Below are 113,184 nucleotides of genomic sequence, written 5' to 3'. Positions count from 1 at the left end.
ATTACCACTTGGCAAAATCCGACCGTTCATCAACCTCTCCCGATGATGCTGGCCATGGCGGCCATGACAGCATCATTGGCCAGTTCACGCGCAGGAGTCAAAAGGCTGAGGGATGCAAATCCTCACCTTTTTTACTCGGCTCTCATCGCGTCGATGACCGCCCTGAAGCCCGCCGACATGTGGCGTCGGCTCGGATAGTAGAGATAGAGTGGTTCCTCCGGCTGGCACCAGTCGTCCAGTACCTGGATCAGTTCGCCATTGGCGATCGCCTTTTCCACGCGCGGTTCCCAGATATAGGCAAGACCGATCCCGCCGAGCGCTGCCTGCATCATCAGCTCGTGATCGTCGAGCGACAGCGGTCCGGTCGGCTGGAAGCTCATCGTCTGGCCATCCTTCTCGAACTCCCAGGCATAGCGTGCACCTGACGGAAACATGTTCTGAATACAGAGATGGCGCTTGAGATCGTGCGGCGTCGCCGGCTTCGGCCGGGCCTCGAAATAGGCGGGCGAACCGACGACAACCAAGCGGATGCGCGGCTTGATGCGCAGCGCGATCATGCCCTCGGTGACGCGCTCTCCGAAGCGGATGCCGGCATCGAAACCTTCCTCAACAATATCGACCAGCCTGTCTGTCGCGTTGATCTCCAGCTGCAAATTGGGATTGCGTTGGAGCAACGGGGCAATGACACGGCCGATCACAAAGGGGCCGATCGAATTCGGTACGTTGATCCTGACCGTGCCGAAGGGCGTGTCGCGGTATCGGTTCAGCGCATCGAGTGCTGCCGCCATCTCGCCGAAGGCCGGGTCGAGATGCGAGATCAGCAGTTCGCCGGCCTCGGTCAGCGAAACGCTGCGCGTCGTGCGGTTGAGCAGGCGAATGCCGATCCGGTCTTCAAGGTTGAGCACGGCATGGCTGACCGCGGAAGCGGTGACACCCCTCTCCTCGCCGGCCTTGCGAAAACTCTTATGCCGGGCAACGGCGGCAAAAGCCGCGAGTTCGGAAAGTTCGGTGGCCCGCATTGCTGAATTCTGCTCATCATAGTTTCAAGAATAACAAATCTTATACAGCAACGGATTTTCGGTCAAATTCAACCCCGTCAGCACAGAGGTGCGACGCCGAGACAAGCAAATAGTCCTCGAAAGGAATTCGTCATGAAAGTCTGGTTCATCACTGGTGCATCCCGCGGCTTCGGCGCGCTGATGACCAAGGAAGCCCTTGCATCAGGCGATGCCGTTATCGCCACCGCCCGTAACCCGAAGACCGTGACCGAGCAGTTCGGCGATCATCCGAACCTCCTTGCCGTCGCCCTCGATGTCACCAACGAGGCGCAGGCGAAAGACGCTGCGGCTGCCGGTATCGCCCGCTTCGGCCGCATCGATGTTCTCGCCAACAATGCCGGTTACGGCCTGCTCGGCGCCGTCGAGGAAGCCACCGCCGAAGAGATCGAAAAGCTCTATGCCACGAATGTCTTCGGCCTTCTGAAGGTAACGCGCGCCGTACTGCCCACTATGCGCCGCCAGCGTTCCGGCCATGTCCTGAACTTCTCCTCGATCGGCGGTTACTTCGGCTATCCCGGCTGGGGCATCTACGGCTCGACGAAATTCGCCGTCGAAGGCCTGTCGGAATCGATGGCTGCCGAACTCGAACCTTTCGGCATCAAGGTGACGATCGTCGAGCCCGGCTTCTTCCGCACCGATTTTCTTGCCGATACGTCACTGGCGGTGAGCCCGGCCTCGATCGCCGATTACGAAGGCACGCCGGCCGGCAACATGCGCAACTTCGCCGCCGACGCCAATCATGCTCAGCCCGGCAATCCCGCCAGGCTCGCCGCCGGCATCATGACGATGGTCAATTCAGCCAACCCGCCGCTGCGCATGCCGTTCGGCAGCGATACGGTGGCTGTGATCGAGGAGCAGCATGCCAGCGTCGAAAAGGAGCTTGCCGCCTGGCGTGAACTCGCCCTCTCCACGGATTTTTCGAGCGATGCAACAGCCTCGGCCTGAGAGCCAGGGGCCGGTACCGCCGCCGCATCCCGGATGTAAGGGTGCGGCGGCACTGTCGTTACGGCGGGAATGAGCGCCTTGCGGCATATTGGCATTCGCCTCACGCCGCGGATGGCCTAGATCTAAGGCAGATCACCACCGGGAAGAGGCCAATCCATGTCCATCGAGACCATCTGTATCTACGGCGCCGGTGCCCTTGGCGGCGCCATCGCCGCCAAGCTCGCGAGCCGGGCCAATGACGACATCACTGTTTCCGTCGTCGCGCGCGGGGCACATCTCGATGCCATCCGTAGCAACGGCCTCAGCCTGCGCGAAGCCGATGCGGAAACGCCGCTCAACGTGCGGCTGACCGCAACCGACGATCCCAAGACATTGCCGCCGCAGGATCTGGTCATCACCGGCCTCAAGGGCCATCAATTGGCGCCCGCCGCCGAGGGTATCGCAGACCTGCTGAAACAAGACACCCGCGTCGTGATGATCCTCAACGGCATTCCCTGGTGGTATTTCCATCGTGATACCAGGAGCGGGCATGCGGAGCTGCAATTCGACGAGCTCGACCCCGGCGGCAGGCTTTGGCGGCTGATCGGCCCCGAGCGCGTGATTGGCTGCGTCGCCTATCAAGGCGCCGAAGTGGTCAATCCGGGTGAGATCCAGCTTTCCCATAAAGGGCGCTTCGTGCTCGGCGAGCCATCCGGCGAAATGTCTGTCGATCTGGAGGCCATAGCGGCGGTGCTGACCGGCGCCGATCTGCGTATTGCGACCACTCCCGATATCCGAAGCGAAATCTGGAGCAAATTGATGGGCAATGCTGCCTTCAACCCGATCAGCGCTCTGACGCGGGCGCTGATGACAGACATCATGACGGATCCGTCGCTCATGGACATGGTGAGTAAAGTTATGAAGGAAGTGCTTGCCGTCGGCCACGCGCTCGGTGCACATTTCAGCATGACAGTCGAGCAGCGGCTGGAACAATCGCGCCATATCGGCGGCGTTCGGACATCGATGCTGCAGGACCTGATCGGCGGCAAGGCGCTCGAAATCACGCCGCTGGTCGGTATGCTGGTGGCGCTCGGACGCCTGACTGCACAGCCGACGCCGGTATCGGAAACGATGCTGGCGCTGGTGACGCAGCTGGATCGGGAAAACCGACGCGGCAGCTGATGGCGAGAAAAATGCGGCCGGGAAAAATCCGGCCGCCTCGCTTATTTTCCGACCTGCTCGGCCCAGTTCGGCGGCTTGCCGCCGCCGTCGAGGAAAGTCATTGCCACATTCGCCATGAGCGGCGATGCGAAGGTCTTGTAATGCGTGAGATCGGGCAGGATCGCCAGCCGGTTCTTCGACATGTCTCCCGCATCCAGCCGGCATTGCGCAAGCCGCCGCCGAGCTTGTGGTAGAAGTCAACCATATGCTCGGGACGGATCATGTCGGCATCGCCGTAGATCAGCATCACCGGCATGGTGAGCTTGGCGACACGGCGCTCGACACACCGGGCGCAGCCAGAAATGCGGCAGCCATGTTTGCGTCGATACAGCAAGGACGGCAGGGATCATGCTTTTCCGACACCGCGCTTTGGAATTCTCACATCCGCCGAGAAACGTGGGAAAAACTGATTTCCAACTTTTCCTTAACCCGCATGCTGGTAAAATCGCCGCAGAGACTTCAGATGCCACGAGACCGATGCCGAAACCGAATTTCCGCTTCACCCATTACGATCTCAAGGAACAACGCGCCGGAACGATCGTCGAGGTGTCGTTGAATGCGGTGAACAATGTCCGCTTGATGACCGCGCCGAATTTCCAGCGCTTCACCGAGGTTCTCGATTTCAAGTATGTCGGCGGCGTGGCGCGCAAGTCGCCGATCAAGATCGCCGTTCCGGAGAGCGGCCACTGGCATATCGTCGTCGATATGGAAGGCCATCACGGGCTGGCGGAATCTTCCGTCAAGGTCATCGCCGCGCCTGTCAATCAGAAGACGCCGCGCGCCTCTTGAAGGCTCAGCGCGGCTTGCGCTCCTTGCGAAGCTTGTCCCACCATTCCAGCCGCTTGCGGATATCACGCTCGAAACCGCGCTCCGGCGGATCGTAGAAGGTCTGGCGGCCCATCTTCTCCGGGAAATAATCCTGGCCGGAAAAGGCGTCCGGCTCGTCGTGGTCGTAGCGGTAACCGTCGCCGTAACCTTCGCCCTTCATCAGCTTGGTCGGCGCATTGAGGATGTGCTTCGGCGGCAGCAGCGAGCCGTTCTGCTTGGCGGCCTGGCTTGCCGCCTTGAAGGCTGTGTAGACGGCATTCGATTTCGGCGCGGTAGCGAGATAAACGCAGGCTTGGGCCAGCGCCAGTTCGCCCTCGGGCGAACCGAGATACTCATAGGCATCCTTGGCGGCATTGCAGATCACCAGCGCCTGCGGATCAGCAAGACCGATATCCTCCACCGCCATGCGCACCAGTCGTCGGCCGAGATAAAGCGGATCCTCGCCGGCATCGAACATGCGGGCGAGATAGTAAAGGGCGGCATCCGGGTCCGAGCCGCGCACGGATTTATGCAGCGCCGAGATCAGATTGTAATGGCCGTCCTGCGCCTTGTCGTAGACCGGGGCACGGCGCTGGACGATACGCGTCAGCCCTTCGGTATCGAAGCTTTCACCCTCGCGCGTAGCGCGCCAGACCTCTTCGGCGAGCGTCAGCACCGCACGGCCGTCGCCGTCAGCCATCCGGATCAGGCTGGCGCGAGCCTCCTCCGTCAACGGCAATGGCTTCTGCTCGATCGCCTCGGCACGCTTCAGCAACTCCCCCAGGCTCTCCTCGTCATGCGACTTGAAGGTCAGCACGCGGGCACGCGACAGCAAGGCGGCGTTGAGCTCGAAGGACGGGTTTTCGGTGGTGGCGCCGACGAGGATGACGGTGCCATCCTCCATGACCGGCAGGAAACTGTCCTGCTGGGCGCGGTTGAAACGGTGGATCTCGTCGACGAAGAGCAGCGTCTGACGGCCATCCATACGCCGCAGGCGCGCTGTCTCGAACATCTTCTTCAGATCGGCGACACCGGAAAAGATCGCCGATATCTGTTCGAAAGCCAAACCCGCCTCGCCCGAAAGCAGCCGCGCCACCGTCGTCTTGCCGGTGCCGGGCGGCCCCCAGAAGATCATCGAGCCGAGCGAACCGCTTTCGATCATCCTTTTCAGCACGCCATCCTCACCGGTCAGGTGTTCCTGACCGGTGACATCGGCAAGCGTCTTCGGCCGCAACCGGTCGGCAAGCGGCCGCCGGGCGGCCACCTCCTCCGGAACACGCGGCGCGAAGAGATCATTGCTCATCGGAAGAACTGCCGGATGCGCTGACCGTCGCGCTCGATCTCCACCCGCCAGAGGCCGGGGTCGCTATCGGCGATCTCGGACAGTTCGCTGGTCGACTTCACATCCGTGCCGTTGATCGAGACGATAATATCCTTCGGTTCGAAACCGAGACGGGCGGCAGGCGAATCTTCCTTCACCTCGGAGACGACGACACCTGCCGATTCCGGCGGCATGCGCAGTTCGTCGGCGACCCGCGGCGACAGGTTCTCGACGACAGCGCCGCTAAACGGGGTGCGCCCGCCAATGGTGCGCTGGTCGCGCGGCGAGGTTTCCGGGGCGCGATCGAGCGTCAGCGGCAGCTGCTGTTCGCGGCCGTTCTCGACGATGGTGAGCTTGACCGACTTGCCGAGACCGGCCGTCGTCAGCCGGTAAAGCAGCGCATCAGGATGTTCGACGGAAATACCGTCGACAGCGGTGACGATTTGGCCGGCCTTCAGCCCCGCCTTGGCGGCCGGGCCGCCTTCCGAAACCTTGACGACGAGCGCGCCGCGGGCTTTGTTCAGCCCCAGCGCCTCGGCGACTTCCGAGGTCACGGCATCGAAACTCGCGCCGACATAGGGGCGCTCGAAGGATTTGACGCCGGCATCTGCCGAAGCGAGGAAGACCTTGACCAGATTGGCGGGAATGGCAAAGCCGATCCCGTTCGAGCCGCCGCCGCGCGAGAAGATTGCCGTGTTGATGCCGATCAGTTCGCCTTTCATATTCATCAAGGCGCCGCCGGAATTGCCGGGATTGATCGAGGCATCGGTCTGGATGAAGAAGCCGAACTCGTTCTTGACGACCTGGTTGCGGGCAAGTGCGGAGACGATGCCGCTGGTCACCGTCTGGCCGACGCCGAAGGGGTTGCCGATTGCCAGCACGAGATCGCCGACCTCAACGGCATCGGAATTGCCGATCGGCAAAGTCGGAAAACTTTCCTTGGTGTCGATCTTCAGTACGGCAAGATCGACACGGTCATCGCGCAGCACCACCTTGCAGGGGAATTCGCGGCCATCCGGCAGCGCCACCTTGATGTCGTCGGCGCCTTCGACGACGTGATTGTTGGTCACGACGGTGCCGTTCGCCTCGACGATGACGCCGGAGCCGAGCGATGACTGCTTCTCCGAACGATTCGGCATCTGCTGACCGAAAAACTGCTCGAAGAAGGGGTCACCGGCAAAGGGCGACTGCCGCCGGACGGTCTTTTCCGCATAGACATTGACGACGGCGCCCGATGTCTGCTTGACGAGCGGGGCGAAGGAGAGCTGCATCTGCATCTGGCTCTCAGGTACGGTCTTTGCCGTCTGCGCATTGGCCGCAGCCGGCAGAACGAGCATGAGAGCGAATAGCGAGACGGAGACGCGCTTGAACAGGCCTTGCATGGGTATCCTTTTTGAATCCTCTTGAGCAACGTTGTAGCGCCAGACGCTAGAAAGGAAAGAGGGCGGAAGCATGGAAGAATAAGGCAGAGATGATCCCACGAGACTGCGCTTGAAGCCTTTGCGAATTCGATTCAGGAAATTGGCCATGCAACTGATATCAAAAGCCAAAATCTGGGCGAAGTCACTGAAGCGTGACATCGTGGCTCTATGGCTTGCCGCCCGTGACCCCCGCGTGCCCTGGCATGCCAAAGCGGTGGCCGGCGTCGTTGCCGCATACGCGCTGTCGCCCATCGATCTCATCCCCGATTTCATTCCCGTGCTCGGTTATCTCGACGATCTGCTGATCGTGCCGCTCGGCATCCTGCTGGCGATCCGGCTCGTTCCGGCTGATGTGATGGCTGCGCTTCGCACTGAGGCGGCAAGACGCATCGAACGCCCTTCCGGTCGGGGCGGACTGATCTTCGTCCTTGCCGTCTGGCTTGTCTGCATCATCTTCCTGGCTCTGACATTGCGCAAACGGGTTTGACCGGCAACAACAGGGATATAGGAATGATGACGGCAAGAGTGATGACGATGGTCTTTGGCTTTGCGATTTCGATCTTTGCATCGGATATGGCGCAGGCGGCGAGCTTCGACTGCGATGCGAAAGAATTGAAGCCGGACGAAAAGGCGATCTGCGACAATCGCGCGATCAACGATGCCGACGTGAAAATGGTGACGACCTTCGAGCTGCTTTCCGGTCTGCTGGCGATGGGCTCGCGCGGAACATTGCAGGACGAGCAGACAGCCTGGTTGAAAAAACGACAGGAATGCGCGGCGGATGCCGTCTGTATCAAGGCTGCCTATGACGAGCGGCTGAGGCAGCTCGGCGAGACTTATAAAAACATCAACCGGCCGCTTTGAAGGCGACCGGTCGGTAAAAGATTATCGACTGATGCGCGTTAGCGGGCGTTCAGATCCCGCACGGCGCCACGGTCGGCGCTTGTTGCGAAGGCGGCATAGGCCTTTAGCGCCGTCGTGACGTTGCGCTTGCGCACTTCTGTGGGATGCCAGCCCTTGGCGTCCTGATCGGCGCGGCGGGCGGCAAGTTCGGTCTCGCTGACGCGCAGGCTGATCGTGCGGTTCGGGATGTCGATGTCGATCATGTCGCCTTCGCGCACCAGCCCGATCGTGCCGCCATTTGCCGCTTCCGGCGAGGCGTGGCCGATCGACAGGCCGGAGGTGCCGCCGGAGAAGCGGCCATCGGTGATAAGCGCACAGGCCTTGCCGAGGCCCTTCGATTTCAGATAGCTCGTCGGATAGAGCATTTCCTGCATGCCGGGGCCGCCCTTCGGGCCTTCGTAGCGGATGACGACGACGTCACCGGCCTTGACCTCGTTGGCGAGGATTGCCTTGACGGAGGCGTCCTGGCTTTCGAAGACGCGGGCCGGGCCGGAGAATTTCAGGATGGATTCATCGACGCCGGCCGTCTTGACGATGCAGCCGTCAATCGCAAGGTTGCCCTTGAGCACGGCCAGACCACCATCCTTGGAGAAAGGATGTTCGACCGAGCGGATGACGCCGTTCTCGCGATCGGTGTCGAGTTCGTCCCAGCGGGCTTCCTGGCTGAAGGCGACCTGGGTCGGGATGCCGCCGGGTGCGGCGCGATAGAAGTTGCGCACGGTTTCACTGTTGGTGCGGGTGATATCCCACCGGTTGATCGCATCGCCCAGCGTCTCGGCATGTACGGTCGGGCAATCGCGGTTCAGCAGCCCGCCCTTGTCGAGTTCGCCGAGGATCGACATGATGCCGCCGGCGCGGTGTACGTCTTCCATATGAACATCGCTCTTGGCGGGTGCGACCTTCGACAGGCACGGAACCCGGCGCGACAGCGCGTCGATATCGGCCATGGTGAAATCGATCTCGCCTTCATGGGCGGCAGCAAGGATGTGCAGGACCGTATTGGTCGAACCGCCCATGGCGATATCGAGCGTCATGGCATTCTCAAAAGCCTGCTTGGAGGCGATGGTCCGCGGCAGCGCCTTGACGTCGTCCTGCTCGTAATAGCGGCGGGCGAGATCGACGATCAGATGGCCGGCCTCGACGAAGAGGCGCTTGCGGTCGGCGTGGGTTGCGAGCGTCGAGCCGTTGCCGGGCAACGACAGGCCGAGCGCTTCCGTCAGGCAGTTCATCGAATTGGCGGTGAACATGCCGGAACAGGAGCCGCAGGTCGGACAGGCCGAGCGTTCGATGGTCTGGACGTCCTCGTCGCTGATCTTGTCATCGGCTGCGGCGACCATGGCATCGACCAGGTCGAGTGCATGCGTCTTGCCATGCAGTACGACCTTGCCCGCTTCCATCGGACCGCCGGAGACGAAGACCGTCGGGATGTTGAGGCGCAGCGACGCCATCAGCATGCCGGGAGTGATCTTGTCGCAGTTGGAGATGCAGACCATGGCGTCGGCGCAATGGGCATTGACCATGTATTCGACGCTGTCGGCAATGAGCTCGCGCGAGGGCAGCGAATAGAGCATGCCGTCATGGCCCATGGCGATGCCATCGTCGACAGCGATCGTGTTGAACTCCTTGGCGACACCGCCGGCCGCCTCGATTTCGCGGGCAACGAGCTGACCGAGGTCCTTCAGGTGCACGTGACCGGGCACGAACTGGGTGAAAGAATTCACCACCGCGATGATCGGCTTGCCGAAATCCGAATCCTTCATGCCCGTGGCGCGCCAAAGGCCGCGTGCGCCTGCCATGTTGCGGCCGTGGGTCGTGGTTCTGGAACGGTAGGCTGGCATCGGTGTCTTCCTCGACGTGGCGGAGATCATCAGGCGAAGCGGGGCGGCATTGAGCCTGCGGCCGGGCAACGCTGCTTTTTGGAATTGTCCTAATCCAATCGGCGGGGGCTGTCACTACCGGCAAGGGCAAATCCGGTACGCTGCCTGGAGAAGCGCCTTCAACGCCATTGGGGATATACGGTTCGGCGCGCGATGCGGTTACTGCCTATTCCGTCACAGCCGAACACAAAAAATTGGCTTCCCATCAGCAATATTCAAGGCTTAGACACTAAAGCGCGTCGCGATCTTTCAGATTCGTTCCCCGCGCTTCAGGTCCTTGTTTTACGCATGTCGTTCCCGCAAAACCGCTGCACACTTTTGCGCGACATGCTTTAATCCGAATATGCGGGCGGTTCGTTTAGAGACTATATTCGGGAAACCCGCCCAGGAGGTTTTCGACATGCCTAGCTATCGCCCACCGAAGATCGCGTCGTCGGAGATCACGCCGCACCAGGTCTATCTGCGCCGCCGTGAATTCCTCGGTGCTGCAGCACTCGGCGCAATGGCGCTCTACGGCGCCGGCACAGCGAGTGCGGCCGCCCTTTCCGCCGTCGAGAGCAAATACAAAGTCGACGAGAAGCCGACGCCGATCAAGGACGTCACGAGCTACAATAATTTCTATGAGTTCGGCCTCGACAAGGGCGATCCGGCGGCGAATTCCGGCGATTTCAAGCCGCTGCCCTGGACGATCAAGGTCGACGGCATGGTCAACAAGCCTGGCACTTTCGACCTCGAGGCGTTGATCAAGGAATTCCCGATCGAGGAGCGCACCTATCGCATGCGCTGCGTCGAGGCCTGGTCGATGGTCATCCCCTGGGACGGCTTTCCGCTGGCATCGCTGCTCGACAAGGTGGAGCCGCTCGGCAGCGCCAAATACGTCGCCTTCGAAACCGTCGTGCGGCCGGACGAGATGCCGGGGCAAAAAGGCTTCTTCCAGTCGCTCGACTGGCCCTATGTCGAAGGTCTGCGCCTCGACGAGGCGCGTCATCCGCTGACGCTGCTTGCCGTCGGGCTCTATGGCGAAACGCTGCCGAACCAGAACGGCGCGCCGATCCGCCTCGTGGTGCCGTGGAAATATGGCTTCAAAGGCATCAAGTCGATCGTCAGGATCACGCTCACCGACCAGCAGCCGAAGAATACCTGGCAGGTAACCAATGCGCAGGAATACGGCTTCTACGCCAACGTCAACCCGGCAGTGGATCATCCGCGCTGGAGCCAGGCGAGCGAGCGGCGCATCGGCGAAAGCGGCTTCTTCGGCGCGAGCCGCCACCCCACCCTGCCCTTCAACGGCTATGCCGACGAGGTGGCGAGCCTCTATGCCGGCATGGATCTGAAGGCGAATTTCTGATGGCGGAACTGTCGCTCGCCATCCCGAAGCGCTGGCAGCCCGCCTCCGTTTGGCTGCTCTATATTGCAGGCCTCGTGCCGGCTGCCTGGACCTTCTATCTCGGCGCGACCGATCAGCTCGGCGCCGATCCGGTGAAGACCTTCGAGCTTTTCCTCGGGATCTGGACGATCCGTTTCCTGATCGCAACCCTTGCCGTCTCCCCTGCCCGCGAGCTCCTCGGCTGGAATTATCTGCGTTATCGCCGCGCGCTCGGCCTGCTGACCTTCTACTATGCGCTGATGCATTTCACCGTCTACATGGTGCTCGATCAGGCGATGGATATCCACGCCGTCATCAACGACGTGCTGAAGCGGCCCTTCATCATGTTCGGCATGGCCGGACTTGCGATGCTCATACCGCTGGCGGTGACATCCAACAATTTCTCGATACGCCGCCTCGGCAAGAGCTGGATCTGGCTGCACCGCCTCGTCATGATCATCGCCGCCTGCGGAGCGCTGCACTTTGCGCTCTCAACCAAGATCCTCGATCTTGAGCAATATATCTATGTCGGGCTGATCATCGCCCTCATCCTCTACCGCTCCTGGCGGCCGATCGCGCGCAGCCGGAAGAAAGGCCAGGGGCGAACGCGCAATCGCGCGATGGCGTCGGCTTCGTGAGCGGAAAACTTAAGGCCGGGGCCTTATCGCCGCCGACGGGCGGGATCGAAGGCGCAAGCCGCGGCGATCCCGATTGCATAGGCCAGCATGTTCCAGAGCGAAAAGATCCGGCCGAGCAGCAGCGCCCCTGCGGTCGTCAGCCGAAACGCGTCGAGCCAGGGCGTATGATAGAGCCGGAACAACTCCACTGAGATCGCTATCGCCATAGCTATTACAGCAAGGATGGCCGGCCGTGAGCTTGCGACAAAGAGCGTCACGAGCAGATAGACCATCGCCCCCCAGAGCGCCGATGCGCCATAGTTGACGATGATGAAAGGCAGATCGGCCGCGTAGCCAAACCGTCTGAGCAGCAGCCCGAGCGCGATAACCACAAGCACGGCTGCGAGACGAAAGACCTGCTCTCCAGAACGTATTTGAATATTTTCGCGCAATTGAACATATCCCGTCAATCTCAGCCGATTTAACCTCCTACCGCGCGGGCACAAAATTATCAAGCCAGCCACTGTTTGCCGCTGTGAGGCGCTGATAGCCTGTGATTCGTTCAATACAGGTTCGGATATCCCAAAGAGCACATGTCGAAGGCTGCCGCGCTTCAAAGATTACTTCCTTCACTGGACAAGCATTTGACCGATCGGCCGTCCGATCTGCAACGAAGCCGTATTCAGCGCTTTGCCATCGAGTTCGTTTACTTCGGCGTGAAAGAGGCTCGGGCTTGCCTATTTGCCGGTCTTTTTTTCCTGGCGGTATTTCTGGTCCCGCGGGCAGGCCTCGTTCATATTCCCCGCTACGACTTGTTGCTCATCATCGCGCTTGCGATCCAGGTATCGATGATCTGGGCAAAGCTCGAAACTTTCGATGAGCTGAAAGCGATCTCGCTCTTTCATCTGGTCGGCTTTGCGCTGGAGGTCTTCAAGACCTCAGGCGGCATCCAATCATGGAGTTATCCGGATTTCGCCTATACGAAATTATTTGGCGTCCCACTGTTTTCCGGTTTCATGTATGCCGCCGTTGGCAGCTACATCATTCAAGCATGGCGGCTGCTGGACCTGCGGGTGAGGCACCATCCATCCTACGGGATGGCCTGGCTCATGGCGCTGGCGATCTACGCCAATTTTTTTGCGCATCACTATCTCGGCGATTATCGCTGGTATATCGCCGCCTGCACGCTCGGCCTCTACGCCCGGACCACGATCATTTTCCGTCCCTACGATCGCGATCGAAAGATGCCCCTGCTCCTTGCGTTCATCCTGATCGGATTCTTCATCTGGCTTGCGGAAAACATCAGCACCTTCTTCGGTATTTGGCGATATCCGAACCAGGTCGGGGCATGGTCTGCCGTCGAGATCGGAAAATGGAGTTCGTGGTGCCTGCTAGTCATCATGACCTTTACGATCGTCGCGAACCTCAAACATATCAAGCAGCACATACATGTACCCGATTGACGGGCGAAATATCGACGACGAGTTAGCTTCCTTCCGCTGCCCGCCATGCATTGACCAGTCTGCGACCAAGCACAAACAAAAACAGCCGGGCTTTGTGAGCCCGGCTGTTTTGTTTCCGCAAGAGCGGAAGACTTAAGCGGCGACGGCCTGCTCTTCAGCAGCGACGCGGGCCTTGTCGGCTGCGCCCTTGGCGAAGGTGTCGCGATCAACGAATTCGATCACGGCCATGGCTGCATTGTCGCCCTGGCGAAAGCCGGCCTTCATGATGCGCAGGTAGCCGCCGTTGCGGGTGGCGTAACGCGTTGCGATCGTGTCGAACAGCTTCGAAACGACAGCGGCATCGCGGATCTGCGAGATCGCCTGACGGCGAGCATGCAGGTCGCCGCGCTTGCCGAGCGTGACGAGCTTCTCGACGATCGGGCGGATTTCCTTGGCCTTCGGCAGGGTCGTGACGATCTGCTCGTGGGTAATCAGCGAAGCGGCCATGTTGGCGAACATCGCCTTGCGGTGGCTTGCAGTTCTATTCAGCTTGCGGCCGGCTTTACCATGGCGCATTGCTATTCTCCTTTAATGCAGGTGCCCTTGACACTAAGTGGGCCTGCCGTTTCCTGGCACATGCAGGCGATCGGCCTGCTGTTTGACGGGGAAAGGCAGCCGAAAGAGCCTGCCTTCTGTTATGTTCTTGCGATCGGCGTGCGGGCGGAAAACCGCTTCACACTTTTCCTCACGCCGCTCAGTATTGGTCTTCGTAACGCTTGGCGAGATCTTCGATGTTCTCGGGCGGCCATGCCGGCACTTCCATGCCGAGGTGCAGGCCCATGGAAGCGAGAACTTCCTTGATTTCGTTCAGCGACTTGCGACCAAAATTCGGCGTGCGGAGCATTTCTGCTTCGGTCTTCTGAATGAGGTCGCCGATATAGACGATGTTGTCGTTCTTCAGGCAGTTTGCCGAACGGACCGACAATTCGAGTTCGTCCACCTTCTTGAGGAGAGCCGGGTTGAAAGCCAGTTCGGTGACTGCTTCCTCTTCGGTTTCCTTCTGCGGCTCGTCGAAGTTGACGAAGACGCCAAGCTGATCCTGGAGGATGCGCGCCGCAAAAGCGACGGCGTCTTCACCGGTGATCGAGCCATCGGTTTCGATGGTCATGTTCAGCTTGTCGTAGTCGAGAACCTGTCCTTCGCGGGTATTTTCAACCTTGTAGGACACCTTCTTGACCGGCGAATAGAGGCTGTCGACCGGGATGAGACCGATCGGAGCGTCTTCCGCACGATTGCGTTCGGCCGGAACGTAGCCCTTGCCGTTGTTGACGGTGAACTCCATGCGGATTTCGGCACCCTCGTCGAGCGTGCAGATGACATGCTCGGGGTTGAGGATTTCAATATCGCCGACCGTCTGAATGTCGCCAGCCGTGACAACACCCGGACCCTGCTTGCGCACGACCATGCGCTTTGCGTCGTCGCCATCCATCTTGATAGCGATTTCCTTGATGTTGAGCACGATGTCCGTCACGTCTTCGCGGACGCCCGGAATCGACGAGAATTCATGCAGGACGCCATCGATCTGCACCGCCGTGACGGCAGCGCCGCGCAGCGAGGAGAGCAGAACGCGGCGAAGCGCATTGCCGAGGGTGAGGCCGAAGCCGCGCTCCAGCGGTTCGGCAACAAGCGTCGCCCTGGTGCGCGAGCTCGAGGAGAACTCCACCTTGTTCGGCTTGATCAGTTCCTGCCAGTTCTTCTGAATCATGAGTTTGCCTTCCGTTCGTTGCCACCATCCAATCGTGGCAACCGAGCTTGAAAACCACCGGGAGCGCCAAGGCGCTCACCAGTGACGAGAGCGATGATCAGACGCGGCGCTTCTTGCGCGGACGGCAGCCATTGTGCGGGATCGGGGTCACGTCGCGGATGGACGTGATCATGAAACCAGCAGCCTGGAGCGCGCGCAGAGCCGATTCGCGACCCGAACCCGGACCACAAACTTCGACTTCCAGCGACTTCATGCCGTGCTCCTGAGCCTTCTTGGCGCAGTCTTCGGCAGCCATCTGGGCAGCGAACGGGGTCGACTTGCGCGAGCCCTTGAAGCCCTTGGCGCCAGCCGAAGACCAAGCAATCGCGTTGCCCTGGGCATCGGTGATGGTGATCATCGTGTTGTTGAAGGTCGAGTTGACGTGAGCGACACCCGACGAGATATTCTTGCGTTCACGACGGCGAACGCGGACGGCTTCCTTAGCCATGGTATTCCTTTCATTGATCTCTTCGCCGCCGTAATGCCAGCGGCTACACCGGAACGGCGCCTATATGGTCCCGCTCCAAACTCAAAAGAGGCCGGCGCAGACCGCCAGCCTCCCTACCCCGGTTTCCCGGAAATTACTTCTTCTTACCAGCGATTGCCTTTGCCGGGCCCTTGCGGGTACGAGCATTGGTGTGCGTGCGCTGACCGCGGACCGGAAGGCCACGGCGATGACGCAGGCCGCGGTAGCAGCCGAGGTCCATCAGACGCTTGATGTTCATCGAGGTTTCGCGACGAAGATCGCCTTCGACCTGATAGTCGCGGTCGATGGCTTCGCGGATCTGAAGGACTTCGGCGTCCGTCAGCTGATGCACACGACGTTCAGCCGGGATACCGACCTTCTCGACGATTTCCTGTGCGAATTTCGTGCCGATCCCGTGAATGTAGGTCAACGCGATAACAACGCGCTTCGCAGTCGGGATGTTGACGCCAGCGATACGTGCCACGCCTGTTCTCCTTGCATTCCAGTTGCCATCCGGCAAGTGGGCTTCGTTATGCGGTCTTTAGAACCGCTCGTTCAGATTTACGTCCGCAACATGTCAAAACGACCGCACCCGGACTTCCCTGGGAAATCCGCGCCGATCGCATGGAATGTCGCGAGTTGGCGCGGTGTTTAGCGGAATCACTGCTGAAAAGCAACCGTTCCGCCAAGTTTATTTTCAAAGCCTTAAAGCTTCGAAAGAATGTTTTCGACCTCGGCCGTCACCTGATCGATCTCTGCCATACCGTCCACGGACTTGAGTTTGCCCTTGGCATGGTAATAGCCGATCAGCGGCGAGGTTTCCTTGTAGTAGACCTGCAGCCGCGCCGTCATGGTCTCCGGGTTGTCATCGGGACGGCGCTTGAAGTGCGTGGAACCGCACTTGTCACACACGCCTTCGGCAGCCGGAACCTTATCGGTATCGTGATAGACGCTGCCGCACTGTGCGCAGGAGTAGCGACCGGCGACACGACGGACCAGTTCGTCATCGTCGACACGGAATTCGATGACGACGGACAGGTCGAGGCCCTTTGCCCTCAGCATCGCTTCCGTGGCGTCCGCCTGGACGAGCGTCCTGGGGAAACCGTCGAGAATGAAGCCGTTGGCGCAATCGGGTTGATCGATACGCTCGGAGACGATGGCGATAACGATCTCATCCGAGACAAGTTTGCCGGCGTCCATGACTGCCTTGGCGCGCTTGCCGACATCCGTGCCGGCGTTGACCGCGGCACGCAACATGTCCCCCGTGGAAAGCTGCGGAATGCCATGCTTTTCCACGATCCGCTGGGCCTGGGTTCCCTTACCCGCGCCCGGCGGCCCCAAAAGGATAAGTCTCATCTCCCCCTCTTTCCTCCACGCAACTTCGATTTCTTGATCAGGCCTTCGTATTGCTGCGCGATCAGGTGACCCTGGATCTGTGCAACCGTATCAAGAGTTACGCTAACCACGATCAAAAGCGAAGTCCCACCAAGGGATAACGGGATGCCGGTTTGCGACACCAAGATCTCCGGAAGGATGCAGACGAAGACGAGATAGATTGCGCCGATCACCGTGATTCGGGTCAGCACATAGTCGATATATTCGGCCGTGCGCTCGCCCGGGCGGATGCCGGGAATGAAGCCTCCATGCTTCTTCAGATTGTCGGCCGTGTCCTTCGGGTTGAAGACGATGGCCGTATAGAAGAAGGCGAAGAAGGCGATCAGCGCCGCATAGAGCACCATATAGAGGGGGCGGCCATGGCCAAGGGCCGCGACGATCGACGTCGCCCAGGCAGGCATCCCCGACGTGCTGGCAAAGCCTGCAACCGTTGCCGGCAGCAGCAGCAGCGACGAGGCGAAGATCGCCGGAATGACGCCCGACGTGTTGAGCTTCAGCGGCAGGTGCGAGGTATCGCCCTGGAACATCCGGTTGCCGACCTGGCGCTTCGGATACTGAATCAAGAGCCGGCGCTGGGCACGCTCGACGAAGACGATGACGCCGATGACGCCGATCGCGACGACGATGACCAACAGGATGAGGAAGGTCGACAATGCGCCGGTTCGGCCAAGTTCGAGCGTGCTGGCAAGAGCCGTCGGAAGACCGGCGGCGATGCCGGCGAAGATGATCAGCGAGATGCCGTTGCCGATGCCACGCGAGGTGATCTGCTCGCCGAGCCACATCAGGAACATCGTGCCGCCGAGCAGCGTCAGAACGGTGGAAACACGGAAGAACCAGCCCGGATCGACAACAAGGCCCTGGCCGCTCTCAAGGCCGGCGGCAATGCCGTAGGCCTGGAGCGCACCGAGGATGACTGTGCCGTAGCGGGTATACTGGTTGATGATCTTGCGGCCCTGCTCGCCCTCCTTCTTGAGGTTTTCGAGCGCCGGCACGACCGATGTCATGAGCTGCACGATAATCGAAGCAGAGATATAGGGCATGATGCCGAGTGCGAAGATCGCCATGCGCTGAACAGCGCCGCCCGAAAACATGTTGAAGAGGCCGAGAATGCCGCCTGACTGGCCGCGGAAAGCCTGGGCATAGGCTTCGGGATTGAGACCCGGAAGGGGAATATGGGTGCCGAGCCTGTAGACGAGGAGAGCTGCCAGTGTGAACCACAAGCGCTTCTTCAAATCCTCGGCTTTGGCAAAGGTCGAAAAATTGAGGTTGGATGCCAATTGTTCCGCTGCAGAAGCCATGCAATTCTCCGCGCTACCAATTCCGGCGTCTCTAGGGGATAGGCCGGCCCCGGAATCAGTATGAAAATTATTCAAAACCGGGTTCAGAACGGATTGCAGCGCAACCCCATGCCTCACCCTTGTTTTAGTCTTACCGGCATGACGCGGGCGCGCCAGCCAAGTTTTTGTGAGGCCCACATATGGGAGCAAAATCGCCCGGTGTGAAGCACCCCGGGCGAGATATCATCAGATTATTATTCGGCTGCAGCCGGAGCCGAAAGCTGCGTCACGGTGCCGCCGGCCTTTTCGATCTTCTCGACGGCGGGCTTGGAGGCGCCTGCAACGACGATGGTGATCTTCGCCTTCAGCTCGCCGTCGGCGAGAACGCGAACGCCGTCCTTGGGGCGGCGGATGACGCCGGCCGCCTTGAGGGCAGCTGCGTCAACGGTCGCCTTGGCATCCAGCTTGCCGGCGTCGATCGCCGCCTGGATCCGGCCGAGCGACACAACAACAAAATCGGAAGCGAAAATGTTGTTGAAGCCGCGCTTCGGCAGGCGACGATAGATCGGCATCTGGCCGCCTTCGAAGCCGTTGATGGCGACGCCCGAACGGGACTTCTGACCCTTCACGCCGCGACCAGCCGTCTTGCCGGAACCCGAACCGATACCGCGGCCGAGGCGCTTGCGGCTGTGGGTCGAGCCTTCGTTGTCTTTAATTTCATTGAGTTTCATGAGCGTTTCCTCCGTCTCACTTCTCGTCGACGACGCGAACGAGATGCTGGACAGCACGGATCATGCCACGAACGGAAGGAGTATCCTCCAGTGTGCGGCGACGGTGCATCTTGTTCAGTCCGAGACCGATCAGCGTGCGCTGCTGGACATCCGGACGGCGAATCGGGCTGCCGATCTGTTCGATCGTGACAGTCTTCGCTTCAGCCTTCTTGGTAGCCTTGGCCATCTGTCAAACTCCTCTTATTCTTCAGAGGCGTTGCCGGAGGCGCTACGACGAGCCTGCAGCGTTGCATACTTGATGCCGCGCTGAGCTGCGATGTCCTTCGGGTGAACCTGGTGCTTCAGAGCGTCGAAGGTGGCGCGAACCATGTTGTAGGGGTTCGACGAACCGGTCGACTTGGCGACGACGTCATGCATGCCGAGCGTTTCGAATACGGCGCGCATCGGACCGCCGGCGATGATGCCGGTACCGACCTTGGCCGAGCGCAGCAATACCTTGCCGGCGCCGTGGCGGCCATGAACGTCGTGATGCAGCGTACGGCCGTCACGCAGCGGTACGAAGATCAGTTCGCGCTTTGCGGCTTCGGTTGCCTTGCGGATGGCTTCCGGCACTTCACGTGCCTTGCCATGGCCGAAGCCGACGCGGCCCTTCTGGTCGCCAACGACGACGAGTGCTGCAAAACCAAAACGACGGCCGCCCTTGACGACCTTGGCGACGCGGTTGATCGCGACCAGCTTGTCGACGAATTCGCTGTCGCGCTCGTCACGGCTCTGGCGGTCTTCCCGCTGCGGCCTTCTTTCCTGTGCCATTGTCCTCTTCCTTTTTCTTTTCCGGGTGCAATCGGCAAATAAATGTGGACCGCGTCAGCCTCCCCTATCGGAGAGTGCTTGCGGTCCGGCGAAAATCCGGCCGGCGCTAAAAGCGTCCGGCCGGAAACTGATCAGAAGGTGAGACCGCCTTCGCGAGCTGCATCGGCAAGAGCCTTGATGCGGCCGTGAAAGATGAAGGCGCCACGGTCGAACACGACTTCCGTAACACCGGCCTTGGAGGCGCGCTCGGCAACGAGCTTGCCGACAACGGCAGCGGCGGCGGTATCGGCACCGGTCTTCAGAGAACCGCGCAGATCCTTTTCGAGGGTGGAGGCAGACGCAAGCGTCTTGCCGGCCACATCATCGATGACCTGGGCGTAGATGTTCTTCGAGGAGCGATGAACCGACAGGCGCGGACGGCCATTGGCCACCGACTTGATATGACGGCGCACGCGGTTGGCACGACGTGCAAGTGCTTCTTTCCTGCTAGCCATTTCGCGTGATCCTTACTTCTTCTTGCCTTCTTTGCGGACGATCCGCTCGTCAGCGTACTTGACGCCCTTGCCCTTGTAGGGCTCAGGACCGCGATATTCGCGGATTTCAGCGGCGACCTGACCGACCTGCTGCTTATTGATGCCAGAGACAACAATTTCAGTCGGCTTCGGAACGACGATCGTGATGCCGACCGGCGGCTCATAGATCACGTCATGGCTGAAACCGAGAGCCAGCTGCAGGTTCTTGCCCTGCAGGGAGGCGCGGTAACCGACGCCGTTGATTTCGAGCTTGCGCTCAAAGCCATCCGTGACACCCTTGAAGATGCCTTCGATCATTGTGCGGGACATGCCCCACTTTGAACGTGCATCCTTGCTCTGGTTCACCGGCGTCACGACGACCGCGTTATTTTCGAGCTTGAGGCTGATTTCGTCATTAGCAACGAAAAACAGCTCGCCCTTCGGGCCCTTTGCAGTGACCTTCTGGCCATCGACCGTAGCCGTGATCCCAGCAGGCACCTGAACGGGCTTCTTACCGATACGAGACATGTTTCAATCCTGTCTGTTCGCTATGGAGATCCCTGCCCGATCTTAGAAGACCGAGCAAAGAACCTCGCCGCCAACGTTCTGTTCGCGAGCCTGGTGATCGGCCATCACACCCTTCGGAGTCGAAAGGATGGTGATGCCGAGGCCGTTCGCGACCTGCGGAATGGACTTGACCGAGACATAAACCCGGCGGCCCGGCTTGGACACACGGCCGATCTCACGGATCACCGACGCGCCTTCATAATATTTCAGCTCGATGCTGAGTTCCGACTTACCATTGCCGAAATCGACAACGGAATAGCCACGGATGTAGCCTTCGGACTGCAAGACATCGAGAACACGTGCACGGAGCCTGGACGCAGGCGTCGAAACCGACGACTTGCGGCGGGAAGCGCCGTTACGGATACGGGTGAGCATATCGCCCAACGGATCAGTCATTGTCATGTAACCTGCTCCTTACCAGCTCGACTTGACGATACCCGGCACTTTGCCGAAATTGCCCAGTTCACGCAGCGCAATACGCGACATGCGCAGTTTGCGGTAATATGCGCGCGGACGCCCCGAAACTTCGCAACGGTTGCGAACACGGGTCTTCGATCCATCACGCGGCAGGGATGCCAGCTTGATCGAGGCCTTGAACCGCTCTTCGATCGGAAGAGCCTGGTTCATGATGATCGCCTTCAACGCAGCCCGCTTAGCGGACTGGTTGGCGACCGTAGTACGGCGGCGCTTGTTCTTTTCAACTGCGCTTGTCTTCGCCATGTCAGGTTCCTTTTCTACGCTCGTCGTTACGGTTATTGACGGAACGGGAAGCTGAACTCTTTCAGAAGAGCCCGTGCTTCGTCGTCGGTCGTCGCCGTCGTGCAAACGATGATGTCCATGCCCCACATCTGATCAACCTTATCGTAGTTGATCTCAGGGAACACAATGTGCTCCTTGATGCCCATGGCGAAGTTGCCACGGCCGTCAAAGCTTTTCGGGTTCAGGCCGCGAAAGTCGCGAACGCGCGGGAGCGCGATGTTCACGAGGCGGTCCAGGAACTCGTACATGCGGGCGCCGCGCAGGGTGACCTTGGCGCCGATCGGCATCTGTTCGCGGACCTTGAAGCCTGCGATGGAGTTGCGTGCGCGAGTGATGACCGGCTTCTGGCCGGCGATCGCTGCGAGGTCGGCGGCAGCTACCGTCGGCTTCTTCGAGTCAGCGGTCGCTTCGCCAACACCCATGTTGATCACGATCTTGTCGAGCTTCGGGATCATCATCTCGTTGGCGTAGGAGAATTGCTCCTGCAACGCCTTGCGGATGCGCTCGACATATTCCTTCTTGAGCCGTGGCTCGTATTTTGCCTCAGCCATCGATCACTTCTCCAGAACGCTTGGCCACACGGACCTTCTTGCCGTCAACAACCTTGAAACCGACGCGGGTCGGCTTGCCGTCCTTGTCGATGATTGCAACGTTAGAGAGGTGGACCGGTGCTTCCTTGTTGATGATGCCGGCTTCCTGGGTCTGCGTCTGGCGCTGATGGCGCTTGACGACGTTGACGCCACGAACAACGGCACGATCTTCCTTCGGCATGACCTGGACAACTTCGCCGGTACGGCCCTTGTCCTTGCCAGCGAGCATGACGACCTTGTCGCCCTTACGAATCTTCTGCATCGCTTCGCTCCTTACAGTACTTCGGGAGCCAGCGAGATGATCTTCATGTGGTTCTTGGCGCGAAGTTCGCGCGGAACCGGTCCGAAGATACGGGTGCCGATCGGCTCTTTTTTGTTGTCGATGAGGACTGCTGCGTTGGTGTCGAAGCGGATGACGGAGCCATCCGGACGACGGATGTCCTTGGCGGTACGAACAACAACCGCCTTCATCACGTCACCCTTCTTCACACGGCCGCGCGGGATCGCTTCCTTGATCGAAACGACGATGACGTCGCCGATCGAGGCATACTTGCGCTTCGAGCCGCCCAGCACCTTGATGCACATGACACGACGTGCGCCGGAATTATCCGCGACGTCGAGGTTTGTTTGCATCTGAATCATATCAGGTCGCCTTCTTGGTTTACCGGAATGGTTGGGCTAGCCCCCTACTCCGGCTTATGAAAATTTTCGCCGGCCGAGCTGCCTTGACGGCAGCACAGACGCGGCGATAGCTGAATAGCGCGGGATCGATCGTGCCAGGGTGGTTTCCCGAAGGACCTTCCGTGCGCTCAAAGCAAAAGAACGCCCGGCTTTCGAGCGTTCTGACGCTGCTTCATACAGATATTTCGGCGAGACGCAAGGCCCCGCACAAAATTCTGTTACTGGCCCTGGGCGGAAATCACCGTCCAACGCTTGTCCTTGGAGATCGGCGCGCATTCCTCGATGGATACGGTATCGCCAATCTTGTACTGGTTGTTCTCGTCGTGGGCCTTGTACTTCTTGGAACGACGAACGGTCTTCTGGAGCAGCGGGTGAGCGAAACGACGCTCGACGCGAACCACTACCGTCTTCTCGTTCTTGTCGCCAACGACGACGCCCTGCAGGATGCGCTTCGGCATATTTTTCTTCCTTTAGGCCTTAACTTCTGCCGCCTTCTGGCGGGCAATGGTTTTCACGCGGGCGATGTCCTTGCGGACTTCGTTGATGCGCGAGGACTTTTCGAGCTGGCCGGTCGCCTTCTGGAAGCGCAGGTTGAACTGCTCCTTCTTCAGCTTGGCAAGCTCGTCCTTGAGTTGGTCGGCGGTAAACCCGCGAACATCTGAGGCTTTCATGAGCTCAATCCCTTACTCTGCAATGCGCTGAACGAAGCGCGTCTTGACCGAGAGCTTGGCGGAGCCGAGGCGAAGAGCCTCACGGGCGATTTCTTCGCTGACACCGTCGATCTCGAACATCATACGGCCGGGCTTGACCTTGCATGCCCAGTATTCAACGGAGCCCTTACCCTTACCCATGCGGACTTCGGTCGGCTTTTTGGTTACCGGAACGTCCGGGAACACACGGATCCATACACGGCCGGCGCGCTTCATATAACGCGTGATCGCGCGGCGGGCCGCCTCGATCTCGCGCGCGTTGACGCGGTTGGGTTCCTGAGCCTTCAGGCCGAATTCGCCGAATGCCAGGTCAGAACCGCCCTTGGCGACGCCCTTGATGCGGCCCTTGAACTGCTTGCGGTACTTGGTACGCTTTGGCTGCAACATTTTCTTATTCTCCGAACTTCTCTGCCACGCGCGCTATCAAGCGTTGTCGCGGCGACGGTCTCTGTCGCGGTCACGATCACGGCTTGCCGGACCCTGGGCGTCACCTTCCATCGCACGGCGCTCGGAAGCCATCGGATCGTGCTCAAGGATTTCGCCCTTGAAGATCCAGACCTTGATGCCGCAGATGCCGAATGCGGTTTCTGCTTCAGCCGTGCCGTAGTCGATGTCGGCGCGCAGCGTGTGCAGCGGCACACGCCCTTCGCGGTACCATTCCGTACGGGCGATTTCAGCGCCGCCGAGACGACCAGCGCAGGTGATCTTGATGCCTTCGGCGCCAAGACGCATCGCGGACTGAACGGCGCGCTTCATGGCGCGACGGAAAGCCACGCGGCGCTCAAGCTGCTGGGCGATCGACTGAGCGACCAGCGTCGCATCGACTTCGGGCTTACGCACTTCGACGATGTTAAGGTGCGTTTCCGAATTCGTCATCTCCGACAGCTTCTTGCGAAGCTTGTCGATGTCGGCGCCCTTGCGGCCGATGATCAGGCCCGGACGTGCCGAGTGGATCGTGACGCGGCACTTCTTGTGCGGACGCTCGATGACCACCTTGGAGATCCCGGCCTGCTTCAGTTCGCTCATGACGAACTTGCGCATCTTCAGGTCTTCGTGCAGCAGCTGGCCGTACTCGGCATTGTCCGCAAACCAGCGGCTATCCCAGGTACGGTTGATGCCAAGACGGAAACCGATTGGATTGATTTTCTGACCCATTATGCGGCCTCCTCTACTGCCTGCACTTCACGAACGACGATCGTCAGGTGCGCGAAGGGCTTTTCGATGCGCGACGCGCGACCGCGGCCACGAGCGTGGAAACGCTTCATGACGATCGACTTGCCGACATAGGCCTCGGCGACGACAAGCGAGTCGACATCGAGATCGTGGTTGTTCTCGGCATTGGCGATCGCAGATTCAAGCGTCTTCTTGACGGCACCTGCGATGCGCTTGCGGGAGAACTCCAGCTCAGCGAGTGCGCGCTCAACCTTCTTGCCGCGGATAGCCGCAGCAACCAGGTTGAGCTTCTGAGGGCTGACGCGGAGCGTGCGGGCGACTGCTTGCGCCTCGTTGTCCTTCAGCCGGCGTTCGGCTTTTGCCTTGCCCATTGTTACTTCCTCTTCGCCTTCTTGTCCGCGCCGTGACCGTAATAGGTGCGGGTCGGAGAGAATTCACCGAACTTGTGGCCGACCATGTCTTCATTGACGCTGACCGGGATATGCTTGCTGCCGTTGTAGACGCCGAAGGTAAGACCGACGAACTGCGGCAGGATCGTGGAGCGACGGCTCCAGATCTTGATCACTTCTGCACGACCGCCTTCACGAACCTTCTCAGCCTTCTTGAGAAGATAGCCGTCAACGAACGGACCTTTCCATACTGAACGAGCCATTGGAGACTTCCTCTCTTACTTCTTACGCTGATGACGCGAGCGCATGATCATCTTGTCGGTCGACTTGTTCGACCGGGTGCGCTTGCCCTTGGTCGGCTTGCCCCACGGAGTAACCGGGTGACGGCCACCAGAGGTGCGACCTTCACCACCGCCGTGCGGGTGGTCGACCGGGTTCATGACAACACCGCGGTTATGCGGACGCTTGCCGCGCCAAACGGTACGACCGGCCTTGCCGTCGTTGATGTTGGCGTGGTCAGGGTTGGAGACGGCGCCGATCGAAGCAAGGCAGGAGCCATGAACGAGACGCTGTTCACCCGAGTTCAGGCGAAGGATCGCCATGCCCTGGTCACGGCCGACGAGCTGTGCGTAGCCACCGGCGGAGCGAGCGATCTGACCACCCTTGCCCGGCTTCATTTCCACATTGTGGATGATGGAGCCGACCGGGATGAACTGCAGCGGCATGGTGTTGCCGGGCTTGACGTCGACAGCCTTCTCGGAAGCGATGACCTTGTCGCCGGGAGCGAGGCGCTGAGGAGCGAGGATGTAAGCCTTCTCGCCATCAGCATAGTTCACCAGCGCGATGAAAGCGGTGCGGTTCGGATCGTATTCGATACGCTCGACCGTGCCTTCGACCTCGAACTTGCGACGCTTGAAGTCGATCAGACGATAGGTGCGCTTGTGACCGCCGCCGATAAAGCGGGCGGTGATGCGACCGAGGTTGTTACGACCGCCGCTCTTCGTCAGGCCTTCCGTCAGCGCCTTGACCGGCTTGCCCTTGTAGAGGGCCGAACGGTCGACGATGACCAGCTGGCGCTGGCTCGGGGTGATCGGATTGAATGTTTTCAATGCCATTTTCTTATACCTCAGAGACCGGTGGAGACGTCGATCGTCTGGCCTTCAGCCAGGGTCACAACAGCCTTCTTCACGTCCTTCTGCTTGCCGACGAAACCGCGGAACCGCTTGGTCTTGCCCTTGCGCAGCAGAGTGTTGACGGCCGTAACCTTGACGCCGAACAGCGCCTCGACAGCAGCCTTGATTTCCGGCTTCGTCGCCTGTTTGGCGACATTGAAAACAACCTGGTTGTTTTCGGATACCAGCGTGGACTTTTCGGTGATCGCCGGAGAGACGATTACATCGTAGTGGCGAAGATCGGTCACTTGAATCGCTCCTCTAGCGCTTCAACCGCAGCCTTGGAAAGCACGAGCTTGCCGCGGCGCAGGATGTCATAAACGTTGATGCCCTGGATCGGAAGAACATCGATGTTCGGGATGTTCTGAGCTGCGAGCTTGAAGTTGCCATCAAGTTCTGCGCCACCGATGAAGAGGGCGTTGGTCAGGCCGAGCGTCTCGAAAACAGACGCGAGAGCCTTGGTCTTGGCTTCGGTGGCAACCAGGTTGTCGATGACGATGACGTCATCGGCCTTGATCTTGGCCGAAAGAGCGAGACGCAAGCCGAGTGCACGAACCTTCTTCGGAAGGTCATGCTCGTGGCTGCGGACGACTGGGCCGTGAGCCTTGCCGCCGCCGCGGAACTGCGGAGCGCGAGCCGAATGGTGGCGGGCGCGGCCCGTACCCTTCTGCTTGTACATCTTGGCGCCGGTGCGCGAAACTTCAGCGCGGCCCTTTGCCTTGTGGGTGCCCTGCTGCTTCTTGGCAAGCTGCCAGCGGATGACGCGGGCGATAATGTCTTCGCGGGGCTCGAGGCCGAAAATCGCGTCCGAAAGGGAAACCTTCCCGGCGTCTTTTCCCTCGAGGGTTTTGACGTTGAATTCCATTGATCTGGCTCCTTACTTCGCGGCCGACTTGACGGCGTCGCGCACGATGATCCAAGCACCCTTGGAACCAGGAACAGCACCCTTGATCAGGATCAGACCACGATCTTCGTCGGTCGAAACCACTTCCAGGTTCTGCGTCGTGACGCGCGTCTGGCCCATGTGACCAGCCATCTTCTTGTTCTTGAAAACCTTGCCCGGATCCTGGCGCGAGCCGGTCGAACCGTGCGAACGGTGCGAAACCGACACACCGTGCGTGGCGCGGAGACCGCCGAAACCGTGGCGCTTCATGGCGCCGGCAAAACCCTTACCGATCGTCGTGCCCGTCACGTCGACGAGCTGACCGGCTGCAAAGTGACCCGCCTTGATCTCAGTGCCGATCTCAAGCAGCTGGTCTTCCGACACGCGGAATTCCGTGACCTTGGCCTTCGGCTCGACGTTGGCAATGGCAAAGTTGCCGCGCATCGCCTTCGACGTGTTCTTTACCTTCGCCTGGCCGGCACCGAGCTGAACTGCGGTATAGCCATTCTTTTCGACAGTGCGCGTAGCGACGACCTGAACGGCCTCCATGCGCAGTACCGTTACCGGGACATGCTCGCCGGCGTCGTTATAGACGCGGGTCATTCCCACCTTCTGTGCAATCACACCTGAACGCATCGGTTCAATCCTTCTCACTCAGCCCGAAGACCCGAGGTCTCAGAGCTTGATCTCAACATCGACACCGGCGGCGAGATCGAGCTTCATCAGCGCGTCTACCGTCTGCGGGGTCGGATCAACGATATCGAGAAGGCGCTTGTGCGTGCGCATCTCGAACTGTTCGCGGCTCTTCTTGTCGATGTGCGGGGACCGGTTGACCGTGAACTTCTCGATGCGGGTCGGAAGCGGAACGGGGCCCCGGACGCTTGCACCGGTGCGCTTAGCCGTCGATACGATCTCGCGCGTGGAGGCATCGAGAATCCGGTGATCGAACGCCTTCAGGCGGATGCGGATATTCTGGCCGTTCATTCGACTTTATCCTTGTGTCTGTTATCCGCGTGTCACCATTGAGGGACACGACTTACCTTCAGTTACGTTAGCGGGCCACCGGTTTCAAAGATCGAGAGGGACACCGCGGTCGGCATCCCTATCCTTTCCTTGGGCCTGGTGGCCCAGCCGCTAGTTACTCGACGATCGAAGCAACGATACCGGCGCCGACAGTGCGGCCACCTTCGCGGATCGCGAAGCGCAGCTTTTCTTCCATCGCGATCGGAACGATCAGCTCGACGGCAACCGTGACGTTGTCGCCCGGCATGACCATCTCCGTGCCTTCAGGCAGCGAGACGATGCCCGTCACGTCGGTCGTGCGGAAGTAGAACTGCGGACGGTAGTTGGTGAAGAACGGCGTATGACGGCCACCCTCTTCCTTCGTCAGGATGTAGGCTTCAGCCATGAACTTCTTGTGCGGCTTGACAGAGCCCGGCTTGCACAGAATCTGGCCACGCTCGACGCCGTCACGGTTCACACCGCGAACCAGAGCGCCGATGTTGTCGCCGGCCTGGCCCTGATCGAGCAGCTTGCGGAACATTTCAACGCCGGTCACCGTCGTCTTCGAGGTCGCGCGGATGCCGACGATCTCGACTTCTTCGCCAACCTTGACAATGCCACGCTCGACGCGGCCGGTCACAACCGTACCACGGCCCGAGATCGAGAACACGTCTTCGATCGGCATCAGGAACGGCTGGTCGATCGGACGCTCAGGCGTCGGGATGTAGGCATCGACGGCAGCCATCAGTTCGCGGATCGCATCTTCGCCGATCTTCTTGTCCGAATCTTCAAGAGCGGCAAGTGCCGAACCCTTGACGACCGGGATATCGTCGCCCGGGAAGTCGTAGGACGACAGAAGTTCGCGAACTTCGAGCTCGACCAGTTCGAGAAGCTCGGCGTCGTCAACCTGGTCGACCTTGTTCAGGAACACCACGATAGCCGGAACGCCGACCTGACGGGCCAGCAGAATGTGTTCGCGCGTCTGCGGCATCGGGCCGTCAGCGGCCGAGCACACCAGGATCGCGCCGTCCATCTGGGCAGCACCGGTGATCATGTTCTTGACGTAGTCGGCGTGGCCGGGGCAGTCGACGTGTGCATAGTGGCGGGCCGGCGTCTCATACTCGACGTGTGCCGTCGAAATGGTGATGCCGCGGGCCTTTTCTTCCGGAGCAGCGTCGATCTGGTCGTACGCCTTGTACTCGCCGAAATACTTCGTGATCGCTGCCGTCAGAGACGTCTTGCCGTGGTCAACGTGGCCAATCGTGCCAATGTTGACGTGCGGCTTGTTGCGCTCAAACTTACTCTTTCCCATTTTCGGGTCTCCATTTTGCTAGTCCCCGAGGGGATCTAATTCTTGTTATCGGTCAATTGGTATTCCGGTCACTTCTGACCGGAATACTTTGCCTGGATTTCTGTTGCGACGTTCGACGGGACCGGCGAGTAGTGATCGAAGGTCATCGTGTACTGAGCGCGGCCCTGGGACATGGAGCGCAGATTGTCGACATACTTGAACATGTTCGCGAGCGGGACGTTCGCGTTGATGACGACGGCAATACCACGGCTTTCCTGGCCCTGGATCTGACCGCGACGGGAGTTCAGGTCGCCGATGACGTCGCCGACATAATCTTCCGGGGTCACGACTTCGACCTTCATCATCGGTTCGAGCAGCTGAGCGCCGGCCTTCTTGGCTGCTTCACGGAAGCAGGCACGCGATGCGATTTCGAAGGCGAGAACCGAGGAGTCGACGTCGTGGAAGGCACCATCGATGAGGGTCGCCTTGACGCCGAGCATCGGGAAGCCAGCGAGCGGACCCGAAGACAGAACACTTTCGATGCCCTTCTGGACGCCCGGAATGTATTCCTTCGGAACGGAGCCGCCGACGATCTTCGATTCGAATTTGAAGTCCTCGCCGTCCGGGTTCGGTTCGAAGACGATTTTGACGCGCGCGAACTGGCCGGTACCACCGGACTGCTTCTTGTGCGTGTAATCCTCTTCGTGCTGACGCGTGATGGTTTCGCGGTAGGCAACCTGCGGCGCGCCGACGGTTGCTTCAACCTTGAATTCACGACGCATGCGGTCGACGATGATGTCGAGATGCAGTTCGCCCATGCCGGCGATGATCGTCTGGCCGGATTCCTGGTCGGTCTTGACGCGGAAGGACGGATCTTCAGCAGCCAGGCGGTTGAGCGCAAGGCCCATCTTTTCCTGGTCGCCCTTGGTCTTCGGCTCGATGGCGATCTGGATGACCGGCTCGGGGAATTCCATGCGCTCGAGAATAACCGGCTTCAGCGGATCACAGAGCGTGTCGCCCGTCGTGGTTTCCTTGAGGCCGGCGAGAGCAACGATGTCACCTGCGAAGGCTTCTTCGATGTCTTCACGCGAGTTGGAGTGCATCTGCAGCATACGGCCGACGCGCTCGCGCTTGTCCTTGACCGTGTTGATGACCGACGTGCCCTTTTCGAGCTTGCCGGAGTAGATGCGGGCGAAGGTCAGCGAACCGACGAAGGGGTCGTTCATGATCTTGAAGGCGAGCATGGAAAGCGGCTCGTTGTCATCGGCATGACGTTCGATGTCAGCTTCCGTCTTGAAGTCGATGCCCTTGATCGCCGGGATATCCATCGGCGACGGCAGGTAGTCGACGACGGCGTCGAGCAGCGGCTGCACGCCCTTGTTCTTAAAGGCGGTGCCGCAGAACATCGGGTGGAACTTGACGTCGATCGTGCCGCGGCGAACGAGTTCGCGGATCTTGTCGTTGTCGGGCAGAATGCCTTCGAGATAGGCTTCCGTCGCGGCTTCGTCGATGTCGACGACCGTCTCGATCAGCTTTTCGCGATACTCTTCAGCCTTGGCCTTCATGTCCTCGGGGATCTCGACGACATCCCACTGGGCGCCGAGCGACTCGTCACGCCAGATGAGAGCATTCATCTCGATCAGGTCGATGACGCCCTTGAATTCGGTTTCCGCACCGATCGGCAGCTGCATGACGACAGCCGTTGCGCCGAGACGGGTTTTGATCATCTCGACGGAGCGGTAGAAGTCCGCACCGGTCTTGTCCATCTTGTTGCAGAAGATCATCCGCGGGACATTGTACTTCTCGGCCTGACGCCAGACGGTTTCCGTCTGCGGCTCAACGCCGGCATTGGCGTCGAGCAGCGCGATAGCGCCGTCGAGAACGCGCAGCGAACGCTCGACTTCGATGGTGAAGTCGACGTGGCCGGGGGTGTCGATGATGTTGAAGCGACGCGTCTTGCCGTCACGGCCCTTCCAGTAGGTCGTGGTGGCAGCGGAGGTGATCGTGATGCCACGCTCCTGCTCCTGCTCCATCCAGTCCATGGTGGCTGCGCCGTCGTGAACTTCGCCGATCTTGTGCGACTTGCCGGTGTAATAAAGGATACGCTCGGTGGTCGTGGTCTTGCCGGCGTCGATATGCGCCATGATACCGAAATTACGGTAGTCTTCGATTTTATATTCGCGAGCCATTATGGACTGCCTTTCGATACCGTTCGGAATTACCAGCGATAGTGCGAGAACGCACGGTTGGCGTCAGCCATCTTATGCGTGTCTTCGCGCTTCTTGACGGCGGAGCCGCGGTTGTTGGACGCATCGAGCAGTTCGCCGGAAAGGCGGTCAACCATAGTCGTTTCATTGCGCTTGCGGGCAGCAGCGATCAGCCAGCGAATGGCGAGAGCCTGGCGGCGCTCCGGACGAACATCGACCGGGACCTGATAGGTCGCACCGCCGACGCGGCGCGAGCGGACTTCGACATGCGGCGCAATGTTGTCGAGTGCAGAATGGAAAACCGTAAGCGGCTCCTGCTTGGACTTGCCCTGGACGACGTCGAACGCGCCATAGACAATGTTTTCAGCAACGGACTTCTTGCCGTCGAGCATGATGGCATTCATGAACTTGGTGACGACGAGATCACCGAACTTCGGGTCCGGATTGATCTCGCGCTTTTCTGCTTTATGACGTCTGGACATAATTTTCGTCTCTTCAACCGTTAAGGCGCTTCATCACGCGGAGGACCTCGCGCAGCGCCGAATTACTCAAAACCGAATTACTTCGGACGCTTCGCGCCATACTTGGAGCGGCGCTGCTTGCGGTTCTTGACACCCTGGGTATCGAGAACGCCGCGGATGATGTGATAACGGACACCCGGAAGGTCCTTGACGCGGCCGCCACGGATCATGACGACGGAGTGTTCCTGAAGGTTGTGACCTTCGCCGGGGATGTAACCAATGACTTCGAAGCCGTTGGTCAGGCGGATCTTTGCGACCTTACGCAGAGCCGAGTTCGGCTTCTTCGGCGTCGTCGTATAGACGCGCGTGCAAACGCCGCGCTTCTGCGGGTTCTCCTGGAGTGCGGGAACCTTGTTACGCTTTACGTTCGCCTGGCGAGGCTTGCGGATCAGCTGGTTTACGGTAGGCATTCAACCATCCCTTACGTTTTATCTCAGTACCCTTGCGGGCTTGAACTCGCGCCGTCTCCGGCAGTGACGCACGCTTTCCGTCAATGCGCAAAATATGGCCCGATCCGCTTCCGCAGATGGACCACAAGGAGCAGAGGACGCATATAATTTGCGTCGTGCGTGCAGCATCATGACTTCAACGTGCGTTTAGAACCTTGTTTGAGGTGAACTTCAGGGCGCGTCGCCCCGAACAGCCAAGCCTCACATGGGATCTGATGGCCGGGGTACTACTGGTTTCCACCGATCTCGTCAAGGCCGGTTAAGAAATAAACTCGGCGCATCGCCTTGATCTGCGGGCCTTAGGCCCTGATTTCATCCTTCTAGACGAAATCAGGGACGTGCACCAAGATAAAAACTTGGGCATTGCAGCAAAAGCAGTTAAGGAATCAGCAATTGCGGCGTGCGGCCCTCACAGAAGGATTCGAGCGACCGAATCGTCAAAGAGCCGAAGGACAGGCGATGATTACGACACCTGATAACGACAATAATTTCGACGGGCCGATGATCTTCATCATTATCGGCAAAGGCTACGAGTCCGACGGCAGCGAAGGCATCGACCTGCACATCATGTTGAAGGCGCCCGACGACGACACTGCCGTACGCGAGGCCTTGAACGCCCTTGCCGAGGAAGGCTTCATCGAGGCCGATCTCGACCAGATCGGCATGCTGACCGAGGTGCCGGCCGAAGAGCCGCACGCCTCCGCCTATCAGGGCGCCGTCGATGGCGAGGTCGCGATCATCCGCTTCAACTGAAGCGAGCTGCCGCTGACGCTGCGGGTCGCAAAGGCAGCATAGAGCGAAAGCAGCACCTTCCCTCCCCCAACCTACCAAAGCAGACTAAAAACGAAAACCGCCCGGATCGCTCCGGGCGGTTTTTCAATTTCGCGTGCCACCAAGTGGCAGGTTCAGCTGCGGATTATTCCGCAGCCGGAGCCTTTTCGGCCATGTCCTGCAGCATCGGCGTGGCGACGGCTGCGCCGCTGCCCTTGCGGCGCTCTTCGAGGATCATCTCGTCGCGCGACGTGGCGATGCGGCGGATCTGGGTCATGGTGCCGCCGGTGCCGGCCGGGATGAGGCGGCCGACGATGACGTTTTCCTTCAGACCCTGCAGGCCGTCGGTCTTGCCGGCGATCGCAGCTTCCGTCAGCACCTTGGTCGTTTCCTGGAAGGACGCGGCCGAGATGAAGGACGGGGTCTGCAGCGACGCCTTGGTGATGCCGAGAAGAACCGGATCGCCGTAGGCAGGCTTCTTGCCCTGCTCGATCAGATGATCGTTGACGTCTTCGAGCTCGATCCGGTCGACATTGTCGCCGACGATATAGGTCGAGTCGCCTGCATCGGTGATCTCCACCTTCTGCAGCATCTGACGGACAATCACCTCGATGTGCTTGTCGTTGATGACAACGCCCTGCAGGCGGTAGACTTCCTGGATCTCGTTGACGAGGTAGGAGGCCAGAGCCTCCACGCCCTTGATCGCCAGGATGTCGTGCGGGGCCGGGTTACCGTCGAGGATGTAGTCACCCTTTTCGATATAGTCGCCTTCCTGAAGGTGGAAGGGCTTGCCCTTCGGGATCAGGTATTCGACAGGCTCGACACCGTCTTCCGCCGGCTCGATGATGACGCGACGCTTGTTCTTGTAGTCGCGGCCGAGGCGGATCGTACCATCGATCTCTGCGATGATGGCGTGGTCCTTCGGACGGCGGGCTTCAAAGAGCTCGGCAACGCGCGGCAGACCGCCGGTGATGTCCTTGGTCTTGGCGCTTTCCAGCGGCGAACGCGCGAGAACGTCACCCTGGGAGACCTTGGTGCCCGAATCGACCGACAGAATAGCGTCGACCGAGAGGAAGAAGCGGGCGTCACCACCACGCGACAGCTTCATGATGTTGCCGCTGCCGTCCTTGATGACGATCGCCGGCTTGAGGTCCGAACCGCGCGGGGTCGAACGCCAGTCGATGACCTGACGCTTGGTGATGCCGGTCGACTCGTCGGTCGCTTCCAGAACGGAGAGACCGTCGACAAGGTCTTCGAACTGAACGGTACCAGCCACTTCGGTCATCATCGGACGGGTGTAAGGGTCCCACTCTGCCAGACGCTGGCCGCGCTTGACCTTGTCGCCTTCGTCGACATGCAGTTTCGAACCGTAGGCCACACGCTGCGACGACCGTTCCACGCCACGCTCGTCCAGGATCTGGACGGTCATGTTGCGGCCCATGGCAACGAGGTTGCCATCGGAATTGCGCAGGATGTTGCGGTTCTTGATCTGCACCGTACCTTCGTACGACGCTTCGAGGAACGACTGGTCGACCACGGTTGCCGTACCACCAAGGTGGAAGGTACGCATGGTGAGCTGGGTGCCCGGTTCACCAATCGACTGAGCAGCGATGACGCCGACGGCTTCGCCCATGTTGACAGGCGTACCACGCGCGAGGTCGCGGCCGTAGCAGACTGCGCAAACGCCCGTCTGGATTTCGCAGGTCAGCGCCGAACGGATGCGGATCGACTGGATACCGGCCTTCTCGATTTCGACGACGTCGGGCTCGAGGATCATCCTGCCGGCATCGACGATGCGCTCACCCGTGATCGGATGATCGATGTCATCGAGCGCCGTACGGCCGAGGATGCGCACGCCGATCGAGGCAACGACCTGGCCGGCATCGACGATGGCGGTCATGGTGAGGCCCGTCTGCGTTCCGCAATCGACGTGCGTGACGATGCAATCCTGCGCGACGTCGACGAGACGACGGGTCAGGTAGCCGGAGTTGGCGGTCTTCAGGGCGGTGTCTGCCAGACCCTTGCGGGCGCCGTGGGTCGAGTTGAAGTACTCGTTGACGGTCAGGCCTTCCTTGAAGTTCGAGATGATCGGCGTCTCGATGATTTCACCCGACGGCTTGGCCATGAGGCCGCGCATGCCGCCCAGCTGGCGCATCTGGTTCGGAGAACCACGGGCACCGGAATGGCTCATCATGTAGATCGAATTCATCGGCTTCTGACGACCGGTGTTCTCATCGAATTCGACCGCCTTAATGCGGGCCATCATCTCTTCGGCGACCTTTTCGGTGGCCTTGCCCCAGGCGTCGACAACCTTGTTGTACTTTTCGCCCTGCGTGATCAGGCCGTCATTGTACTGCTGCTCATATTCCTTGACCAGGCTTTCGGTGTCGGCAACGATCTTGGCCTTGGCATCCGGAATGACCATGTCGTCCTTGCCGAACGAAATGCCGGCGCGGCAGGCATGGGAAAAGCCGAGCTGCATGATGCGGTCGCAGAAGATGACCGTGTCCTTCTGGCCGCAGTGGCGGTAGACCGTGTCGATCATCTTGGAGATGTTCTTCTTGGTCATTTCCTGGTTGCAGATGTCGAAGAGCACCTTGCCGTTCTTCGGCAGAAGTTCGCCGATGAGCAGACGGCCAGGCGTCGTTTCATAGATCTTCGAGTAGGCCTTGCCATCCTCGTCGACCGACTTGAATCGGCCGCGGATCTTGGTGTGCAGCGTCACGACCTTGGTTTCGAGAGCGTGATGCAGTTCGCCGAGGTCGGAGAAGGCCATTCCTTCGCCCGGCTCGTTCTGATTGAGGATCGACAGGTAATAGAGACCGAGAACCATGTCCTGCGAGGGAACGATGATCGGCGCACCGTTGGCCGGATGCAGGATGTTGTTGGTCGACATCATCAGCACGCGGGCTTCGAGCTGGGCTTCGAGCGACAGCGGCACGTGAACGGCCATCTGGTCACCGTCGAAGTCGGCGTTGAAGGCCGTGCAGACGAGCGGATGCAGCTGGATCGCCTTGCCTTCGACCAGGGTGGGTTCGAAGGCCTGGATGCCCAGGCGGTGCAGCGTCGGTGCGCGGTTCAGGAGAACCGGATGCTCGCGGATGACCTCGTCGAGGATATCCCAGACTTCCGGCTTTTCCTTTTCGACCAGCTTCTTGGCCTGCTTGACGGTCGAGGAGTAACCCTTGGCGTCGAGGCGGGCATAGATGAACGGCTTGAAGAGTTCGAGCGCCATCTTCTTCGGCAGGCCGCACTGGTGCAGCTTCAGTTCCGGACCGGTGACGATGACCGAACGGCCGGAATAGTCGACGCGCTTGCCGAGCAGGTTCTGGCGGAAGCGGCCCTGCTTGCCCTTCAGCATGTCGGAGAGCGACTTCAGCGGACGCTTGTTGGCGCCGGTGATGACGCGACCGCGACGGCCGTTGTCGAACAGCGCGTCAACCGATTCCTGCAGCATGCGCTTTTCGTTGCGGATGATGATGCCAGGCGCACGAAGCTCGATCAGGCGCTTCAGACGGTTGTTGCGGTTGATGACGCGGCGGTAGAGGTCGTTCAGATCCGAGGTGGCGAAACGGCCACCGTCGAGCGGAACCAGCGGACGCAGATCCGGCGGAATGACCGGAACGACCTTCATGATCATCCATTCCGGACGGTTGCCCGACTCCATGAAGTTCTCGACGATCTTCAGGCGCTTCATCAGCTTCTTCTGCTTGAGATCCGACGTGGTCTCGGCAAGCTCAGCGCGCAGATCGCCAGCGATCTTTTCAAGGTTCATCGAGGCCAGCATCTCGTAGATCGCCTCAGCGCCGATCATCGCGGTGAACTGGTCTTCGCCGTATTCGTCAACGGCAAGCATGTACTCTTCTTCCGAGAGGAGCTGGTGCTCCTTGAGCGCAGTCAGGCCCGGCTCGGTGACGATGTAGTTTTCGAAGTAGAGGACGCGCTCGACATCCTTCAGCGTCATGTCGAGCAGCGTCGAAATGCGTGATGGCAGCGACTTCAGGAACCAGATGTGGGCAACGGGAGCGGCAAGCTCGATATGGCCCATGCGCTCACGGCGAACGCGCGACAGCGTGACTTCGACGCCGCACTTTTCGCAGATGATGCCCTTGTACTTCATGCGCTTGTACTTGCCGCACAGGCATTCGTAGTCCTTGATCGGCCCGAAGATGCGCGCGCAGAACAGACCGTCGCGTTCCGGCTTGAACGTACGGTAGTTGATGGTTTCCGGCTTCTTGATCTCACCGTAAGACCAGGAGAGGATCTTCTCCGGAGATGCGATCGAAATCCGAATAGAATCGAAATTCTGTGCAGGCACCTGCGGATTGAAAAGATTCATGACCTCTTGGTTCATGCCTGTCTCCTTCATGGGCTGAGAGCCCTCAAAATGCGATGGTCGGCGGCAATTTCCCGGGAGCCGCCTCCCTCGCTTAAACGAGAATAACCGCAAGATGCGGCGAAACTTCCCTTCCGGGCCGACACGGATACGGCGCCCGGTGGGACCGGCGTGCGCCGCGTTGGCAGCGCACACCTTATCAAGTGCTTACTCGGCCGCGTCGGGCAGCTGAGCTGCCTGCGCCTCGTCAAGCTTGGTGTTTTCGAGCTCGACACTGAGGCCCAGCGAGCGCATTTCCTTGACGAGAACGTTGAAGCTTTCCGGAATACCGGCTTCGAACGTGTCGTCTCCGCGGACAATGGCTTCGTAGACCTTGGTGCGGCCGGCGACGTCGTCCGACTTCACCGTCAGCATTTCCTGCAGCGTGTAGGCTGCGCCGTATGCTTCGAGCGCCCAGACTTCCATTTCGCCGAAGCGCTGACCGCCGAACTGCGCCTTGCCGCCCAGCGGCTGCTGGGTAACGAGCGAGTAAGGACCGATCGAACGAGCGTGGATCTTGTCGTCGACCAAGTGGTTGAGCTTCAGCATGTAGATGTAGCCCACGGTCACCTGACGATCGAACTGCTCGCCGGTACGGCCGTCATAGAGCGTCGACTGGCCACTGTCCTTGAGACCGGCCAGACGCAGCATGTCGTTGACGTCGGCTTCGTTGGCACCGTCGAAAACAGGCGTCGCAATCGAAACGCCGCGCTTCCACTGATCGGCGAGACGCAGAACGGAGTCATCGTCGAAATCCTGGACCTGTTCGGCCTTCGGACCGTCACCGACGACATCGCCGATGGTCTTGCGCAGCGGCGCGATGTTGCCATTGGCCTTGTACGCTTCGATCAGTTCGCCGATCTGGCGACCCATGCCGGCGCAAGCCCAACCCAGGTGGGTTTCGAGGATCTGGCCGACGTTCATGCGCGAGGGCACGCCGAGGGGGTTCAGAACGACGTCGACATGCGTGCCGTCTTCGAGGAACGGCATGTCCTCGACAGGCACGATACGCGAGACGACGCCCTTGTTGCCGTGACGGCCGGCCATCTTGTCGCCCGGCTGGATCTTGCGCTTCACGGCGACGAAGACCTTGACCATCTTCATGACGCCAGGAGGCATTTCATCGCCGCGCTGGACCTTCTCGACCTTGTCCATGAAGCGCTGTTCAAGGCGCGACTTGGATTCGTCGTACTGGCCGCGGAGTGCTTCGAGTTCGCTCTGGACCTTTTCGTCCTCGACCGCGAACATCCACCATTGCGAGCGGGGATATTCGGAAACGACTGCGTTGGAAAGCTCGGCGCCCTTCTTGAAGCCCTTCGGGCCGGCGATGGAAGCCTGGCCGCGCAGCATTTCGATCAGACGGCCGTAGACGTTACGGTCGAGGATCGCCTGCTCGTCGTCGCGGTCCTTTGCAAGACGCTCGATCTCTTCGCGCTCGATCGCCATCGCGCGCTCGTCCTTCTCGACGCCATGGCGGTTGAAGACGCGCACTTCGACGATCGTGCCATAGGTGCCGGGCGGCATGCGCATGGAGGTATCGCGCACGTCGGAGGCCTTTTCGCCGAAGATGGCGCGCAGAAGCTTTTCTTCCGGCGTCATCGGGCTTTCGCCCTTCGGCGTGATCTTGCCGACGAGAATATCGCCCGGCTGAACTTCGGCGCCGATATAGACGATGCCGGCTTCGTCGAGGTTCTTCAGCGCTTCTTCCGAAACGTTCGGAATATCGCGGGTGATTTCCTCAGGACCAAGCTTAGTGTCGCGCGCCATCACTTCGAATTCCTCGATATGAATGGAGGTGAACACGTCGTCGGCAACGATGCGCTCGGAGAGCAGGATCGAGTCTTCGTAGTTGTAGCCGTTCCAGGGCATGAACGCGACGAGCGCATTGCGGCCGAGCGCCAGGTCGCCGAGATCGGTCGACGGACCGTCGGCGAGAATGTCGCCGCGGTTGACCTCGTCACCAACGGTGACCAGCGGACGCTGGTTGACGCAGGTGTTCTGGTTCGAACGCTGGAACTTCTGCAGGCGGTAGATATCGACGCCGGATTTGCCGGCTTCGAGGTCTTCCGTGGCGCGGATAACGATACGCGTCGCGTCGACCTGGTCGACCACGCCGCCGCGGCGGGCGCCGATGGCAGCGCCCGAGTCACGGGCAACGACCGGCTCCATGCCGGTCCCGACGAACGGGGCTTCGGCACGCAGCAGCGGCACTGCCTGACGCTGCATGTTCGAGCCCATGAGCGCGCGGTTGGCGTCGTCGTTTTCCAGGAACGGGATGAGCGCGGCTGCGACCGAAACAACCTGCTTCGGCGAAACGTCCATCAGGTTCATGCTGTCGCGGGGTGCCAGCATGACTTCGCCGGCATGACGGCAGACGACGAACTCGTCGACGAAGGAACCGTCGGCGTTCATTTCGGCGTTGGCCTGGGCGACGTAATACTTCGCCTCTTCCATGGCGGAGAGGTAGAGCACGTCGCTCGTCACCTTGCCGTCGACGATGCGACGGTACGGGCTTTCGATGAAGCCGTATTTGTTGACGCGGGCAAAGGTCGCAAGCGAGTTGATCAGACCGATGTTCGGGCCTTCAGGCGTTTCGATCGGGCAAATGCGGCCGTAGTGGGTCGGATGCACGTCGCGAACTTCGAAGCCAGCGCGCTCACGGGTCAGACCGCCCGGACCAAGTGCCGAAAGACGGCGCTTATGGGTGATTTCCGAGAGCGGGTTGACCTGGTCCATGAACTGCGAGAGCTGCGAGGAACCGAAGAATTCGCGGACGGCGGCAGCCGCCGGCTTGGCGTTGATCAGATCCTGCGGCATCACCGTGTCGATCTCGATCGAGGACATGCGTTCCTTGATCGCGCGCTCCATGCGCAAGAGGCCGAGACGGTACTGGTTTTCCATCAGCTCGCCGACCGAGCGGACGCGGCGGTTGCCGAGGTTGTCGATGTCGTCGATTTCGCCCCTGCCGTCGCGCAGTTCGACCAGCATCTTGACCACGGCCAGGATGTCGTCCTTGCGCAGGATGCGGACGGTGTCTTCGACGGTCAGGTCGAGACGCATGTTCATCTTGACGCGGCCGACGGCGGAGAGGTCGTAACGCTCCGCATCGAAGAACAGCGAGTTGAACATGGCTTCGGCCGATTCCATCGTCGGCGGCTCACCCGGACGCATGACGCGGTAGATGTCGAACACAGCGTCCTGACGGTTCTCGTTCTTATCGGCCGTCAGCGTGTTGCGGATATAGGCGCCGACATTGATATGGTCGATGCCGAGAACCGGGATCTCGTCGAAGCCATTCGCCAGGATGATGCCGAGCGTCTTCTCGTCGATTTCGTCGCCGGCTTCGAGGTAGATTTCACCGGTGGAGTAGTTGACGATGTCGCCGGCAAGGTAGTTGCCGTAAAGATCGTCGTCGCCGGCCTTCAGCGCCTTCAGGCCCTTGTCGGAAAGCTGGCGCAGCAGGCGCGGGGTCAGCTTCTTGCCGGCTTCCACGACGACTTCGCCGGTGTCGGCGTCGACCATCTCGGTGATCGCCTTGGCACCCTTCAGCGTCTCCGGCTTGAAGGGAATGCGCCAGCCTTTGCCGTCGCGCTTGTAGAGCGACTTCGTGTAGAACGTGTCGAGGATTTCCTCGCCGTCCATGCCAAGCGCCATCAGCAGCGACGTCACCGGAATCTTGCGGCGACGGTCGATACGGGCGTAGACGATATCCTTGGCGTCGAATTCGATATCGAGCCAGGAGCCGCGATAAGGAATGACGCGGGCAGCAAAGAGCAGCTTGCCGGAAGAATGGCTCTTGCCCTTGTCGTGGTCGAAGAAGACGCCCGGCGAACGGTGCATCTGGGAAACGATGACGCGCTCGGTGCCGTTGACGATGAACGTACCGTTATTGGTCATGAGCGGCATGTCGCCCATGTAGACGGACTGTTCCTTGATGTCCTTGATCGACTTCGCGCCCGTATCCTCGTCGATATCGAACACGATGAGGCGCAGCGTCACCTTCAGCGGCGCAGCATAGGTCAGGTCGCGCTGACGGCATTCGTCAACGTCGAACTTCGGCGGTTCGAATTCGTAGGACACGAATTCCAGCATGGAGGCGCCGGAAAAATCGGTGATCGGGAAAACCGACTTGAAAACGGCCTGAAGACCCTCGTCGGGCCGGCCGCCTTTCGGCTCTTCAACCATCAAAAATTGGTCGTAGGACGCCTTCTGAACCTCGATAAGGTTCGGCATTTCTGCGACTTCGGGGATCTTACCAAAAAACTTGCGTACGCGCCTACGACCGTTGAACGAAAGGGTCTGAGCCATCGTCGCTCCTTCAAAATCTTGCACCCGGGCCTGCAACGGACGGGAACCGATGGCCAGTCGATCCCGTCAATCAATGAGTAATCCAATCTCGTCCGACACCCGAAAACGCTCAGCTCGGATTGCTGTGCTGCCCTCGGTGCGAGACTATCCTTTTGAAGAACCCATTACCCAAAAGCCGGTTTGACGCGGCTTTTGGGTAATTCGTTCAGAAAAACGGCAAATGGGAGGCAGCAGAGACTGCCTCCCAAAAGCAATTCAAGATTACTTGACGTCGGCCTTGGCGCCAGCATCTTCAAGCTTCTTCTTGATGTCAGCGGCTTCAGCCTTGTTGACGCCTTCCTTGACAGCCTTCGGAGCGCCTTCGACCAGGTCCTTGGCTTCCTTGAGGCCGAGACCGGTGATGGCGCGGACTTCCTTGATGACGTTGATCTTGTTGGCGCCGACATCCGTGAGGATGACGTCGAACTCGGTCTTTTCTTCTTCAACGACAGCAGCAGCAGCGCCGCCGCCAGCAGCAGCAACAGCTACCGGAGCAGCAGCGGAAACGCCCCACTTTTCTTCGAGAAGCTTCGACAGTTCTGCGGCTTCCAGAACGGTCAGCGCGGAGAGGTCGTCAACGATCTTTGCGAGATCAGTCATTTTACTAGTTCCTTTTGTTCGGTTCGAACCGGTTGATTATAAACAGCGAAAAACCGCCTTAAGCGGCTTCGTCCTTCTTGGCGTAGGCCGCGAACACGCGGGCAAGCTGGCTTGCCGGTGCTGCAACAACCCCAGCGATGCGGGTAGCCGGTGTCTGGATCATGCCCAGCAGCTTCGCACGCAGCTCATCGAGCGAAGGCAGGGTCGCAAGCGACTTGACTGCATCGGCGTTGAGCGTGGTTGTTCCCATGGAACCGCCCAGAACAATGATCTTGTCATTGGTCTTGGCGAAATCCATGACGACCTTCGGAGCGGTGATCGGATCGGTGCTGTATGCAATCAGCGTCTGACCCTTGAAGAGATTGGTAATCCCTTCCGCTTCCGTACCCTGAAGGGCAATTTTGGCCAGGCGGTTCTTCGCGACTTTGACGGTACCGCCAGCTGCACGCATCTTCGAACGAAAATCGTTCATCTGCGCGACTGTGGCACCAGCATAGTGGGCCACGACAACCGAGCCCGAAGCCTTGAAGACTTCACTCAGTTCCGTGACGAATTCGCGTTTTTCCGCTCTTTCCACTGCCTATCTCCAGTTGGCGGGACCGAGAATGGGCCCGCCGGTTTGCCTTTGCCTCCTGGGATCATGCGAGATCCCAAGCGACGCTTGAGGATCCTGTCCCCCCGCGCTCTCGCGCCAATCAAGGCTAAAGAGGCACAAGGCATCCAAGGCTCGAACCGATTTCCTAGAAGCGAACTTCATGCAATTCGGGTCTTACCCGTCTCATGCAGGCGAAGTGATTAAGGGAAAACCACCTGCAATCTCGGACAGGATTCCGGATTTCTCCGGAATATTCCGGCCCCTTGCGAGGCCGGAATTCAGTGACCGGACCGAGGTCCGGCAATCAACTTATGCAGTCGGGCTTGCGGTAACCGAGCCGACTTCGATCTTGACGCCGGGGCCCATGGTCGAAGAAATCGCCACGCGCTTGACGTAGTTGCCCTTGGCACCAGCCGGCTTCGCCTTGATGACGGCATCGGCGAAAGCGCGGATGTTTTCTTCCAGAGCCTTGGCGTCGAAAGAGGCCTTGCCGATGCCGGCATGGACGATGCCAGCCTTCTCGACGCGGAACTCGACAGCGCCGCCCTTGGAAGCCTTGACGGCTCCAGCGACATCCATGGTGACGGTGCCGACCTTCGGGTTCGGCATCATGCCACGCGGGCCGAGAACCTTACCGAGACGACCGACGAGCGGCATCATGTCGGGGGTGGCGATGCAGCGATCGAATTCGATCTTGCCGCCCTGGACGATTTCGACGAGATCTTCAGCGCCGACGATATCGGCACCGGCAGCCTTGGCTTCATCAGCCTTGGCGCCACGAGCGAAGACGGCAACGCGAACCGTACGGCCGGTGCCGTTCGGCAGGTTGACGACGCCGCGAACCATCTGGTCCGCATGGCGCGGGTCGACGCCGAGGTTCATCGACACTTCGATGGTTTCGTCGAACTTGGCGACAGCCCGTTCCTTGACCATGCCGATGGCCAGGGTCAGAGCGTAGAGCTTGGTGGGATCAACACCTTCGTTGATCTTCTGCGTGCGCTTACCAGCCATGATCTTAACCCACCACTTCCAGGCCCATGGCGCGGGCAGAGCCCTCGATCATCGCCATTGCACCTTCGATATCCGCTGCGTTCAGATCCTTCATCTTGGCTTCTGCGATCGACTTGATCTGAGCCTTGGTGAGGGAGCCGGCCTTGGCACCCTTGCCGGGCGTCTTGGAACCGGAGGTGATCTTCGCTTCCTTCTTCAGCCAGTAGCTGACCGGAGGCTGCTTCATCGCGAAGGTGAAGGACTTGTCCTGGTAATAGGTGATGACGACCGGGATCGGCATACCCTTTTCCATTTCCTGCGTGGCGGCATTGAACGCCTTGCAGAATTCCATGATGTTAATGCCACGCTGACCAAGCGCCGGACCAATCGGCGGGGACGGGTTTGCCGATCCTGCCTTGACCTGAAGCTTGAGCTGGCCTGCAACTTTCTTAGCCATATCTCTCTGCCTTTCATGAACGGCCGGTCGCCCGACCCGTGATGCCGGATCTCTCCGGCGGCTGCGGTTGCGTGGTGCGGATCATCAGGGTCCGGCTAAGACCCCCTCACCTTCCACGCGGACGCGGACACAGTCCGCAGGAAACAGGCCGCAAGGCCGGCTTCCAATCTCTTGCAATCAGACCTTCTCGACCTGCGCGTATTCCAGCTCGACCGGCGTTGCGCGGCCGAAGATCGACACCTCAACCTTCAGGCGCGAACGCTCTTCGTCGACATCCTGAACCGTGCCGTTGAACGACGCGAACGGGCCGTCGGAAACGCGAACCTGCTCGCCGATCTCGAAGGTAATCGAGGCCTTCGGCCGCTCGACACCTTCCTGGACCTGACCGAGAATGCGCTCGGCTTCATAATCCGGAATCGGAACCGGCTTATTGTCGGAGCCGAGGAAACCTGTAACCTTCGGCGTATTCTTGATCAGGTGATAGGCTTCATCGGTCAGATTGGCACGAACCATGACATAGCCCGGGAAAAACTTGCGCTCGCTGTCGACCTTGCGGCCGCGACGCACTTCCACCACCTTCTCGGTCGGCACGAGGATCTTCTCGAACAGGTGCTCAAGCCCCTTCTGGCGAGCCTTGTTCTCGATGTCCTCAGCGACCTTCTTTTCAAAATTGGAATATGCGTGGACGATGTACCAACGTGCCGCCATTTTCATCTCCACCCGTATCAGTTGCCGGTATTCAGCACGAAGCTCAGAACCCAGCCGATCAGCTGGTCAGCGGCAAAGAAAAAAAGCGCGGCGAAAACTACCATCACAAGCACCATAACCGTCGAGATCATCGTCTCGCGGCGCGACGGCCATGTAACTTTGGACGTCTCGGAGCGAACCTGCTGCAGAAACGCAAACGGATTGGATTTGGATGCCATCGACTGCCCACGCAATTACGGCGCGTAAAGCTGAAACCATCAGCCCCACGCACCGCGTGTCTGTTGAACCCTAAATAAACACCGATTTCCGAATACACAAGAGGGAAACCGAAGTTTAACGAAATTAGTTACCGCCAATCAATCCCCGGGCAGAATGCCGCGAGCATGTCCGCGCTGTCCCGCTTCGAGGAAAATGGCAGGGGCAGTAAGGCTCGAACTTACGACCTGCGGTTTTGGAGACCGCCGCTCTACCAACTGAGCTATACCCCTTCATACCGATCATTCAGCGCCTGGACCAAAGTCCGCAAATCGCTGCTGAAAGGCATGGCGCTCCCTTTAAGACGACCACAGCGGATTGGCAAGCACGATTTTCGATTTTCAAAGCCATTCTGCGCATATGCGGGCGATCGGCCCTTCCATCGCGCCAGCAATATCCGTTCAGGCCGTCACATATTTCCGCCAATCGTGCTCTTCGTTAAAACCCAGCACCTCGCGGATCTTGCGGTTGGAGAGCAGGCCTTCATATTCGCCGATTTCGCGGGTGAAGGGCACGTTCGGGTAGAATCGCTTTGCAAGCTCTTTCGACGGCGTATTGGCCGAGACGGTGTCGTTGGCCGCGTTGAAGACCTGATAGCCGAGACCGTCCTTTTCGATGCAGAGATGGCAGATCTGCCCGAGATCGCGGGCGTCGATATAGCTCCAGGCAATGCGCTTGCGCATTTCGGGATTGGCGAAATAGGTGGGGAACCGCTCGTATTCGTGCGGCTCGATGACGTTGCCGATACGCAGCGCATAGATGTCGAAACCCGAACGTTCGGCAAAGGCGCGGGCCGTCTTTTCGTTGACCACTTTCGAGAGCCCGTAGGAATCCATCGGATTGACGTCGTAGTCTTCCTCCAGCGGGAACTGGTGGAAATCACGATGGCCTTCGGCGAAGCAGACGCCGTAGGTCGTCTCGCTCGATGCGACGATGATTTTCCTGATGCCGAGTTTCACTGCCGCCTCGATGACATTGTAAGTGCCCATCGTATTGATGCGGAAAGTCTCATTGTCGGGCTTGATCAGGATGCGCGGGATGGCGGCGAAGTGCACGACGGCATCGAAAGGCTGCACGCCCCTGCCCGCGTCCAGATCAGGAAAATCGCGGTGCATCGACAGCGCGTTGAAGACCTGACCGCTATCGGTGATGTCGGCAATGAGGTTGGTGACGCCGGGACTGTCGAGCGGCACGAGATCGAGGTTGTGAACCTCGTAACCTGCGTTGATGAGCCACGGCACGGTATGGCGACCTGCCTTGCCCGAACCGCCAGTGAACAGAATCCGCTTCTTCATGGAATATCCTCCGCATCATGAAATCGGAGGCATAGTTAGACGCTTCCGCGCGAAGAGCAAGCGAGCGTCTGGCAAGGGTTCACCCCCGCGTCGCCAGGAGCGCCCTCTTAGGGACACCTGGCCAATCATTTCCAATCACCGCAGCAGCCTGCGGTGAACTGCTAAATCGTTACTTAACGACGCTCACATCGCCGATCTGCACTCCGGCTGCCTGAACAACCTCCTGCGGAATGGCAGCGATAAAAAACATCGTGAAAACATACATCGCGAATATCGTCGCAACGAACGTGGCCTTTGGAATCATCCGGGCTCTCCTCTTTGCAAGAAGGAGTCTGGACTAAAATGAACCAATCACAACTGGTTTCTGAATGTGAGATGAACAAAATACTGTGACGGACAAACTTAACGATATTTTTACAACACGTGTTAATCCCTTGAGTGGCATCAAAACGAAAAACCCCGCCGTTTCCAGCGGGGTTTTTCCTGAATTTCGGGTAATCCCAAGATTACTCGACGATGCTCGCAACGATACCGGCGCCGACAGTGCGGCCACCTTCGCGGATCGCGAAGCGCAGCTTTTCTTCCATCGCGATCGGAACGATCAGCTCGACGGCAACCGTGACGTTGTCGCCCGGCATGACCATCTCCGTGCCTTCAGGCAGCGAGACGATGCCCGTCACGTCGGTCGTGCGGAAGTAGAACTGCGGACGGTAGTTGGTGAAGAACGGCGTATGACGGCCACCCTCTTCCTTCGTCAGGATGTAGGCTTCAGCCATGAACTTCTTGTGCGGCTTGACAGAGCCCGGCTTGCACAGAATCTGGCCACGCTCGACGCCGTCACGGTTCACACCGCGAACCAGAGCGCCGATGTTGTCGCCGGCCTGGCCCTGATCGAGCAGCTTGCGGAACATTTCAACGCCGGTCACCGTCGTCTTCGAGGTCGCGCGGATGCCGACGATCTCGACTTCTTCGCCAACCTTGACAATGCCACGCTCGACGCGGCCGGTCACAACCGTACCACGGCCCGAGATCGAGAACACGTCTTCGATCGGCATCAGGAACGGCTGGTCGATCGGACGCTCAGGCGTCGGGATGTAGGCATCGACGGCAGCCATCAGTTCGCGGATCGCATCTTCGCCGATCTTCTTGTCCGAATCTTCAAGAGCGGCAAGTGCCGAACCCTTGACGACCGGGATATCGTCGCCCGGGAAGTCGTAGGACGACAGAAGTTCGCGAACTTCGAGCTCGACCAGTTCGAGAAGCTCGGCGTCGTCAACCTGGTCGACCTTGTTCAGGAACACCACGATAGCCGGAACGCCGACCTGACGGGCCAGCAGGATGTGTTCGCGCGTCTGCGGCATCGGGCCGTCAGCGGCCGAGCACACCAGGATCGCGCCGTCCATCTGGGCAGCACCGGTGATCATGTTCTTGACGTAGTCGGCGTGGCCGGGGCAGTCGACGTGTGCATAGTGGCGGGCCGGCGTCTCATACTCGACGTGTGCCGTCGAAATGGTGATGCCGCGGGCCTTTTCTTCCGGAGCAGCGTCGATCTGGTCGTACGCCTTGTACTCGCCGAAATACTTCGTGATCGCTGCCGTCAGAGACGTCTTGCCGTGGTCAACGTGGCCAATCGTGCCAATGTTGACGTGCGGCTTGTTGCGCTCAAACTTACTCTTTCCCATTTGAATGCTTCCTGTGAACGAGATGGTGGGCCCCGGCGAACCGGTTTAGTGCCGCCGTTTAAGGCTTTCGGCGAGATTGCGCAAGACTTAATTGCAGGCGCCATTCTTGGTGTGACAGCGCATATGGGGGATAATTCGCCGCCTGCAAGGCGATTCGCCATGGCACTACGGAAAATCACTGAAATCCTTGGAGAAAATCGCGCCGACTGCCGTAGTTACGCCGCCCTACCCGGCGTCGAGCGCCCTCGTCTGCCCGTCGAAGACCGCAATCGCCGGCGTCTTCTGAAAGACCTGCCTGCCGAATTATCGCGGCGACGTCGATCACAGGGAATTGGGCTTGATAAAACTGGAGCGGGTAGCGGGAATCGAACCCGCGTATTCAGCTTGGAAGGCTGCTGCTCTACCATTGAGCTATACCCGCGGGGTGGTCCGATCCGATGACGAATGGTGGAGAGAGTTGGATTTGAACCAACGTAGGCTGAGCCAACGGATTTACAGTCCGTCCCCTTTAACCACTCGGGCATCTCTCCAGTTATTCGTCCGGATCTTGAAGACCAAGTTTGTCAGACTTCGAAGCGTTGCGGCCCGTCGTCTGCGCCGCGTATATGACCGGAGCATTTCCGTCTGTCAACACGATGACAACGGAAAAAACACGAAAAATTTCATTCCATGCCGAAAGCCGGCATATGAAAGAAAGCCTATGCGGCAGCCAGCGCCATGGCTATAAAGCCGCATGAGCAAAGATAAAAAATCCGGCGGCACCGCCGCGACAGACCCATCGGCCAAGGATACGCATTACGCCACGCTGCGGCGCGCCCACCGTGACGCCAAGCGCGAACGCGGGGAGATTCCGACACCTCAGCCACAGAAGCGCAAGCGCGGCGGAGAGGACTGGAAGCCGCCGGCGCTGGCGCCCGACCAGGTGCATCTCTACGGCCTGCATACGGTGCGCGCCGCCCTCGACAATCCCGAGCGCAAGAAGATCAAGCTGTTCGTGACCCAGAACGCGCTGGCCCGGCTCGAAGTCGACGTCGAAACACTCGGCATTCCCTTCGAGATGGTCTCGCCGCAGGAGATCGACAAGGTGCTTGGCCCGGAGGCGATTCATCAGGGCGTCATGCTGGAAACACGGCCGCTACCGGTCCGCCGGCTCGAAGCGCTGAAAGACAGCCCTCTCCTGCTCGTCCTCGACCAGGTCACCGATCCGCACAATGTCGGCGCGATCATGCGCTCCGCCGTCGCCTTCAATGCCGGCGCCGTTATCACCACCCAGAGACATAGCCCGACTGAATCCGGCGTACTCGCCAAATCAGCCTCCGGCGCGCTGGAGCTGATACCTTATATACAGGTAACCAATCTCGCCGATGCACTCGGTGAATTGCACAAGCTCGGTTTCTCCACCATCGGCCTCGATTCGGAAGGGCCGGCGCCGCTCGAAGGCACGTTCTCGGGCGGGAAGGTAGCGCTGGTGCTGGGCTCCGAGGGCAAGGGGCTGCGGCAGAAGACGCGGGAAACCGTCAACACGCTTGCCCGCCTCGACATGCCCGGTGCGATCAAATCGCTGAACGTCTCGAATGCGGCGGCAATCGCGCTTTATGCGGCGCGCCTTTACCTGAAGGCATAGGCTGGTCCGTAGCCGGGCCGCGGCGAAGGGGAATTGGCATGATCCGTTCCCCCCGGCTTGCGGCTGCGGCAGCTGCTCTTTTTGTCTGCGGTCTCGCATACGGCCAGGATATCGATCCCGATATTCTCAAAGCACAGGCCGGAACTTCCCTCATTGCCCCGGAAGATGGCAAAGAGGGATGCCGGATGACGCTGGAAACCGGCACAGCCATCGGCGGTTATTCGCTGTCCGGCCAGGATTCCTGCGGCAAACTGCTGCCGGCGCTTGCCGAATCCTATGCCTGGAATTTCGACAAATCGAAGGACGAAGGCGGCAAGCCGCTATCGCTCGTGCGCCAGTGATTCGAAAGTGACGGTGTATCCCGTCAACCCGCTCGCCTGGGTCAGCTCGGTATCCGGCAGGCGGCCGGTCCATCCATCGGCCTGCGGGCCGCATCGCCCGCAGCATAGGCCAGTTCGACGGGATAGACGATTACGCTCGGCAGTTTCTCGATTTCGCCTGCATGGTCGGGGCTGCGTTTGATTTCCGCTTTATAGGCAGCGGTGCAATCCGGCAGTTGCTGCGGCGACAGGCCCGTGTCGGCGGCGATCACCTTGGCGCAGGCAGTGCCCCCCAGATAGAGCGAACAGGCGGCCGTGTAGACGCGACGGAAATCGAGGGTCAGTTCCCCCTTCCCACTCCTTATCGCAGAAAAATCGTCGCCCTCGAGAGAATCGTCGAGCAGCCGCTCACCCGTCGCCGCATCATAGACGACGAAGGGCAACCCGCCGTTCCACCCATCGGCCGCACGGAAAAACACGAAACCGCCGCGAACGCCCATGAAGTAGCCGGCGGTATCATCCTCGATCATCCGCTCGCGCTCGCTGGCGCGCTCACAAGGGGCATCGGAGGCAAGCAACGCCAGCCTTTCGGCTCCGACCTCACCAAGATCGACCTCCTTGACCATGAAGGCGGGGTAGCGGCTGCAGGTGATCTTTGGTTTCGCATCGGGATTGAGTTCATCCTTCGGCAGCGCGACGACATCCCGTTTTATCGGTTTGTCGAAAGGACCTGCATTTTCGGACGCTCCGGCCCATGAGAAGAGTGCCGCGACAATAACCGATGCTGTAACCATCCGCTTCATGATGCCCGTCCCCAACTGTTTCAGGCATCCCTGACACAGTTTAACCCGGTGCGACAGATGGAAACCCGGATGCCGGCGATACCCGCGCAAGGCTCGACCGATGCCGGAGAAATTCAATTTTGCCTTGGAAAGACCTCCTGGACCACTATGATCGGCCGATGACCGATCGTAACGACCAGTCATAATCAAGAAGGAACGATCCCCATCATGGCCATTCGACCGCTGATTTTCGGTATCCTCTTCATCGCGGTCTTCGTCGTGATTATCCTCAGCATCATGTGGGTGGATACATCGCACCCGATCCACCAGCCCGACCCCCTATCGCCGACGGCGCCCGGCCCGGCGACGCCGGGGACGGTGCAATAGGCCGATAGGAACGCGGACGACAATGGCGCGTTAATCCCCACTGAACGAGGATTGAACGCCTATGCGCATAATGATTGCCGTCGTCGCCTTCATGGTCGCCTCCGTGCTCAGCATCGCAATCCTGTCGCCCTCCGGCGCCGGCCAGACCGGCAACAAGCTCGAGGCAAGCGTCAACGAGCCCGTCACGCATTGAAAAATGGCCCGAATGATCCGGGCCATTTTAGCGTCGCGCATCATTTCGGGCGCGCAAAGGCCGCTGTAACACGATGCGCTGGCGTCAGCCGCGGTAGAGCCAGAACGGCATATCACGATCACGATGGCGCCACTCGCGGCGCTCCTGCCAACGCTCGGCACGCCACCGGCGCCAGCGCCAGTCATCACCGCGCCAGTCGGACCGGCGCCAATCGCGCTGATCGCGCCAGCCACGGTCGTCACGCTGATCCCGCCAACCGCGGTCGTCACTTTCGTCACGGTTGCGATCATGTCGCCAGCCATCACGAATTTGAACGATATCGCCCTGGACCGACACGGCTGGTCGGTCGACGGGCATGGCAGCGGCCGGTGCGACGGATGCCAAAGCAGCACCGACAGACATGGTTGCGGCGAAAAAGAGATGTGCGAGCTTCATGGCTGCTTCTTCCTCATTGATGATGAGGCGAAGATAAGCTGGCGCGGCTGAATTGACGCTGAAGCAGCCCTTCAGGCAAGGTTCATCAAGGGATAGGTGATACCGGGAAAAATCTGCTGGTGCGAGATTGAGCGAAGCAGCATCGAACCTAGACTATGAGTTAGCAGGCGGTATCGCGCGGATGGTGCCGGAGCATTCTGAACCAGTCCGCCTTCGTTCCTACGAAACTACGGCGCGACAGCCTCCGCTTATCTGCTTTCTTCGGCTCGCCGAGCCGAAGCTTGAAGAGCGTAGGCTGGTGCCCCCGCCAGGGTTCGAACCCGGGACCCCCTGATTACAAATCAGGTGCTCTACCAACTGAGCTACAAGGGCAATGGGTGCCCAACTAGCAGATTCTATGATTCTGTAAAGTAAAATTCGCGTCTGTACGGACATGTGGACTGCCGCTCAAAACGCTTCGCGATAGAAAACGTCCTTGTCGCACCAGCCCTTTATCCTTTAGCTAGGACAGCATCACAAAGGGCATTGCATGGGCCGTTCATTTCAGACTCTTTCCTTTCTTGCCTCACCCACGACGGAGGCGCTTGCGGCGCGCGAGGAGTTGATTCGCATCTATGGTGACGTGCCGGCCGACGATGCCGACGTTATCGTCGCGCTCGGCGGCGACGGTTTCATGCTGCAGACGCTGCACGGCACGATGAACTCCGGCAAGCTGGTCTACGGCATGAATCGCGGCTCGGTCGGTTTCCTGATGAACGACTATCGCAGCGAACAACTTCAGGAGCGCATCTGCGTCGCCGTCGAAAACGTCTTCCGGCCATTGCAGATGACGACGGCCAACGCCGACGGCACCAATTCGACGGCGCTCGCCATCAACGAGGTCTATCTGTTCCGCCAATCCTATCAGGCCGCCAATCTACGGGTCGCGGTGGATGGGCGCGTCCGCCTGGAGGAGCTGATCTGCGACGGGCTGATGGTGGCGACCCCCGCCGGGTCGACAGCCTATAATCTTTCCGCCCATGGCCCGATCCTGCCGCTCGAGGCGCCACTGCTCGCCATGACGCCTGTCAGCGCTTTCAGGCCACGGCGCTGGAGGGGCGCACTGCTTCCCAACAAGGTGACCGTCGATATCGACGTCCTCGAGCCGGTCAAGCGGCCGGTGAACGCCGTGGCCGACAATACGGAGGTCAAATCGGTGCTGCATGTCCGCATCGCCCAGTCGGAGCATATGACGGCGCGCATCCTTTCCGATCCCGACCGCTCCTGGTCCGACCGTATTCTTGCCGAGCAGTTCAAGGATTGAGACGATGGCAATGCGACGCCTTTTGATGACCACCGTTTTCCTCATCGGATGGTCGGCCGCAGCCTTGCCGGCGCAGGATGCCATCCTGCCGGCATCGGTGATTTTCGCGACCAGCACCGGCTATTGGCAGGATGACGGCAACGCACCGGATGTCGAGCGGGCGCCGACAGGCGGCGAGAGCGTTGCCAACCCCGAGGGAAAGGCCACGCAACGCCACGGCTACTATAAGCTCTTTGCCGTCCGGCAGGCGGACAGGACCTCGAAGGTCTATCTTCAGCAGGTTGCCCAGACCGAGACCGGCCCGGCGATCGCTTCTACCGTCGAGCTGCAGGAGATTAGCGACCTGAAGCCTTATATTACCGATATACGCCCCGAGAATTCGAACGGCATCATCAAGGAGCCTGGGCTGTTCGCCACGATCTATCTGAAGACCGATCCCTCTGCGGAGCCGGATGGCTGGACCGTGCTGATTGACGAATTCGGCGACATCACCGTGGAGAAGGCGACGAATTGAACAGCTGGGATCTGTTCATAGAGGCACCCGACAGATGAAACTGGGCTTCCGCGACGGCGTGCTTTACGATGAGAATAGGTCCAATTGGGACGCAGACGGCCCCAGACCCATCAGCTGGTCGCTGTGGTATCCCGCTGCCGATGAGGCGCGGGAGAGCGACACAACGGAAAGAAGTTGGTTCCAGAAGGCGAAGGTCGCCCGCGACGCACCCGTCCGGCCGGATGCCCGGCCCTATCCCCTCGTCCTGTTGTCGCATGGCACCGGCGGATCCGCGGCTGGACTGGAGTGGCTGGCGCGACGGCTGGTCGCCCGAGGATATGCCGCGCTTGGCGTCAACCACCACGGCAATACCGGCAATGAGCCCTATCGCGCCGAAGGCTTTGCCTGTCTTTGGGAGCGGGCGCCTGATCTCAGCTACATGCTCGATCACCGCGACGGCTGGCTCAGCGATCTCTCCGGCCATATCGATACGACCCGCGTCTTCGCGGCCGGATTTTCGGCCGGAGCCTATAGTGTGATGCTGCTTCTTGGCGCCGTCGCCCAGTTTTCGCAGTTCGAACCATCCAGGATGACGCAGGACGGCGCGCGCGGACCGAGAGAATTTCCCGACCTTGCCGACCATATCCCGACCTTGCTTTCCACCAGCGAAGTGTTTCGAGATTCATGGTCGCGCATGTCGAAATCCTACCGGGATGACCGAATCAAGGCCGCACTGCTGTGCGCGCCGGGTCGGTCCGTTCTCGGTTTCAGCGCGGAAAGCCTGAAAGCTGTCGATGCGCGCGCCCTGATCCTGGTCGGCGACGCCGACAGGGCGGCGCCGGCAGAGGAATGTTCGGCATGGCTGCAAGCGCGGCTCTCGCGCAGCGCTCTTAAGATCTTCGCTGGCGGCCTTGGGCATTACGTCTTCGTGCCGGAGGGCACCGCACTCGGCCTCGCCTTTGCGGCAGAGCTCTTTACCGATCCGCCGGGCATCGAGCGCGCGGCCATTCATGATGAGATTGCCGATCTATCGGCAGCACTGTTTCGAGATACCGCCATCGGCGCCAGGGCCTGAGTACGAAAAAAGCCCCGGAGCGGGGCTTTCCACGTGCATATACCGGCTCAAAGCGATAGAGCGCGGTGCTCAATCCACATCGTCGACGACCGCGTCAGCGGCGCCGCTGATGCGGTGGGCCAGGGCCGCTTCCATGAACTCGTTCAGATCGCCGTCGAGCACGTCGTCCGGCGCGCTGCTGGCAACGCCGGTGCGCATATCCTTGACCAGCTGGTAGGGCTGCAGAACGTAGGAGCGGATCTGGTGGCCCCAGCCGATATCCGTCTTGGAGGCGGCTTCGGCGCTGGCGGCGTCCTCGCGCTTTTTCAGTTCCGCTTCGTACATGCGGGCGCGCAGCATGTCCCAGGCCTTGGCCCGGTTCTTGTGCTGCGAACGCTCCTGCTGGCACTGCACGACGATGCCGGTCGGGATATGCGTGATGCGCACGGCCGAGTCCGTGGTGTTGACGTGCTGGCCGCCAGCGCCCGACGAACGATAGGTATCGATGCGGCAGTCGCCTTCATTGATCTCGATCTGGATCGAGTCGTCGACGACGGGATAGACCCAGATCGACGAGAAGGAGGTGTGGCGACGCGCATTGCTGTCGTAGGGCGAGATGCGCACTAGCCGGTGCACGCCCGATTCCGTCTTCAGCCAGCCATAGGCATTGTGGCCCTTGACGAGCAGGGTCGCGGATTTGATGCCCGCCTCTTCGCCGTCGTGGACTTCGAGAAGCTCGACCTTGAAACGCTGGCGTTCGGCCCAGCGGGTGTACATGCGCAACAGCATGTTCGCCCAGTCCTGGCTTTCGGTGCCGCCGGCGCCGGAATGGACTTCGAGATAGGTGTCGTTGCTATCGGCTTCGCCGGACAGCATGGCCTCCACCTGGCGGCGGGCGGCCTCGGCCTTCAAAGCCTTCAGCGTGTCTTCGGCTTCCTTGACGACACTCTGGTCGCCCTCTTCCTCGCCAAGCTCGATCAGCTCGATATTGTCGTTCAGCTGCTGTTCCAGCTGCTTGACGCCATTGATGCCGTCATCCAGCTGCTGGCGCTCGCGCATCAGCTTCTGGGCTTCGGAAGCGTCGTTCCAGAGGTTCGGATCCTCTGCCTTGTTGTTCAACCAGTCCAGCCGTCTTATCGCCTGATCCCAGTCAAAGATGCCTCCTCAGCAGGGTGATAGCCTGCTTGGTTTCATCGACCACGTTTTCGATTTCGGCTCGCATTTTCCTGCTTCTCTGTCTGGGTTCTTCCGGTGCTGGTGGACATAGAGACGCCCGCCGCGGATGTAAAGGCCGCGCGGGCGTTCAAAAATCAGGACGGCGGTCAGAACAGGCCGGGCGTGCCGGTCTGGACAGCCTGGTTCGCCTGTGGCGAGGTCTTCAGGATCTCTTCCGGCGCCATGGTGCTGTCCATGCCGATGACGGAGAAGCTGTCGGCCGGGCCGGTGCCGGGCTTGAAGGCCTCGATGATGGTGTTCGGATCGCCGTCGACGGCGGCCATGCCGGTCTTGCGGTCGATCGAAATCAGGTTCATGCCCGGCGGGATGACGAATTTCGATTCCGGCGCATCCTTGACGGCAGCTTGCATGAATTCGTTGAAGATCGGGGCGGAGAGAACGCCGCCGGTGCCGCCGCGGCCGAGCGGGGCCGGCGTATCGAAGCCCATATAGAGACCGGCGACCAGATCCGGCGTGAAGCCGACGAACCAGGCATCCTTCTCGTCATTGGTGGTGCCGGTCTTGCCGGCGACGTCACGGCCGCCGAGATCGACCTTGCCGGCGGCCGTGCCGCGCTGGATGACGCCCTGCATCATCGAGGTGATCTGGTAGGCGGTCATCGGGTCAAGAACGGTTTCGCGGTTGTCGACGACATTCGGCTCTTCCTGGTTCTGCCAGTTGCCGGCATTGCAGCCCTCGCACAAACGCTCCTCATGCTTGAAGATCGTCTTGCCGTAGCGGTCCTGGATGCGGTCGATCAAGGTCGGCTTGATCTGCTTGCCGCCATTGGCGATGACCGAATAGGCGGAGACCATGCGCAGCACCGTCGTGTCGCCGGCGCCGAGCGACATGGAGAGAACCGGCAGCATGTGATCGTAAATGCCGAAGCGCTCGGCATATTCGGCGACGATGTTCATGCCGAGATCATTGGCGAGGCGCACCGTCATCAGGTTGCGCGAATGCTCGATGCCCGAACGCAGCGTCGACGGGCCACCGACTTCGCCGCCGTAGTTTTCCGGCTTCCAGACCTGGCCGCCGGAGACGATTTCGATCGGCGCATCCATGATGACCGAAGCCGGGGTATAGCCGTTGTCCATTGCCGCCGCGTAGACGAAGGGCTTGAACGAGGAACCCGGCTGGCGCATCGCCTGGGTGGCGCGGTTGAATTCGGACTGGGAGTAGGAGAAGCCGCCGACCATGGCGAGCACGCGGCCGGTCTTCGGATCCATGGCGACCAAGCCACCCTGCACCTTCGGCGGCTGCTGCAGGCGGTAGGAGGTCGACGCGTCGTCGCCGAGCTTTGCGACATAGACGACGTCACCGGGGGCTACGGCGCCGACCGGCGATTTCGCGGTCTTGCGGGCGCCGTCGGCCGAACGGAAGGCCCACTGCATGTTCTTGGCTTCAATGGTGCCGCGCTGACGGTCGGCTGAAACCTTGCCGCTTCCATCCTTGGCCGGCTGCAGGCCGATATCGACGTTGCTGTCGGAGACGGCAAGCACGACGGCGAGCCGCCATTCCGGCACGTCGGAGAGGGAAGGAATATCGGCAAGCGCCTTGCCCCAGTCACCGCTTGCATCGATCTGCTTGATCGGGCCGTGGAAACCGCGACGCTCGTCATAGGTCACCAGACCATCCTGCAGCGCCTTGCGGGCCGAAAGCTGCAGCTGCGGATCGAGCGAGGTGCGCACCGAAAGGCCGCCCTCATAGAGAACCTTCTCGCCATATTGGTCGATCAGCTGGCGGCGCACGGCTTCGGCAAAATAGTCCGAAGCAAAGAGCGAGGGGCCGGTCGTGCGGGCGGTGACGCCGAGCGGCTGCTTCTTGGCTTCCTCGCCGTCGCTCTTGCTGACATAGCCGTTCTCGACCATGCGGTCGATCACCCAGTTGCGGCGTTCGAGCGCTGCCTCGGGATGGCGGAAAGGATGATAATTGGCCGGCCCCTTCGGCAGGGATGCCAGATAGGCGGCTTCGGCAACGGTCAGTTCGGTGACGGATTTGTTGAAATAGGTCAGCGCGGCGCCGGCGATGCCGTAGGAATTCAGACCGAAGAAGATCTCGTTCAGGTAGAGCTCGAGGATCTTGTCCTTGCTGTACGCCTGCTCGATACGGAAGGACAGGATCGCTTCCTTGATCTTGCGGTCGATCGTCTGGTCAGAGCTCAAAAGGAAGTTCTTGGCCACCTGCTGGGTGATGGTGGAAGCACCGACCGGGCGGCGGCCGGAACCGAAATTCTGCAGGTTGACGAGGATCGCGCGGCCGAGACCGGTCAGATCGACGCCCGGATGATTGTAGAAATTCTTGTCTTCGGCCGACAGGAAAGCGGCCTTCACGCGGTCGGGGATGGCCTGGATCGGCAGGAAGAGACGCTTTTCCTTGGCGTATTCGGCCATCAGAGCGCCGTTGCCGGCGTGGACGCGGGTGGTCACCGGCGGCGCATAGCTGTTCAGAACGGCATAGTCCGGGAGATCCTTCGCGACGTTGGCGAGATAGATGGCAACACCCGCCGCCGCGACCAGAAACAGGACGCAGGCCATTCCGAAGAAATATCCAAAAAGTCTAACCATATTTTCAGCTACCGGTCTCTTCGATCGTCAATCGGCGCAGACGCAACGATTGTATGGATCAAGGCAATTTGCACGTTGCGCGGCTTACTCCATGAGCGTTACCGCCACAAGCCGATTCCGCGCCTCAGGCTGCGAAACATAAGCCGGAGTAACGGCGCGATTGTGAGGAAAATAGGGCTCCCGCCGCCGCATTCACCGCTGCGGGCGCGTTTCGTTAAGACTGTCACATCCAAGCAACGCCCATACCCGCGGCCAATCTGAGCCATCCTGCTCAGAATCCGATGCATGCAACGCAGTTTAAGTCTTTGTTTTCATAGGTGCGGCCGTCCCGCAACCGCGACTGAATTTCGGGCAAAAAGCGTCAGCCGCCGTTCGCCATCACGCCGGCGCGGTATCGCTTCACCGCCTCGGTCAAAAGCCCGACGATCTTGCCGCGCCAGCTGTCGTCGAGCAACCGTTTCTCGTCCTCGGCATTCGAGAGGAAGCCGAGTTCGAGAAGGATCGACGGCACGTCAGGGGCCTGCAGCACGCGGAAACCGGCATGACGGTGCGGATTGTTGATGGTGCCGACCTGATCCTTGAAAGAATTCAGCACGCTTTCGGCCAGCGAGATCGAGAAGGCCTGAGTTTCACGCCGGGTCAGATCGAGCAGGATATCGGCAACCTCGGGCGGCTCGGCGACCGTTTCCTTGCCGGCGATCTGGTCGGAGAGGTTTTCACGTTCGGCAAGGTCGGCGGCGAGTTTGTCGGATGCCTTGTCGGAGATCGTATAGACGGTGGCGCCGCGGATATCCTTCTGCTTCAGCGTGTCGGCATGCAGCGAAATGAACAGCCCGGCATGGTTCTGGCGGGCGATCAGCACACGCTGCGACAGCGACAGGAATTCGTCGTCCTCGCGCGTCAGGAAAGCCTTGATGCCCGGCTCCTTGTTCAGCCGGTCGGTCAAGGCCTTGGCGAAGGCAAGCGTCACCTGCTTTTCCTCGGTCTTGGTGTCGACGCCGATCGCGCCGGTATCGATGCCCCCATGGCCGGCGTCGACGGCGATGACGAAATCGCCGGGGGCGGCTTTCTCAGGTGCCGGAATGGCGCTGGTCGTCTGCGCCGCTTCGCTCCCATCGTTCGAGGCGCGATCGCTCCAGGATTGGCTCTTGACCAGTTCGGCGAAGGCCTGCTTGTCGATCATCTCGGCATCGAACACGAGCCGATGACCCTTGCCGGTCTCGTCGGCCTGCACCTTGGCAAGCGCCAGCTTCACCGGCCCTGCCGTCGTCAGGACGATGCGGGCGCTTTCCTCATCCATCTTGCCGTAACGGATATCCTTGAACAGACCGCGGGCGGCGAGGTCCTTGTCCGGAAAGCCGAAGGCGGTCGCCGGCAAGTCGATGACGATGCGTTCCGGATTGGCGATATAGTGGACGGAGAAGCGCGGTTCGCGATCGAAATCGATGACGATGCGAGTTCTTGCATCGTCGCCGACGATACGCGCGCCATAGGCAAGCAGCGGATCCCCCGCCTCGACGGAGCCAATAACGGCCGGCAGGAAACCAACCGCGAGAAGCGCCGTCAGAACCAACCTTGCGAATGTCGATCGCCGCGCTGGGGATTTCGCCGCGATCCGAGCCCTCTTAAACAATAAACCGCCACACCCTATCTCTGCTGCGATGGAGCCGACGCGGCCGCGCCGAACGTCGCTGGACGAAACACCCATTGCGGCCCACCGAATCGCGATCACTTTATCCCCAACTTCTATGCGTTACGAAATCCATCAATATTATGGCACATTTGGCTTTTCCCTTGCTATTGTGACACGGAAAACCTACAACGAATTTTAGGGTAAAGTGTTGACGGGATAGAGTCGCCGCAGAGGCTGCCAGCCAGATCAGGACCTGGCGCCACACCGGTCATCGTCCGCCGTCTCATGCGCTTCATCCTTAGAACTGGATCCTGATTTTCCGGCTCATTGTCGGAATTCATTGGTGGATCAGCCACCACGCTCTCAGGGAGCAAACTCATCGGACCCGAATGGGTCTTCGTATTTGTCGATCACGCTTGGTTGTTGATGGTTTCGCAGCAGGTTTTATCTGAAGTGTACAGGCCCCGGACCGAAATGGTTCCGGCTGCGGTCTGGCTGCTGCCCTCCCCCTCGCATCAGGCGCGACTTTCATTATCCGGCGCGGCCACTGCGGACCGCATTCTTTCTGTTTCAACAGCAGTCGGGAATGCGCTCTCGCGGCCACGCCGAGGAGCACAGCTTACATGGCAGACAAAATGCTTATCGATGCGTCTCACGAGGAAGAGACGCGCGTCGTTGTCGTTCGCGGGAACCGCATAGAAGAATTTGACTTCGAGTCTCAGCACAAGAAGCAGATCCGCGGCAACATCTATCTTGCAAAGGTAACGAGGGTCGAGCCCTCGCTGCAAGCCGCCTTCGTCGATTACGGCGGCAACCGGCACGGCTTCCTGGCCTTCGCCGAAATCCATCCCGACTATTATCAGATACCGCTTGCCGACCGTCAGGCGCTGCTTCGGGCCGAAGCCGAGGAGCATCGCCGCGACGAAGATGTCGAGCATGTCGAAACCGCGCCGATGGTCGATCTGTCGACCCAGGACCAGCCGGATGTCGGCATCGTGCAGGCAGAGGCGCCGGAAACGGCTGCCGTAACCGAAGAACCGGCAGCGGTGGAGGCCGCGGCATCGCCCGAGGCCGCCGAGGAAGCTCCGGCCAAGAAGGCCAGGCCGCGCCGCAGTCGCAAGAAGGTAACCGAACCGACTCCTGAGACAACCGCGACCGAGGACGCCGTTCCTACAGACGTCGAAGCCGAAGGCGCTTCGAGCGTCGATAACGAGGATGACGGTTCGACCGGCGGCGCGATGGCCGCCATGGTGGAAACCGACTCGATCTCCGAGGACGTCGATAGCGGCAAGCGTCGCCACGATGATGACGACGACGATGACGATCATGGCGAAGAGGAAATCATCGAATCCGTCGGCGCCGAAGACGCGATGGAAGAAGTGCCGGAACGGGTGCAGCGCAAGCCGCGCAAGCAGTACCGCATCCAGGAAGTCATCAAGCGCCGCCAGATTCTGCTCGTCCAGGTCGCCAAGGAAGAGCGCGGCAACAAGGGTGCAGCGCTGACCACCTACCTGTCGCTCGCCGGCCGCTATTCCGTGCTGATGCCGAACACGGCGCGCGGTGGCGGCATTTCCCGCAAGATCACCAACCCTGCCGACCGCAAGCGCCTGAAGGAAATCGCGCGCATGCTCGAAGTGCCGCAGGGCATGGGCGTCATCCTGCGCACCGCCGGCGCCAACCGCACCAAGGTCGAAGTCAAGCGCGACTTCGAATATCTGATGCGCCTCTGGGAAAACGTCCGCACACTGACGCTGGCTTCCACCGCACCCTGCCTCGTCTACGAGGAAGGCTCGCTGATCAAGCGCTCGATCCGCGACCTTTACAACAAGGATATCAGCGAAGTCATCGTCTCCGGCGAAGAAGGCTATCGTGAAGCGAAAGACTTCATGAAGATGCTGATGCCGAGCCATGCCAAGGTGGTTCAGCCCTATCGCGACATCCATCCGATCTTCTCGCGCTCGGGCATCGAGGCGCAGCTCGATCGCATGCTGCAGCCGCAGGTGACGCTGAAGTCCGGCGGCTACCTGATCATGAACCAGACCGAAGCGCTGGTCTCGATCGACGTCAACTCGGGCCGCTCGACCCGCGAACACTCGATCGAAGACACCGCGCTGCAGACGAACCTCGAGGCTGCCGACGAAGTCGCCCGCCAACTTCGCCTGCGCGACCTTGCCGGCCTGATCGTCATCGACTTCATCGACATGGAAGAAAAGCGCAACAACCGCGCTGTCGAGAAGAAGCTGAAGGAATGCCTGAAGAACGACCGCGCCCGCATCCAGGTCGGACGGATCTCGCATTTCGGCCTGCTCGAAATGTCGCGCCAGCGCATCCGCGCATCGGTTCTCGAATCGACCACGCAGGTCTGCTCGCATTGCGGCGGCAGCGGCCATGTGCGTTCGCAGTCCTCCGTTGCCCTGCATGTCCTGCGCGGTATCGAGGAATATCTGCTGAAGAATACCACGCACAACATCAGCGTGCGCACCACGCCTGACATTGCGCTCTACCTGCTCAACCACAAGCGCCAGACGATCATCGATTACGAAAACCGTTTCGGCGTCGCTATCGTCATCGATGCGGACGGCTCGGTCGGCGCCCAGCATTTCGCGATTGATCGCGGCGAGGCCGTAGAGAACCCGGTCAAGATCGAGACGCTCTTCAACTTCGCAGCCATTCCTGAGGATGACGACGACGACATCGTTATCGAAGCGGATGAGGACGAAGACGAGGAACTCGAGGAAAAGCCGGCCGCTGCCGAGCGACCTGTCGCGGCACGCTCGGAAGGCGACGCTGACGGCAATCGCAAGCGCAAGCGCCGCCGGCGTCGGCGCGGCCGCAATGGCAATGCCGAGCATCCAACGTCTGCCGCTGGCGAAGCCGGCGACGAAGATGAGGACGGTGACGACGAGGGCGTTGAAGGCGGCGAAGGTGATGAAAACACCGAATCCACGCCCGAGACGCTGGCTGAAAGCGAGGAATCGCAGCGCCGCAAGCGGCGCCGTCGCGGCAAGCGCGGCGGTCGCCGCAATCGGGCCGAGGATGGCTCCGAACTGACGGCCGGCGAAGCTGGTGAGGACAATGGCGGCGACGAGGACGAAGGCGACGACGTTTCGAACGACAGCGCTCCGAGAGAAGTCGTCGCCGAAACTGTCGAAGCAGTTGCCGATGCCGGCGAAGGCCAGGCCGCGATGGCAGCTGTCGAAAGCGCACCTGTGATAGCCGAGGATGTAAAGCCCGCCCGCAGCCGCGGCCGCCGCAAACCGGCAGCAGCGCCGGTCGAGGAACCGGTGGTAGAGACGGCGCCTGCGGCCGTGGCCGAACCGGAGTTGGTTGAAGCCTCCGCCGATCTCGGAACACCCGTTCAGGAAGAGCTCAAGGAAGAGGCAAAGCCGGTTCGCGCCAACCGCGAATCCAATATCACCTCCTCCGAACCGACGGTGAAATCCACCCGCGTCGAGAATGGCGAAGCTGACGACGGCAAGCCGAAGAAAGCCGGCTGGTGGCAGCGCCGTGGCTTCTTTTGAACGCTGATTTTCGGACGTAAATGAAAAATCCGGCTGCGGCGGCGCGGCCGGATTTTTGTTTGTGGCGACGGCATCAGCATTGAACTTGAACCTCGTAACGCGGATGTGTATCTTTTAACAGAATTATACACACGAGGTGAAAATGCGGACGAATATAGATATCGATGACGCATTGCTCGACGCCGCGATGACCGCCACCGGGTTGGCCACGAAAAAAGCCACCATCGAACAGGCTCTGCGAAGCCTTGTCGACAGACACCACCGGAAAAATGCGATCGCAGATCTCTCGGGAATCGGCTGGGAAGGCGACCTGGACGAGATGCGTCGCGATCGGCCGGACGATAACCAGTGATCGTCGTCGACAGTTCGGTCTGGATTGCGCATTTGCGCGGGATAGAAAGCGCCGCCAGACGGCGTCTGCAGAACATCGAGGACCCGCTGGAGATTCTCGTTGGTGACCTTATCCTTTTGGAGGTGCTCCAGGGCGCGCGCAACGAAGGCCATGCAGCCACCATCGAAGCGAGCTTGCGCCAATTCACGATCCGCCCGATGCTTGGAGACAGGCTTGCCGTTAGGGCAGCTCGCAACTACCGTCTGTTACGGGAACGCGGCATCACGATGCGCAAGACCATCGACATGATCATCGGCACATTCTGCATTCAGGAAGGCCATTCGCTTTTACACGATGATCGGGATTTCGATCCGATGGCCGAGCATCTCGGTCTCAGACTCGCTTGAACCCCAAGATGGACTGCTCTCTCTGCGGTCAGGCCGCCGGCGGATAGAGCAGGTCGACGATGTAGCTGGCGTCGAAGCGGGAATCGAGCATGCCGTAGGTGGAGCGCCAGCCGCCGGCAAGACGCGTCTCGATGAAGGCATCGGCAATGCGCCCTGCCCCGAGCCGATAGAGTTCGGCGGCACCGGCAGCGAGCGCCAGCTGCTCGACGAGCAGACGCGCGGCGCCCTCATCCTGTTCACAGAGCGCGATAGCGGCGCGCAACACGTCGATCGTCTTCTTGCCGGCCGGGCCGAGATCGCGGGCAAGGCCGGCGAAGACCGTTTCGAACAGATCCTTGCCACGGTTGAGCACACGCAGCACGTCGAGCGCCATGACGTTGCCGGAACCCTCCCAGATGGCGTTGACCGGAGCCTCGCGGTAATGGCGGGCGATCGGGCGTTCTTCGATATAGCCGTTGCCGCCGATGCATTCCATCGCCTCATAGATCAGCGCCGGGGCGATCTTGCAGCACCAGTATTTAGCGACAGGCGTCATGACTCGGGCATAGGCCGCTTGCTCGGCATTGCCGCGCGCCTTGTCGAAGGCGTCGGCGAGACGGAAGGACAATGCGGTGGCGGCGGCGACATCGAGCGCCATATCGGCCAGCACGCGCGTCATGATCGGCTGGTTGACGAGCATCTTGCCGAAGACGCTGCGGCCGCGGGTGTGATGCACGGCCTCGGCAAGCGAGGCGCGCATCATGCCGGACGAGGCCAGCGCGCAATCAAGCCGCGTCAGCGTCACCATGTCGAGAATGGTGCGGATGCCGGCATCCGGGCCGCCGAGCAGGAAACCGAACGTATCGGTGAACTCCACTTCGGCAGAGGCATTGGAGCGGTTGCCGACCTTGTCCTTCAGCCGCTGGAACTGCAGGCCGTTGGCCGAACCGTCTTCCAGCAGGCGCGGCACCAGGAAGCAACCCATGCCCTCCTTCGTCTGCGCCAGCATGATGAAAGCATCGCTCATCGGAGCCGACATGAACCATTTGTGGCCGGACAGCCGGTAGATGCCCTCGCTGACCTTTTCGGCAGCGCTGCGGTTGGCGCGCACATCCGTGCCGCCCTGCTTTTCCGTCATGCCCATGCCGATGGTCACTGCGGACTTCTGCATGGCGGGCTTGTTCGACGAATCATATTTGCGCGAGAGGATTTTGGGGGCCCAATCCTTCTGTATCGCCGGCGAGGCCGAGAGCGCGGCGACCGAGGCGCTGGTCATCGTCAGCGGGCAGAGATGGCCGGATTCCAGCTGCGACGACAGATAGAAGCGGGCGGCGCGAACCTTGTGGGCCTCATCCTTGGCGTCGGTATCGGCCTGCGGATCCCAGACCGAGGAATGCAGGCCGACCGACATGGAGCGGCGCATCAACGCATGCCAGGCGGGATGGAACTCGACGACGTCGAGGCGCTCGCCGCGCGGACCGTGGGTACGCAGCTGCGGCGCGCCCTGGTTTGCCATGCGCGCCAGCTCCTGCGCCTCCGGCGAAGTGACGTAGCGGCCCATGTTTTCCAGATCCTCGCGGATGCCGCGCGGAAGGGCCGCCGTCAGATCGACGATCAGCGGATCGGACCGATAGGCGTTGATGCCGGACCACAGGCTCGGCTGATTGAGTTCTGCGAGTTTTTCTTCAGTCCGGTTGGCGGAGGTCATAATTCGCTTCTAGTGTAAGAGCCCGGCAAAGGGAAACCGGAAGTTATGATTCGGTTTATTCTGCTCTATCGGAATTCTGGCGAAAATGCATGGGGACATAAGCCTTTGCCCACAGCGCATGCTTGCCCCGGCGGGCAGCACTCTTTATAGACCCGCCAGAGACAGCAAGAGGCAGGGTCATGGTCTTTTTCCCCCACCGCCACCTCATCGGCATCAAGGGCCTCACCGAGCAGGATATCACCTATCTGCTCGACAAGGCCGACGAGGCCGTCAAGATCAGCCGCCAGCGAGAGAAGAAGACGTCGACGCTGCGCGGGCTGACGCAGATCAACCTGTTCTTCGAGGCATCGACCCGCACGCAGGCCTCCTTCGAGCTTGCCGGCAAGCGGCTCGGCGCCGACGTCATGAATATGTCGGTCGGCAATTCCTCGGTGAAGAAGGGCGAAACGCTGATCGACACGGCGATGACGCTGAATGCGATGCGCCCCGACGTGCTGGTCATCCGCCATTCGAGTGCCGGTGCTGCCGCGCTTCTTGCCCAGAAGGTCTCCTGCTCGGTCGTCAATGCCGGCGACGGCCAGCACGAACATCCGACCCAGGCGCTGCTCGACGCGCTGACGATCCGCCGCGCCAAGGGCAAGCTCTCGCGCATCATCGTGGCGATCTGCGGCGACGTGCTGCATTCGCGGGTGGCGCGCTCCAATATCCTGCTGCTCAATGCGATGGGCGCCCGCGTGCGCGTCGTCGCGCCCGCGACCCTGCTGCCCGCCGGCATCGCCGAGATGGGCGTCGAGGTCTTCCATTCGATGAAGGAAGGGCTGAAGGACGCCGACGTGGTGATGATGCTGCGGCTGCAACGCGAACGCATGTCCGGCGCCTTCGTGCCTTCGGTGCGCGAATACTATCACTTCTACGGGCTCGACGCCGAAACGCTGAAGGCGGCGAAGGGGGATGCGCTGGTCATGCATCCCGGCCCGATGAACCGCGGCGTCGAGATCGCCTCCGAGGTGGCGGACGGCCCGCAGAGCGTGATCGCCGAACAGGTGGAAATGGGGGTCGCTGTGCGCATGGCGGTGATGGAGACGCTGCTCGTCTCGCAGAACCAGGGTCCCCGAAGCGATGGAATGATGGCATGAGCAACCCGATCGTCCTCAAAAACGTCCGCATCATCGATCCGTCGCGCAATCTCGACGAAGTCGGCACGATCATCGCCGAAAACGGGGTGATCACGGCTGCCGGTTCCGCGGCGCAGAACCAGGGCGCGCCCGACGGCGCCGTCATCCGCGATTGCACCGGCCTTGTCGCGACACCCGGCCTCGTCGATGCGCGCGTCCATATCGGCGAACCCGGCGGCGAACATCGCGAGACGATCGCCTCGGCAAGCCGGGCGGCGGCAGCCGGCGGCGTCACCTCGATCATCATGATGCCGGACACCGATCCTGTCATCGACGACATTGCACTGGTCGAATTCGTCAAGAAGACGGCGCGGGATACGGCCGCCGTCAACGTCTATCCGGCAGCCGCTATCACCAAGGGCCTTGCCGGCGCGGAGATGACGGAGATCGGCCTGTTGATGCAGGCAGGCGCCGTCGCCTTCACCGATGCCCATTCCAGCGTCCACGACACGCAGGTGCTGCGCCGGATCATGACCTATGCGCGTGAATTCGGCGCCGTCATCTGCTGCGAAACCCGCGACAAATATCTCGGCGCTAACGGCGTCATGCATGAAGGGCTTTTCGCCAGCTGGCTTGGGCTCTCCGGCATTCCAAGGGAAGCCGAACTCATCCCGCTCGAACGCGATCTCAGGATCGCAGAACTGACGCGTGGGCATTATCACGCCGCGATGATCTCGGTGCCGGCCTCGGTCGAGGCGATCGAACGCGCCCGCAGCCGTGGCGCCAAGGTGACCTCCGGCATCTCGATCAACAATCTGGCGCTCAACGAAAACGACATCGGCGAATACCGCAGCTTCTTCAAGCTCTATCCGCCGCTGCGCCCTGAAGACGACCGGGTCGCCATGGTCGAGGCGCTGGCAAGCGGCGCGATCGACATCATCGTCTCCTCGCACGACCCGCAGGACGTCGATACAAAGCGCCTGCCCTTCGGCGAAGCTGAAGACGGCGCGATCGGCCTTGAAACCATGCTGGCGGCGGCGCTCAGGCTTCACCATGGCGGTCAGGTGAGTCTGATGCGCCTGATCGACGCCATGTCCACCCGCCCCGCGCAGATTTTCGGTCTCGCCGCCGGCACGCTGAAGCCGGGTGCTGCGGCCGATATCGCGCTGATCGATCTCGATGAGCCTTGGCTTGTCGCCAAAGACATGCTTCTCTCCCGCTCGAAGAATACGCCGTTCGAAGATGCGCGCTTCAGCGGGCGGGCCGTCTCGACCTATGTCTCGGGAAAGCTTGTCCACGCACTCTAGAAAAGGCTGGACTGATACGCCACGGAGGGGCTGAGGCGGCATATGTTATCCAATCTCATGTCATGGCAGATCACCCTGCCGGTCGCGCTTGCCGCCGTCGTCATCGGCTATCTCTTCGGCTCCATTCCTTTCGGCCTGATCCTGACGCGCGCGGCCGGCCTCGGCGACGTGCGCAGCATCGGCTCCGGCAATATCGGCGCGACCAATGTGCTGAGGACCGGAAATCGCAAGCTCGCGGCGGCAACGCTGCTGCTCGATGCGCTGAAGGCATCGGCCGCGGCCTGGATCGTCGGTTATTTCTTCGGTCAAGAGGCGGCGATCATCGCCGGCTTTTTCGCCTTCATCGGCCATCTCTTCCCGGTGTGGATCGGCTTCAAGGGCGGCAAGGGTGTCGCCACCTATATCGGCACCCTGCTCGGCGTCGCGCCGATCATGGTGGTGCTCTTCGCCGCCGTCTGGCTGGCGGTCGCCTTCACCAGCCGCTACTCGTCGCTATCGGCGCTGGTTGCCATGCTTGTCGTTCCGGTTGCGTTGTGGATATTCGGAAGCGAAAAGGTTGCCGCCGTCATGGCGATCATGACGCTGATTTCCTACTGGAAGCACAGGGCGAATATTTCCCGCCTGATGGACGGCACGGAAAGCAAGATCGGGGCAAAGGGATAATGGATGCGCTGAGCGCGGGACCAAAAGGCACTGTGCTCAGCGAACGGCAACGCATCGCCTGGCTGCGCCTCATCCGTTCCGACAATATCGGTCCGGCGACCTTTCGCGACCTGATCAATCATTTCGGTTCGGCCGAAGCAGCGCTTGCGGCACTGCCGGAGCTTTCGGCGCGCGGTGGCGCCACGCGCGCGATCCGCATTGCCAGCGAGGCTGAGGCACATCGGGAATTGGAGGCCGCTCGTCGTTTCGGCGCGCGCTTCGTCGGCATCGGCGAACCGGACTATCCGCAGGCGCTGAAGCAGATCGACGGCGCGCCACCGCTGCTTGCCGTCAAGGGCGCTCTTGCCGCCGCCAAACCACCAGCCGTCGGCATCGTCGGCTCCCGCAACGCCTCGATCGCCGGCGCGAAATTCGCGGCGATGGTGGCGCGCGACTGCGGCCGAGCCGGTTATACCGTGGTGTCCGGCCTGGCGCGCGGCATCGACACGGCAGCGCATCGGGCAAGCCTCGACACAGGCACGATCGCAGCGCTTGCCGGCGGTCTCGACCAGCCCTACCCGCCGGAGAATATCGGCCTGCTCGAGGAGATAACCGGTGGCAACGGTCTGGCGGTCAGCGAAATGCCGTTCGGCTGGGAACCGCGCGCCCGCGATTTCCCGCGCCGAAACCGATTGATCGCCGGCATCGCGCTCGGCCTGGTGGTCGTCGAAGCGGCAACGCGCTCAGGCTCGCTGATCACCGCACGGCTTGCCGGCGAGTTCGGCCGCCTGGTGTTTGCCGTGCCCGGCTCACCGCTCGATCCGCGCTGCCACGGCACCAACGGCCTGCTGAAGGACGGGGCTTCGATCGTCACCACACCTGCCGATGTGGTCGAGGCTTTGGCGCCGCTTACGCAATTCGAGTTGTTCCCGTCATCGATGGCCGAGCAGCCGGCAGCTGACGGCAAGGCGATGACGATGCCGCCCGGCGATTCAGACCGGGCCCGCATCATCGAAGCGCTCGGACCAACCCCGGTCGAGATCGACGACGTCATCCGCCATACCGGCCTGTCGGCATCCGCGGTCTATCTCATCCTTCTGGAACTCGACATCTCAGGCAGGCTGCATCGGCATCAGGGCGGTCTCGTCTCGCTTACCGATTGAGTTTCGCGCGGTATCCGAGCGCGGCGTTGAGAATGGCGAAACCATGCCGAAAACGATCGACAACCTATCTGAAATTGTATTTTCCTGGCAATCCTCCGTGGGCTGCAACGGATGCAAGAGCTAAAATTGTAGCAAACCCCTTGACCGCAGCGATTTCCCTGTCCATGTCGGAGGGCCGGGCATCCATGTTGCGGTGTGTGTTGCGCTGGCTTAAATGCTGGCGTCGTTTCCTTTTTAGAGAATCATCATGAATGTTGTAGTGGTGGAATCGCCTGCCAAGGCCAAGACGATCAACAAGTATCTGGGTCCGGGATACAAAGTGCTCGCCTCCTTCGGCCATGTGCGCGATCTGCCTGCCAAGGATGGCTCGGTCCTCCCCGATCAGGATTTCGAAATGCTGTGGGAGGTCGATGCCGCCTCGGCCAAGCGGATGAAGGACATCGCCGACGCGGTGAAATCCTCCGACGGCCTTTTTCTCGCGACCGACCCGGATCGCGAAGGCGAAGCGATTTCCTGGCACGTTCTCGACATGCTGAACAAGAAGCGCGTGCTGAACGGAAAGCCGGTCAAGCGCGTCGTCTTCAACGCCATCACCAAGAAGGCGGTTCTCGACGCGATGGCCGATCCGCGCGACATCGACGTGCCGCTGGTCGATGCCTATCTCGCGCGCCGCGCACTCGACTATCTCGTCGGCTTCAATCTTTCGCCGGTCCTGTGGCGCAAGCTGCCCGGCGCGCGTTCCGCCGGCCGAGTCCAGTCTGTGTCGCTTCGCCTGGTCTGCGACCGCGAATCCGAGATCGAGCGCTTCATTTCGGAAGAATACTGGAACATCTCGGCGCTTTTGAAGACGCCGCGCGGCGATGATTTCGAGGCAAGGCTGGTTTCGGCAAACGGCAAACGGCTGCAGCCGCGCGCGATCGGCAACGGCGAAGATGCGGGCCGGCTGAAGGCGTTGCTCGACGGTGCGAGCTATGTCGTCGACACGGTCGAGGCCAAGCCGGTCAAGCGCAACCCGGGACCGCCGTTTACGACCTCAACGCTGCAGCAGGCTGCCTCCTCCAATCTCGGCTTCTCCGCCTCGCGCACCATGCAGATCGCCCAGAAGCTTTATGAGGGCGTCGATATCGGCGGCGAGACGGTCGGTCTGATCACCTATATGCGAACCGACGGCGTGCAGATGGCACCGGAGGCGATCGATGCGGCGCGCAGCGCCATCGTCGACCAGTTCGGCGAGCGCTACATGCCTGAGAAGCCGCGCTTCTATTCCACCAAGGCCAAGAACGCCCAGGAGGCGCACGAGGCGATCCGTCCGACCGATTTCTACCGCTCGCCCGACCGCGTGCGACAATTCCTCGATGCCGACCAGATCCGGCTCTACGACCTGATCTGGAAGCGCGGCATCGCCAGCCAGATGGCCTCGGCCGAGATCGAACGCACGACGGCTGAAATCACTGCCGACAACAAGGGCGAGAAAGCCGGCCTTCGCGCTGTCGGCTCGGTCATCCGCTTCGATGGCTTCATCGCCGCCTATACCGACCAGAAGGAAGACGGCGAGCAGAGTGACGACGGCGACGAGGATGGCCGCCTGCCGGAGATCAATGCGCGCGAGACGCTCGCCAAGCAGAAGATCAATTCGACACAGCATTTCACCGAGCCGCCGCCGCGCTATTCGGAAGCCTCGCTGATCAAGAAGATGGAAGAACTCGGCATCGGCCGCCCGTCCACCTATGCGGCGACGCTGGCGACACTGCGCGACCGCGACTATGTGACGATCGACAAGCGCAAGCTGATCCCGCAGGCCAAGGGCCGGCTGGTGACGGCTTTCCTTGAAAGCTTCTTCACCAAATATGTCGAATACGACTTCACCGCCGACCTTGAGGAAAAGCTCGACCGGATTTCCGCCGGCGAGCTGAACTGGAAGCAGGTGCTGCGCGATTTCTGGAAGGATTTCTTCGCGCAGATCGAAGACACCAAGGAATTGCGCGTCACCAATGTGCTGGATTCGCTGAACGAGTCGCTGGCACCCCTGGTCTTCCCGAAGCGGGAGGACGGCAGCGATCCGAGGATCTGTCAGGTCTGCGGCACCGGCAACCTGTCGCTGAAGCTCGGCAAATACGGCGCCTTCGTCGGCTGCTCGAACTATCCGGAATGCAATTACACCCGCCAGCTCTCCTCCGAAAACGGCGGGGAAGCGGATGGTGCCGGATTGAACGAGCCGAAGAACCTCGGCACCGATCCGACGACCGGCGAGGAACTGACGCTGCGTTCCGGCCGCTTCGGCCCCTATATCCAGCGCGGCGACGGCAAGGAAGCCAAGCGCGCCTCGTTGCCGAAGGGCTGGAAGCCCGAAGACATCGACTATGAAAAGGCGATGGCTTTGATTTCGCTGCCGCGCGACATCGGCAAACATCCGGAATCCGGCAAGATGATCTCGTCAGGCATCGGCCGCTATGGGCCGTTCCTGCTGCATGACGGCTCCTATGCCAATCTGGAAACCATCGAGGACGTGTTCTCGGTCGGCCTCAACCGCGCCGTGACTGTCATTGCCGAAAAGGCGAACCAGCCACCGGGCCGCGGTTCGCGTGGCACGCCGGCGGCGCTGAAGACACTCGGCGATCATCCCGACGGCGGCGCGATCACCGTTCGTGACGGCAAATACGGCCCTTACGTCAACTGGGGCAAGGTCAACGCCACCCTGCCGAAGGGCAAGGATCCGCAGGCGATCACCGTCGAGGAGGCGCTCGTGCTGATCGCCGAGAAGGCCGGCAAGGCGCCTGCTGGCAAAACCACCAAGGCGAAAGCCAAGCCGAAGGCGGCGGCAGCCGAAGCCAAGGCCACCAAGACGGCGGCCAAGCCGAAGACAACGAAGGCGAAAGCGCCCGCGAAATCGAAAAAGAGCTGACGTGAGCAGGACACCGCGCGACAGAACGAACCCTGCGGGCAAGCGCCCGGGCAAGCTCGGCCGTGCCGGCAAGGATGCTCCCGCCGTCGAGCCGCTGAACATCGTCCACGGCGCGCTGCCCTCGCGCGAGGTGATCCTGCGCTTCATCGCCGATCATCCGCAAAAGGCCTCCAAACGCGAGCTCGCCAAGGCTTTCGGCCTGAAAGGCGACAACCGCGTCGATCTCAAGCACCTGCTGCAGGAGCTCGAGCAGGAAGGCATGCTGCAGAAGAACCGCAAGTCGCTGATCCGTCCGGGTGCGTTGCCGCCGGTCACCGTTCTCGATATCACCACGCGTGACAAGGATGGCGATCTGATCGGCCGTCCGGCGGAATGGCCTGAGGATCAGGGTGTCGCACCTGCCGTCGCCATCCGCCAGCAATCGCCCGCAGGCCGCCAGGGCAAGGGCAAGGCGCCTGTCGCCGGCCTCGGCGACCGCATCCTGGCGAAGATCTTCCCGGCCGTCGATCGCGGCGGGCCGGCCTATACGGCGCGGATCATCAAAGTGATCGACAAGCGTCGCGGCGCCTCGATGGGCGTTTTCCGCACGGCGCCTGGCGGCGGCGGTCGGCTGCTGCCGATCGAGCGGCGTGGCGAGGAGATGGTGATCGATCCAGACTTCACCGGCGGCGCCACGGACGGCGACCTGGTCGAAGTCGAAATCGCCCGCCTCGGCCGTCTCGGCCTGCCGCGCGCCAAGGTGCTTTCCGTCGTCGGCTCCGTCGGCTCGGAAAAGGCGATCTCGATGATCGCCATTCATGCGCATGGCATCCCGCACGTGTTCCCGCCCGCCGTCGTTGACGAGGCGAACGCCGCAAAACCCGCCACGATGTCGCATCGCGAGGATTGGCGCGACGTGCCGCTGATCACCATCGACCCGGCCGACGCCAAGGACCATGACGACGCCGTCTATGCCGAACTCGACCCCTCGCCCGACAATCCCGGCGGCGTCGTCGTCACCGTGGCGATTGCCGATGTCTCCTGGTATGTCCGCTCCAAGTCGGCGCTCGACCGCGAGGCGCTGAAACGCGGCAACTCTGTCTATTTCCCGGATCGCGTCGTGCCGATGCTGCCGGAGCGCATCTCCAACGATCTCTGCTCGCTGAAGGAAGGCGTCGATCGCCCGGCGCTTGCCGTGCGCATGAGCTTTTCCGGAGAAGGACGCAAAATCGGCCACACCTTCTATCGCATCATGATGAAGAGCGCGGCCAAGCTGTCCTACCAGCAGGCGCAGGCGGCGATCGACGGCAAGCCGGACGATCAGACCGGACCGATGCTCGAGCCGATCCTGAAGCCGCTCTGGCACGCCTATGAGGTGATGAAGCGCGGGCGCGACCGGCGCCAGCCGCTGGAACTCGACATGCCGGAGCGCAGGATCCTGCTGAAGCCCGACGGCACGGTCGACCGGGTCGTCGTGCCGCCGCGCCTCGACGCGCACAAGCTGATCGAAGAGATGATGATCCAGGCAAACGTCTGCGCCGCCGAGACGCTGGAAAAGGCACGCCAGCCGCTGATCTACCGCATCCATGACGGCCCGACGCTTGCCAAGCAGGAAATCCTGCGCGAGTTCCTGGCCACGCTCGGCATCTCGCTTGCCAAGGGTGGCAACATGCGCGCCAACAACTTCAACGGCATCCTGGCGAAGGCCGACGGCACGCCCCACCAGACCATGGTCAGCGAGATGGTGCTGCGTTCGCAGAGCCAGGCGATCTACGGCCCGGAGAATATCGGCCACTTCGGCCTCAACCTGATGAAATACGCGCATTTCACCTCACCGATCCGCCGTTACGCCGATCTCATCGTGCATCGCGCCCTCGTCGGCTCGCTGGGCTTCGGTGAAGGCGGCATCACGCCCGAGGAAGAGGCGGCGCTCGACGATATCGCCGCCGAAATCTCGACCTTCGAGCGCCGCGCCATGGCAGCCGAGCGTGAGACGGTCGACCGGCTGATCGCCCACCATCTCAGCGGCCGCGTCGGCGAGGAATTTGCCGGACGGGTATCGGGTGTGACGAAATCGGGGCTTTTTGTCGTTCTGCCGGACTATGGCGCCGACGGTTTCGTCCCCATATCGACGCTTGGAACCGATTATTTCATCTATGACGAGGCGCATCAGGCGCTCTCGGGTGAACGGACGGAGCTCGGCTATCGGCTTGGCGACAGCATCACGGTGAAGCTTGCCGAAGCGATCCCGCTCGCCGGCGCGCTGCGTTTCGAAATGGTCAGCGAAGGGCGCGAAATGCCGACGGCGGTACGCTCCTTCCACAAGGCGGGCCGCCGCGACAGGGGCCAGGTCCGCAAGAAGCCCGGAACGAGACCGCCGCGCGGGCGCCATTAGAGCCCGTGCGTCTAGTCAGACGCGCCTAGGACGTTCCAGCCGTTGAATTTGCGCGCGGCGATGTTTCGGCCTGAAAGAGGAACATGCGATGAGCACACCGACCGATCCGGCCGTGCGCTACGGGGATACGCCCGAGGCTGAGCGCCCGGTTCTACGCTCCATCATGCGGGGGCTGATGAACCGCTGCCCGGCCTGTGGCAATGGCAAGCTCTTTCGCGCCTTCCTGAAACCGGTCGATCATTGCGCCGCCTGCGGCGAGGCGATGCATCACCAACGCGCCGACGACCTGCCGCCCTATATCGTCATCCTGATTGTCGGTCACGTCGTGGTCGGCGGCTATATGCTGACCGACATGACCTTCGTGCTGCCGGTCTGGGTGCATCTTGCCATCTGGGCGCCGATCACCGTCATCACCGCGCTTGCCTCGATCCAGCCGATCAAGGGCGGCGTCATCGGCCTGCAATGGGCGTTGCGCATGCACGGTTTCGGTGGAGAGGGTGACGGTTCCGACGATTATGACATCCCCGAGCGGGCGGATTAGCGCCTTCACCTTCCAGACATATTTGACGTGTAGTGCCAGCGCTCCACTGATCACCACCCGAACGCGGCGGCCGACGATCCTCAACGATTTGACATGGTAAGCTTTTCTTGTCTGAACAGGCTTTACATTCCGCAGGTGGTCACTCACATCGGACATATTGCGAAACGCTGCCCGTCACCCGGATTTGGCACGTCTGTGTCTGTCTGTTTGAGGTGACCGGCCGATTCGCGCGCGTAGCTTTCTAAGGATGGATAAATGTCTCAGCCGAGAAACGGCACACCGGGCGATGTCGAAGAAATCCATTGGCCTTCTCTGGTGGCAGCCATCTCGTCCATTTCTGCCGTTGGCATAGCAATCGGCCTCGGACTTCCGCTTCTCAGCATCATCCTCGAAAAACGCGGCATCTCGTCCACCCTGATCGGGCTCAACACCGCAATGGCCGGGGTTGCGGCTATGGCCGCCGCGCCGATCACCACCAGGCTCGCCCATAAATACGGCGTTGCGCCGACAATGCTCTGGGCCGTGCTGATTTCGGCGCTGAGCGCGCTCGGTTTTTATTATGCCCAGGATTTTTGGATGTGGTTTCCCCTGCGTTTCGCTTTCCATGGCGCGACGACGACGCTGTTCATCCTCTCCGAATTCTGGATCAATGCCGCTTCGCCGCCTTCCAAACGCGGCTTCGTGCTCGGCATCTATGCGACCGTGCTTTCCCTCGGCTTCGCGGCCGGGCCGCTGCTGTTTTCGATCCTCGGCAGCGACGGCATCTTCCCCTTCCTGATCGGCGCCTGCGCCATTCTGCTGGCCGCCATTCCGATCTTCATCGCCCGCGACGAAAGCCCGGTGCTCGAGGAAAAACCGGAATTGCATTTCATGCGCTACGTTTTCCTGGTGCCGACGGCGACGGCGGCGGTCTTCATCTTCGGCGCGGTCGAAGCGGGCGGCCTGTCGCTTTTCCCGATTTTTGCCGTGCGCGCGCATTTTTCCGAATCGCAGGCGGCACTTCTGCTCACCATGATGGGCGTCGGCAACGTCATCTTTCAGATCCCGCTCGGCCTGCTCTCCGACCGCATCGCCGATAAGCGGCCGCTTCTGGCCGGCATGGCACTGATGGGGTTCGTCGGCGCGATGATGTTGCCGCTGCTGCTCGACAACTGGCTGCTGATGGCCGGGCTGCTGCTTTTCTGGGGCGGCTGCGTCTCCGGCCTCTATACGGTCGGGCTCAGCCATCTCGGCTCGCGGCTGACGGGCTCCGACCTTGCGGCGGCCAATGCCGCCTTCATCTTCTGTTATGCGATGGGAACCGTGGCCGGACCGCAGGCGATCGGCGCAGCGATCGACGTCGCTGGAAATAACGGTTTTGCCTGGGCGATTGCCGCGTTCTTCGGGCTTTACGCCCTACTTTCCGGCATCAGACTGATGTTCATTCGAAAACGGACTTGACTTTTCGGGCGAGATTCGTAGTTTCGCGCCAGAATTTGCCGTGGAGCCCATCCGGTTTCCACGGCTTTCATTTTCCTTAAAGGCAGGACGACCATGGCCAAGGCTACAACAATCAAGATCAAGCTGCTGTCGACAGCCGACACCGGTTTCTTCTACGTCACGACGAAGAACAGCCGTACGATGACGGACAAGATGACGAAGACGAAGTACGACCCGGTTGCACGGAAGCACGTCGAGTTCAAGGAAACCAAGATCAAGTAATCACTTGATCTCAGGATTTCAAAAAAAGCGCGCGCCCTCGGGTTGCGCGTTTTTTGTTGTCCGGATGATCGCGTCTAGAGATGATAGCGCAAACAGAAAAACGCCGCCCTTCCATCTTCGGGAAGTGGCGGCGTTTTCTTGAAAGGGGGTCGACCAGCATGCAAAACGGCACGAGGAACCGCTGTAACTTGCCTACTAGCCGACCGACCCCACGACCCAGGAGATGCGGCGGACCTGAGCATCATGGGGTATCGACAACTCCTCAACGGGAGCGCTTCTCTTATGAGCCGATAATTTGCGCAAAAATGAAAGAAAATCAACAAATTCTTAATGATGATTTTTGCGGACTTGATTCTATGGTTAAAAGTCCAGTTTTGGTGCATACAAAGATTTGTCGGCTCTGCTTGGGCTCGAAGCGTAAGTATCCACCCGTCGAAGAAATTCGACAATATAACCTAATAACTTACCCATCCCCTCCCCTTAGGTGAGAAGGTGCGGTCGCGCTTTATTTCACCCTATCGGCAGGCGGCATTTTTTATAGTCCCCATTCCATTTTTAGCTATGGCCGGCCGCCTTCAAGACTATCGGCCAGCGTCACATCCGCCGCAAAGCCGGAGATCCATTTTTGGGCTATTTGCCTGCAAAATATTCACCCCACGCTCAGCGGCCGGGCATTAAAGATCGGTAATAATTCGCTTACCACTGTGGAAAACCCGTAAACGGCACAGAAGGCGACAGATGATTCGTCAGGCAGCTGCGGCGACAACGCGGTTGCGGCCGGTGTTCTTGGCCTCATAAAGCGCCAGATCGGCCTGTTTCATCAGCTGGTCCGGGGTCAGCACCGCTGCAATACGCGAGGCGATGCCGAAGGACGCGGTGACGTTCAGCGCCTCGCCGGCGTGTTTCAGCATGAAGGGAGCGCTTTCGATCGCTGTGCGCAGGCGCTCGGCGACAGCGGCGGCTACCTCAGGCGAGGTGTCGGGCATGACAACGACGAACTCCTCCCCGCCGTAGCGGCAGGCGAGATCGGCGCCGCGAATGGTCGAACGGACGCGGTTTGCAAATTCCCGCAGCACTTCGTCGCCGCCGTCATGGCCATAGGTGTCGTTGACCTGCTTGAAGCGATCGATGTCGGTGATCAGCACCGAAAGCGGCCGGCCGCGCGCCATTGAACGATTGAAGAGCACGTTCAAATGATTGTCGAGATAGCGCCGGTTATAGAGGCCGGTCAGCGGATCGGTGACCGCAAGCTCGATCGTCTGCTTGACGCTGGCGCGCAGACGGTCGTTGTAGCGCTTGCGGCGGATCTGCGTCAGGCTGCGGGCAACCAGCTCGTTGGGATCGACCGGGCGGATGATGTAGTCGTTAACGCCGAGATCGAGCGCGCGCACGACCATCTCGTCAGCGCCCTGCTCGGTGATGATCAGGATCGGCAGGAAGCGCGTGCGCTCCAGCGAGCGCAGCTGCGAGCAGAGGCGAAGCGGATCGTAATCGTCGAAATTGGCGTTAACGATGACGAGATCGAACGCGCTTTCAGCCGCCTCAAAGAGGGCGGCCTGCGGATCTGAGAGGGCAAGCACGTCGGCAACGGGCTTCAGCGCCCTGATAAGGCGCTCCTGCGAATTGGCGCGGCCGTCGACGAGCAGGACCTGAGCGGTCTCGTCGGCGCGGCCCTCGACTGCCCGTGTGAGGTCGTCGATGCCCATCGTATGGGCGGTGTCTGCGCGAATGCGCAGCTCGTCGCTCAACGTCTTCAACCGCAGCAGGCTCTTCACCCGTGAGATCAGCTGCAGATCGTTGACCGGCTTGGTGAGGAAGTCGTCGGCGCCAGCCTTCAGGCCGCGAACGCGGTCGGCCGGCTGGTCGAGCGCGGTGACCATGACGACAGGAATATGCGCGGTCTTCTGGCTGGCCTTCAGCCGCTCGCAGACCTCGAAACCATCGATGCCGGGCATCATGATATCAAGCAGAATGAGATCGACCTGGTTGCGCTCGCAGATCGCCAGCGCCGTGTAGCCGTCGGCCGCGGTCATGACGTCGAAATACTCCGCGAGCAGCCGCGCTTCGAGCAGCTTCACATTGGCCGGAATATCGTCCACCACCAGTATTCGCGCAGTCATAGGTGTCTTTCCGATGCGTCAGGCATCGCCCAGATAGGTCTTGATCGTCTCGATGAATTTCGGAACCGAGATCGGCTTGGAAACATAGGCCTCACAGCCGCCCTGGCGGATCCGCTCCTCGTCGCCCTTCATCGCGAATGCCGTGACGGCAATGACGGGAATGACGTGCAGCTCGTCGTCTTCCTTCAGCCATTTCGTGACTTCCAGGCCGGAAACCTCGGGGAGCTGAATATCCATCAGGATGAGGTCGGGGCGATGCTTGCGCGCCAGATCGAGCGCCTCCATGCCATTTCTGGTCTGGATCGTCGTGTATCCGGACGCCTCGATGAGGTCGCGAAAGAGCTTCATGTTGAGCTCGTTATCTTCTACAATCATCACCTGTTTGGGCATGACAAGCTGTCCCTACGTCCGTTCGCGCAGCCGTTCGTCCCATGAGAAAGGCACATGCGGACTATGGCTCCGTGAAACCGATAGCGCACGCTAGCGGTATTTGGTTGAAGAAAAGGTAACTTACCCCTCGAAATGCAAAGCAACTTCAAGACTTCGAAACAACAGGCCGCCGACCCGCACGCAACCGCGATCGCCGTGCTCGGCTGGCTCGCCGACGATCCCGACATGTTCGGCCGATTCCTCGCCCTGACGGGTGTCGCGCCCGGCCAGGTGCGCAGCGCCGTCGACGATCCGGGATTCCTTGCCGGAATGATGGATTTCCTGATGAACCACGAGCCGACGGCGATGGCCTTCTGCGCTGCGAGCGGCATCAGCCCGGAGACGGTGACCGCCGCCTGGCGGCATTTTTCCTCGCCCGGTCTCGATTCCGGAGAATACTGACCGTGGCCTGCACTCCGGACCTCGATGTCTCGCATATCCGCCTCGGTGAACGGCCGTTGATCGTCTGCGACGTCGACGATGTCGTGCTGCAGTTCATCGGCCCCTTCCAGCTTTTCCTTCAGAGCCGGGGGCACGCGTTTCTGCCGCGATCGTTTAAGCTTCACGGCAACATCGTGTCGCAGGCGGACGGCGCGGAGATCGAGGATTCGCAGGTCAGCCGGCTGATCGAGGAATTCTTCGAGGCGCAGGAGCTGTGGCAGACGCCGCTCGACCGCGTCGTCGAAACGCTCGAGCGACTTTCTGAGGAGGCCGACGTGCTGTTCCTGACGGCGATGCAGCCGCGGTTCCAGGATCAGCGCCGCCGCCTGCTCGATAGGGTGGGTCTGCTCTTTCCGCTGCTTGCCACCGAGCAGCCGAAGGGGCCGATCGTTCACGCCTTGCATGCCAGCCGCTCCCTTCCCGTCGTCTTTATCGATGATATGGCGCGCAATCTGCATTCCGTCAGGGATCACGTCGCCGATTGCCTGCTGATTCATCTGATGCCGAACTCGCCCGTCCATCGTTTTGCACCGGCCGCCGCCGCCGATATCACCCGCGCTACCGACTGGACGCACACGGCCGAATTGATCGCGGCGCATTTCTTTCCGGTGCTCTCATGAGCGCAGTTCCAGCCGCATGAGCGGACGGCCGTCCTTGCGCCGTGCCACTGTCTCGAAACCGGCCGCATCGAAGATCGCCGACGAGCCGATGCAGAGAGTGACGGATTTCGACTGCTTCACATGATCGATCGGACAGGCTTCGAGCAGCCGTGCCCCCTGGCGCCGCGCATGCTCGATCGCAAGGGAAAGCAGGCGATGGCTCAGTCCCTTGCCGCGCAGCCCGGGCAGCAGGAAGAAGCAGCTGACGGCCCAGATGGACGGATCATGCGCATCGCCCTCCTCCAGCGGCCGCGAGACGGTGCGCGGCGAATTGAACTGCGGCACGTCATGGCGCGGTCCGACCTGCACCCAGGCAACCGGCGCGCCGTCCGCATAACAGAGAATACCCGGCGGCGGCCCCGCCTTGATCCGGTCCTGCATATGCGCCTTGCGCGCCTCGGCCGTCATCTTCGTTCTGATCGCATGCGGCAGGCGCAGCGCGACGCACCAGCAATTATAGAAGGCACCCTGTGGCCCGAACAGGATTTCGAAGTCTCCCCAGCGTTCTGGCGTTACCGGCTCGAAACGAAGATCGTTATCCAAAGGCAAAGCTCCCGCCTCTCTTGAGACTCGGAAGTTTAGGGCGTAATGTCGCGGCGTTCAATCTTTGTTCTCATGATGACGTCCACGCCCGACAAGACACCCGGCTTCTGTCGCGACTGCCTTGCCGAGCAGAAGGGCGAGGCGCGCCGTTGCGTTTCCTGCGGCAGCCCCCGCCTGGTGCGCCATCGCGAACTCTACGCATTAACGCTCGCGCATATCGATTGCGACGCCTTCTACGCGGCCGTCGAGAAACGCGACAATCCGGAACTTGCGGATAAGCCGGTGATCATCGGCGGCGGCAAACGCGGCGTCGTCTCCACCGCCTGCTATATCGCCCGCATCCACGGCGTGCGTTCGGCGATGCCGATGTTCAAGGCGCTGGAAGCATGCCCCGAAGCGATCGTCATCCGGCCCGACATGGAGAAATATGTCCGGGTCGGGCGCCAGGTTCGCGCCATGATGCAGGATCTGACGCCGCTGGTGCAGCCGCTGTCGATCGACGAGGCCTTCCTCGAGCTTGGCGGCACCGAGAGGCTGCATCACGATCCGCCGGCGCGCACCCTCGCCAAATTCGCCCGCCGGGTCGAAAAGGAAATCGGCATCAGCGTTTCGGTCGGGCTTTCCTATTGCAAATTTCTCGCCAAGGTTGCCTCCGACCTGAACAAGCCGCGCGGCTTTTCCGTCATCGGCCGTGAGGAAGCGGTCGAGTTCCTGGCGCCGCGCGCCGTCACAACCATCTGGGGCGTCGGCAAGGCCTTTGCGGCGACGCTGGAGGCGGACGGCATCCGCACCATCGGCCAGTTGCAGCAGATGGAGGAGACCGATCTAATGCGCCGCTACGGCAGCATCGGCCAGCGGCTCGCCCGGCTGTCGCGCGGGATCGACGACCGTGAAGTGCATCTCAACGATGCGGCCAAGAGCGTTTCGTCCGAGACGACCTTCTTCGACGACATCTGGCGTTATGACGATCTGGTGCCGATCCTGCACAACCTCTCCGAAAAGATCTCCTGGCGGCTGAAGAAAAGCGGCATTGCCGGCCAGACCGTGGTCCTGAAGATGAAGAGCGCCGATTTCAAATCGCGCACCCGCAACCGCAAGCTCGAAGACCCGACCCAGCTTGCCGACAAGATCTTCCGCACCGGGCTCGAGCTTCTCGAAAAAGAGACTGACGGCACGAAGTTCCGATTGATCGGCATCGGCGTCAGCGATCTCGGCGATGCCGCGCGCGCCGATCCGCCCGATCTCATCGACCGGCACTCCGGCCGGCGAGCGGCGGCCGAAGCGGCGATGGACAAGCTGCGCGACAAGTTCGGCAAGAACACCGTCGAGACCGGCTACACATTCGGCAGCGGTAAGCGAGATCACTAAAGCGTGAGCCGCGAGCGCCGCTCGGCCTATAAAATCTTCCTTAAACTTCGTCCCATAATGTGCCCTGCAAGTATTGCGTATGGTTGGGTATCATGTTCTCGCGTCTCGTCTTCGGCCTCGGCTTGCTGTCGGCCACCGCACTCGTGCACCCTGCCTTTGCCGCAGATGCGCGCACGCTGCAGATCATCGTCTCGAAGGACAGGCAGTCGCTTGCGGTCTATGACGGTACCGAGGTCGTCGCGACCTCGAAGGTCTCGACCGGCAAGGACGGGCACACGACGCCGAGCGGCATCTTCTCGGTGCTCGAGAAGCAGAAATACCACGAATCCAATCTCTATTCGGCGGCGCCGATGCCGTTCATGCAAAGACTGACCTGGTCCGGCATTGCGCTGCACGAATCGAATTCCGTGCCGCGTTATCCGGCCTCACATGGCTGCGTGCGCATGCCGGGCGCCTTTGCAAAGATGCTCTACGGGATGACCGAGCCGGGCATTCCCGTCATCATCAGCGACGGCGAAGTGGTGCCGCAGCCGATCGACCATCCGACCCTTTTCCATCCGGAAGCGCCGGCGCCGATGCTGCTGCTTTCGGATGTCGAATTGCGGCCCTCGATGCCTGACAGTCCTGGGACACCGGTGCAGGTGGCGATGAACGATACGGCGGCCATGCCGATGCCGGCAGCGCCGCCGCTTGCCGCGCGCGAACCCCCGCCGCCGTCCGAGCCGATCAGCATGCTGATCACCCGCCGCACGCTACGCGAGACGGTCATCGACATCCAGACCCTGCTCAACCAGCTCGGCTTTTCCGCCGGCGATCCGGACGGCTTGCTCGGTCCGTCGACCGTGCAGGCGATCAAGACTTTCAAGACGCTGCGACCGGCCGAATTTGCCGGTGACAGGAGCCTGGTCTCCGACGTGCTCCTGAGGGAAGTCTATGCCGCGACGGGCAAGGGCGAACCGCCGAACGGCGTCATCATGGTGCGACGGTCGTTCAAGCCGATCTTCGAAGCGCCGGTGACCATCGCCGATCCGGGCTTGGCGCTCGGCACGCACTTCTTCACGCTGCATGCACTCGATGCAAAGGCCGGCACGGCGGACTGGCTCGGCATCACGCTCGAAAACAGTCTCTCGCGCGAGACGATGAAGCGGATCGGCATCACCAATCAGGAAAGCTCGATCGTCACCGGCAGGCCGATTGCCCGATCGCTCACCCGCATCACGATCCCCGACGAGACCCGCCGAAGAATCGACGCGCTGATCGCGCCCGGCTCGACGCTGACGATCTCCGATACCGGCCTTGGCCGGGAGACCGGCGAAGGCACGGATTTCATCACCATTACCCGGGGTTGATCACGATCACCGTGGTTGATCTCCATCACCCCGGGGTGATCTCCATCACCCGAGGTGATCAGACAAGCTCGACATCGACGACACCGGGGGCGGCACGAAGAGCGGCGGCGATCTCCGGAGTGATGCGATATTTCTCCGACAGCGCCACTTCCACCTCGCGTTTGCCGTCCTCCTTGATGACGATGAAGGACACGAGGCCGTCCCCCTTGGCGTTGAGATGGCCGGCGACCATCTTCAGCGGCCCGGAATCTCTGACATAGACGCGCAGCGCCTTCTGCATCTGCAGCGACTTTTCCTCCAGCGACTGGATCGTCTGAATGCGCAGGCCGATGCCCTCCGGCCGCTCCTCGCCGGTCGCGGTCAGCACGAAGGATTTTCCCGACTCCAATATGTCGCGATACTGGTTGAGCATTTCCGAAAACAGCACCGCCTCGAACTGGCCGGACGAATCCGAAAAGACGATGATGCCCATCTTGTTGCCGGTGCGGGTCTTGCGCTCCTGCTTCGAAATGACGGTGCCGGCGAGGCGCGCATTGAAGGCGCCCTGTTTGATCGCCTGGGAAAATTCGGCAAAGGTCTGCACCCGCATCTTCTGCAGGAGGTTGTTGTAGGAATCGAGCGGGTGGGCCGTGAGATAGAAGCCCAGCACCTGGAATTCCTTGAGCAGCCGCTCGGAGGCAAGCCAGGGCGAAAACGGCGGCAGGGAGATTTTTTCAGGCCCAGAAGTCAGGCTGTTGCCGAAAATATCCGACTGGCCGCTCAGCTTGTTCTCCTGAGCGCGCTGGGCATAACCGAGGATGCGGTCAAGGCCGGCCGAAAGCTGGGCGCGGTCGGTGCCGAAACAATCGAAGGCGCCGGCAAAGATCAAGCTTTCGAGCACGCGGCGATTGACCTGGCGCGGATCGATGCGCAGGCAGAAATCCTCGATGCCGGCAAAGGGCTTGTCGCCACGCACCTCGACGATATGGTCGACGGCGGATTCGCCGACGCCCTTGAGGGCGGCGAGCGCATAATAGATGCGGTTGTCGCCGGTCTGGAAATGGCGGAAGGAGGTCTGCACCGAGGGTGCGATCACTTCGATGCCGAGCCGCTTGGCATCCTGGCGGAAATCATTGACCTTTTCGGTGTTGGACATGTCGAGCGTCATCGAGGCGGCGAGGAATTCGACCGGATAATGCGCCTTCATATAGGCCGTCTGATAGGAGACGATGGCGTAGGCGGCGGCATGCGACTTGTTGAAGCCGTAATTGGCGAACTTCGCCAGCAGTTCGAAGATATTGTCGGCCTGCGGCTTCGATACGCCGTTCTTGACGGCGCCGACGACGAAGCGTTCGCGCTGCTGGTCCATCTCGGCCTTGATCTTCTTGCCCATGGCGCGGCGCAGAAGGTCGGCTTCTCCGAGCGAGTAACCGGACAGGACCTGGGCGATCTGCATCACCTGTTCCTGGTAGACGATGACCCCTTGGGTTTCCTTGAGCAGGTGGTCGATCATCGGATGGATCGATTCCAGCTCTTCTTCACCGTGCTTGCGGGCATTGTAGGTCGGGATGTTCTCCATCGGACCCGGACGGTAGAGCGCCACCAGGGCGATGATGTCCTCGATGCAGTCCGGCTTCATACCGATCAGCGCCTTGCGCATGCCGGCACTTTCCACCTGGAACACGCCGACCGTCTCGCCGCGCGACAGCATCTCGTAGGTCTTCTTGTCGTCGAGAGGGATCGCCGCAAGATCGACCTTGACGCCGAGCTTGGCGACGAAATCGACCGCGACCTTCAGCACCGTCAGCGTCTTCAGGCCGAGAAAGTCGAATTTGACGAGGCCGGCCTGCTCCACCCATTTCATGTTGAACTGGGTGACCGGCATGTCGGAGCGCGGATCGCGATACATCGGCACCAGCTTGGAAAGCGGGCGGTCGCCGATGACGATGCCGGCGGCATGCGTCGAGGCATGGCGGTAAAGCCCCTCGATCTTCTGGGCAATGTCGAGCAGGCGGGCGACGACCGGCTCCTTGGCCGCCTCTTCCTGCAGCTTCGGCTCCTCCTCGATCGCCTTGGACAGCGGCGTCGGATTGGCCGGATTGTTCGGCACGAGTTTGCAGATCTTGTCGACCTGGCCGTAGGGCATTTCCAGCACGCGGCCGACGTCGCGAAGGGCAGCGCGCGCCTGCAGCGAACCGAAGGTGATGATCTGCGCCACCTGCTCCCGGCCATACTTGGCCTGAACGTAGCGGATCACCTCTTCGCGGCGGTCCTGGCAGAAGTCGATGTCGAAGTCCGGCATCGAGACGCGTTCGGGATTGAGGAAGCGCTCGAAGAGCAGCGAAAACCGCAGCGGATCGACATCGGTGATCGTCAAGGCGTAGGCGACCAGCGAACCGGCGCCCGAACCGCGGCCCGGGCCGACCGGAATGTCCTGCTGCTTGGCCCATTTGATGAAGTCGGCAACGATCAGGAAGTAGCCGGGAAAACGCATGCGTTCGATGACGCTGAGTTCGAAATCCAGCCGCTCGCGATATTCTTTTTCCTCGTAACCCGGCGACATGCCGAGCGTCGAAAGCCGCATGTCCAGCCCTTCGACTGCCTGGCGGCGCAGTTCGCTCGCCTCGGCGCGTTCAGCCTCCTCGGCATCGTCGGTCGCACCGGTGAAACGCGGCAGGATCGGCTTTCGTGTCTTCAGCACGAAGGAGCAACGCTTGGCGATCTCGATGGTGTTTTCCAGCGCTTCCGGTAGATCGGCGAAGAGCTTGACCATCTCGGCCCGGCTCTTCAGGTAATGGTCCGGGGTCAGGCGAAAGCGGCTGTCGTCGGAGACGATGGCATTGTGGGCGACCGCCATCAGCGCATCATGGGCGTCGTAATCGTCACGTGTGGGAAAGAAGGCCTCGTTGGTCGCAACCAGCGGCAGGTCGTTGGCATAGGCGAGCCCGACGATCCTCTGCTCGTGCCGCTTGTCGTAGGTACCGTGCCGCTGCAGCTCGACATAGAGCCGGTCGCCAAAGAGACGCTTCAGCGCAAGCAGCCGGACTTCCGCCTGGGCGGCATGGCCCTCCTTGATCGCCACGTCGACAGGCCCGGTCAGGGCGCCAGTCAGGGCGATCAGCCCTTCCGTGCCGGCCTCTTCCAGCCAGGAGGCCTTGATATGAATGGCCTGGTTGTTTTCGCCGCCGAGATAGGCGCGGCTGACGACGTCGACGAGCCGTTCGTAACCAGCATCGGTGGCAGCGAGAAGAACGATCGACGGCAGCTTGACGAGGGCTTGCTGGCCGCCGCGCTTTTCCGTTTCCAGCCCGTCTTCCATGTCGATCGAGACCTGGCAGCCGATGATCGGCTGCAGGCCCTCCTCCATCGCCTTCTGGGAGAATTCCAGCGCGACGAACAGATTGTTGGTATCGGTAATGGCGATTGCCGGCTGGCTGTCGCCGGTCGCCTTGTAAAGGATCTTCTTCAGCGGCAAGGCGCCTTCGAGAAGCGAATAGGCGGAATGGACCCTCAGGTGGATGAAGCCCGGCGTGCCGCCGGCCGCTTCATCCGTTGAACCCTTTGCCATATCTGCCATGTCATGCCTTCCCAATCACCCGAATGAATCGGACGCATTGTCGGCATAGAGGGCGATGATGTCCAGAAGAAGTCCCGCGTCCGGACCGCATGATTGCCATGCGGTCCCCTGAAAACTTTAGATTGCCATGACAATGAGCGAGAAGCTGGCAACGAACATTGCGATGGAGGTGAATGCTGCGATATCACGGATCATGTCAGTCATTTGGCTCTCCTTTACTCGTTATGTTTTTAATTTGTTCGATGTTTGTTCCGTTGTCAACAGGAATCTTTTCCTTCTTTCTTGTGTTTGGAAAATCCGAGACGCGGCGCGCGATTCGGTAAGGGTCCGGGGTATGCGATCTGATGGGCAGCCATGTTGTTTCGCGATCCGCCATAGATCGTGACATGGTCCTCAAACGGCCGACCTCCTCTCCAGGCAGTCCGCTTGCCGAGATTTTGTTCTCTTTTTGTTCTTTACATGCCACAGCATATTTGCCAGCATCCGGCCGAGAGGAGAACGACATGCTCGACATTGCGATGCTGAACGAATTCGTCGTGGAGGCGAAGGCTGCGACCTATGTCGGCGGCGGCGTGCCGCGCGCACCCTGCCGGCCGGGTGCCCACGATATCGGCTGTGAGCGCGGCGACTGGCGCTATCTCGACAGCTATTTCGGCGGCACCGATTTCGCCGGACAGGAGGTGGTGTGGTTTGCCGGCGAGCCCGTCTGGGCGATGAATTACTTCGGTTGGATCGTCGCCCCAGATCTCATCGACGGCGCTGCCGCCGGAACGGTGATCAAGGCGGCACTTTCAGCCATGTATCGGCAGGCGCGCTTTCTCGGCGGAATGGAATTCGATCATGCGTTCGGCCGCTATCTCGACCGCAGCGAAGGCGGTTGCGAGCGGTTCAGCGGCCATGAATGCATCATGGTCGACGGCCGGAAAGCTTATATGCTCGACTATCGCGGCGGGCTGGTCATCCCCTGATCGCAAGCCGACATACATTGGAGCATGATGTTATCGGAAAACCGCTCACATTTTCGGTATCATGCACTAGAAATCGACGACCTTGCCATCGGCGATCGTCACGCGCCGATCCATGCGGCGGGCGAGTTCGTGATTGTGGGTGGCGATGAGGGCGGCAAGGCCGGACTGGCGCACCAGCGCCTCCAGCGCGTCGAAGACGTAACTTGCCGTTTCGGGGTCGAGATTGCCGGTCGGCTCATCGGCAAGAAGCAAACTCGGCGCATTGGCGACGGCACGGGCGATGGCAACGCGCTGCTGCTCGCCGCCGGAAAGCTCGCCAGGGCGATGAGCGCCACGATGGCCGATGCGCATATAATCGAGAAGCTGGCCGGCCCGCTCTCCAGCTTCTTTCCAGGACAGCCCGGCGATCAGCTGCGGCATCATGATGTTCTCGAGTGCAGAAAATTCCGGCAGCAGGTGATGGAATTGGTAGACGAAGCCGATCTCGCTGCGGCGGATCGCGGTACGTTTTTCGTCTGAAAGGCCGTCGCAGGCATGGCCGTTGATGGTGACTTCACCGCCATCGGGATGTTCCAAGAGGCCAGCAAGATGCAGCAGCGTCGACTTGCCGGTGCCGGAGGGGGCGACGAGAGCGACGATCTCGCCTTTCGACAGCGAGAAATCCGCACCCTTGAGGATCGGGAGCAGCGTATCGCGTTGCCCGTAATGGCGCTCGACCCCCGTAAGCTTGAGAACGACGTTGCGTTTCATGAAGGCGGCATTCCTTATTCGTATCTCAGGGCCTGCACAGGATCGAGCCTGGAGGCACGCCAGGCCGGGAAGATCGTCGCGATGAAGGAGAGCGTCAGCGCCATGACGACGATCGAGATGGTTTCGCTGAGCTGCATCTCGGCCGGCAGCTGGCTGAGGAAATAGACCTGCGGATTGAAGATCACCGTGCCTGAAACCCAGGAGAAAAACTGACGGATGGATTCGATGTTGACGCAGACGAGGACGCCGAGCAGCACGCCGGCAACGGTGCCGACGATCCCGATCGCCGCCCCGGTCATGAAGAAGATGCGCATGATCGCGCCGGCGCTGGCGCCCATCGTGCGCAGGATGGCGATATCGCTGCTCTTGTCCTTCACCAGCATGATCAGGCCGGAAATGATGTTCAACGCCGCGACAAGCACGATCAGCGTCAGGATCATGAACATGACGTTACGCTCGACCTGCAGCGCCGAGAAGAAGGTCTGGTTGCGCTGGCGCCAGTCGGTGAGGTTGATCTGGCGGCCAGCCGCTTCCTCCACCTTAGGCCTCAGAGTGTCGATATCGTCGGGGTGATCGACGAAAAGCTCGATCGACTGCACCAGTCCCTCGGCATTGAAATAAAGCTGCGCTTCCTCGAGCGGCATGAAGATGATCGAGGAATCATATTCCGACATGCCGATCTCGAAGAGGCCGGAGATCTTGTAGGACTTGACGCGCGGGCTGACACCCATGGGAGTAATGTCACCATCCGGGGATGTCAGGGTGATGAGGTCGCCGACGTTCAGGCCGAGCTGGGTGGCCATGCCGGTGCCGATCAGTACGCCCTGGCCGGAGGCAAAACCCACCATATCGCCTGATTTGATATTGCCAGAGATCGTCTTCAGCTTGGTCAGGTCCTCGGCGCGGGCGCCGCGCACCAGCGCACCGGTGCTGCCGCCCGCCTGAGCGGAGGCAAGCACCTGACCTTCCACCAGCGGCAGCGCCATCTTGACGCCGGGCACCGCGGCAAGCCTGCTGGAGAGGTCGGGATAATCGGTGAAGGGACCATCGGACGGCTGGACGATCATATGGCCGTTGATGCCGAGGATGCGCGAGACGAGCTCGGTTCGGAAGCCGTTCATCACCGCCATGACGATGATCAGCGTCGCAACGCCGAGCATGATGCCGACAAAGGAGAAGCCGGCGATGACAGAGATAAAGGCCTCCTTGCGGCGAGCGCGCAGATAGCGCCACGCCACGAGGCGTTCGAAGGTGGAAAATGGCTTGCCAGCCGGACCCAAGCCGGATTTTGAACTCCGGTCCACTGCTGCTTCTGCCATTTCGCCTCCGTTTCCTTAAGCCACGAACCTGTTGATCGCCGCTTCGATGGTCATCGTTTCGCGGACGCCGGTCTTGCGGTCCTTCACCTCAACTTCGCCGTTGGCGACCGCGCGCGGGCCGGCGATGATCTGGACGGGCACGCCGATCAGGTCGGCGGTCGCGAATTTCGTGCCGGCCCGGTCGTCGGTATCGTCGTAGAGCACATCCTTGCCGGCCTTGGTCAGCGCAGCATAGATCAGCTCGCAGGTATCGTCGCAGGCTTGATCGCCTGCCTTCATGTTGATCACCACGACATCGAAGGGCGCGACCGATGCCGGCCAGATGATTCCGTTGTCGTCATGCGAGGCTTCGATGATGGCGGGAACAAGGCGTGTCGGGCCGATACCGTAGGAACCCATGTGAACGAAGTGTTCCTTGCCGTCGGGGCCCTGCACTTTCGCGCCCATCGGCTCGGAATATTTCGTGCCGAAATAGAAAATATGGCCGACCTCGATGCCGCGCGCCGAAAGGCGGTCGCCTTCGGGAACGGCGTTGAAGGCCGCCTCGTCGTGCATTTCCGAGGTCGCCGCATAGAGCGAGGTCCATTTGTCGAAAATCGACTTCAGACCCTCGACGCTGTCGAAATCGGTGCGGTCGTCGGGAATATCGAAGTCGACGAAATCCTTGTGGCAGAATACCTCGGATTCGCCGGTGTCGGCGAGGATGATGAATTCATGGCTGAGCTTGCCGCCGATCGGGCCGGTATCGGCGCGCATCGGGATGGCGCGCAGGCCGAGCCGGTCGAACGTTCGGAGGTAGGCGGCGAACATCTTGTTGTAGGAATGCTCCGCCGCTTCGCGCGTCAGATCGAAGGAATAGGCGTCCTTCATCATGAATTCGCGCGAGCGCATGGTGCCGAAGCGCGGGCGGATCTCGTCGCGGAACTTCAGCTGAATGTGATAGAGATTGAGCGGCAGGTCCTTGTAGGACTTGACGGAGGAGCGGAAAATATCCGTCACCATCTCCTCGTTAGTGGGGCCATAGAGCATCGGCCGGTCCTGGCGGTCCTTGATGCGTAGCATCTCCTTGCCGTAGGCGTCGTAGCGGCCGCTCTCCTGCCAGAGTTCGGCCGATTGCAGGGTCGGCATCGACAGCTCGATGGCGCCGGCGCGGTTCTGCTCGTCGCGGATAATGGCGTTGACCTTGTCAAGCACGCGCTTGCCGAGCGGCAGCCAGGAATAGATGCCCTGCGACTGCTGGCGGATCATGCCGGCGCGCAGCATCAGCCGGTGGGAGACGATTTCCGCCTCCTTGGGGTTTTCCTTGAGGATGGGCATGAAATAGCGGGACAGACGCATGGCGGATTCCGAAGCAGTTGAGATCCCGCCGTAAGCGGAATCGAAAGACAATGGTGAATGTCGGGAGCGTTCATAGCCGCTTCGCGGCAGGAAGGAAACCCGCAACGGACGTTGGCAACCTCCCCGAAGCGCATGTTCGCAGCCGAAAAATGGAAGGGCGTCAAAAAGCGCGTGTTTATAAGGACTTGAACGAAAATCTTGTCAACAGAAAAATTTTACTAGAGTGTAGCAAAAATGCAAAAAAAGCTAATGACAAAGCCCAATGTTTGAGCTAGCTTTAGCTCACAAAACAGGCAAGAGAGATAAATTCTTGCCAAACTCGCGGTCAAGTCTTGGGAGGATCAGATCTTAGGCGCGCTCGTCGCTGCCCCGGTAACGGTTACAGATCACGCGATACTTAAAACAAGGCATTTAGCCTTGTTTTTTTTTGGCTTTTCGACTTCACCCTACCTTAAAAATCCGGGCAACTTCCGTAACGGAATGATCCTCATTCCGTTACGCCAGCTCTTTGCCGCAATCGCATGACGCTGGTGTGACGAAGTTCGCTTTTTAACGATATACATCTGCCCAAAGTTTGGGCAAAAGCTGGCTCTTAGTAGAAGCTCGGCCCGAGTTGTGGAAGGGCATCGAAGCCCCAGCCGAAATAGGTGTCGCAGACATACCAGAGGCCGTAGATCAGAGCCGAAATCAGCGTCGTCAGCGAAAAGACGAAGGCGGCACGAAACCGACTGGGCGCGCTCGGAACGGTACCGAACACGACATCATTGTCCTCAGCCTGGGTGCGCAGTCCGATCGGCAGGACGGCAAACAGCGTCATCCACCAGACGATGAAGTAGACGGCAAATCCCTGAAGAAATGTCTGGAGCATTGTGGTTCCCGGTGGTGTCGCGCTAAAGCGCGTCGCGATCTTTCAGATTCGCTCCTTGCGCTTTAGCTCTTTGTTTTACGCATGTCGTTGCCGCAAAACCGCTGCACACTTTTGCGCGACATGCTTTGCAGGACGGCGACAGACGTTCTGTCACTGTGAGTTAGGTGCCCTTATACGGCGGAATGGCCGCCAACTCAAAGCGGATGACGCGCTTGAGTGCCTCGGAGGCATTCTGCCGCAGGGCTCACGCCTGTTCGAGTTCGATCAGCGTGCCGAAGAAATCCTTGGGATGCAGAAACAGCACCGGCTTGCCATGCGCGCCGGCTTTCGGCTGGCCGTCGCCGAGCACCCTCGCCCCGGCCTCGACCAACCGGTCACGGGCGAGAATGATATCGTCCACCTCGTAGCAGATATGATGCATGCCGCCGGACGGGTTCTTTTCGAGGAAGGCTGCGATCGGCGAAGTATCGCCGAGCGGTTGCAGCAATTCGACTTTGGTATTCGGCAACTCGACGAAGACGACGGTGACGCCGTGTTCCGGCAGAGCCTGCGGCTGCGATACGGCAGCGCCCAGCGTGTCGCGATAGGCGGCCGTTGCCGCGGCCAGATCGGCAACGGCAATGGCGACATGGTTCACGCGGCCAAGCATGGTCAGATCTTGGTGACGAAGGCGGTGACGACCGGCTTCTTGCCCCAGACCTGGTTCGCGGCCGAGCGGATGGCCCGGCGCACGGCCTCCTGCAGCATGTCGATATCCTTGCGACGGGCGCGCGGAATGCTTTCGATGGCGCTGATCGCCGCTTCGAACAGCGTATCTTCCATCTCCTCGCCCTCGACGTCGTAGACCGGCAGGCCGATCGCAACGAGATCGGGATCACCGACGATGTCATAGCGGGCGTCGAGCACGACGCTGACCGCGACATGGCCGACATAGGAAAGCTTCTTGCGCTCGCCGATCCCCATTTCGTCGAAATCGCCGATCAGCGTACCGTCCTTGTAGATGCGGCCATGCGGCGCCTGGCCGATCACCTCGGCGGGACCCGGCGCCAGCCGCAGAATATCGCCGTTGCGCACGCGCGGCACCAGGGCAATGCCGGATTGCTCGGCAAGCTCCTTGTGCGCCGTCAGATGCGTCGCCTCGCCATGCACCGGCACGACGATCTTCGGCCGCGTCCACTCGTACATCCGCTGCAATTCGTTGCGGCGCGGATGGCCGGAGACGTGAACCAGCGCTTCGGTATCGGTGATGATGTGCACACCCTGCTCGACGAGGCCGTTCTTGATGTCCTGGATCGCCTTCTCGTTGCCGGGAATGGAGCGCGAGGAAAAGACGACGATATCGCCGGCCGCAAATGCCACATTGCGCATCTCGTCGCGGGAAAGTTTGGCAAGTGCTGCCCGCGCCTCGCCCTGGCTGCCGGTCAGGATGACGACGACCTTATCGCGCGGGATGTAGCCATATTCGTCCTCGGAGATAAAAGGCTTCACGCCCTCCATCAGGCCGATATCCTGGGCGACGTCGACGACCCGCTTCAGCGAGCTGCCGAGCAGCAGCACTTCGCGGCCTGCCGCCTCGGCAGCCTCGGCGACGGTGCGGATGCGCCCGACATTCGACGAGAAGGTGGTGATCGCCACCCGCCCTTCGGCATTTTCGATGATCTTGCGCAGGCTTTCCGACACATCCTTTTCGGAGGGCGAAACGCCGTCACGCAGCGCGTTGGTGGAATCGCACATCAGCGCGAGAACACCCTCGTCGCCGAGCTGGCGGAACCGCGTCTCATCAGTCAGGGGGCCGAGCGAGGGCTCGTGGTCGATCTTCCAGTCGCCGGTGTGGATGACATTGCCGACCGGCGTGCGGATCATCAGCGACATCGGCTCGGGGATCGAATGGTTGACGGCCACACCCTCGATGCTGAAGGGGCCGACATTGATGGTGTCGCCTGCCTTGAACGGCGTCACCGGCACTTCGCCGATCCTGGCCTTTTCGAAATTGCGCTTGGCTTCGAGCAGACCGGCGGTAAAGCCCGAGGCATAGACCGGCACGTTGAGTCCGGGCCAAAGGTCGGCGAGCGCGCCATAATGATCTTCATGGGCATGGGTGATGATGATCGCCTTGAGGTTCTTGCGCTCACCGGCGAGGAAACGGATATCGGGCAGCACGAGGTCGACGCCCGGCAGGTCGGGGCCGGGAAAGGTAACGCCGCAATCGACCATGATCCATTGGCGATGCTCGGGCGGGCCGTAGCCATAAAGAGCGAGATTCATGCCGATCTCGCCAACGCCGCCCAGAGGCAGGAATACCAACTCGTCCTGTTTCGCCATAATTTTCGTTTTTTCCGCTATCTAAAAAACACATCACCGGCAGCAATGGGCATCATCCTGCCAGTGCCGGTATCGAGCATCAACAAGCCATTATCATCAATTCCGGCGAATTGTCCGGAAATCGATCGGTCCGGCAAGTTCACGGTGATCTTTTCGCCGATGCCGCAGGCGACGGTGCGCCAGCGTGCGGTGATCTCGCCGACGCCGCGCCCTTGATCCCATTGATCAAGCACCTCCGCCATCGCTGCGAAGAGATGGGCGAAAAGCTCCTCCGGCGAGGCCGCACTCGCATGCTGACGCAGACAGGTGACGGGGTAGAGCGGATTGTCCGGCATCACCGAAACATTGATGCCGATGCCGACGATCAGCGCATAGCGGCCATCCGGCAGCCTCTCACCTTCAACGAGAATGCCGCAGGTCTTCTTTCGGCCGATGAGGACATCGTTCGGCCATTTGATCTCGAGCGGCTCGGCACCCGGCGGCAAGACCTGGCGGATTGCCTGGTGCACGGCAACGGCAACAGCAAGCGGCAAGGAGCTCAGGCGCTCCATCGGCGCCGGGTCGATCAGCAGAAGAGAAGCGTAGAGATTGCCAGGTTCGGAAACCCAGAGCCTGCCGCGGCGGCCACGGCCGCCGGTCTGCCGTTCGGCCGTCACCCAGAGATTACCGCCATCGCCCGCCCGAGCCCGGGCGAGGCATTCGCTGTTGGTGGACGATGTTTCCGACAGAGCCTCGTGCCTGAAATCGCCGAGCGATATCCGGCGCCGTCCGTCGGAAGCCATCAAAAGAGCGTCGCGGCGGCAAGCTCGGCCGCACCGCCGATCGGGCCGCCGATCAAGACATAGGCGGTGACGAACAGACCGGAGAGACCGAAGACCAGACGCAACGAACCGGAGACGCGGGCGAATTCGCCGGTCGCCTCATCGAACCACATCAGCTTGATGACGCGCAGATAATAATAAGCGCCGACGACCGAGGCGAGTACGCCGATGATGGCGAGCGCATAAAGCTTGGCTTCGATGGCGGCGACGAAGACGAAGTACTTCGCGAAGAAGCCGGCGAGCGGTGGGATACCGGCCAGCGAGAACATCAGCGCCGTCAGCACCACGGCCATGAACGGGTTGGTGGTGGAAAGGCCGGCGAGATCGTCGACATTTTCGACGACGGTGCCGTCCTTGCGGCGCATCGACATGATGATCGCAAAGGTGCCGAGGGTCATGACCATGTAGATGACCATATACAGCATGACGCCGGAAACGCCGGTCTGGTTGCCGGCGGCAAGGCCGACCAGCGCATAGCCCATGTGGCCGATCGACGAATAGGCCATCAGTCGCTTGATGTTCTTCTGGCCGATCGCGGCAAACGCGCCGAGCAGCATCGAAGCGATCGAGATGAAGACGATGACCTGCTGCCAATCCGCCAGAACCGGCTGGAAGGCGGTGATGACGATGCGGGTCATCATCGCCATGGCGGCAACCTTGGGGGCTGCGGCCAGGAAGGCAGTGACCGGCGTCGGCGCGCCTTCATAAACGTCGGGCGTCCACATATGGAAGGGAACGGCGGAGATCTTGAAGGCGATGCCGGCAAGGATGAAGACCAGGCCGAAGATCAGACCGAGCGAACGCGCACCCTCGACGGAAAGCGCCTGGGCGATTTCGGAGAACTGGGTGTGGCCGGTGAAGCCGTAGACCAGCGACATGCCGTAGAGCAGCATGCCGGAGGAAAGCGCGCCGAGAACGAAATATTTCAGGCCGGCTTCGGTCGATTTCAGGCTGTCGCGGTTGATCGCAGCGACGACATAGAGCGCCAGCGACTGCAGTTCCAGCGCGAGATAGAGCGAGATCAGGTCGTTGGCCGAGATCATCAGCAGGATGCCGAGGGTCGCAAGCACCAGCAGAACCGGGAACTCGAACTTGTCGAGCTGGTTTTCGCGTGCGTGGCCGGTCGTCATGAACAGGGCGACCAGCGAACCGATGAGCGCCACCAGCTTCATGAATCGCGAGAAGCCGTCGGCCATGTAGACGCCGCCATAGGCGAGCCCTTCAGCGGGCACGAAGAGCAGCCACAGGCCAGCGGCCAGCAGCAGCACGATGGCGAGGCCGGTGACGACGAGGCCCGACCGCTCGCCTGAGAAGACGCCGACCATCAACAGGACAAGGGCGCCGACCGCGAGGATGAGCTCCGGCGCGGAAAGATGCAGACTGAGGAGAATTGTTTCAGCGGTCATGTCCGATAAGTCCCGTCATCAATTCATAGACAGCGCAACATTCTGCGCTGCGTGCACGGCGGCCGTGTAGTTGTTGACCAGCAGATCCACCGAGGCGGCCGTCGCATCGAAGACCGGAGCCGGGTAAACGCCGAAGAAGATGGTCAGTGCGACCAGCGGGTAGAGGATCAGCTGTTCGCGTCTGGAAAGATCGAGCAGCGCCTTCAGCTTTTCCTTCTCCAGCGCGCCGAAGATCACCCGGCGATAAAGCCAGAGTGCATAGGCGGCCGAGAGGATGACGCCGGTGGCGGCAAACAGCGCGACCCAGGTATTGACCCGGAAGACGCCGATCAGCGTCAGGAACTCGCCGATGAAGCCGGACGTGCCGGGAAGCCCGACATTGGCCATGGTGAAGATCATCATGGCGACGGCATATTTCGGCATGTTGTTGACCAGGCCGCCATAGGCGTTGATCTCGCGGGTGTGGGTGCGGTCGTAAATGACGCCGACGCAGAGGAAGAGCGCGCCGGAGACGATGCCGTGCGACAGCATCTGGAAGATCGAACCCTGAACACCCTGCATGTTGGCGGCAAAGATGCCCATTGTGACGTAGCCCATGTGCGCCACCGAGGAATAGGCGATCAGCTTCTTGATATCGTCCTGCATCATCGCCACCAGCGAGGTATAGATGATCGCAATGACCGACAGGGCGAAGACGAACGGCGCGAAATAGTCTGATGCGACCGGGAACATGCCGAGCGAGAAGCGGATGAGACCGTAGCCGCCGAGCTTCAAGAGCACGCCGGCCAGGATCACCGAGCCTGCCGTCGGCGCCTGAACGTGGGCATCCGGAAGCCAGGTATGAACCGGCCACATCGGCATTTTCACCGCGAAGGAGGCAAAGAAGGCAAGCCATAACCAAGTCTGCAGCGCCGGCGGGAATTTATAAGCGAGCAGTGCGGTGATGTCGGTCGTGCCGGCCTGCCAGTACATCGCCATGATGGCGAGCAGCATCAGCACCGAGCCGAGCAGCGTATAAAGGAAGAACTTGTAACTCGCGTAGACACGGTCTTTGCCACCCCAAACGCCGATGATCAGGAACATCGGGATGAGGCCCGCCTCGAAGAAGACGTAGAAAAGCACGATATCAAGCGAGACGAAGACACCGACCATCATCGTTTCGAGGATGAGGAAGGCGATCATATATTCCTTCAGGCGCTTCTCGATCGAGAGCCAGCTCGCCAGCACGCAGAAGGGCATGAGGAAGGTCGACAGGATGACGAACAGCATCGAGATGCCGTCGACGCCCAGGTGGTAGCCGATGCCGGTGCCGAGCCAGTCATGCTTTTCGAGCATCTGGAAGCCCGGATTGGCATTGTCGAAGCCGGTCCAGATGAGAAGCGAGACGATGAAGGTGAAGACGGTGGTGATCAGCGAGATCCACAGCACGTTCTTCCGGCCGGTTTCGCTTTCGCCGTTCATCAATAGCAGGAGCACCACGCCGACGAGCGGCAGGAAGGTGACCGTTGAAAGAATAGGCCAATCGGTCATCAGAAGGAACTCCCGAGCATCATCCAGGTAACAAGCGCCGCAATGCCGATCAGCATGGCGAAGGCATAGTGATAGAGGTAACCGGTCTGCAGGCGGACGACGCGGTCGGTAACGGCGACGACGCGGGCGGCAACGCCGTTCGGGCCGTAGGTGTCGATGACGCCGACGTCACCCTTCTTCCACAGGAAGCGGCCGAGCGCCTTGGCCGTGCGGACGAAGAGGAAGTCGTAGAGTTCGTCGAAATACCACTTGTTCAACAGGAACTGGTAGAGAATGCGGTGCTGCCTGGCGAGGGTGCGCGGCGTCTGCGGCGAACGGATATACATGTACCAGGCAAGAACGAAGCCGAGCAGCATGGCGATGAACGGGCTCAAGCCCACGAGCGCCGGCACGTGATGGAACTGTTCGACCAGTTCGTTCTCGGCCCCGGTAAACAGCGCGCCCTTCCAGAACTCGGCGTACTCCTCGCCGTAGAACCGGCCTTCGAAGATCACGCCGGCAAACACTGCGCCGATCGCCAGAAGATAAAGCGGCACCAGCATGACCTGCGGCGATTCGTGGACATGATGCATCACCTCATGCGAAGCGCGCGGCTTGCCGAAGAAGGTCATGAAGATCAGGCGCCAGGAATAGAAGCTGGTGAAGAGAGCCGCGATGACCAGCAGCGAGAAGGCAAAGCCTGCGACCGGCGAATGCGAAGCATAGGTCGCCTCGATGATCACGTCCTTGGAGAAGAAGCCGGCAAAGCCGATCGGCGTGAAGGGAATGCCGACGCCGGTGATCGCCAGCGTGCCGATGATCATCAGGATGCCGGTAACTTTGATATGCGGATACAGGCCGCCCATGTAGCGCATGTCCTGCTCGCCATCGACGGAATGGATGACCGAGCCGGCGCAGAGGAAGAGCAGCGCCTTGAAGAAGGCGTGCGTGAACAGATGGAAGATCGCCGCGCCATAGGCCCCTACTCCGAGCGCCACGAACATGTAGCCGAGCTGCGAACAGGTGGAATAGGCGATGACGCGCTTGATGTCGTTCTGCACCAGGCCGACGGTTGCCGCGAAGAAGGCGGTGATCGCACCGATGACGGTGACGACGACGAGCGCATCCGGCGACAGTTCGAAGAGCGGCGACATGCGGGCGACGAGAAAGACGCCGGCGGTGACCATGGTGGCGGCATGGATGAGGGCCGAGACCGGGGTCGGGCCTTCCATGGCGTCGGGCAGCCAGGTGTGCAGCAGGAACTGCGCCGACTTGCCCATGGCGCCCATGAACAGCAGCAGGCAGACGCCGGTCAGCGCATGCGCCTTGTCGAGCTGCATGCCGAAGAGGTTGAGGATGACTTCGCTCGCCTCGCCGCCGCCTTCATGCGGGGCGAAATTCGAGGCATTGGCGAAGATCGTGTCGAGATTGATCGAACCGAACAGCACGAAGACGCCGGCAATGCCGAGCACGAAGCCGAAGTCGCCGACGCGGTTGACGATGAAGGCCTTCATCGCCGCTGCCGTTGCCGACGGCTTCTTGAACCAGAAGCCGATCAGCAGGTAGGAGGCGAGACCGACGCCTTCCCAGCCGAAGAACATCTGGGCAAGGTTGTCGGCGGTCACCAGCATCAGCATGGCGAAGGTGAAGAGCGAGAGATAGGCGAAGAAGCGCGGACGATGCGGATCGGTATGCATGTAGCCGATCGAATAGACGTGCACCAGCGTCGAGACCGTGTTGACGACGATCAGCATGACGGAGGTCAGCGTATCCACGCGCAGCGACCAGGAGACGTCGATGCCGCCGGACTGGATCCAGCGCAGCACCTCGACCTTGATCGGCCCACCTTCGGCATGGCCCATGGCGACGGTGAAGAACACCACCCAGGACAGGATGGCGGCGATGATCATCAGACCGCTGGTGACATATTCCGAAGCCTTGGCGCCGATGGCGCGGCCGAACAGGCCGGCGACGATCGCGCCGATCAAGGGAAGAAAGACGATAGCCTTATAGAGGAACATGAGCCACTCAGCCCTTCATCATATTGACGTCTTCGACCGCGATCGAGCCGCGGTTGCGGTAGAAGACAACGAGAATTGCAAGACCGATCGCCGCTTCGGCAGCCGCGACTGTCAGGATGAACAGCGCGAAGACCTGGCCGACGATGTCGTTCAGGAAGGAGGAGAAGGCGACCATGTTGATGTTGACGGCAAGCAGGATCAGCTCGATCGACATCAGTATGACGATGACGTTCTTCCGGTTCAGGAAGATGCCGAAGACGCCGAGCGTGAAGAGGATGGCGCTGACCGTCAGGTAGTGGGAAAGTCCGATGACCATGTTCTTTGTTCCTTGACCTGCCTTAGACGCCCTGCCCGGGCTTGACCGAAACCACCTCGACGGCGGTGGCGGGCGTGCGGGCAACCTGCCTGGGAATATTCTGCCGCTTGATGTTGGTGCGGTGCCTCAGCGTCAGCACGATCGCGCCGATCATGGCGACCAGCAGCACCAGACCGGCGATCTCGAAGAAATAGACGTAGTTGGTGTAGAGCACGTCGCCGAGGGCGGCCGTATTGGTGCGTTCCGTCAGCGCCGGGATCGGCATGGCGACCGTCTTGGCGATCTCGGGCGAGATGACGCTGCCGCCGATGACGACGATCAGCTCGGCCGCGAGGATCACCCCGATCAGCCCGCCGATCGGCGCATATTCGAGAACGCCGGCCCTCAATTCGGTGAAGTCGATATCGAGCATCATCACCACGAAGAGGAAGAGCACGGCGACGGCGCCGACATAGACGACGAGCAGGATCATCGCCAGGAATTCGGCACCGAGCAGCAGGAAGAGGCCGGCCGCATTGAAGAACACCAGGATCAGGAACAGAACCGAGTGAACCGGGTTCTTCGCCCAGATGACCATGAACGCCGACGCCACCGCGACAAAGGCGAAAAGGTAGAAAAATAGAGCCTGCAGACCCATGTTGGTGCCTTTTTCATCTTCCCCCGGGCAGCCGGGAGTTTATCTGCCCGATAGAGCTTTGCGCGGCTGACCGGCAAAGCTCCTGTGCATATTGACCGCGACCGAAGCAGCTAAGCTCCCTTACGGCATTTCAAAAACTCGATCAGCGGTACGGCGAGTCGATCGCGATGTTGCGGGCGATTTCGCGCTCCCACCGGTCTCCGTTATCCAGAAGCCGCGACTTGTCGAAATAAAGCTCTTCGCGGGTTTCCGTCGCGAATTCGAAATTCGGGCCTTCGACGATGGCGTCGACCGGGCAGGCTTCCTGGCAGAAGCCGCAATAGATGCACTTCACCATGTCGATGTCGTAACGCACCGTGCGGCGGGTGCCGTCATTGCGGCGGGGACCGGCTTCGATGGTGATCGCCTGGGCAGGACAGATCGCCTCGCAGAGCTTGCAGGCGATGCAGCGCTCTTCGCCGTTCGGATAACGGCGCAGCGCGTGCTCGCCGCGAAAACGAGGGGAGACCGGACCCTTTTCGAAGGGATAGTTGATCGTCGCCTTCTGGCGGAAGAAATAGCGCATCGACAGAAAGAAAGCGCCGACGAATTCCTTGAGAAACAGCGAGCTGATGGAGCCGGACAAGCTTGCCATCTTCAACCTCCAATATTGCCGGAAACGAGAGCTGACATCATCATGCCCAACCCATCAGTTTCAGCACGAATGCAACGATGACGACCATGGCAAGCGACAGCGGCAGGAAGACCTTCCAACCGAGGCGCATGAGCTGGTCGTAGCGGTAGCGCGGGACGAAAGCCTTGACCATCGCGAACATGAAGAACACGAAGCAGGCCTTCAGCATGAACCAGATGATGCCCGGAACCCAGTTGAGGATCCAGATATCGACCGGAGGCAGCCAGCCGCCCAAAAAGAGGATCGTTGTCAGCGAGCACATCAGGCAGACGGCCGCATATTCGCCGAGCATGAACATCATGTATGGCGACGAGCCGTATTCGACCATGAAGCCGGCAACGAGTTCCGATTCGGCTTCCGGAAGGTCGAAGGGCGGACGGTTCGTCTCGGCAAGTGCTGAGATGAAGAAGATGATGAACATAGGGAAAAGCGACAGCCAGTGCCAGTCGAGGAACGACGACGGCAGGCCGAGCATGGTGCCGAGGCCGGTATGCTGCGCATTGACGATATCGGTCAGGTTCAGCGAGCCGACGCAAAGAAGCACGGTGACGATGACGAAGCCGATCGAGACTTCATAGGACACCATCTGTGCCGCCGAGCGCAGGGCGCCGAGGAACGGATACTTCGAGTTCGAAGCCCAGCCGCCCATGATGATGCCGTAGACCTCGAGCGAAGAGATCGCGAAGATATAGAGGATGCCGACATTGATGTTGGCAATCACCCATCCATCGGCGAGCGGCACCACCGCCCAGGTGGCAAGCGCCAGCAGCACGGTCACCAGCGGGGCAAGCAGGAACACCACCTTGTTGGCGCCGGCCGGAATGACCGGCTCCTTGAAGACAAACTTCAGAAGGTCGGCGAAGGACTGGAACAGGCCGAAGGGGCCGACGACGTTCGGGCCGCGGCGCAGCTGCACGGCCGCCCAGATCTTACGGTCGGCGAGCAGCACATAGGCGATGAAGACGAGCAGGCAGACGAGAAGCAGCAGCGACTGACCGATCATGATGATCGCCGGCCAGACATAGGTCGAAAAGAAAGAATCCATAGTCCCCTGCCCTTACTCTGCCGCGACTTTGAAGTTGTTGCGGGCCAATGCCGAGCACTCCGCCATGACAGCCGAGGCACGCGCTATCGGGTTCGTCAAATAGAAGTCTTTCACCGGCGACGCAAACCCGGATTTGTTCATCTTGCCGGCTTTTTTCGCAACTGCGGCAATTTGGGCGCTATCGGTTTCGGCGATCTCGTCGATGGCGGCGAAATGCGGGAAAGCGGCATAGAGCCGGACGCGCAATTCGCTGAGCGAATCGAAGGGAAGCTTCTTGCCGAGCACGTCGGAAAGGGCACGGATGATCGCCCAGTCTTCGCGGGCATCGCCCGGTGCAAAGCCTGCACGATTGCCCATCTGGACGCGGCCTTCGGTGTTCACCCAAGTGCCGGATTTTTCGGTATAGGCTGCGGCCGGCAGGATGACGTCGGCATGATGCGCGCCGTTATCGCCATGCGAGCCGATATAGACAGTGAGCTTGGCCTTCTTGGCGGTGAAGTCGACTTCGTCGGCGCCGAGCAGGAAGAGCACATCCATCGCCGTCAGCATTTCGGCGGCATTGACGCCCTTGGCGCCCGGCACGAAACCGAGATCAAGGCCGCCGACACGCGAGGCTGCGGTATGGAGGACGGCAAAGCCGTTCCAGCCTTCGACGACCGCGCCGACCGAACCGGCAAGCTTGGCAGCACTGGCGAGTACGCCGGCGCCATCGGTGCGCGACAGCGCGCCCTGGCCGATGATGATCATCGGCTTGGCGGCGTTCTTCAGGACCTCCGCAAAGGCGTGACCGCCGTCGACCAGATCCTTCAGCGTGTCCGGACCACCACCGAGATAGTCATAGGTGTAGCGCAATTCGCTCGGCTCGCCGATCACGCCGATCGGAAACTTGCCGCGGCGCCAGCGCTTGCGGATGCGGGTATTGAGGATTGCCGCCTCGAAGCGCGGATTGGCGCCGATGATCAGCAGCGCGTCGGCCTGGTCGATGCCCGAGATGGTCGGGTTGAAGAGGTAGCTTGCGCGGCCGAGCGACGGATCGAGTGCCGCCCCATCCTGGCGACAGTCGAGATTGGTCGATCCGAGCGACTTCACCAGTTCGGAAAGCGCATACATTTCTTCGACGGAAGCAAGATCGCCGGCGATTGCGCCGATCTTGTCGCCCGACGTGGCGGCAACGGCAGCCTTGATGGCGCCGAAGGCCTCGGCCCAGCTGGCCGGCTGCAGGCGACCGTCGCGGCGGACATAGGGCCGGTCGAGGCGCTGGGTCTTCAGTCCGTCCCAGATGAAGCGGCTCTTGTCGGAGATCCACTCTTCGTTGATCGCCTCGTTGACACGCGGCAGGACGCGCATGACTTCGCGGCCGCGGGTATCGACGCGGATCGCCGAACCGACGGCATCCATGACGTCGATCGATTCGGTCTTGTTCAATTCCCAGGGGCGCGCGGTGAAGGCGAAGGGCTTGGAGGTCAGCGCACCCACAGGGCAAAGGTCGACGACGTTGCCCTGCAACTCGGAGGTCATCGCCTGTTCGAGATAGGTGGTGATCTCGGCATCCTCGCCGCGGCCGATCAGGCCGAGTTCGGAAATGCCGGCGACCTCGGTGGTGAAGCGGACGCAGCGCGTGCAATGGATGCAGCGGTTCATCACCGTCTTGACCAATGGGCCGATATACTTGTCCTCGACGGCGCGCTTGTCTTCCTGGTAACGCGAGGTGTCGATGCCGAAGGCCATCGCCTGGTCCTGCAGGTCGCATTCGCCGCCCTGGTCGCAGATCGGGCAATCGAGCGGATGGTTGATCAGCAGGAATTCCATCACACCTTCGCGGGCCTTCTTGACCATCGGGGTGTTGGTGAAGACCTCGGCCAGTTCGCCGTTCGGGCCGCCGCGGATGTCGCGCACGCTCATGGCGCAGGAAGCCTGCGGCTTTGGCGGGCCGCCCTTCACCTCGACAAGGCACATGCGGCAATTGCCGGCAACCGACAGCCGCTCATGGAAGCAGAAGCGCGGAACTTCGGCGCCGGCATCCTCGCACGCCTGCAACAGCGTGTAATGATCCGGAACCTCGATTTCGTTGCCGTCAATCTTCAGTTTTGCCATCGTCGCTCAGTCCTGTTTCCCGTTTGCCTGATGACGGCAAACAAACCTATTTTTGCAACACTCTCATTGCCAAGCCGGATCTTTCGTCCTGCCGACATTTGATGTCGCCCAAATTCTCTATCGCGTGTTCCAGGTCCGGAACCCGCACCGGCATCTGCAGCGTGAGGCCCCCGCCCGTCCGCCGATCTGCCCATCCTTCCGGCCGATTGCACGGCCGGACAGTTCATTTCCTTCGGCGCGCCCGCCCTGCCAGAACCTTTGCCTGGCCGATCCAGTCGTCACGGCCGATGCGGCCGTTGACGCCAAGCTCGTCATCGAGCCGGGTGATGTCCTCGGCGCTCCAGGCAGCAATCTCAGCGAAGCTGCGAATGCCCCTGTCGTTCAGCACCTGCTCCAGCTTCGGGCCGATGCCGGTGATCAGCTTCAGATCGTCGGCCTTTTTCGCCCGCTGGGCCGGTTTGGCCTTCACAGCCGGCTTCGGCTGGCTGGCAGGAACCGGTTCGCTGACCGGTGTTACAACAGTCAGTTTCGGCCTTGCCTTCTTCTCGGCCGCCGGCTTGGCCGCGGCCACCGGCTTGACCACAGCCTTGGCGACAACCTTGACCTCAGGGCGGATATTCTCCGGCCGGATATCGACGGCGGGCGCCAGCGCCTCCGGCGGCGTGTCATCAAGGGCGGCCGCGACCTTGCCGGTGGTTTCCAGCGCGCTCTGGAAGGCGCCGAAAAAGGCGCCCGCTATCTGGGTGGAGAGACCGAAGCCGATCGCGGTTGCGGCGGCAAAGGCAGCGGCCGGATGCGCCATCAGCGGATGCACCGGCATTGCCCGTGCATTTTCCAGCATCTCGGCGGCAAGACGGCCGAAGCCGGCCGCGAAATCGGCGGCGTCTTCCTTCTTTCCACTCTTCGATGCGTTGTCCGCCATGATTATTCAGCCGCCTCCAGAACCGCGCCATGATCAAGCGCGCTTGCCGTATACTGGTCGATGCGCTTTTCGATCTCGGGACGGAAGTTACGGATCAGACCCTGCACCGGCCATGCGGCGGCGTCGCCGAGCGCGCAGATGGTGTGGCCTTCGATCTGCTTCGTCACCTGGAACAGCATGTCGATTTCGCGCTTCTGGGCATTGCCCTTGGCCATGCGCTCCATCACCCGCCACATCCAGCCGGTGCCTTCGCGGCAGGGCGTGCACTGGCCGCAGCTCTCATGCTTGAAGAAGGCGGAGATGCGGGCGATCGCCTTGATGACGTCAGTGGACTTGTCCATGACGATCGCGGCGGCCGTGCCGAAGGAGGAACCGACGCCGCGCAGGCCGTCGAAATCCATCGGGCAGTCGATGATGTCCTTGGCCGGAACGATCGGGCAGGATGCGCCGCCCGGAATGACCGCGAGCAGATTGTCCCAGCCGCCGCGGATGCCGCCGGCATGGCGGTCGACCAGTTCGCGGAAGGTGATGCCCATTTCCTCTTCGACTGTGCACGGCTTGTTGACGTGGCCGGAGAGCATGAACAGCTTGGTGCCGACATTGTTCGGGCGGCCGATGGCCGAGAACCAGCCGGCGCCACGACGCAGGATCGTCGGCGCAACGGCGATCGATTCGACGTTGTTGACCGTCGTCGGGCAGCCGTAGAGGCCCATATTGGCCGGGAATGGCGGCTTCAGGCGCGGCTGGCCCTTTTTGCCCTCGAGGCTTTCGAGCAGGGCTGTTTCCTCGCCGCAGATGTAGGCGCCGGCGCCATGATGGACGAAGATGTCCATATCCCAGCCGAGCTTATTGTTCTTGCCGAGCAGGCCATAATCATAACATTCGTCGATCGCCGCCTGCAGCGCTTCGCGCTCGCGGATATATTCGCCGCGCACATAGATGTAGGCCGCATTGGCGCCCATGGCGAAGCTGGCGATGACACAGCCTTCGATCAGCGTATGCGGATCGTGACGCATGATGTCGCGGTCTTTGCAGGTGCCGGGCTCCGATTCGTCGGCATTGACGACGAGGTAGTGCGGGCGGCCGTCGCTTTCCTTCGGCATGAAGGACCACTTGAGGCCAGTCGGGAAGCCGGCGCCGCCGCGACCGCGAAGGCCGGATGCCTTCATCTCGTTGATGATCCAGTCGCGGCCCTTTTCGAGGATCTGCTTGGTGCCGTCCCAGTGGCCGCGGCTCATCGCGCCCTTCAGGGATTTGTCCTTGAGGCCGTAGATGTTGGTAAAGATGCGGTCTTTATCTTGTAACATGCTTCACCTCTTTACCGCGGCTTCTTGCCGAAGACCTTGATATATTCCGCTTCGCCGCCCTTGGCGAGCGCCTTGGCCTGCTTGACCCAGTCGTCGCGCTCGATGCGGCCGCGGAAGTTCAGGTAGCCGTCGACCCATTCGCGTTCGGCCTTCTTCCAGCCCGCGACCTGCGAGAAGGTAAAGATGCCGATTTCGTTCAGCGTCGCCTCGATCTTCGGGCCGACGCCCGAGATCATCTTCAGATCATCCAATGCGGCGGGCTTTTCGATGCCGGCCGGACGGTTCTTGTCGGTGAGTGCTGGCTTTGCCGCCGGGGCGGCTTCGGCCTTGACGGCGGGTGCCGGCGCCGGTTCGGCAGCCGCGGTGCCGGAAACCGGCTGCTGCTCGGCTGCCTTGGCATTCCTGGCAGCCGCTTTCGGCGCCGTTGCCGGCGTCTTCAGCGCGGCATTGGTCTCGGCATCGGTGCTCTTTGGGCGGGCGGCCTCGGAGGGCGGGACCGGAGCGGCGTCGACAACCGGAGCCGACACGGTTTCGGCATCGGCCTTCTTGGCGCGTGTTCGCGCCTTTGGCTCTTCCGTCGTCAGCGACGTCAGGCCGCCTTCAGGGGCGGAGTATACCCGGTCGATCTGAGTGCCCGGCTTGATGCTCGCGCCGTTGCCGGCGGCAAAGGTATCGATGATCTCTTCGAGACGCGCCGGCGTAAGGTCCTCATAGGTGTCCTTGCCGATCATCACCATCGGGGCGTTGACGCAGGCGCCAAGACATTCGACCTCTTCCCAGGACAGCGTTCCCTCGGCATTGCGCTCGAAGGCATGGGCATGGATCTTGCTCTTGCAGACCGACATCAGCGCTTCCGAGCCGCGCAGCATGCAGGGCGTCGTGCCGCAGACCTGGACATGGGCGCGGGTGCCGACGGGATGCAGCTGGAACTGCGTATAGAAGGTCGCGACCTCGAGCACCCGGATATAGGCCATATCGAGCATGTCGGCGATCTTTTCGATCGCCGCGCGCGTGACCCAGCCATCCTGCTCCTGCGCCCGCATCAATAGCGGGATGACCGCCGATTGCTGGCGGCCGGCGGGGTATTTCTGGATCGTCTTGTCCGCCCAGACCGCATTTTCATCGCTGAAAGCGAATGCGGCAGGCTGAAATTGATCTTCGGCTAATCGACGAACGGACATTCTTCCTCACGCCTTGTCAGTTTAGGGTTCCACACCGCGAAGCGGTCAAAGACTGCATTTCGCAGGCATAGGCCGACTGGTCTTTCTGCATAAACACTACGAATTTGCCGCCATTCGGAATGGCAGCCTTGATCTGATAGCCCTTGGACAAAAGATCGCCCATGGACGTTTGCGCCGCCGGCGGCGTCACTTCCTTACGACCGAGCGGCGTGCCGAGCGTATCGGTCTCCTGAGCCGAAACCCCGGATGCCGCAAGAAAAAGGGCGACAGCAAGCGGCAGACGCTGCATCAGCGGTCCACCTCGCCGAAGACGATGTCGAGCGAGCCGAGTACGGCCGCGACGTCGGCAAGCTGGTGGCCGCGGCACATGAAGTCCATCGCCTGCAGATGGGCATAACCCGGTGCGCGAATCTTGCAGCGATACGGCTTGTTGGAGCCGTCGGAGACCAGATAGACGCCGAACTCGCCCTTCGGCGCCTCGACGGCGGCGTAAACCTCGCCGGCCGGCACGTGGTAGCCTTCGGTATAGAGCTTGAAGTGGTGGATCAGCGCTTCCATCGAGCGCTTCATCTCACCGCGCTTCGGCGGCACGACCTTGCCGTCGATCGACGAGAAAGGACCGGTCTTGGCATCCGACAGCAGGCGATTGACGCACTGCTTCATGATGCGGACCGATTCGCGCATCTCGATCATGCGGATCAGGTAGCGGTCATAATTGTCGCCGTTCTTGCCGATCGGAATATCGAATTCGAGATCGGAATAACATTCGTAGGGCTGGGAGCGACGCAGATCCCAGGCAGCGCCCGAACCGCGCACCATTACGCCGGAGAAGCCCCAGGCCCAGCAATCCTCCAGCGACACGACGCCGATATCGACGTTGCGCTGCTTGAAGATGCGATTGCCGGTCAACAGATTGTCGATATCGTCGAGCGCCTTCAGGAAGGGATCGCACCAGTCGCCGATATCCTGAACGAGCTGTTCCGGCAGGTCCTGATGGACGCCGCCCGGACGGACGTAAGCCGCGTGCATGCGCGAACCGCTGGCGCGCTCATAAAACACCATCAGCTTTTCACGCTCTTCGAAGCCCCAGAGCGGCGGCGTCAGCGCCCCGACGTCCATGGCCTGCGTCGTGACGTTCAAGAGATGCGAGAGAATACGGCCGATTTCCGAATAGAGGACGCGAATCAGCTGGCCGCGGATCGGGATGTCGATGCCGAGCAGCTTTTCCACAGCCATCGCATAGGCATGCTCCTGGTTCATCGGCGCGACGTAATCGAGCCGATCGAAATAAGGCACCGCCTGAAGATAGGTCTTGGTCTCGATCAGCTTCTCGGTGCCGCGATGCAGCAGGCCGATATGCGGATCAACCCGCTCCACAATTTCGCCGTCAAGCTCCAGGACAAGACGAAGAACGCCGTGCGCCGCCGGATGCTGCGGTCCGAAATTGATGTTGAAGTTGCGGACGTTATGTTCGGTCATGGCGATGAGCTCGCGTTCTCAGATAACCAGTGAATGGCGGGCACAAGCCCACCAGCCGCCTTGAATTTATTGCTTCGCCTTTTCGTCGCCTGGCAGCACGTATTCAGTACCTTCCCAAGGCGACATGAAGTCGAAGTTGCGGAATTCCTGTTTGAGCTCGACCGGCTCGTATACGACGCGCTTTGCCGCATCGTCGTAACGGACTTCGACGAAACCTGTCGTCGGGAAGTCCTTGCGCAGCGGGTGGCCTTCGAAGCCGTAGTCGGTCAGGATGCGGCGCAGGTCCGGATGGCCGGTGAAGAGCACGCCGTACATGTCCCAGGTTTCGCGCTCGAACCAGTCGGCGCCGGGATGGACGGCGCAGGCCGAGGGAACCGGGGTATCCTCGTCGGTTGCGACCTTGACGCGGATGCGCACATTCTGCTTCGGCGACAACAGGTGATAGACGACGTCGAAACGCAGCTCGCGCTGCGGCCAGTCGACGCCGCATATATCGATGAGGTTGACGAAACCGCATTTGGCGTCGTCACGCAGGAAGGTCAAAAGCGCGACCAGGTTTTCACCCGTCGTCGTCAGGGTCAGCTCGCCATACTTCAGCTGCGATGCGGCGATCAGATTGCCGCGCGCTTCGCCAAGGTAGGACGCAAGCTCAGTCAGGGCTTCACTCATATGCCTTGTCCTCAACCCTTAGCGTTCGATCGTGCCGGTGCGCCGGATCTTCTTCTGCAGCAGAAGCACGCCGTAAAGCAGCGCCTCCGCCGTGGGGGGACAGCCCGGCACGTAGATGTCGATCGGCACGATGCGGTCGCAGCCGCGCACCACCGAGTAGGAATAGTGATAGTAACCGCCGCCATTGGCGCAGGAACCCATCGAGATGACGTAGCGCGGCTCGGGCATCTGGTCGTAGACCTTGCGGAGCGCAGGCGCCATCTTGTTGGTCAGGGTGCCGGCAACGATCATGACGTCGGACTGGCGCGGCGAGGCGCGCGGCGCAAAACCGAAGCGCTCGACGTCATAACGCGGCATCGACAGCTGCATCATTTCGACGGCGCAGCAGGCAAGGCCGAAGGTCATCCACATCAGCGAGCCGGTGCGGGCCCAGTTGATCAGCTCGTCGGTCGAGGTGACGAGAAAGCCCTTATCGGCAAGCTCGTTGTTGATCTCGCCGAAAAATGCGTCGTTGCTGCCGATCGGCTTGCCTGTGGAGGGATCGATGATCCCCGTCGGCTGCTGGGCGACGAGCGGCTGATTGCTCACAGGGGCTACTCCCATTCCAGGGCTCCCTTTTTCCATTCATAGATGAAGCCGATGGTCAGCACGAAGAGGAAGACCATCATGGACCAGAAGCCGAACCAGCCGATGGCGCCGAAGGAAACGGCCCAGGGGAAGAGGAAGGCGACTTCCAGGTCGAAGATGATGAAGAGGATCGACACGAGGTAGAAGCGGATGTCGAATTTCATGCGGGCATCGTCGAATGCGTTAAAGCCGCATTCGTAAGCCGAGAGCTTTTCCGAATCAGGCGCTTTGAAAGCCACGGCAAACGGCGCAATAAGCAGCGCCAGGCCGATAACAAGCGCGATAGCGATGAAGATAGCGATCGGAATATAGGAACTGAGCAGTTCAGT

General features: G+C 60.8%; 112 protein-coding genes, 4 tRNA genes and 3 pseudogenes (1 of these 119 running past the window's edge). 34 read left to right on the top strand and 85 right to left on the bottom strand.

Annotated features, from left to right (window positions below; all coding sequences use genetic code 11):
* Positions 1-131: 131 nt before the first annotated feature.
* Positions 132-1,019 (bottom strand): LysR family transcriptional regulator, encoded by an 888-nt coding sequence (locus tag GR197_RS10530; protein WP_164009088.1) that lies wholly within the window; start codon positions 1,017-1,019, stop codon positions 132-134.
* A 132-nt stretch (positions 1,020-1,151) separates the two neighbouring features.
* Here GR197_RS10530 and GR197_RS10525 point away from each other — a divergent pair, with 132 nt between their 5' ends.
* Positions 1,152-2,003 carry an oxidoreductase gene (locus GR197_RS10525; protein WP_164009086.1) on the top strand — a complete coding sequence of 284 codons (852 nt, stop codon included), beginning with the start codon at positions 1,152-1,154 and terminating at the stop codon, positions 2,001-2,003.
* 156 nt (positions 2,004-2,159) lie between these two features.
* Complete coding sequence (locus GR197_RS10520) at positions 2,160-3,164, top strand: ketopantoate reductase family protein (RefSeq protein ID WP_164009084.1); 1,005 nt, start codon at positions 2,160-2,162, stop codon at positions 3,162-3,164.
* Between the two features lie 41 nt (positions 3,165-3,205).
* Here GR197_RS10520 and GR197_RS10515 read toward each other — a convergent pair.
* A pseudogene (locus GR197_RS10515) lies at positions 3,206-3,474 on the bottom strand (alpha/beta hydrolase); the annotation flags it as partial.
* A 206-nt stretch (positions 3,475-3,680) separates the two neighbouring features.
* Between GR197_RS10515 and GR197_RS10510 the strand changes: the two are divergent.
* A complete protein-coding gene (locus GR197_RS10510) occupies positions 3,681-3,992 on the top strand; it encodes a DUF1883 domain-containing protein (RefSeq protein WP_164009082.1) in 312 nt (103 codons plus the stop codon).
* 4 nt (positions 3,993-3,996) lie between these two features.
* On the opposite strand, the gene GR197_RS10505 is transcribed toward GR197_RS10510, so the two are convergent.
* Positions 3,997-5,313: a replication-associated recombination protein A gene (locus tag GR197_RS10505; RefSeq protein WP_164009080.1), complete on the bottom strand. Its 1,317-nt coding sequence runs from the start codon at positions 5,311-5,313 to the stop codon at positions 3,997-3,999.
* Positions 5,310-6,713, bottom strand: coding sequence for a DegQ family serine endoprotease (locus GR197_RS10500; RefSeq protein WP_164009078.1), 1,404 nt, complete (start codon positions 6,711-6,713; stop codon positions 5,310-5,312). The genes GR197_RS10505 and GR197_RS10500 overlap by 4 nt, the downstream gene beginning before the upstream one ends.
* Positions 6,714-6,858: 145 nt before the next feature.
* Between GR197_RS10500 and GR197_RS10495 the strand changes: the two genes are divergently transcribed.
* Positions 6,859-7,239 carry a YkvA family protein gene (locus tag GR197_RS10495; protein ID WP_164009076.1) on the top strand — a complete coding sequence of 127 codons (381 nt, stop codon included), beginning with the start codon at positions 6,859-6,861 and terminating at the stop codon, positions 7,237-7,239.
* 23 nt (positions 7,240-7,262) lie between these two features.
* Entirely contained in the window at positions 7,263-7,616 is a 354-nt protein-coding gene (locus tag GR197_RS10490; protein WP_164009074.1) for a lysozyme inhibitor LprI family protein, read from the top strand.
* 38 nt (positions 7,617-7,654) lie between these two features.
* Here the strand turns inward: GR197_RS10490 and ilvD are convergent, their stop codons facing one another.
* Positions 7,655-9,493 carry a dihydroxy-acid dehydratase gene (gene ilvD / locus GR197_RS10485; RefSeq protein ID WP_164009072.1) on the bottom strand — a complete coding sequence of 613 codons (1,839 nt, stop codon included), beginning with the start codon at positions 9,491-9,493 and terminating at the stop codon, positions 7,655-7,657.
* Between the two features lie 439 nt (positions 9,494-9,932).
* Here ilvD and msrP point away from each other — a divergent pair, with 439 nt between their 5' ends.
* Positions 9,933-10,880 carry a protein-methionine-sulfoxide reductase catalytic subunit MsrP gene (gene msrP / locus GR197_RS10480; protein WP_164009070.1) on the top strand — a complete coding sequence of 316 codons (948 nt, stop codon included), beginning with the start codon at positions 9,933-9,935 and terminating at the stop codon, positions 10,878-10,880.
* Positions 10,880-11,536: a protein-methionine-sulfoxide reductase heme-binding subunit MsrQ gene (gene msrQ, locus GR197_RS10475; RefSeq protein ID WP_164009068.1), complete on the top strand. Its 657-nt coding sequence runs from the start codon at positions 10,880-10,882 to the stop codon at positions 11,534-11,536. The genes msrP and msrQ overlap by 1 nt, the downstream gene beginning before the upstream one ends.
* A gap of 23 nt (positions 11,537-11,559) precedes the next feature.
* On the opposite strand, the gene GR197_RS10470 is transcribed toward msrQ, so the two are convergent.
* On the bottom strand, positions 11,560-11,967 hold the full coding sequence (locus GR197_RS10470; protein ID WP_164009066.1) for a DUF2809 domain-containing protein: 408 nt from the start codon (positions 11,965-11,967) through the stop codon (positions 11,560-11,562).
* Between the two features lie 141 nt (positions 11,968-12,108).
* Between GR197_RS10470 and GR197_RS10465 the strand changes: the two genes are divergently transcribed.
* Positions 12,109-12,978 carry a DUF817 domain-containing protein gene (locus tag GR197_RS10465; RefSeq protein ID WP_164009064.1) on the top strand — a complete coding sequence of 290 codons (870 nt, stop codon included), beginning with the start codon at positions 12,109-12,111 and terminating at the stop codon, positions 12,976-12,978.
* 132 nt (positions 12,979-13,110) lie between these two features.
* Here GR197_RS10465 and rplQ read toward each other — a convergent pair whose 3' ends face one another.
* The 31 genes from rplQ to rpsL form a co-directional block, all read right to left on the bottom strand.
* A complete protein-coding gene (gene rplQ, locus GR197_RS10460) occupies positions 13,111-13,533 on the bottom strand; it encodes a 50S ribosomal protein L17 (RefSeq protein WP_007626063.1) in 423 nt (140 codons plus the stop codon).
* A 178-nt stretch (positions 13,534-13,711) separates the two neighbouring features.
* Positions 13,712-14,722, bottom strand: a complete 1,011-nt coding sequence (locus GR197_RS10455) for a DNA-directed RNA polymerase subunit alpha (RefSeq protein ID WP_003547579.1) — start codon at positions 14,720-14,722, stop codon at positions 13,712-13,714.
* Positions 14,723-14,819: 97 nt separating this feature from the next.
* Entirely contained in the window at positions 14,820-15,209 is a 390-nt protein-coding gene (rpsK, locus tag GR197_RS10450) for a 30S ribosomal protein S11 (RefSeq protein WP_007626065.1), read from the bottom strand.
* 133 nt (positions 15,210-15,342) lie between these two features.
* The gene (rpsM, locus tag GR197_RS10445; protein ID WP_007626066.1) at positions 15,343-15,711 is read right to left on the bottom strand and encodes a 30S ribosomal protein S13; all 369 of its coding nucleotides are present in this window, start codon (positions 15,709-15,711) and stop codon (positions 15,343-15,345) included.
* A 221-nt stretch (positions 15,712-15,932) separates the two neighbouring features.
* Positions 15,933-16,583 carry an adenylate kinase gene (locus GR197_RS10440; RefSeq protein ID WP_164009062.1) on the bottom strand — a complete coding sequence of 217 codons (651 nt, stop codon included), beginning with the start codon at positions 16,581-16,583 and terminating at the stop codon, positions 15,933-15,935.
* Entirely contained in the window at positions 16,580-17,920 is a 1,341-nt protein-coding gene (secY, locus tag GR197_RS10435; RefSeq protein WP_164009060.1) for a preprotein translocase subunit SecY, read from the bottom strand. Before secY ends, GR197_RS10440 begins: the two co-directional genes overlap by 4 nt.
* 233 nt (positions 17,921-18,153) lie before the next feature.
* On the bottom strand, positions 18,154-18,630 hold the full coding sequence (gene rplO / locus GR197_RS10430; RefSeq protein ID WP_007626070.1) for a 50S ribosomal protein L15: 477 nt from the start codon (positions 18,628-18,630) through the stop codon (positions 18,154-18,156).
* A 16-nt stretch (positions 18,631-18,646) separates the two neighbouring features.
* Positions 18,647-18,856: a 50S ribosomal protein L30 gene (gene rpmD / locus GR197_RS10425; protein ID WP_003547566.1), complete on the bottom strand. Its 210-nt coding sequence runs from the start codon at positions 18,854-18,856 to the stop codon at positions 18,647-18,649.
* Positions 18,857-18,870: 14 nt separating this feature from the next.
* On the bottom strand, positions 18,871-19,440 hold the full coding sequence (gene rpsE / locus GR197_RS10420; RefSeq protein ID WP_007626073.1) for a 30S ribosomal protein S5: 570 nt from the start codon (positions 19,438-19,440) through the stop codon (positions 18,871-18,873).
* A gap of 131 nt (positions 19,441-19,571) precedes the next feature.
* The gene (gene rplR, locus GR197_RS10415; protein ID WP_007626075.1) at positions 19,572-19,934 is read right to left on the bottom strand and encodes a 50S ribosomal protein L18; all 363 of its coding nucleotides are present in this window, start codon (positions 19,932-19,934) and stop codon (positions 19,572-19,574) included.
* Between the two features lie 12 nt (positions 19,935-19,946).
* Complete coding sequence (gene rplF, locus GR197_RS10410) at positions 19,947-20,480, bottom strand: 50S ribosomal protein L6 (RefSeq protein WP_007626076.1); 534 nt, start codon at positions 20,478-20,480, stop codon at positions 19,947-19,949.
* A 42-nt stretch (positions 20,481-20,522) separates the two neighbouring features.
* Positions 20,523-20,921 carry a 30S ribosomal protein S8 gene (rpsH, locus tag GR197_RS10405; RefSeq protein WP_007626077.1) on the bottom strand — a complete coding sequence of 133 codons (399 nt, stop codon included), beginning with the start codon at positions 20,919-20,921 and terminating at the stop codon, positions 20,523-20,525.
* Between the two features lie 12 nt (positions 20,922-20,933).
* Positions 20,934-21,239, bottom strand: coding sequence for a 30S ribosomal protein S14 (rpsN, locus tag GR197_RS10400; RefSeq protein ID WP_007626078.1), 306 nt, complete (start codon positions 21,237-21,239; stop codon positions 20,934-20,936).
* A 32-nt stretch (positions 21,240-21,271) separates the two neighbouring features.
* Positions 21,272-21,829, bottom strand: a complete 558-nt coding sequence (gene rplE, locus GR197_RS10395) for a 50S ribosomal protein L5 (RefSeq protein ID WP_027668957.1) — start codon at positions 21,827-21,829, stop codon at positions 21,272-21,274.
* The gene (gene rplX / locus GR197_RS10390; protein WP_003547559.1) at positions 21,822-22,130 is read right to left on the bottom strand and encodes a 50S ribosomal protein L24; all 309 of its coding nucleotides are present in this window, start codon (positions 22,128-22,130) and stop codon (positions 21,822-21,824) included. Before rplX ends, rplE begins: the two co-directional genes overlap by 8 nt.
* An 11-nt stretch (positions 22,131-22,141) precedes the next feature.
* The gene (gene rplN / locus GR197_RS10385) at positions 22,142-22,510 is read right to left on the bottom strand and encodes a 50S ribosomal protein L14 (RefSeq protein ID WP_003573790.1); all 369 of its coding nucleotides are present in this window, start codon (positions 22,508-22,510) and stop codon (positions 22,142-22,144) included.
* Between the two features lie 257 nt (positions 22,511-22,767).
* Positions 22,768-23,007 carry a 30S ribosomal protein S17 gene (rpsQ, locus tag GR197_RS10380; RefSeq protein ID WP_003573791.1) on the bottom strand — a complete coding sequence of 80 codons (240 nt, stop codon included), beginning with the start codon at positions 23,005-23,007 and terminating at the stop codon, positions 22,768-22,770.
* Positions 23,008-23,019: 12 nt separating this feature from the next.
* Complete coding sequence (gene rpmC / locus GR197_RS10375; RefSeq protein ID WP_003547556.1) at positions 23,020-23,220, bottom strand: 50S ribosomal protein L29; 201 nt, start codon at positions 23,218-23,220, stop codon at positions 23,020-23,022.
* Between the two features lie 12 nt (positions 23,221-23,232).
* Positions 23,233-23,646, bottom strand: a complete 414-nt coding sequence (gene rplP / locus GR197_RS10370; RefSeq protein WP_003547555.1) for a 50S ribosomal protein L16 — start codon at positions 23,644-23,646, stop codon at positions 23,233-23,235.
* A 36-nt stretch (positions 23,647-23,682) separates the two neighbouring features.
* Positions 23,683-24,414, bottom strand: coding sequence for a 30S ribosomal protein S3 (gene rpsC / locus GR197_RS10365; RefSeq protein WP_003547554.1), 732 nt, complete (start codon positions 24,412-24,414; stop codon positions 23,683-23,685).
* Positions 24,414-24,803 (bottom strand): 50S ribosomal protein L22, encoded by a 390-nt coding sequence (gene rplV / locus GR197_RS10360; protein WP_007626081.1) that lies wholly within the window; start codon positions 24,801-24,803, stop codon positions 24,414-24,416. Before rplV ends, rpsC begins: the two co-directional genes overlap by 1 nt.
* A 2-nt stretch (positions 24,804-24,805) precedes the next feature.
* Positions 24,806-25,084, bottom strand: a complete 279-nt coding sequence (rpsS, locus tag GR197_RS10355; RefSeq protein WP_003573797.1) for a 30S ribosomal protein S19 — start codon at positions 25,082-25,084, stop codon at positions 24,806-24,808.
* Between the two features lie 15 nt (positions 25,085-25,099).
* Positions 25,100-25,936, bottom strand: a complete 837-nt coding sequence (gene rplB / locus GR197_RS10350; protein WP_007626082.1) for a 50S ribosomal protein L2 — start codon at positions 25,934-25,936, stop codon at positions 25,100-25,102.
* Between the two features lie 11 nt (positions 25,937-25,947).
* On the bottom strand, positions 25,948-26,241 hold the full coding sequence (locus tag GR197_RS10345; protein ID WP_003547550.1) for a 50S ribosomal protein L23: 294 nt from the start codon (positions 26,239-26,241) through the stop codon (positions 25,948-25,950).
* Positions 26,238-26,858: a 50S ribosomal protein L4 gene (gene rplD, locus GR197_RS10340; protein WP_164009057.1), complete on the bottom strand. Its 621-nt coding sequence runs from the start codon at positions 26,856-26,858 to the stop codon at positions 26,238-26,240. Before rplD ends, GR197_RS10345 begins: the two co-directional genes overlap by 4 nt.
* 12 nt (positions 26,859-26,870) lie before the next feature.
* Positions 26,871-27,512: a 50S ribosomal protein L3 gene (gene rplC / locus GR197_RS10335; RefSeq protein WP_007626085.1), complete on the bottom strand. Its 642-nt coding sequence runs from the start codon at positions 27,510-27,512 to the stop codon at positions 26,871-26,873.
* A gap of 39 nt (positions 27,513-27,551) precedes the next feature.
* Complete coding sequence (gene rpsJ / locus GR197_RS10330) at positions 27,552-27,860, bottom strand: 30S ribosomal protein S10 (RefSeq protein WP_003547547.1); 309 nt, start codon at positions 27,858-27,860, stop codon at positions 27,552-27,554.
* Between the two features lie 154 nt (positions 27,861-28,014).
* Entirely contained in the window at positions 28,015-29,190 is a 1,176-nt protein-coding gene (gene tuf / locus GR197_RS10325; RefSeq protein WP_164009041.1) for an elongation factor Tu, read from the bottom strand.
* 68 nt (positions 29,191-29,258) lie between these two features.
* Positions 29,259-31,358, bottom strand: a complete 2,100-nt coding sequence (gene fusA / locus GR197_RS10320) for an elongation factor G (protein ID WP_164009055.1) — start codon at positions 31,356-31,358, stop codon at positions 29,259-29,261.
* Between the two features lie 29 nt (positions 31,359-31,387).
* Positions 31,388-31,858, bottom strand: a complete 471-nt coding sequence (rpsG, locus tag GR197_RS10315; RefSeq protein ID WP_003578662.1) for a 30S ribosomal protein S7 — start codon at positions 31,856-31,858, stop codon at positions 31,388-31,390.
* A gap of 77 nt (positions 31,859-31,935) precedes the next feature.
* Positions 31,936-32,307 (bottom strand): 30S ribosomal protein S12, encoded by a 372-nt coding sequence (rpsL, locus tag GR197_RS10310; RefSeq protein ID WP_003547537.1) that lies wholly within the window; start codon positions 32,305-32,307, stop codon positions 31,936-31,938.
* Between the two features lie 498 nt (positions 32,308-32,805).
* Here rpsL and GR197_RS10305 point away from each other — a divergent pair, with 498 nt between their 5' ends.
* The gene (locus tag GR197_RS10305; RefSeq protein ID WP_007626097.1) at positions 32,806-33,099 is read left to right on the top strand and encodes a hypothetical protein; all 294 of its coding nucleotides are present in this window, start codon (positions 32,806-32,808) and stop codon (positions 33,097-33,099) included.
* 163 nt (positions 33,100-33,262) lie between these two features.
* On the opposite strand, the gene rpoC is transcribed toward GR197_RS10305, so the two are convergent.
* The 14 genes from rpoC to GR197_RS10240 form a co-directional block, all read right to left on the bottom strand.
* Positions 33,263-37,471, bottom strand: coding sequence for a DNA-directed RNA polymerase subunit beta' (rpoC, locus tag GR197_RS10300; RefSeq protein ID WP_164009053.1), 4,209 nt, complete (start codon positions 37,469-37,471; stop codon positions 33,263-33,265).
* Positions 37,472-37,660: 189 nt separating this feature from the next.
* On the bottom strand, positions 37,661-41,800 hold the full coding sequence (rpoB, locus tag GR197_RS10295) for a DNA-directed RNA polymerase subunit beta (protein ID WP_164009051.1): 4,140 nt from the start codon (positions 41,798-41,800) through the stop codon (positions 37,661-37,663).
* Between the two features lie 261 nt (positions 41,801-42,061).
* A complete protein-coding gene (gene rplL, locus GR197_RS10290) occupies positions 42,062-42,439 on the bottom strand; it encodes a 50S ribosomal protein L7/L12 (protein WP_164009049.1) in 378 nt (125 codons plus the stop codon).
* 58 nt (positions 42,440-42,497) lie between these two features.
* Positions 42,498-43,016, bottom strand: coding sequence for a 50S ribosomal protein L10 (rplJ, locus tag GR197_RS10285; protein WP_164009047.1), 519 nt, complete (start codon positions 43,014-43,016; stop codon positions 42,498-42,500).
* Positions 43,017-43,343: 327 nt separating this feature from the next.
* Positions 43,344-44,045: a 50S ribosomal protein L1 gene (rplA, locus tag GR197_RS10280; RefSeq protein WP_164009045.1), complete on the bottom strand. Its 702-nt coding sequence runs from the start codon at positions 44,043-44,045 to the stop codon at positions 43,344-43,346.
* 4 nt (positions 44,046-44,049) lie between these two features.
* The gene (rplK, locus tag GR197_RS10275) at positions 44,050-44,481 is read right to left on the bottom strand and encodes a 50S ribosomal protein L11 (protein ID WP_003547518.1); all 432 of its coding nucleotides are present in this window, start codon (positions 44,479-44,481) and stop codon (positions 44,050-44,052) included.
* Between the two features lie 177 nt (positions 44,482-44,658).
* A complete protein-coding gene (gene nusG, locus GR197_RS10270) occupies positions 44,659-45,189 on the bottom strand; it encodes a transcription termination/antitermination protein NusG (RefSeq protein ID WP_003547516.1) in 531 nt (176 codons plus the stop codon).
* A 17-nt stretch (positions 45,190-45,206) separates the two neighbouring features.
* Complete coding sequence (secE, locus tag GR197_RS10265; protein ID WP_003573826.1) at positions 45,207-45,407, bottom strand: preprotein translocase subunit SecE; 201 nt, start codon at positions 45,405-45,407, stop codon at positions 45,207-45,209.
* A 194-nt stretch (positions 45,408-45,601) separates the two neighbouring features.
* Positions 45,602-45,677, bottom strand: a tRNA-Trp gene (locus GR197_RS10260).
* 168 nt (positions 45,678-45,845) lie between these two features.
* Complete coding sequence (locus GR197_RS10255) at positions 45,846-46,739, bottom strand: NAD-dependent epimerase/dehydratase family protein (protein ID WP_164009043.1); 894 nt, start codon at positions 46,737-46,739, stop codon at positions 45,846-45,848.
* Positions 46,740-46,908: 169 nt separating this feature from the next.
* Positions 46,909-47,043 carry a hypothetical protein gene (locus GR197_RS32635; RefSeq protein ID WP_003573829.1) on the bottom strand — a complete coding sequence of 45 codons (135 nt, stop codon included), beginning with the start codon at positions 47,041-47,043 and terminating at the stop codon, positions 46,909-46,911.
* Between the two features lie 202 nt (positions 47,044-47,245).
* Positions 47,246-48,421, bottom strand: coding sequence for an elongation factor Tu (gene tuf, locus GR197_RS10250; RefSeq protein ID WP_164009041.1), 1,176 nt, complete (start codon positions 48,419-48,421; stop codon positions 47,246-47,248).
* A gap of 347 nt (positions 48,422-48,768) precedes the next feature.
* Positions 48,769-48,842: transfer RNA gene (locus tag GR197_RS10245), tRNA-Gly, on the bottom strand.
* Between the two features lie 24 nt (positions 48,843-48,866).
* Positions 48,867-48,951 (bottom strand) — tRNA-Tyr (locus GR197_RS10240).
* 30 nt (positions 48,952-48,981) lie between these two features.
* On the opposite strand from GR197_RS10240, the gene GR197_RS10235 reads away from it, so the two are divergent.
* From GR197_RS10235 to GR197_RS10225, 3 genes and pseudogenes are all read left to right on the top strand, one after another.
* Positions 48,982-49,158, top strand: a complete 177-nt coding sequence (locus tag GR197_RS10235; protein ID WP_164009039.1) for a hypothetical protein — start codon at positions 48,982-48,984, stop codon at positions 49,156-49,158.
* On the top strand, positions 49,155-50,045 hold the full coding sequence (gene rlmB / locus GR197_RS10230; RefSeq protein ID WP_164009037.1) for a 23S rRNA (guanosine(2251)-2'-O)-methyltransferase RlmB: 891 nt from the start codon (positions 49,155-49,157) through the stop codon (positions 50,043-50,045). The genes GR197_RS10235 and rlmB overlap by 4 nt, the downstream gene beginning before the upstream one ends.
* A 38-nt stretch (positions 50,046-50,083) precedes the next feature.
* Positions 50,084-50,338: pseudogene (locus tag GR197_RS10225) on the top strand (metalloprotease); the annotation flags it as partial.
* Positions 50,339-50,427: 89 nt separating this feature from the next.
* On the opposite strand, the gene GR197_RS10220 reads toward GR197_RS10225, so the two are convergent.
* Complete coding sequence (locus tag GR197_RS10220; RefSeq protein ID WP_164009035.1) at positions 50,428-51,168, bottom strand: hypothetical protein; 741 nt, start codon at positions 51,166-51,168, stop codon at positions 50,428-50,430.
* A gap of 207 nt (positions 51,169-51,375) precedes the next feature.
* On the opposite strand from GR197_RS10220, the gene GR197_RS31940 reads away from it, so the two are divergent.
* Positions 51,376-51,534, top strand: coding sequence for a hypothetical protein (locus tag GR197_RS31940; RefSeq protein WP_204330136.1), 159 nt, complete (start codon positions 51,376-51,378; stop codon positions 51,532-51,534).
* 61 nt (positions 51,535-51,595) lie between these two features.
* Entirely contained in the window at positions 51,596-51,727 is a 132-nt protein-coding gene (locus GR197_RS32630) for a hypothetical protein (protein WP_281409517.1), read from the top strand.
* Positions 51,728-51,811: 84 nt separating this feature from the next.
* Here the strand turns inward: GR197_RS32630 and GR197_RS10215 are convergent, their stop codons facing one another.
* Positions 51,812-52,237, bottom strand: coding sequence for a hypothetical protein (locus tag GR197_RS10215; protein WP_204330154.1), 426 nt, complete (start codon positions 52,235-52,237; stop codon positions 51,812-51,814).
* A 221-nt stretch (positions 52,238-52,458) separates the two neighbouring features.
* Positions 52,459-52,534 (bottom strand) — tRNA-Thr (locus GR197_RS10210).
* Positions 52,535-52,691: 157 nt separating this feature from the next.
* Between GR197_RS10210 and GR197_RS10205 the strand changes: the two genes are divergently transcribed.
* From GR197_RS10205 to GR197_RS10195, 3 genes are read left to right on the top strand one after another with little or no spacing between them, the layout of a single operon-like run.
* Positions 52,692-53,465 carry an NAD kinase gene (locus tag GR197_RS10205; protein WP_164009031.1) on the top strand — a complete coding sequence of 258 codons (774 nt, stop codon included), beginning with the start codon at positions 52,692-52,694 and terminating at the stop codon, positions 53,463-53,465.
* 4 nt (positions 53,466-53,469) lie between these two features.
* Positions 53,470-53,979, top strand: a complete 510-nt coding sequence (locus GR197_RS10200; protein WP_164009029.1) for a hypothetical protein — start codon at positions 53,470-53,472, stop codon at positions 53,977-53,979.
* 34 nt (positions 53,980-54,013) lie between these two features.
* On the top strand, positions 54,014-55,033 hold the full coding sequence (locus GR197_RS10195) for an alpha/beta hydrolase family protein (protein WP_164009026.1): 1,020 nt from the start codon (positions 54,014-54,016) through the stop codon (positions 55,031-55,033).
* Between the two features lie 69 nt (positions 55,034-55,102).
* On the opposite strand, the gene prfB is transcribed toward GR197_RS10195, so the two are convergent.
* From prfB to GR197_RS10180, 3 genes are all read right to left on the bottom strand, one after another.
* Positions 55,103-56,234, bottom strand: a protein-coding gene (prfB, locus tag GR197_RS10190) for a peptide chain release factor 2 (protein WP_164009024.1) whose coding sequence is annotated in 2 segments (ribosomal slippage) — positions 55,103-56,164 and positions 56,166-56,234 — 1,131 coding nt in all. Because the reading frame shifts where the segments join, the coding sequence is not laid out codon by codon here.
* A gap of 100 nt (positions 56,235-56,334) precedes the next feature.
* Positions 56,335-58,794 carry a penicillin-binding protein 1A gene (locus GR197_RS10185; RefSeq protein ID WP_164009022.1) on the bottom strand — a complete coding sequence of 820 codons (2,460 nt, stop codon included), beginning with the start codon at positions 58,792-58,794 and terminating at the stop codon, positions 56,335-56,337.
* A gap of 361 nt (positions 58,795-59,155) precedes the next feature.
* A complete protein-coding gene (locus GR197_RS10180; protein ID WP_164009020.1) occupies positions 59,156-60,427 on the bottom strand; it encodes an N-acetylmuramoyl-L-alanine amidase in 1,272 nt (423 codons plus the stop codon).
* Between the two features lie 623 nt (positions 60,428-61,050).
* On the opposite strand from GR197_RS10180, the gene GR197_RS10175 reads away from it, so the two are divergent.
* The 3 genes from GR197_RS10175 (at position 61,051) to vapC (ending at position 64,686) form a co-directional block, all read left to right on the top strand.
* A complete protein-coding gene (locus GR197_RS10175) occupies positions 61,051-63,948 on the top strand; it encodes an Rne/Rng family ribonuclease (protein WP_164009018.1) in 2,898 nt (965 codons plus the stop codon).
* A 142-nt stretch (positions 63,949-64,090) separates the two neighbouring features.
* Entirely contained in the window at positions 64,091-64,300 is a 210-nt protein-coding gene (locus GR197_RS10170) for a type II toxin-antitoxin system VapB family antitoxin (RefSeq protein ID WP_164009016.1), read from the top strand.
* The gene (gene vapC, locus GR197_RS10165) at positions 64,297-64,686 is read left to right on the top strand and encodes a type II toxin-antitoxin system VapC family toxin (protein WP_164009014.1); all 390 of its coding nucleotides are present in this window, start codon (positions 64,297-64,299) and stop codon (positions 64,684-64,686) included. Before GR197_RS10170 ends, vapC begins: the two co-directional genes overlap by 4 nt.
* 28 nt (positions 64,687-64,714) lie before the next feature.
* Here the strand turns inward: vapC and GR197_RS10160 are convergent, their stop codons facing one another.
* On the bottom strand, positions 64,715-66,373 hold the full coding sequence (locus GR197_RS10160) for an acyl-CoA dehydrogenase family protein (RefSeq protein ID WP_164009012.1): 1,659 nt from the start codon (positions 66,371-66,373) through the stop codon (positions 64,715-64,717).
* 179 nt (positions 66,374-66,552) lie between these two features.
* Here GR197_RS10160 and GR197_RS10155 point away from each other — a divergent pair, with 179 nt between their 5' ends.
* The 9 genes from GR197_RS10155 to rpmG all read left to right on the top strand — a co-directional run bounded on the left by GR197_RS10155 (position 66,553) and on the right by rpmG (position 78,118).
* The gene (locus GR197_RS10155; RefSeq protein ID WP_164009010.1) at positions 66,553-67,509 is read left to right on the top strand and encodes an aspartate carbamoyltransferase catalytic subunit; all 957 of its coding nucleotides are present in this window, start codon (positions 66,553-66,555) and stop codon (positions 67,507-67,509) included.
* Positions 67,506-68,795, top strand: a complete 1,290-nt coding sequence (locus tag GR197_RS10150) for a dihydroorotase (protein ID WP_164009009.1) — start codon at positions 67,506-67,508, stop codon at positions 68,793-68,795. The genes GR197_RS10155 and GR197_RS10150 overlap by 4 nt, the downstream gene beginning before the upstream one ends.
* A gap of 42 nt (positions 68,796-68,837) precedes the next feature.
* Complete coding sequence (gene plsY, locus GR197_RS10145) at positions 68,838-69,458, top strand: glycerol-3-phosphate 1-O-acyltransferase PlsY (protein WP_164009007.1); 621 nt, start codon at positions 68,838-68,840, stop codon at positions 69,456-69,458.
* Complete coding sequence (gene dprA / locus GR197_RS10140) at positions 69,458-70,600, top strand: DNA-processing protein DprA (protein WP_164009005.1); 1,143 nt, start codon at positions 69,458-69,460, stop codon at positions 70,598-70,600. The genes plsY and dprA overlap by 1 nt, the downstream gene beginning before the upstream one ends.
* Positions 70,601-70,847: 247 nt before the next feature.
* The gene (topA, locus tag GR197_RS10135) at positions 70,848-73,502 is read left to right on the top strand and encodes a type I DNA topoisomerase (RefSeq protein WP_164009003.1); all 2,655 of its coding nucleotides are present in this window, start codon (positions 70,848-70,850) and stop codon (positions 73,500-73,502) included.
* A gap of 1 nt (position 73,503) precedes the next feature.
* Positions 73,504-75,876: a ribonuclease R gene (gene rnr / locus GR197_RS10130; protein WP_164009001.1), complete on the top strand. Its 2,373-nt coding sequence runs from the start codon at positions 73,504-73,506 to the stop codon at positions 75,874-75,876.
* Between the two features lie 88 nt (positions 75,877-75,964).
* Positions 75,965-76,417 carry a DUF983 domain-containing protein gene (locus GR197_RS10125; protein ID WP_164008999.1) on the top strand — a complete coding sequence of 151 codons (453 nt, stop codon included), beginning with the start codon at positions 75,965-75,967 and terminating at the stop codon, positions 76,415-76,417.
* A 255-nt stretch (positions 76,418-76,672) separates the two neighbouring features.
* On the top strand, positions 76,673-77,857 hold the full coding sequence (locus tag GR197_RS10120) for an MFS transporter (RefSeq protein ID WP_164008997.1): 1,185 nt from the start codon (positions 76,673-76,675) through the stop codon (positions 77,855-77,857).
* A 93-nt stretch (positions 77,858-77,950) separates the two neighbouring features.
* Complete coding sequence (rpmG, locus tag GR197_RS10115) at positions 77,951-78,118, top strand: 50S ribosomal protein L33 (RefSeq protein ID WP_007626161.1); 168 nt, start codon at positions 77,951-77,953, stop codon at positions 78,116-78,118.
* 746 nt (positions 78,119-78,864) lie between these two features.
* Here rpmG and GR197_RS10110 read toward each other — a convergent pair.
* Together GR197_RS10110 and GR197_RS10105 are read right to left on the bottom strand one after the other, a co-directional pair.
* On the bottom strand, positions 78,865-80,238 hold the full coding sequence (locus GR197_RS10110) for a PleD family two-component system response regulator (protein ID WP_164008995.1): 1,374 nt from the start codon (positions 80,236-80,238) through the stop codon (positions 78,865-78,867).
* Positions 80,239-80,256: 18 nt separating this feature from the next.
* On the bottom strand, positions 80,257-80,628 hold the full coding sequence (locus tag GR197_RS10105; protein ID WP_003547430.1) for a response regulator: 372 nt from the start codon (positions 80,626-80,628) through the stop codon (positions 80,257-80,259).
* 132 nt (positions 80,629-80,760) lie between these two features.
* On the opposite strand from GR197_RS10105, the gene GR197_RS10100 reads away from it, so the two are divergent.
* Positions 80,761-81,069, top strand: a complete 309-nt coding sequence (locus GR197_RS10100; RefSeq protein ID WP_164008993.1) for a DUF3572 domain-containing protein — start codon at positions 80,761-80,763, stop codon at positions 81,067-81,069.
* 2 nt (positions 81,070-81,071) lie between these two features.
* A pseudogene (locus tag GR197_RS10095) lies at positions 81,072-81,748 on the top strand (hypothetical protein).
* Here GR197_RS10095 and GR197_RS10090 read toward each other — a convergent pair.
* The gene (locus GR197_RS10090) at positions 81,723-82,310 is read right to left on the bottom strand and encodes a GNAT family N-acetyltransferase (RefSeq protein ID WP_164008991.1); all 588 of its coding nucleotides are present in this window, start codon (positions 82,308-82,310) and stop codon (positions 81,723-81,725) included. The pseudogene GR197_RS10095 and the gene GR197_RS10090 sit on opposite strands and share 26 nt — an antisense overlap.
* Before the next feature lie 75 nt (positions 82,311-82,385).
* Between GR197_RS10090 and GR197_RS10085 the strand changes: the two genes are divergently transcribed.
* Both GR197_RS10085 and GR197_RS10080 read left to right on the top strand, forming a co-directional pair.
* The gene (locus GR197_RS10085) at positions 82,386-83,678 is read left to right on the top strand and encodes a DNA polymerase IV (RefSeq protein WP_164009125.1); all 1,293 of its coding nucleotides are present in this window, start codon (positions 82,386-82,388) and stop codon (positions 83,676-83,678) included.
* Positions 83,679-83,770: 92 nt separating this feature from the next.
* Entirely contained in the window at positions 83,771-85,027 is a 1,257-nt protein-coding gene (locus tag GR197_RS10080; protein ID WP_164008989.1) for a L,D-transpeptidase family protein, read from the top strand.
* A gap of 58 nt (positions 85,028-85,085) precedes the next feature.
* On the opposite strand, the gene dnaE is transcribed toward GR197_RS10080, so the two are convergent.
* The gene (gene dnaE, locus GR197_RS10075) at positions 85,086-88,583 is read right to left on the bottom strand and encodes a DNA polymerase III subunit alpha (RefSeq protein WP_164008987.1); all 3,498 of its coding nucleotides are present in this window, start codon (positions 88,581-88,583) and stop codon (positions 85,086-85,088) included.
* A gap of 503 nt (positions 88,584-89,086) precedes the next feature.
* Between dnaE and GR197_RS10070 the strand changes: the two genes are divergently transcribed.
* A complete protein-coding gene (locus tag GR197_RS10070) occupies positions 89,087-89,551 on the top strand; it encodes a DUF5680 domain-containing protein (RefSeq protein ID WP_164008985.1) in 465 nt (154 codons plus the stop codon).
* A gap of 66 nt (positions 89,552-89,617) precedes the next feature.
* Here the strand turns inward: GR197_RS10070 and GR197_RS10065 are convergent, their stop codons facing one another.
* From GR197_RS10065 to GR197_RS09955, 23 genes are all read right to left on the bottom strand, one after another.
* Positions 89,618-90,301: an ABC transporter ATP-binding protein gene (locus GR197_RS10065; RefSeq protein WP_164008983.1), complete on the bottom strand. Its 684-nt coding sequence runs from the start codon at positions 90,299-90,301 to the stop codon at positions 89,618-89,620.
* Positions 90,302-90,315: 14 nt separating this feature from the next.
* A complete protein-coding gene (locus tag GR197_RS10060) occupies positions 90,316-91,620 on the bottom strand; it encodes a lipoprotein-releasing ABC transporter permease subunit (RefSeq protein ID WP_164008981.1) in 1,305 nt (434 codons plus the stop codon).
* Positions 91,621-91,635: 15 nt separating this feature from the next.
* Positions 91,636-92,958, bottom strand: coding sequence for a proline--tRNA ligase (proS, locus tag GR197_RS10055; protein ID WP_164008979.1), 1,323 nt, complete (start codon positions 92,956-92,958; stop codon positions 91,636-91,638).
* Positions 92,959-93,550: 592 nt separating this feature from the next.
* A complete protein-coding gene (locus GR197_RS10050) occupies positions 93,551-93,826 on the bottom strand; it encodes a DUF1467 family protein (RefSeq protein WP_164008977.1) in 276 nt (91 codons plus the stop codon).
* Between the two features lie 244 nt (positions 93,827-94,070).
* Positions 94,071-94,475 (bottom strand): methylmalonyl-CoA epimerase, encoded by a 405-nt coding sequence (gene mce, locus GR197_RS10045; RefSeq protein WP_164008975.1) that lies wholly within the window; start codon positions 94,473-94,475, stop codon positions 94,071-94,073.
* Between the two features lie 2 nt (positions 94,476-94,477).
* Positions 94,478-96,148 carry a ribonuclease J gene (locus GR197_RS10040; protein ID WP_164008973.1) on the bottom strand — a complete coding sequence of 557 codons (1,671 nt, stop codon included), beginning with the start codon at positions 96,146-96,148 and terminating at the stop codon, positions 94,478-94,480.
* A 17-nt stretch (positions 96,149-96,165) separates the two neighbouring features.
* Positions 96,166-96,930 (bottom strand): biotin--[acetyl-CoA-carboxylase] ligase, encoded by a 765-nt coding sequence (locus GR197_RS10035; protein ID WP_164008971.1) that lies wholly within the window; start codon positions 96,928-96,930, stop codon positions 96,166-96,168.
* Positions 96,930-98,375 carry an NADH-quinone oxidoreductase subunit NuoN gene (nuoN, locus tag GR197_RS10030; RefSeq protein ID WP_164008970.1) on the bottom strand — a complete coding sequence of 482 codons (1,446 nt, stop codon included), beginning with the start codon at positions 98,373-98,375 and terminating at the stop codon, positions 96,930-96,932. The genes GR197_RS10035 and nuoN overlap by 1 nt, the downstream gene beginning before the upstream one ends.
* Positions 98,376-98,393: 18 nt before the next feature.
* On the bottom strand, positions 98,394-99,905 hold the full coding sequence (locus tag GR197_RS10025) for an NADH-quinone oxidoreductase subunit M (RefSeq protein WP_164008968.1): 1,512 nt from the start codon (positions 99,903-99,905) through the stop codon (positions 98,394-98,396).
* Entirely contained in the window at positions 99,905-101,905 is a 2,001-nt protein-coding gene (gene nuoL / locus GR197_RS10020; RefSeq protein ID WP_164008966.1) for an NADH-quinone oxidoreductase subunit L, read from the bottom strand. The genes GR197_RS10025 and nuoL overlap by 1 nt, the downstream gene beginning before the upstream one ends.
* 7 nt (positions 101,906-101,912) lie before the next feature.
* Positions 101,913-102,221 carry an NADH-quinone oxidoreductase subunit NuoK gene (gene nuoK / locus GR197_RS10015; RefSeq protein ID WP_003547388.1) on the bottom strand — a complete coding sequence of 103 codons (309 nt, stop codon included), beginning with the start codon at positions 102,219-102,221 and terminating at the stop codon, positions 101,913-101,915.
* 22 nt (positions 102,222-102,243) lie between these two features.
* The gene (locus tag GR197_RS10010; protein ID WP_164008963.1) at positions 102,244-102,858 is read right to left on the bottom strand and encodes an NADH-quinone oxidoreductase subunit J; all 615 of its coding nucleotides are present in this window, start codon (positions 102,856-102,858) and stop codon (positions 102,244-102,246) included.
* A 142-nt stretch (positions 102,859-103,000) separates the two neighbouring features.
* Positions 103,001-103,492, bottom strand: a complete 492-nt coding sequence (gene nuoI / locus GR197_RS10005; protein WP_164008961.1) for an NADH-quinone oxidoreductase subunit NuoI — start codon at positions 103,490-103,492, stop codon at positions 103,001-103,003.
* A 40-nt stretch (positions 103,493-103,532) separates the two neighbouring features.
* Positions 103,533-104,576, bottom strand: coding sequence for an NADH-quinone oxidoreductase subunit NuoH (gene nuoH / locus GR197_RS10000; protein WP_007626184.1), 1,044 nt, complete (start codon positions 104,574-104,576; stop codon positions 103,533-103,535).
* A gap of 12 nt (positions 104,577-104,588) precedes the next feature.
* Positions 104,589-106,670: an NADH-quinone oxidoreductase subunit NuoG gene (gene nuoG, locus GR197_RS09995; RefSeq protein ID WP_164008959.1), complete on the bottom strand. Its 2,082-nt coding sequence runs from the start codon at positions 106,668-106,670 to the stop codon at positions 104,589-104,591.
* Between the two features lie 223 nt (positions 106,671-106,893).
* A complete protein-coding gene (locus GR197_RS09990) occupies positions 106,894-107,592 on the bottom strand; it encodes a 5' DNA nuclease (RefSeq protein ID WP_164008956.1) in 699 nt (232 codons plus the stop codon).
* 2 nt (positions 107,593-107,594) lie between these two features.
* A complete protein-coding gene (gene nuoF / locus GR197_RS09985) occupies positions 107,595-108,899 on the bottom strand; it encodes an NADH-quinone oxidoreductase subunit NuoF (protein ID WP_003547378.1) in 1,305 nt (434 codons plus the stop codon).
* Between the two features lie 11 nt (positions 108,900-108,910).
* Entirely contained in the window at positions 108,911-110,080 is a 1,170-nt protein-coding gene (locus tag GR197_RS09980) for an NADH-quinone oxidoreductase subunit E (protein ID WP_164008955.1), read from the bottom strand.
* A 16-nt stretch (positions 110,081-110,096) separates the two neighbouring features.
* Entirely contained in the window at positions 110,097-110,369 is a 273-nt protein-coding gene (locus GR197_RS09975) for a hypothetical protein (RefSeq protein WP_164008952.1), read from the bottom strand.
* Positions 110,369-111,559: an NADH-quinone oxidoreductase subunit D gene (locus GR197_RS09970; protein WP_164008950.1), complete on the bottom strand. Its 1,191-nt coding sequence runs from the start codon at positions 111,557-111,559 to the stop codon at positions 110,369-110,371. Before GR197_RS09970 ends, GR197_RS09975 begins: the two co-directional genes overlap by 1 nt.
* A gap of 66 nt (positions 111,560-111,625) precedes the next feature.
* Positions 111,626-112,228 carry an NADH-quinone oxidoreductase subunit C gene (locus GR197_RS09965; RefSeq protein WP_164008948.1) on the bottom strand — a complete coding sequence of 201 codons (603 nt, stop codon included), beginning with the start codon at positions 112,226-112,228 and terminating at the stop codon, positions 111,626-111,628.
* An 18-nt stretch (positions 112,229-112,246) separates the two neighbouring features.
* The gene (locus GR197_RS09960; RefSeq protein ID WP_164008947.1) at positions 112,247-112,831 is read right to left on the bottom strand and encodes a NuoB/complex I 20 kDa subunit family protein; all 585 of its coding nucleotides are present in this window, start codon (positions 112,829-112,831) and stop codon (positions 112,247-112,249) included.
* Positions 112,822-113,184 carry the 3' portion of an NADH-quinone oxidoreductase subunit A gene (locus GR197_RS09955; RefSeq protein WP_007626195.1) on the bottom strand. The gene runs 3 nt beyond the window's last position, so only the last 363 of its 366 coding nucleotides appear in the window; its start codon lies off the right edge, out of view; it ends in the stop codon at positions 112,822-112,824. The genes GR197_RS09960 and GR197_RS09955 overlap by 10 nt, the downstream gene beginning before the upstream one ends.

Origin of the sequence: Rhizobium phaseoli (assembly GCF_010668805.1) — a bacterium.
Taxonomy (GTDB): domain Bacteria; phylum Pseudomonadota; class Alphaproteobacteria; order Rhizobiales; family Rhizobiaceae; genus Rhizobium; species Rhizobium phaseoli_A.
This window is presented reverse-complemented; position numbering and strand designations above follow the sequence as displayed.

Excerpts from the sequence above, each read along its gene's own strand:
- GR197_RS09965 (WP_164008948.1), bottom strand. The coding sequence starts at position 112,228 with ATGAGTGAAGCCCTGACTGAGCTTGCGTCCTACCTTGGCGAAGCGCGC.
- ilvD (WP_164009072.1), bottom strand. The coding sequence starts at position 9,493 with ATGCCAGCCTACCGTTCCAGAACCACGACCCACGGCCGCAACATGGCA.
- GR197_RS10525 (WP_164009086.1), top strand. The coding sequence starts at position 1,152 with ATGAAAGTCTGGTTCATCACTGGTGCATCCCGCGGCTTCGGCGCGCTG.
- GR197_RS32635 (WP_003573829.1), bottom strand. The coding sequence starts at position 47,043 with ATGATTCCAAAGGCCACGTTCGTTGCGACGATATTCGCGATGTATGTT.
- GR197_RS10125 (WP_164008999.1), top strand. The coding sequence starts at position 75,965 with ATGAGCACACCGACCGATCCGGCCGTGCGCTACGGGGATACGCCCGAG.
- GR197_RS10455 (WP_003547579.1), bottom strand. The coding sequence starts at position 14,722 with ATGATTCAGAAGAACTGGCAGGAACTGATCAAGCCGAACAAGGTGGAG.
- GR197_RS10205 (WP_164009031.1), top strand. The coding sequence starts at position 52,692 with ATGGGCCGTTCATTTCAGACTCTTTCCTTTCTTGCCTCACCCACGACG.
- rpmG (WP_007626161.1), top strand. The coding sequence starts at position 77,951 with ATGGCCAAGGCTACAACAATCAAGATCAAGCTGCTGTCGACAGCCGAC.
- GR197_RS10150 (WP_164009009.1), top strand. The coding sequence starts at position 67,506 with ATGAGCAACCCGATCGTCCTCAAAAACGTCCGCATCATCGATCCGTCG.
- rplR (WP_007626075.1), bottom strand. The coding sequence starts at position 19,934 with ATGGCTAGCAGGAAAGAAGCACTTGCACGTCGTGCCAACCGCGTGCGC.
- GR197_RS10120 (WP_164008997.1), top strand. The coding sequence starts at position 76,673 with ATGTCTCAGCCGAGAAACGGCACACCGGGCGATGTCGAAGAAATCCAT.
- rplF (WP_007626076.1), bottom strand. The coding sequence starts at position 20,480 with ATGTCTCGTATCGGTAAGAAGCCCGTTCAGGTGCCTGCTGGGATCACG.
- rpsH (WP_007626077.1), bottom strand. The coding sequence starts at position 20,921 with ATGACAATGACTGATCCGTTGGGCGATATGCTCACCCGTATCCGTAAC.
- rlmB (WP_164009037.1), top strand. The coding sequence starts at position 49,155 with ATGAGCAAAGATAAAAAATCCGGCGGCACCGCCGCGACAGACCCATCG.
- rplK (WP_003547518.1), bottom strand. The coding sequence starts at position 44,481 with ATGGCTAAGAAAGTTGCAGGCCAGCTCAAGCTTCAGGTCAAGGCAGGA.
- GR197_RS09960 (WP_164008947.1), bottom strand. The coding sequence starts at position 112,831 with ATGGGAGTAGCCCCTGTGAGCAATCAGCCGCTCGTCGCCCAGCAGCCG.
- nuoF (WP_003547378.1), bottom strand. The coding sequence starts at position 108,899 with ATGTTACAAGATAAAGACCGCATCTTTACCAACATCTACGGCCTCAAG.
- rpoC (WP_164009053.1), bottom strand. The coding sequence starts at position 37,471 with ATGAACCAAGAGGTCATGAATCTTTTCAATCCGCAGGTGCCTGCACAG.
- GR197_RS10080 (WP_164008989.1), top strand. The coding sequence starts at position 83,771 with ATGTTCTCGCGTCTCGTCTTCGGCCTCGGCTTGCTGTCGGCCACCGCA.
- nuoN (WP_164008970.1), bottom strand. The coding sequence starts at position 98,375 with ATGACCGCTGAAACAATTCTCCTCAGTCTGCATCTTTCCGCGCCGGAG.
- GR197_RS10010 (WP_164008963.1), bottom strand. The coding sequence starts at position 102,858 with ATGGGTCTGCAGGCTCTATTTTTCTACCTTTTCGCCTTTGTCGCGGTG.
- rpsK (WP_007626065.1), bottom strand. The coding sequence starts at position 15,209 with ATGGCTAAGGAAGCCGTCCGCGTTCGCCGTCGTGAACGCAAGAATATC.
- GR197_RS10255 (WP_164009043.1), bottom strand. The coding sequence starts at position 46,739 with ATGAAGAAGCGGATTCTGTTCACTGGCGGTTCGGGCAAGGCAGGTCGC.
- rplE (WP_027668957.1), bottom strand. The coding sequence starts at position 21,829 with ATGGCTGAGGCAAAATACGAGCCACGGCTCAAGAAGGAATATGTCGAG.
- nusG (WP_003547516.1), bottom strand. The coding sequence starts at position 45,189 with ATGGCGGCACGTTGGTACATCGTCCACGCATATTCCAATTTTGAAAAG.
- GR197_RS10110 (WP_164008995.1), bottom strand. The coding sequence starts at position 80,238 with ATGACTGCGCGAATACTGGTGGTGGACGATATTCCGGCCAATGTGAAG.
- secY (WP_164009060.1), bottom strand. The coding sequence starts at position 17,920 with ATGGCTTCTGCAGCGGAACAATTGGCATCCAACCTCAATTTTTCGACC.
- rpsL (WP_003547537.1), bottom strand. The coding sequence starts at position 32,307 with ATGCCTACCGTAAACCAGCTGATCCGCAAGCCTCGCCAGGCGAACGTA.
- rpmC (WP_003547556.1), bottom strand. The coding sequence starts at position 23,220 with ATGAAAGCCTCAGATGTTCGCGGGTTTACCGCCGACCAACTCAAGGAC.
- rpsN (WP_007626078.1), bottom strand. The coding sequence starts at position 21,239 with ATGGCGAAGACAAGCGCAGTTGAAAAGAACAAGCGCCGCCGTACTACG.
- rplB (WP_007626082.1), bottom strand. The coding sequence starts at position 25,936 with ATGGCATTGAAAACATTCAATCCGATCACCCCGAGCCAGCGCCAGCTG.
- rplO (WP_007626070.1), bottom strand. The coding sequence starts at position 18,630 with ATGAAACTCAATGAAATTAAAGACAACGAAGGCTCGACCCACAGCCGC.
- GR197_RS10500 (WP_164009078.1), bottom strand. The coding sequence starts at position 6,713 with ATGCAAGGCCTGTTCAAGCGCGTCTCCGTCTCGCTATTCGCTCTCATG.
- GR197_RS10160 (WP_164009012.1), bottom strand. The coding sequence starts at position 66,373 with ATGACCTCCGCCAACCGGACTGAAGAAAAACTCGCAGAACTCAATCAG.
- topA (WP_164009003.1), top strand. The coding sequence starts at position 70,848 with ATGAATGTTGTAGTGGTGGAATCGCCTGCCAAGGCCAAGACGATCAAC.
- GR197_RS10105 (WP_003547430.1), bottom strand. The coding sequence starts at position 80,628 with ATGCCCAAACAGGTGATGATTGTAGAAGATAACGAGCTCAACATGAAG.
- GR197_RS10530 (WP_164009088.1), bottom strand. The coding sequence starts at position 1,019 with ATGCGGGCCACCGAACTTTCCGAACTCGCGGCTTTTGCCGCCGTTGCC.
- rplV (WP_007626081.1), bottom strand. The coding sequence starts at position 24,803 with ATGGGCAAGGCAAAAGCCGAACGCCGGCTGAAGGACAACGAGGCGCAA.
- rpsG (WP_003578662.1), bottom strand. The coding sequence starts at position 31,858 with ATGTCCAGACGTCATAAAGCAGAAAAGCGCGAGATCAATCCGGACCCG.
- nuoH (WP_007626184.1), bottom strand. The coding sequence starts at position 104,576 with ATGGATTCTTTCTTTTCGACCTATGTCTGGCCGGCGATCATCATGATC.
- GR197_RS10155 (WP_164009010.1), top strand. The coding sequence starts at position 66,553 with ATGGTCTTTTTCCCCCACCGCCACCTCATCGGCATCAAGGGCCTCACC.
- GR197_RS10175 (WP_164009018.1), top strand. The coding sequence starts at position 61,051 with ATGGCAGACAAAATGCTTATCGATGCGTCTCACGAGGAAGAGACGCGC.
- dnaE (WP_164008987.1), bottom strand. The coding sequence starts at position 88,583 with ATGGCAGATATGGCAAAGGGTTCAACGGATGAAGCGGCCGGCGGCACG.
- rpsC (WP_003547554.1), bottom strand. The coding sequence starts at position 24,414 with ATGGGTCAGAAAATCAATCCAATCGGTTTCCGTCTTGGCATCAACCGT.
- nuoG (WP_164008959.1), bottom strand. The coding sequence starts at position 106,670 with ATGGCAAAACTGAAGATTGACGGCAACGAAATCGAGGTTCCGGATCAT.
- rpsQ (WP_003573791.1), bottom strand. The coding sequence starts at position 23,007 with ATGCCGAAGCGCATCCTGCAGGGCGTCGTCGTTGGCGACAAGAACGAG.
- GR197_RS10065 (WP_164008983.1), bottom strand. The coding sequence starts at position 90,301 with ATGAAACGCAACGTCGTTCTCAAGCTTACGGGGGTCGAGCGCCATTAC.
- rpmD (WP_003547566.1), bottom strand. The coding sequence starts at position 18,856 with ATGGCCAAGGCTACCAAGAAGGCTGAAGCGAAGACTGTCACGATCGAA.
- GR197_RS10040 (WP_164008973.1), bottom strand. The coding sequence starts at position 96,148 with ATGGCGAAACAGGACGAGTTGGTATTCCTGCCTCTGGGCGGCGTTGGC.
- rplL (WP_164009049.1), bottom strand. The coding sequence starts at position 42,439 with ATGACTGATCTCGCAAAGATCGTTGACGACCTCTCCGCGCTGACCGTT.
- GR197_RS09970 (WP_164008950.1), bottom strand. The coding sequence starts at position 111,559 with ATGACCGAACATAACGTCCGCAACTTCAACATCAATTTCGGACCGCAG.
- GR197_RS10200 (WP_164009029.1), top strand. The coding sequence starts at position 53,470 with ATGGCAATGCGACGCCTTTTGATGACCACCGTTTTCCTCATCGGATGG.
- rpsE (WP_007626073.1), bottom strand. The coding sequence starts at position 19,440 with ATGGCACAGGAAAGAAGGCCGCAGCGGGAAGACCGCCAGAGCCGTGAC.
- tuf (WP_164009041.1), bottom strand. The coding sequence starts at position 48,421 with ATGGGAAAGAGTAAGTTTGAGCGCAACAAGCCGCACGTCAACATTGGC.
- GR197_RS10490 (WP_164009074.1), top strand. The coding sequence starts at position 7,263 with ATGATGACGGCAAGAGTGATGACGATGGTCTTTGGCTTTGCGATTTCG.
- GR197_RS09980 (WP_164008955.1), bottom strand. The coding sequence starts at position 110,080 with ATGTCCGTTCGTCGATTAGCCGAAGATCAATTTCAGCCTGCCGCATTC.
- msrP (WP_164009070.1), top strand. The coding sequence starts at position 9,933 with ATGCCTAGCTATCGCCCACCGAAGATCGCGTCGTCGGAGATCACGCCG.
- rplP (WP_003547555.1), bottom strand. The coding sequence starts at position 23,646 with ATGTTGCAGCCAAAGCGTACCAAGTACCGCAAGCAGTTCAAGGGCCGC.
- GR197_RS31940 (WP_204330136.1), top strand. The coding sequence starts at position 51,376 with ATGGCCATTCGACCGCTGATTTTCGGTATCCTCTTCATCGCGGTCTTC.
- GR197_RS10170 (WP_164009016.1), top strand. The coding sequence starts at position 64,091 with ATGCGGACGAATATAGATATCGATGACGCATTGCTCGACGCCGCGATG.
- plsY (WP_164009007.1), top strand. The coding sequence starts at position 68,838 with ATGTTATCCAATCTCATGTCATGGCAGATCACCCTGCCGGTCGCGCTT.
- GR197_RS10195 (WP_164009026.1), top strand. The coding sequence starts at position 54,014 with ATGAAACTGGGCTTCCGCGACGGCGTGCTTTACGATGAGAATAGGTCC.
- rpsJ (WP_003547547.1), bottom strand. The coding sequence starts at position 27,860 with ATGAACGGCCAGAATATCCGCATCCGCCTGAAGGCGTTCGATCACCGG.
- tuf (WP_164009041.1), bottom strand. The coding sequence starts at position 29,190 with ATGGGAAAGAGTAAGTTTGAGCGCAACAAGCCGCACGTCAACATTGGC.
- nuoK (WP_003547388.1), bottom strand. The coding sequence starts at position 102,221 with ATGGTCATCGGACTTTCCCACTACCTGACGGTCAGCGCCATCCTCTTC.
- rplA (WP_164009045.1), bottom strand. The coding sequence starts at position 44,045 with ATGGCTGGTAAGCGCACGCAGAAGATCAACGAAGGTGTTGATCCCACC.
- GR197_RS10100 (WP_164008993.1), top strand. The coding sequence starts at position 80,761 with ATGCAAAGCAACTTCAAGACTTCGAAACAACAGGCCGCCGACCCGCAC.
- GR197_RS10085 (WP_164009125.1), top strand. The coding sequence starts at position 82,386 with ATGACGTCCACGCCCGACAAGACACCCGGCTTCTGTCGCGACTGCCTT.
- GR197_RS10025 (WP_164008968.1), bottom strand. The coding sequence starts at position 99,905 with ATGACCGATTGGCCTATTCTTTCAACGGTCACCTTCCTGCCGCTCGTC.
- GR197_RS10220 (WP_164009035.1), bottom strand. The coding sequence starts at position 51,168 with ATGAAGCGGATGGTTACAGCATCGGTTATTGTCGCGGCACTCTTCTCA.
- rplX (WP_003547559.1), bottom strand. The coding sequence starts at position 22,130 with ATGCAGAAGATTCGTAAGGGCGACAAGGTCGTCATGCTCGCTGGCAAG.
- nuoI (WP_164008961.1), bottom strand. The coding sequence starts at position 103,492 with ATGGCAAGCTTGTCCGGCTCCATCAGCTCGCTGTTTCTCAAGGAATTC.
- GR197_RS10510 (WP_164009082.1), top strand. The coding sequence starts at position 3,681 with ATGCCGAAACCGAATTTCCGCTTCACCCATTACGATCTCAAGGAACAA.
- mce (WP_164008975.1), bottom strand. The coding sequence starts at position 94,475 with ATGCTTGGCCGCGTGAACCATGTCGCCATTGCCGTTGCCGATCTGGCC.
- GR197_RS09975 (WP_164008952.1), bottom strand. The coding sequence starts at position 110,369 with ATGCAGCGTCTGCCGCTTGCTGTCGCCCTTTTTCTTGCGGCATCCGGG.
- GR197_RS10060 (WP_164008981.1), bottom strand. The coding sequence starts at position 91,620 with ATGGCAGAAGCAGCAGTGGACCGGAGTTCAAAATCCGGCTTGGGTCCG.
- rpsS (WP_003573797.1), bottom strand. The coding sequence starts at position 25,084 with ATGGCTCGTTCAGTATGGAAAGGTCCGTTCGTTGACGGCTATCTTCTC.
- GR197_RS10505 (WP_164009080.1), bottom strand. The coding sequence starts at position 5,313 with ATGAGCAATGATCTCTTCGCGCCGCGTGTTCCGGAGGAGGTGGCCGCC.
- GR197_RS32630 (WP_281409517.1), top strand. The coding sequence starts at position 51,596 with ATGCGCATAATGATTGCCGTCGTCGCCTTCATGGTCGCCTCCGTGCTC.
- nuoL (WP_164008966.1), bottom strand. The coding sequence starts at position 101,905 with ATGTTCCTCTATAAGGCTATCGTCTTTCTTCCCTTGATCGGCGCGATC.
- rplC (WP_007626085.1), bottom strand. The coding sequence starts at position 27,512 with ATGCGTTCAGGTGTGATTGCACAGAAGGTGGGAATGACCCGCGTCTAT.
- fusA (WP_164009055.1), bottom strand. The coding sequence starts at position 31,358 with ATGGCTCGCGAATATAAAATCGAAGACTACCGTAATTTCGGTATCATG.
- GR197_RS10050 (WP_164008977.1), bottom strand. The coding sequence starts at position 93,826 with ATGCTCCAGACATTTCTTCAGGGATTTGCCGTCTACTTCATCGTCTGG.
- rplQ (WP_007626063.1), bottom strand. The coding sequence starts at position 13,533 with ATGCGCCATGGTAAAGCCGGCCGCAAGCTGAATAGAACTGCAAGCCAC.
- proS (WP_164008979.1), bottom strand. The coding sequence starts at position 92,958 with ATGCGTCTGTCCCGCTATTTCATGCCCATCCTCAAGGAAAACCCCAAG.
- secE (WP_003573826.1), bottom strand. The coding sequence starts at position 45,407 with ATGGCATCCAAATCCAATCCGTTTGCGTTTCTGCAGCAGGTTCGCTCC.
- rplN (WP_003573790.1), bottom strand. The coding sequence starts at position 22,510 with ATGATTCAGATGCAAACAAACCTCGACGTCGCGGATAATTCCGGCGCA.
- GR197_RS10465 (WP_164009064.1), top strand. The coding sequence starts at position 12,109 with ATGTCGAAGGCTGCCGCGCTTCAAAGATTACTTCCTTCACTGGACAAG.
- GR197_RS10070 (WP_164008985.1), top strand. The coding sequence starts at position 89,087 with ATGCTCGACATTGCGATGCTGAACGAATTCGTCGTGGAGGCGAAGGCT.
- GR197_RS10185 (WP_164009022.1), bottom strand. The coding sequence starts at position 58,794 with ATGGTTAGACTTTTTGGATATTTCTTCGGAATGGCCTGCGTCCTGTTT.
- GR197_RS10305 (WP_007626097.1), top strand. The coding sequence starts at position 32,806 with ATGATTACGACACCTGATAACGACAATAATTTCGACGGGCCGATGATC.
- GR197_RS10520 (WP_164009084.1), top strand. The coding sequence starts at position 2,160 with ATGTCCATCGAGACCATCTGTATCTACGGCGCCGGTGCCCTTGGCGGC.
- GR197_RS10440 (WP_164009062.1), bottom strand. The coding sequence starts at position 16,583 with ATGAGACTTATCCTTTTGGGGCCGCCGGGCGCGGGTAAGGGAACCCAG.
- msrQ (WP_164009068.1), top strand. The coding sequence starts at position 10,880 with ATGGCGGAACTGTCGCTCGCCATCCCGAAGCGCTGGCAGCCCGCCTCC.
- rplD (WP_164009057.1), bottom strand. The coding sequence starts at position 26,858 with ATGGAATTCAACGTCAAAACCCTCGAGGGAAAAGACGCCGGGAAGGTT.
- dprA (WP_164009005.1), top strand. The coding sequence starts at position 69,458 with ATGGATGCGCTGAGCGCGGGACCAAAAGGCACTGTGCTCAGCGAACGG.
- GR197_RS10495 (WP_164009076.1), top strand. The coding sequence starts at position 6,859 with ATGCAACTGATATCAAAAGCCAAAATCTGGGCGAAGTCACTGAAGCGT.
- GR197_RS09990 (WP_164008956.1), bottom strand. The coding sequence starts at position 107,592 with ATGGCGGACAACGCATCGAAGAGTGGAAAGAAGGAAGACGCCGCCGAT.
- rpoB (WP_164009051.1), bottom strand. The coding sequence starts at position 41,800 with ATGGCTCAGACCCTTTCGTTCAACGGTCGTAGGCGCGTACGCAAGTTT.
- GR197_RS10035 (WP_164008971.1), bottom strand. The coding sequence starts at position 96,930 with ATGGCTTCCGACGGACGGCGCCGGATATCGCTCGGCGATTTCAGGCAC.